General features: G+C 69.5%; 108 protein-coding genes and 1 tRNA gene (2 of these 109 cut by a window edge). 47 read left to right on the top strand and 62 right to left on the bottom strand.

Features of this window, described 5'->3' with window-relative positions; translation table 11 throughout:
* The 5 genes from uvrA to ACWPXE_RS11000 all read left to right on the top strand — a co-directional run.
* Positions 1-966, top strand: the 3' end of a protein-coding gene (uvrA, locus tag ACWPXE_RS11020; RefSeq protein WP_454017857.1) for an excinuclease ABC subunit UvrA. It extends 1,887 nt beyond the left edge of the window; the window shows 966 of its 2,853 coding nt (coding positions 1,888-2,853); its start codon lies off the left edge, out of view; its stop codon occupies positions 964-966.
* 115 nt (positions 967-1,081) lie between these two features.
* Positions 1,082-1,282: a hypothetical protein gene (locus tag ACWPXE_RS11015; RefSeq protein WP_454017856.1), complete on the top strand. Its 201-nt coding sequence runs from the start codon at positions 1,082-1,084 to the stop codon at positions 1,280-1,282.
* A 185-nt stretch (positions 1,283-1,467) separates the two neighbouring features.
* A complete protein-coding gene (locus tag ACWPXE_RS11010) occupies positions 1,468-1,944 on the top strand; it encodes an SRPBCC family protein (protein ID WP_454017855.1) in 477 nt (158 codons plus the stop codon).
* A 142-nt stretch (positions 1,945-2,086) separates the two neighbouring features.
* Positions 2,087-3,451 (top strand): methylenetetrahydrofolate--tRNA-(uracil(54)-C(5))-methyltransferase (FADH(2)-oxidizing) TrmFO, encoded by a 1,365-nt coding sequence (trmFO, locus tag ACWPXE_RS11005; RefSeq protein ID WP_035676000.1) that lies wholly within the window; start codon positions 2,087-2,089, stop codon positions 3,449-3,451.
* 137 nt (positions 3,452-3,588) lie between these two features.
* Entirely contained in the window at positions 3,589-5,649 is a 2,061-nt protein-coding gene (locus tag ACWPXE_RS11000; RefSeq protein WP_454017854.1) for a methyl-accepting chemotaxis protein, read from the top strand.
* Positions 5,650-5,659: 10 nt separating this feature from the next.
* On the opposite strand, the gene ACWPXE_RS10995 is transcribed toward ACWPXE_RS11000, so the two are convergent.
* Positions 5,660-6,514: a phytoene/squalene synthase family protein gene (locus ACWPXE_RS10995; protein WP_454017853.1), complete on the bottom strand. Its 855-nt coding sequence runs from the start codon at positions 6,512-6,514 to the stop codon at positions 5,660-5,662.
* A 120-nt stretch (positions 6,515-6,634) separates the two neighbouring features.
* Between ACWPXE_RS10995 and ACWPXE_RS10990 the strand changes: the two genes are divergently transcribed.
* From ACWPXE_RS10990 to ACWPXE_RS10975, 4 genes are all read left to right on the top strand, one after another.
* Complete coding sequence (locus tag ACWPXE_RS10990) at positions 6,635-7,507, top strand: squalene/phytoene synthase family protein (protein WP_014197277.1); 873 nt, start codon at positions 6,635-6,637, stop codon at positions 7,505-7,507.
* A gap of 39 nt (positions 7,508-7,546) precedes the next feature.
* Positions 7,547-8,482 (top strand): presqualene diphosphate synthase HpnD, encoded by a 936-nt coding sequence (gene hpnD, locus ACWPXE_RS10985; RefSeq protein WP_454017852.1) that lies wholly within the window; start codon positions 7,547-7,549, stop codon positions 8,480-8,482.
* A gap of 9 nt (positions 8,483-8,491) precedes the next feature.
* Positions 8,492-9,814, top strand: coding sequence for a hydroxysqualene dehydroxylase HpnE (hpnE, locus tag ACWPXE_RS10980; RefSeq protein ID WP_454017851.1), 1,323 nt, complete (start codon positions 8,492-8,494; stop codon positions 9,812-9,814).
* Positions 9,815-9,882: 68 nt separating this feature from the next.
* Positions 9,883-10,488, top strand: coding sequence for a superoxide dismutase (locus ACWPXE_RS10975; RefSeq protein ID WP_035676248.1), 606 nt, complete (start codon positions 9,883-9,885; stop codon positions 10,486-10,488).
* 88 nt (positions 10,489-10,576) lie between these two features.
* Here the strand turns inward: ACWPXE_RS10975 and ACWPXE_RS10970 are convergent, their stop codons facing one another.
* From ACWPXE_RS10970 to ACWPXE_RS10950, 5 genes are all read right to left on the bottom strand, one after another.
* Entirely contained in the window at positions 10,577-10,954 is a 378-nt protein-coding gene (locus ACWPXE_RS10970; RefSeq protein WP_454017850.1) for an Mth938-like domain-containing protein, read from the bottom strand.
* A 27-nt stretch (positions 10,955-10,981) separates the two neighbouring features.
* Positions 10,982-11,935: a protein translocase subunit SecF gene (gene secF / locus ACWPXE_RS10965; RefSeq protein ID WP_454017849.1), complete on the bottom strand. Its 954-nt coding sequence runs from the start codon at positions 11,933-11,935 to the stop codon at positions 10,982-10,984.
* A 12-nt stretch (positions 11,936-11,947) separates the two neighbouring features.
* A complete protein-coding gene (secD, locus tag ACWPXE_RS10960; RefSeq protein ID WP_454017848.1) occupies positions 11,948-13,546 on the bottom strand; it encodes a protein translocase subunit SecD in 1,599 nt (532 codons plus the stop codon).
* A 36-nt stretch (positions 13,547-13,582) separates the two neighbouring features.
* Complete coding sequence (gene yajC / locus ACWPXE_RS10955; RefSeq protein WP_014197284.1) at positions 13,583-13,954, bottom strand: preprotein translocase subunit YajC; 372 nt, start codon at positions 13,952-13,954, stop codon at positions 13,583-13,585.
* 111 nt (positions 13,955-14,065) lie between these two features.
* Entirely contained in the window at positions 14,066-14,806 is a 741-nt protein-coding gene (locus ACWPXE_RS10950) for a hypothetical protein (RefSeq protein ID WP_454017847.1), read from the bottom strand.
* A 138-nt stretch (positions 14,807-14,944) separates the two neighbouring features.
* On the opposite strand from ACWPXE_RS10950, the gene ACWPXE_RS10945 reads away from it, so the two are divergent.
* Complete coding sequence (locus ACWPXE_RS10945) at positions 14,945-15,802, top strand: ATP-binding protein (protein ID WP_014197286.1); 858 nt, start codon at positions 14,945-14,947, stop codon at positions 15,800-15,802.
* On the opposite strand, the gene ACWPXE_RS10940 is transcribed toward ACWPXE_RS10945, so the two are convergent.
* From ACWPXE_RS10940 to serS, 4 genes are read right to left on the bottom strand one after another with little or no spacing between them, the layout of a single operon-like run.
* On the bottom strand, positions 15,759-17,039 hold the full coding sequence (locus ACWPXE_RS10940) for a peptidoglycan DD-metalloendopeptidase family protein (RefSeq protein ID WP_454017846.1): 1,281 nt from the start codon (positions 17,037-17,039) through the stop codon (positions 15,759-15,761). The two genes, ACWPXE_RS10945 and ACWPXE_RS10940, sit on opposite strands and share 44 nt — an antisense overlap.
* 26 nt (positions 17,040-17,065) lie before the next feature.
* Complete coding sequence (locus tag ACWPXE_RS10935) at positions 17,066-17,719, bottom strand: protein-L-isoaspartate(D-aspartate) O-methyltransferase (protein WP_454017845.1); 654 nt, start codon at positions 17,717-17,719, stop codon at positions 17,066-17,068.
* Positions 17,720-17,747: 28 nt separating this feature from the next.
* Positions 17,748-18,530 carry a 5'/3'-nucleotidase SurE gene (surE, locus tag ACWPXE_RS10930; protein ID WP_040134020.1) on the bottom strand — a complete coding sequence of 261 codons (783 nt, stop codon included), beginning with the start codon at positions 18,528-18,530 and terminating at the stop codon, positions 17,748-17,750.
* Entirely contained in the window at positions 18,530-19,795 is a 1,266-nt protein-coding gene (serS, locus tag ACWPXE_RS10925) for a serine--tRNA ligase (protein WP_454017844.1), read from the bottom strand. The genes surE and serS overlap by 1 nt, the downstream gene beginning before the upstream one ends.
* Before the next feature lie 185 nt (positions 19,796-19,980).
* Here serS and ACWPXE_RS10920 point away from each other — a divergent pair, with 185 nt between their 5' ends.
* Positions 19,981-21,144 carry a GGDEF domain-containing protein gene (locus ACWPXE_RS10920; RefSeq protein WP_454017843.1) on the top strand — a complete coding sequence of 388 codons (1,164 nt, stop codon included), beginning with the start codon at positions 19,981-19,983 and terminating at the stop codon, positions 21,142-21,144.
* Between the two features lie 11 nt (positions 21,145-21,155).
* Here the strand turns inward: ACWPXE_RS10920 and tatC are convergent, their stop codons facing one another.
* From tatC to ACWPXE_RS10865, 11 genes are all read right to left on the bottom strand, one after another.
* Complete coding sequence (gene tatC / locus ACWPXE_RS10915; RefSeq protein ID WP_237906031.1) at positions 21,156-21,959, bottom strand: twin-arginine translocase subunit TatC; 804 nt, start codon at positions 21,957-21,959, stop codon at positions 21,156-21,158.
* Between the two features lie 22 nt (positions 21,960-21,981).
* Complete coding sequence (tatB, locus tag ACWPXE_RS10910; protein ID WP_454017842.1) at positions 21,982-22,503, bottom strand: Sec-independent protein translocase protein TatB; 522 nt, start codon at positions 22,501-22,503, stop codon at positions 21,982-21,984.
* Between the two features lie 48 nt (positions 22,504-22,551).
* Positions 22,552-22,845 carry a twin-arginine translocase TatA/TatE family subunit gene (locus tag ACWPXE_RS10905; protein ID WP_454017841.1) on the bottom strand — a complete coding sequence of 98 codons (294 nt, stop codon included), beginning with the start codon at positions 22,843-22,845 and terminating at the stop codon, positions 22,552-22,554.
* 99 nt (positions 22,846-22,944) lie between these two features.
* Positions 22,945-24,255: an ABC transporter ATP-binding protein gene (locus ACWPXE_RS10900; RefSeq protein ID WP_454017840.1), complete on the bottom strand. Its 1,311-nt coding sequence runs from the start codon at positions 24,253-24,255 to the stop codon at positions 22,945-22,947.
* Between the two features lie 124 nt (positions 24,256-24,379).
* Entirely contained in the window at positions 24,380-25,033 is a 654-nt protein-coding gene (gene scpB, locus ACWPXE_RS10895) for an SMC-Scp complex subunit ScpB (RefSeq protein ID WP_454017839.1), read from the bottom strand.
* Positions 25,030-25,836: a segregation and condensation protein A gene (locus ACWPXE_RS10890; RefSeq protein ID WP_454017838.1), complete on the bottom strand. Its 807-nt coding sequence runs from the start codon at positions 25,834-25,836 to the stop codon at positions 25,030-25,032. The genes scpB and ACWPXE_RS10890 overlap by 4 nt, the downstream gene beginning before the upstream one ends.
* Before the next feature lie 4 nt (positions 25,837-25,840).
* A complete protein-coding gene (locus ACWPXE_RS10885; RefSeq protein WP_170295833.1) occupies positions 25,841-26,533 on the bottom strand; it encodes a site-2 protease family protein in 693 nt (230 codons plus the stop codon).
* A gap of 48 nt (positions 26,534-26,581) precedes the next feature.
* Entirely contained in the window at positions 26,582-27,676 is a 1,095-nt protein-coding gene (nagZ, locus tag ACWPXE_RS10880) for a beta-N-acetylhexosaminidase (protein ID WP_454017837.1), read from the bottom strand.
* Positions 27,648-28,601, bottom strand: coding sequence for an SPOR domain-containing protein (locus ACWPXE_RS10875; protein ID WP_454017836.1), 954 nt, complete (start codon positions 28,599-28,601; stop codon positions 27,648-27,650). Before ACWPXE_RS10875 ends, nagZ begins: the two co-directional genes overlap by 29 nt.
* A complete protein-coding gene (gene argS, locus ACWPXE_RS10870) occupies positions 28,598-30,358 on the bottom strand; it encodes an arginine--tRNA ligase (protein WP_454017835.1) in 1,761 nt (586 codons plus the stop codon). The genes ACWPXE_RS10875 and argS overlap by 4 nt, the downstream gene beginning before the upstream one ends.
* Positions 30,359-30,389: 31 nt before the next feature.
* Positions 30,390-31,589 (bottom strand): deoxyguanosinetriphosphate triphosphohydrolase, encoded by a 1,200-nt coding sequence (locus tag ACWPXE_RS10865; RefSeq protein ID WP_454017834.1) that lies wholly within the window; start codon positions 31,587-31,589, stop codon positions 30,390-30,392.
* A gap of 219 nt (positions 31,590-31,808) precedes the next feature.
* Between ACWPXE_RS10865 and erpA the strand changes: the two genes are divergently transcribed.
* The 5 genes from erpA (at position 31,809) to ACWPXE_RS10840 (ending at position 34,990) form a co-directional block, all read left to right on the top strand.
* Positions 31,809-32,177, top strand: coding sequence for an iron-sulfur cluster insertion protein ErpA (erpA, locus tag ACWPXE_RS10860; protein WP_145623718.1), 369 nt, complete (start codon positions 31,809-31,811; stop codon positions 32,175-32,177).
* Positions 32,178-32,222: 45 nt separating this feature from the next.
* On the top strand, positions 32,223-33,008 hold the full coding sequence (locus ACWPXE_RS10855) for an exodeoxyribonuclease III (protein ID WP_454017833.1): 786 nt from the start codon (positions 32,223-32,225) through the stop codon (positions 33,006-33,008).
* 73 nt (positions 33,009-33,081) lie between these two features.
* Positions 33,082-33,654, top strand: coding sequence for a hypothetical protein (locus ACWPXE_RS10850; RefSeq protein ID WP_454017832.1), 573 nt, complete (start codon positions 33,082-33,084; stop codon positions 33,652-33,654).
* Positions 33,655-33,860: 206 nt separating this feature from the next.
* Positions 33,861-33,950, top strand: a tRNA-Ser gene (locus tag ACWPXE_RS10845).
* A 143-nt stretch (positions 33,951-34,093) separates the two neighbouring features.
* Positions 34,094-34,990 (top strand): diguanylate cyclase, encoded by an 897-nt coding sequence (locus ACWPXE_RS10840; RefSeq protein WP_454017831.1) that lies wholly within the window; start codon positions 34,094-34,096, stop codon positions 34,988-34,990.
* Positions 34,991-35,016: 26 nt separating this feature from the next.
* Here ACWPXE_RS10840 and leuD read toward each other — a convergent pair whose 3' ends face one another.
* The 15 genes from leuD to dcd all read right to left on the bottom strand — a co-directional run bounded on the left by leuD (position 35,017) and on the right by dcd (position 51,691).
* The gene (leuD, locus tag ACWPXE_RS10835; RefSeq protein WP_454017830.1) at positions 35,017-35,613 is read right to left on the bottom strand and encodes a 3-isopropylmalate dehydratase small subunit; all 597 of its coding nucleotides are present in this window, start codon (positions 35,611-35,613) and stop codon (positions 35,017-35,019) included.
* Positions 35,614-35,615: 2 nt separating this feature from the next.
* Positions 35,616-37,037, bottom strand: a complete 1,422-nt coding sequence (gene leuC / locus ACWPXE_RS10830; protein WP_454017829.1) for a 3-isopropylmalate dehydratase large subunit — start codon at positions 37,035-37,037, stop codon at positions 35,616-35,618.
* Positions 37,034-38,443: an FAD-dependent oxidoreductase gene (locus tag ACWPXE_RS10825; protein WP_454017828.1), complete on the bottom strand. Its 1,410-nt coding sequence runs from the start codon at positions 38,441-38,443 to the stop codon at positions 37,034-37,036. The genes leuC and ACWPXE_RS10825 overlap by 4 nt, the downstream gene beginning before the upstream one ends.
* The gene (locus ACWPXE_RS10820) at positions 38,440-39,054 is read right to left on the bottom strand and encodes a cysteine hydrolase family protein (RefSeq protein WP_454017827.1); all 615 of its coding nucleotides are present in this window, start codon (positions 39,052-39,054) and stop codon (positions 38,440-38,442) included. Before ACWPXE_RS10820 ends, ACWPXE_RS10825 begins: the two co-directional genes overlap by 4 nt.
* Positions 39,051-41,123, bottom strand: a complete 2,073-nt coding sequence (locus ACWPXE_RS10815) for a hydantoinase/oxoprolinase family protein (RefSeq protein WP_454017826.1) — start codon at positions 41,121-41,123, stop codon at positions 39,051-39,053. Before ACWPXE_RS10815 ends, ACWPXE_RS10820 begins: the two co-directional genes overlap by 4 nt.
* Before the next feature lie 19 nt (positions 41,124-41,142).
* The gene (locus tag ACWPXE_RS10810) at positions 41,143-42,888 is read right to left on the bottom strand and encodes a hydantoinase B/oxoprolinase family protein (protein ID WP_454017825.1); all 1,746 of its coding nucleotides are present in this window, start codon (positions 42,886-42,888) and stop codon (positions 41,143-41,145) included.
* Positions 42,885-43,787 carry an isocitrate lyase/PEP mutase family protein gene (locus tag ACWPXE_RS10805; RefSeq protein ID WP_237906011.1) on the bottom strand — a complete coding sequence of 301 codons (903 nt, stop codon included), beginning with the start codon at positions 43,785-43,787 and terminating at the stop codon, positions 42,885-42,887. The genes ACWPXE_RS10810 and ACWPXE_RS10805 overlap by 4 nt, the downstream gene beginning before the upstream one ends.
* 1 nt (position 43,788) lies before the next feature.
* Positions 43,789-45,216 carry an MmgE/PrpD family protein gene (locus tag ACWPXE_RS10800; RefSeq protein ID WP_454017824.1) on the bottom strand — a complete coding sequence of 476 codons (1,428 nt, stop codon included), beginning with the start codon at positions 45,214-45,216 and terminating at the stop codon, positions 43,789-43,791.
* A gap of 25 nt (positions 45,217-45,241) precedes the next feature.
* Positions 45,242-45,955 carry an ABC transporter ATP-binding protein gene (locus tag ACWPXE_RS10795; protein WP_454017823.1) on the bottom strand — a complete coding sequence of 238 codons (714 nt, stop codon included), beginning with the start codon at positions 45,953-45,955 and terminating at the stop codon, positions 45,242-45,244.
* Positions 45,948-46,694 carry an ABC transporter ATP-binding protein gene (locus ACWPXE_RS10790; protein ID WP_454017822.1) on the bottom strand — a complete coding sequence of 249 codons (747 nt, stop codon included), beginning with the start codon at positions 46,692-46,694 and terminating at the stop codon, positions 45,948-45,950. Before ACWPXE_RS10790 ends, ACWPXE_RS10795 begins: the two co-directional genes overlap by 8 nt.
* Positions 46,681-47,679 (bottom strand): branched-chain amino acid ABC transporter permease, encoded by a 999-nt coding sequence (locus tag ACWPXE_RS10785; RefSeq protein ID WP_454017821.1) that lies wholly within the window; start codon positions 47,677-47,679, stop codon positions 46,681-46,683. Before ACWPXE_RS10785 ends, ACWPXE_RS10790 begins: the two co-directional genes overlap by 14 nt.
* Positions 47,676-48,548 carry a branched-chain amino acid ABC transporter permease gene (locus tag ACWPXE_RS10780; RefSeq protein WP_454017820.1) on the bottom strand — a complete coding sequence of 291 codons (873 nt, stop codon included), beginning with the start codon at positions 48,546-48,548 and terminating at the stop codon, positions 47,676-47,678. Before ACWPXE_RS10780 ends, ACWPXE_RS10785 begins: the two co-directional genes overlap by 4 nt.
* Positions 48,549-48,659: 111 nt before the next feature.
* The gene (locus ACWPXE_RS10775) at positions 48,660-49,904 is read right to left on the bottom strand and encodes an ABC transporter substrate-binding protein (protein WP_454017819.1); all 1,245 of its coding nucleotides are present in this window, start codon (positions 49,902-49,904) and stop codon (positions 48,660-48,662) included.
* 78 nt (positions 49,905-49,982) lie between these two features.
* A complete protein-coding gene (locus tag ACWPXE_RS10770) occupies positions 49,983-50,777 on the bottom strand; it encodes a GntR family transcriptional regulator (RefSeq protein ID WP_454017818.1) in 795 nt (264 codons plus the stop codon).
* A gap of 329 nt (positions 50,778-51,106) precedes the next feature.
* A complete protein-coding gene (dcd, locus tag ACWPXE_RS10765) occupies positions 51,107-51,691 on the bottom strand; it encodes a dCTP deaminase (RefSeq protein WP_040134349.1) in 585 nt (194 codons plus the stop codon).
* Between the two features lie 141 nt (positions 51,692-51,832).
* Between dcd and ACWPXE_RS10760 the strand changes: the two genes are divergently transcribed.
* A complete protein-coding gene (locus ACWPXE_RS10760) occupies positions 51,833-52,723 on the top strand; it encodes a hypothetical protein (RefSeq protein WP_454017817.1) in 891 nt (296 codons plus the stop codon).
* Between the two features lie 10 nt (positions 52,724-52,733).
* On the opposite strand, the gene ACWPXE_RS10755 is transcribed toward ACWPXE_RS10760, so the two are convergent.
* Positions 52,734-53,138 (bottom strand): four-helix bundle copper-binding protein, encoded by a 405-nt coding sequence (locus ACWPXE_RS10755; RefSeq protein WP_454017816.1) that lies wholly within the window; start codon positions 53,136-53,138, stop codon positions 52,734-52,736.
* Between the two features lie 160 nt (positions 53,139-53,298).
* On the opposite strand from ACWPXE_RS10755, the gene ACWPXE_RS10750 reads away from it, so the two are divergent.
* A complete protein-coding gene (locus ACWPXE_RS10750; RefSeq protein ID WP_454017815.1) occupies positions 53,299-54,048 on the top strand; it encodes a sulfite exporter TauE/SafE family protein in 750 nt (249 codons plus the stop codon).
* On the opposite strand, the gene ACWPXE_RS10745 is transcribed toward ACWPXE_RS10750, so the two are convergent.
* Positions 54,038-55,078, bottom strand: coding sequence for an SDR family oxidoreductase (locus ACWPXE_RS10745; RefSeq protein ID WP_454017814.1), 1,041 nt, complete (start codon positions 55,076-55,078; stop codon positions 54,038-54,040). The two genes, ACWPXE_RS10750 and ACWPXE_RS10745, sit on opposite strands and share 11 nt — an antisense overlap.
* Before the next feature lie 188 nt (positions 55,079-55,266).
* On the opposite strand from ACWPXE_RS10745, the gene ACWPXE_RS10740 reads away from it, so the two are divergent.
* Genes ACWPXE_RS10740 through ACWPXE_RS10730 form a run of 3 tightly spaced genes read left to right on the top strand, consistent with a single transcriptional unit; the run spans position 55,267 to position 57,128 of the window.
* On the top strand, positions 55,267-55,503 hold the full coding sequence (locus tag ACWPXE_RS10740) for a sulfurtransferase TusA family protein (RefSeq protein WP_454017813.1): 237 nt from the start codon (positions 55,267-55,269) through the stop codon (positions 55,501-55,503).
* A 48-nt stretch (positions 55,504-55,551) separates the two neighbouring features.
* The gene (locus tag ACWPXE_RS10735; RefSeq protein WP_454017812.1) at positions 55,552-56,790 is read left to right on the top strand and encodes a DUF2478 domain-containing protein; all 1,239 of its coding nucleotides are present in this window, start codon (positions 55,552-55,554) and stop codon (positions 56,788-56,790) included.
* An 11-nt stretch (positions 56,791-56,801) separates the two neighbouring features.
* Positions 56,802-57,128, top strand: coding sequence for a DUF1244 domain-containing protein (locus tag ACWPXE_RS10730; RefSeq protein WP_454017811.1), 327 nt, complete (start codon positions 56,802-56,804; stop codon positions 57,126-57,128).
* Between the two features lie 52 nt (positions 57,129-57,180).
* Here ACWPXE_RS10730 and ACWPXE_RS10725 read toward each other — a convergent pair whose 3' ends face one another.
* Positions 57,181-58,431 carry a molybdopterin molybdotransferase MoeA gene (locus ACWPXE_RS10725; protein ID WP_454017810.1) on the bottom strand — a complete coding sequence of 417 codons (1,251 nt, stop codon included), beginning with the start codon at positions 58,429-58,431 and terminating at the stop codon, positions 57,181-57,183.
* A gap of 385 nt (positions 58,432-58,816) precedes the next feature.
* Between ACWPXE_RS10725 and ACWPXE_RS10720 the strand changes: the two genes are divergently transcribed.
* From ACWPXE_RS10720 to ACWPXE_RS10690, 7 genes are all read left to right on the top strand, one after another.
* Entirely contained in the window at positions 58,817-59,491 is a 675-nt protein-coding gene (locus ACWPXE_RS10720; protein ID WP_454017809.1) for an amino acid ABC transporter permease, read from the top strand.
* A 14-nt stretch (positions 59,492-59,505) separates the two neighbouring features.
* Positions 59,506-60,159, top strand: a complete 654-nt coding sequence (locus tag ACWPXE_RS10715; protein WP_454017808.1) for an amino acid ABC transporter permease — start codon at positions 59,506-59,508, stop codon at positions 60,157-60,159.
* Between the two features lie 33 nt (positions 60,160-60,192).
* Positions 60,193-60,993: a transporter substrate-binding domain-containing protein gene (locus ACWPXE_RS10710; protein WP_109070440.1), complete on the top strand. Its 801-nt coding sequence runs from the start codon at positions 60,193-60,195 to the stop codon at positions 60,991-60,993.
* A 64-nt stretch (positions 60,994-61,057) separates the two neighbouring features.
* On the top strand, positions 61,058-61,846 hold the full coding sequence (locus ACWPXE_RS10705) for an amino acid ABC transporter ATP-binding protein (RefSeq protein ID WP_059399204.1): 789 nt from the start codon (positions 61,058-61,060) through the stop codon (positions 61,844-61,846).
* A gap of 26 nt (positions 61,847-61,872) precedes the next feature.
* Positions 61,873-62,811, top strand: coding sequence for a 2-hydroxyacid dehydrogenase (locus ACWPXE_RS10700; RefSeq protein WP_454017807.1), 939 nt, complete (start codon positions 61,873-61,875; stop codon positions 62,809-62,811).
* 12 nt (positions 62,812-62,823) lie between these two features.
* On the top strand, positions 62,824-63,876 hold the full coding sequence (locus tag ACWPXE_RS10695) for a LacI family DNA-binding transcriptional regulator (protein ID WP_454017806.1): 1,053 nt from the start codon (positions 62,824-62,826) through the stop codon (positions 63,874-63,876).
* Between the two features lie 27 nt (positions 63,877-63,903).
* Positions 63,904-64,668, top strand: coding sequence for a 2-keto-4-pentenoate hydratase (locus ACWPXE_RS10690; protein ID WP_454017805.1), 765 nt, complete (start codon positions 63,904-63,906; stop codon positions 64,666-64,668).
* A 162-nt stretch (positions 64,669-64,830) separates the two neighbouring features.
* On the opposite strand, the gene edd is transcribed toward ACWPXE_RS10690, so the two are convergent.
* On the bottom strand, positions 64,831-66,630 hold the full coding sequence (gene edd, locus ACWPXE_RS10685; protein WP_454017926.1) for a phosphogluconate dehydratase: 1,800 nt from the start codon (positions 66,628-66,630) through the stop codon (positions 64,831-64,833).
* A 31-nt stretch (positions 66,631-66,661) separates the two neighbouring features.
* Complete coding sequence (locus tag ACWPXE_RS10680) at positions 66,662-67,165, bottom strand: gluconokinase (RefSeq protein ID WP_454017804.1); 504 nt, start codon at positions 67,163-67,165, stop codon at positions 66,662-66,664.
* A 166-nt stretch (positions 67,166-67,331) separates the two neighbouring features.
* Between ACWPXE_RS10680 and gntR the strand changes: the two genes are divergently transcribed.
* On the top strand, positions 67,332-68,390 hold the full coding sequence (gntR, locus tag ACWPXE_RS10675; RefSeq protein WP_454017803.1) for an HTH-type transcriptional regulator GntR: 1,059 nt from the start codon (positions 67,332-67,334) through the stop codon (positions 68,388-68,390).
* Positions 68,391-68,454: 64 nt separating this feature from the next.
* Positions 68,455-69,873 (top strand): NADP-dependent phosphogluconate dehydrogenase, encoded by a 1,419-nt coding sequence (gndA, locus tag ACWPXE_RS10670; protein WP_454017802.1) that lies wholly within the window; start codon positions 68,455-68,457, stop codon positions 69,871-69,873.
* A gap of 79 nt (positions 69,874-69,952) precedes the next feature.
* Here gndA and ACWPXE_RS10665 read toward each other — a convergent pair whose 3' ends face one another.
* The 3 genes from ACWPXE_RS10665 to ACWPXE_RS10655 form a co-directional block, all read right to left on the bottom strand.
* Positions 69,953-70,753, bottom strand: a complete 801-nt coding sequence (locus tag ACWPXE_RS10665) for an oxepin-CoA hydrolase, alternative type (RefSeq protein WP_454017801.1) — start codon at positions 70,751-70,753, stop codon at positions 69,953-69,955.
* Positions 70,750-71,181 carry a PaaI family thioesterase gene (locus tag ACWPXE_RS10660; protein WP_454017800.1) on the bottom strand — a complete coding sequence of 144 codons (432 nt, stop codon included), beginning with the start codon at positions 71,179-71,181 and terminating at the stop codon, positions 70,750-70,752. Before ACWPXE_RS10660 ends, ACWPXE_RS10665 begins: the two co-directional genes overlap by 4 nt.
* A gap of 61 nt (positions 71,182-71,242) precedes the next feature.
* The gene (locus tag ACWPXE_RS10655; RefSeq protein WP_145700505.1) at positions 71,243-72,223 is read right to left on the bottom strand and encodes a S1C family serine protease; all 981 of its coding nucleotides are present in this window, start codon (positions 72,221-72,223) and stop codon (positions 71,243-71,245) included.
* Positions 72,224-72,432: 209 nt separating this feature from the next.
* Here ACWPXE_RS10655 and lysM point away from each other — a divergent pair, with 209 nt between their 5' ends.
* Positions 72,433-72,909: a peptidoglycan-binding protein LysM gene (gene lysM, locus ACWPXE_RS10650; protein WP_454017799.1), complete on the top strand. Its 477-nt coding sequence runs from the start codon at positions 72,433-72,435 to the stop codon at positions 72,907-72,909.
* Positions 72,910-73,072: 163 nt separating this feature from the next.
* Complete coding sequence (locus ACWPXE_RS10645; protein WP_145623753.1) at positions 73,073-73,960, top strand: regulator of G-protein signaling domain-containing protein; 888 nt, start codon at positions 73,073-73,075, stop codon at positions 73,958-73,960.
* A gap of 48 nt (positions 73,961-74,008) precedes the next feature.
* On the opposite strand, the gene ACWPXE_RS10640 is transcribed toward ACWPXE_RS10645, so the two are convergent.
* From ACWPXE_RS10640 to ACWPXE_RS10615, 6 genes are all read right to left on the bottom strand, one after another.
* A complete protein-coding gene (locus tag ACWPXE_RS10640) occupies positions 74,009-74,761 on the bottom strand; it encodes an ABC transporter permease (RefSeq protein ID WP_454017798.1) in 753 nt (250 codons plus the stop codon).
* Entirely contained in the window at positions 74,758-75,696 is a 939-nt protein-coding gene (locus tag ACWPXE_RS10635; protein WP_454017797.1) for an ABC transporter ATP-binding protein, read from the bottom strand. The genes ACWPXE_RS10640 and ACWPXE_RS10635 overlap by 4 nt, the downstream gene beginning before the upstream one ends.
* A complete protein-coding gene (locus ACWPXE_RS10630; RefSeq protein ID WP_454017796.1) occupies positions 75,693-76,754 on the bottom strand; it encodes an ABC transporter permease in 1,062 nt (353 codons plus the stop codon). Before ACWPXE_RS10630 ends, ACWPXE_RS10635 begins: the two co-directional genes overlap by 4 nt.
* A gap of 4 nt (positions 76,755-76,758) precedes the next feature.
* Complete coding sequence (osmF, locus tag ACWPXE_RS10625; protein WP_454017795.1) at positions 76,759-77,679, bottom strand: glycine betaine ABC transporter substrate-binding protein OsmF; 921 nt, start codon at positions 77,677-77,679, stop codon at positions 76,759-76,761.
* A gap of 115 nt (positions 77,680-77,794) precedes the next feature.
* Positions 77,795-78,934, bottom strand: coding sequence for a ferrochelatase (gene hemH, locus ACWPXE_RS10620; protein ID WP_454017794.1), 1,140 nt, complete (start codon positions 78,932-78,934; stop codon positions 77,795-77,797).
* Positions 78,935-79,002: 68 nt separating this feature from the next.
* Complete coding sequence (locus ACWPXE_RS10615; protein WP_454017793.1) at positions 79,003-79,743, bottom strand: GntR family transcriptional regulator; 741 nt, start codon at positions 79,741-79,743, stop codon at positions 79,003-79,005.
* A 267-nt stretch (positions 79,744-80,010) separates the two neighbouring features.
* On the opposite strand from ACWPXE_RS10615, the gene ACWPXE_RS10610 reads away from it, so the two are divergent.
* The 9 genes from ACWPXE_RS10610 (at position 80,011) to ACWPXE_RS10570 (ending at position 88,921) form a co-directional block, all read left to right on the top strand.
* Complete coding sequence (locus tag ACWPXE_RS10610) at positions 80,011-81,030, top strand: ABC transporter ATP-binding protein (RefSeq protein WP_454017792.1); 1,020 nt, start codon at positions 80,011-80,013, stop codon at positions 81,028-81,030.
* A gap of 65 nt (positions 81,031-81,095) precedes the next feature.
* Entirely contained in the window at positions 81,096-82,412 is a 1,317-nt protein-coding gene (locus ACWPXE_RS10605) for an ABC transporter substrate-binding protein (protein ID WP_454017791.1), read from the top strand.
* Positions 82,413-82,579: 167 nt separating this feature from the next.
* Positions 82,580-83,503 carry an ABC transporter permease gene (locus ACWPXE_RS10600; protein ID WP_137104899.1) on the top strand — a complete coding sequence of 308 codons (924 nt, stop codon included), beginning with the start codon at positions 82,580-82,582 and terminating at the stop codon, positions 83,501-83,503.
* Between the two features lie 3 nt (positions 83,504-83,506).
* The gene (locus ACWPXE_RS10595) at positions 83,507-84,346 is read left to right on the top strand and encodes an ABC transporter permease (protein ID WP_109071501.1); all 840 of its coding nucleotides are present in this window, start codon (positions 83,507-83,509) and stop codon (positions 84,344-84,346) included.
* Positions 84,347-84,363: 17 nt separating this feature from the next.
* Positions 84,364-85,110: an aspartate/glutamate racemase family protein gene (locus ACWPXE_RS10590; protein WP_454017790.1), complete on the top strand. Its 747-nt coding sequence runs from the start codon at positions 84,364-84,366 to the stop codon at positions 85,108-85,110.
* A 14-nt stretch (positions 85,111-85,124) separates the two neighbouring features.
* Complete coding sequence (locus ACWPXE_RS10585) at positions 85,125-85,967, top strand: GNAT family N-acetyltransferase (RefSeq protein ID WP_454017789.1); 843 nt, start codon at positions 85,125-85,127, stop codon at positions 85,965-85,967.
* 132 nt (positions 85,968-86,099) lie between these two features.
* On the top strand, positions 86,100-86,492 hold the full coding sequence (locus ACWPXE_RS10580; RefSeq protein WP_454017788.1) for an RcnB family protein: 393 nt from the start codon (positions 86,100-86,102) through the stop codon (positions 86,490-86,492).
* Between the two features lie 103 nt (positions 86,493-86,595).
* Positions 86,596-88,554, top strand: coding sequence for an O-linked N-acetylglucosamine transferase, SPINDLY family protein (locus ACWPXE_RS10575; protein WP_454017787.1), 1,959 nt, complete (start codon positions 86,596-86,598; stop codon positions 88,552-88,554).
* Between the two features lie 109 nt (positions 88,555-88,663).
* A complete protein-coding gene (locus tag ACWPXE_RS10570; RefSeq protein WP_014197368.1) occupies positions 88,664-88,921 on the top strand; it encodes a hypothetical protein in 258 nt (85 codons plus the stop codon).
* Here the strand turns inward: ACWPXE_RS10570 and ACWPXE_RS10565 are convergent.
* The 10 genes from ACWPXE_RS10565 to ACWPXE_RS10520 all read right to left on the bottom strand — a co-directional run bounded on the left by ACWPXE_RS10565 (position 88,891) and on the right by ACWPXE_RS10520 (position 101,910).
* Positions 88,891-89,961 (bottom strand): response regulator, encoded by a 1,071-nt coding sequence (locus ACWPXE_RS10565; protein ID WP_454017786.1) that lies wholly within the window; start codon positions 89,959-89,961, stop codon positions 88,891-88,893. The two genes, ACWPXE_RS10570 and ACWPXE_RS10565, sit on opposite strands and share 31 nt — an antisense overlap.
* 230 nt (positions 89,962-90,191) lie before the next feature.
* Entirely contained in the window at positions 90,192-90,941 is a 750-nt protein-coding gene (locus tag ACWPXE_RS10560) for a response regulator transcription factor (protein WP_454017785.1), read from the bottom strand.
* A 49-nt stretch (positions 90,942-90,990) separates the two neighbouring features.
* Positions 90,991-93,882, bottom strand: a complete 2,892-nt coding sequence (locus ACWPXE_RS10555; protein WP_454017784.1) for a response regulator — start codon at positions 93,880-93,882, stop codon at positions 90,991-90,993.
* Between the two features lie 424 nt (positions 93,883-94,306).
* The gene (locus ACWPXE_RS10550; RefSeq protein WP_454017783.1) at positions 94,307-95,068 is read right to left on the bottom strand and encodes a hypothetical protein; all 762 of its coding nucleotides are present in this window, start codon (positions 95,066-95,068) and stop codon (positions 94,307-94,309) included.
* A gap of 148 nt (positions 95,069-95,216) precedes the next feature.
* Positions 95,217-95,990, bottom strand: a complete 774-nt coding sequence (locus tag ACWPXE_RS10545; protein WP_454017782.1) for a hypothetical protein — start codon at positions 95,988-95,990, stop codon at positions 95,217-95,219.
* Positions 95,991-96,011: 21 nt separating this feature from the next.
* Positions 96,012-97,265 carry an ATP-grasp domain-containing protein gene (locus ACWPXE_RS10540; RefSeq protein ID WP_454017781.1) on the bottom strand — a complete coding sequence of 418 codons (1,254 nt, stop codon included), beginning with the start codon at positions 97,263-97,265 and terminating at the stop codon, positions 96,012-96,014.
* Positions 97,262-98,047, bottom strand: coding sequence for a GNAT family N-acetyltransferase (locus tag ACWPXE_RS10535; protein ID WP_454017780.1), 786 nt, complete (start codon positions 98,045-98,047; stop codon positions 97,262-97,264). The genes ACWPXE_RS10540 and ACWPXE_RS10535 overlap by 4 nt, the downstream gene beginning before the upstream one ends.
* Position 98,048: 1 nt before the next feature.
* Entirely contained in the window at positions 98,049-99,101 is a 1,053-nt protein-coding gene (locus ACWPXE_RS10530; RefSeq protein WP_454017779.1) for an ABC transporter substrate binding protein, read from the bottom strand.
* Positions 99,098-101,074, bottom strand: coding sequence for an MFS transporter (locus ACWPXE_RS10525; protein ID WP_454017778.1), 1,977 nt, complete (start codon positions 101,072-101,074; stop codon positions 99,098-99,100). Before ACWPXE_RS10525 ends, ACWPXE_RS10530 begins: the two co-directional genes overlap by 4 nt.
* On the bottom strand, positions 101,071-101,910 hold the full coding sequence (locus ACWPXE_RS10520; protein ID WP_454017777.1) for a hypothetical protein: 840 nt from the start codon (positions 101,908-101,910) through the stop codon (positions 101,071-101,073). The genes ACWPXE_RS10525 and ACWPXE_RS10520 overlap by 4 nt, the downstream gene beginning before the upstream one ends.
* Positions 101,911-102,253: 343 nt before the next feature.
* On the opposite strand from ACWPXE_RS10520, the gene ACWPXE_RS10515 reads away from it, so the two are divergent.
* The 4 genes from ACWPXE_RS10515 (at position 102,254) to topA (ending at position 108,683) form a co-directional block, all read left to right on the top strand.
* Positions 102,254-103,237, top strand: a complete 984-nt coding sequence (locus ACWPXE_RS10515; RefSeq protein WP_454017776.1) for a response regulator — start codon at positions 102,254-102,256, stop codon at positions 103,235-103,237.
* Between the two features lie 148 nt (positions 103,238-103,385).
* Positions 103,386-104,573, top strand: a complete 1,188-nt coding sequence (locus tag ACWPXE_RS10510; protein ID WP_454017775.1) for a helix-turn-helix domain-containing protein — start codon at positions 103,386-103,388, stop codon at positions 104,571-104,573.
* Between the two features lie 85 nt (positions 104,574-104,658).
* On the top strand, positions 104,659-105,780 hold the full coding sequence (gene dprA / locus ACWPXE_RS10505; RefSeq protein ID WP_454017774.1) for a DNA-processing protein DprA: 1,122 nt from the start codon (positions 104,659-104,661) through the stop codon (positions 105,778-105,780).
* A gap of 53 nt (positions 105,781-105,833) precedes the next feature.
* Positions 105,834-108,683 (top strand): type I DNA topoisomerase, encoded by a 2,850-nt coding sequence (gene topA, locus ACWPXE_RS10500; protein ID WP_454017773.1) that lies wholly within the window; start codon positions 105,834-105,836, stop codon positions 108,681-108,683.
* A gap of 122 nt (positions 108,684-108,805) precedes the next feature.
* Here topA and ACWPXE_RS10495 read toward each other — a convergent pair whose 3' ends face one another.
* Both ACWPXE_RS10495 and ACWPXE_RS10490 read right to left on the bottom strand, forming a co-directional pair.
* Positions 108,806-109,153 carry a hypothetical protein gene (locus tag ACWPXE_RS10495; RefSeq protein WP_454017772.1) on the bottom strand — a complete coding sequence of 116 codons (348 nt, stop codon included), beginning with the start codon at positions 109,151-109,153 and terminating at the stop codon, positions 108,806-108,808.
* Positions 109,154-109,259: 106 nt separating this feature from the next.
* Complete coding sequence (locus ACWPXE_RS10490) at positions 109,260-109,718, bottom strand: hypothetical protein (protein ID WP_454017771.1); 459 nt, start codon at positions 109,716-109,718, stop codon at positions 109,260-109,262.
* Between the two features lie 156 nt (positions 109,719-109,874).
* Between ACWPXE_RS10490 and ACWPXE_RS10485 the strand changes: the two genes are divergently transcribed.
* Both ACWPXE_RS10485 and ACWPXE_RS10480 read left to right on the top strand, forming a co-directional pair.
* Positions 109,875-110,726 carry a fumarylacetoacetate hydrolase family protein gene (locus tag ACWPXE_RS10485; RefSeq protein WP_454017770.1) on the top strand — a complete coding sequence of 284 codons (852 nt, stop codon included), beginning with the start codon at positions 109,875-109,877 and terminating at the stop codon, positions 110,724-110,726.
* Positions 110,727-110,758: 32 nt separating this feature from the next.
* On the top strand, positions 110,759-111,497 hold the 5' portion of the coding sequence (locus ACWPXE_RS10480; protein WP_454017769.1) for a hypothetical protein. 533 nt of this gene lie beyond the right edge of the window; only the first 739 of its 1,272 coding nucleotides appear in the window; its start codon is at positions 110,759-110,761; the stop codon falls past the right edge of the window.

Below are 111,497 nucleotides of genomic sequence, written 5' to 3'. Positions count from 1 at the left end.
CGCATCCCGATGGGCACCTTCACCTGCGTCACCGGCGTGTCGGGCGGCGGCAAGTCCACCCTGATCATCGAGACGCTCTACAAGGCGGTGGCGCGCAAGCTGATGGGAGCGCGCGAGCATCCGGCGGAGCATGACGAGCTGCTGGGGCTCGAGAATCTCGACAAGGTCATCGACATCGACCAGTCGCCGATCGGCCGCACCCCGCGTTCCAACCCGGCGACCTACACCGGCGCTTTCACCCCGATCCGCGATTGGTTCGCCGGCCTGCCCGAGGCCAAGGCCCGCGGCTACGGCCCTGGACGCTTCTCCTTCAACGTGAAGGGCGGGCGCTGCGAGGCGTGCCAGGGCGACGGCGTCATCAAGATCGAGATGCACTTCCTGCCCGACGTCTACGTCACCTGCGACGTCTGCCACGGCAAGCGCTACAACCGCGAGACGCTGGAAGTCACTTACCGCGACAAGACCATCGCCGACGTGCTCGACATGACGGTCGAGGAGGGCAAGGAGTTCTTCAAGGCGGTGCCCGGCATCCGCGACAAGATGGAGACCTTGGAGCGGGTGGGCCTCGGCTACATCCACATCGGCCAACCGGCCACCACCCTGTCGGGCGGCGAGGCGCAGCGGGTGAAGCTGTCCAAGGAGCTGAGCCGCCGCGCCACCGGCCGCACCCTCTACATCCTCGACGAACCGACCACCGGCCTGCATTTCGCCGACGTGGAAAAGCTGATGGAGGTGCTCCACGCGCTGGTCGACCAGGGCAACACGGTGCTGGTGATCGAGCACAATCTGGAAGTCATCAAGACCGCCGACTGGATCATCGACCTCGGCCCCGAGGGCGGCACCGGCGGCGGCGAGATCGTCGCGGAGGGCACCCCGGAAGACGTGGCGAAGGTCAAGCGGAGTTACACCGGCCAGTATCTGGCCCCCTACCTGAAAGCGAAGCCGAAAAGCCGGAAGAGGGCATGAAGACCGGCCGGGGTTATCCCCGGCCCTTTTCTTTTCGACCAACTTTTGTCTCGGAAACAAACCCGCATCGGGGGCGTTTCCTCTCCATCGTTCGCCAACAGGATGGAGACGGAGTATGTCCAGGACCATGATATCCGGTGTGGCGCTGGCTTTCGGCGCGGCCTTGCTGGTCAGCGCCTGCGGAACCGACGAGTCCACCAGCACCACGACCACCACCACGACCACCTCGCCCGGCTACGGCAACTCCAGCCTGACCACCCCTCCGACCGGCGGCTCGACCACCACCGAGCGCACGACGACGACCAAGAGCGAATAAGGACTTTTCGTTTCGCTCCCAAATGAAACGGCCGGCTCCGCACAGGCGGGGCCGGCCGTTGTCTTGCTGGTCCTTCCCCTGTTCGTTCTACCAACGTACAAGTTTCAAGCCCTCCCCGCTCGGCTAGGATTTCAAGGCGCGCCCAATGAAGCGCGCCGGAACAACCGAACAACGGAGGGAACCCCATGCGCACCCTGTTCGCGATCACGGCCGCCCTGCTGGCGCTGGCAAGCCCGGCCCTGGCCGTTGAAGTCACGGAATCGGCCACCTTGCCATACCCGGTCGAAAAGGTCTGGGAACAGATCGGACCCTTCTGCAACCTCGGCACCTGGCATCCGGCGGTGGAAAGCTGCACCCTGCGCCGGAAGGACGGCGCGCAGGAGCGCGTGCTGGCCCTCAAGGGCGGCGGCGCGATCGAGGAGCGGCTGCTCTCCTCCTCCGCCAGCAGCCACCGTATCCGTTATTCGATCCTGACCAGCCCGCTGCCGGTCAAGGACTACGCGGCCTCCCTGTCGGCCGAGCCGGCGGGCAAGGGCACGCGCGTGGTGTGGAAGGCGCGCTACACCTCCAACGGCGCCAGTGACGAGGAAACGCGCAAGGTGATCTCCGGCATCTTCACCTCTGGCTTCGACGGGCTGAAGCAGAAGCTCGCCGCCCAGTAAGTCACCGCTGTTCGGCGGAGCGACCAGGATCGCCAGACCGCAGGGGCGATCCTGGCCGCGATTCCGCGCCGTGGTCCGGGTTGGCCTTGCCGTGGCGACAGTGACGGTCTACTTGTTCGGCAACTTTGCGAAAGTTGCTGATATGGTCGACACGTCCCTTTCCCCCGTTCACGTCATCGGCGGCGGTCTCGCCGGGTCCGAAGCCGCGTGGCAGCTCGCCCAGCGCGGCGTTCCCGTCGTGCTGCACGAGATGCGGCCCGTCCGCCCGACCGAGGCGCACAGCACCGACCAGCTCGCCGAGCTGGTCTGCTCCAACTCCTTCCGATCGGACGACGCGGAGTACAACGCGGTCGGGCTGCTGCACGAGGAGATGCGGCGCTGCGGCTCGCTGATCCTGCGCTGCGCCGACGCTCACAAGGTGCCGGCAGGCGGCGCGCTGGCCATGGACCGCGACGGTTTCGCGGGCGCGGTGACCGAGGCGATCACCGGCCATCCGCTCATCACCGTGGAGCGCGGCGAGGTCGCCGGCCTGCCGCCGGAGGCGTGGGACAGCGTCGTCATCGCCACCGGCCCCCTCACCTCCCCGCCGCTGGCCGAGGCGATCCGCAGCTTCACGGGCGAGGAGTCGCTGGCCTTCTTCGACGCCATCGCCCCCATCGTCTATCTGGAGAGCGTGGACCTGTCCAAGGCGTGGTTCCAATCGCGCTACGACAAGCCCGGCCCCGGCGGCACCGGCAAGGACTACATCAACTGCGCCTTCGAGAAGGACGAGTACCGTGCCTTCATCGACGCCCTGCTGACCGCCGAAAAGGTGGACTTCAAGGAGTGGGAGAAGAGCACGCCCTACTTCGAAGGCTGCCTGCCCATCGAGGTGATGGCGGAGCGCGGGGTGGACACGCTGCGCTACGGCCCGATGAAGCCGGTCGGCCTGACCAACCCGCACAAGCCGGAACGCCGTCCCTACGCGGTGGTCCAGCTCCGCCAGGACAACGCGCTCGGCACGCTCTACAACCTCGTCGGCTTCCAGACCAAGCTGCGCCACGCCGAGCAGGCGCGGATCTTCCGCATGATCCCCGGCCTGGAGAAGGCGGAGTTCGCGCGGCTGGGCGGCCTGCACCGCAACACCTTCCTGAACAGCCCGCGCCTGCTGGACGGCGCGCTGCGGCTGAAGGCGCAGCCGCGCATCCGCTTCGCCGGGCAGGTGACGGGCTGTGAGGGCTATGTGGAAAGCGCCGCCGTCGGCCTGCTCGCCGGTCGCTTCGCCGCCGCCGAGCGGCTGGGCGGCGAGCCGTCCGCCCCGCCGGTTACCACCGCGCTGGGGGCGATCCTCGGCCACATCACCGGCGGCGCCAACGCCGACACCTACCAGCCGATGAACGTCAATTTCGGCCTCTTCCCGCCGGTGGACGAACGCATCCGCGGACGCGACCGCAAACTGGCCTACACCCGCCGCGCGCTGGAGGACCTGGAGGGGTGGCTAAAGGCCGCACCCGCTGTCGCGGTCTAAGGTCCAGCAACTTCAAGAAAATTATCACGGAACGATAATAAAGATCATAAGTAACACTTAACCAATGCTATGGGACACTTTCTTTCGAATGTGCAAGAAAGTCTTCCAGCAGGATGGTTATGATTAAAACAAAATCATTGGTTGCCAAACAGGTGATCGTCATCGTGATGGTGACGATCATTTCCCTGGCGGTGGGAATTGCGGCCCTGACGACCAAGAGCGGGTCGGACATCGAAACCCTGGCCTTCCAGAGCGGGGAGCAGCTTGGCCACCGCTACGGCGAGATGGTGCACGCCCGGCTGGGCAATGCGATGGAGGCCAGCCGCTTCATCGCGACCTCGCTGGTCGGTCTGAAGGCCGCCGGCCGCACCGACCGGGAGCAGCTCTCCACTTGGCTCAAGAGCATCGCCGACGCCAACCCGGAGTTCCTCGGCGTGTGGGTGGGGATGGAGCCGAATGCCCTGGACGGCCGCGACGCGGAATTCGCCAACAAGCCAGGCTCCGACGCGTCCGGCCGGTTCCTTCCCTACTGGAACCGCGGGTCGGGGGCGGTCGCGCTGGAGTCCCTCGTCGGGTATGACGATCCGGGTTCCGAGGGTGCCTATTATCAGATCCCGAAGCGCACCGGGCACGCCATGGTGGTGGAACCCTACAGCTACACCGTCGCCGGCCGGAAGGTGTTGATGATCTCCATGTCCGTTCCGATCGTCGAGAACGGCCATGTCATCGGGGTCGCTGGCGTGGACCTGTCCACCGACGGCATCTGGTCCATGCTGAAGACGGTAAAGCCCTTCGACAGCGGGTCCATTCACCTGATTTCCAACGATGGCGTCTGGGCCGGTCACCCAGACGCCGAACAGATGGGGCAACCGATCGGCAAATTGGACCCGGCGCTTGACGCCGCCAAGCCGGCCATCCGCGCGGGCCGGAGTTTCGAACAGATGTCGGTCGCCGATGGGCAGCCCGTGAAGCAGCTGTTCCTGCCGGTGAAGGTCGCGGGAACGGATACGCCCTGGTCCCTGCTGGTCAACCTGCCGCTCGACAAGATCAACGCCCCGGTCCGGGACCTGCGCAACGCCACCATCGTCGGCGGGCTGGTCCTGCTGGCCGCCCTGGTCGCCGCACTCCTGTTCGCCAGCCGCAGCATCGTCGGCCTGCCGTTGCGTCGTACCATCGCGACACTGGACGCCGTGGTCGCCGGGGAGCGCGGCGTGGTCATCACCGACACAGACCGCACCGACGAAATCGGCGCCATCAACAAGGCCCTGAAGCTCTTCCAAGACAACACCACCCGCATGGCGGAGTTGGAGGAGGAACGCCACCGCGAGGAGCAGCGCGCCGCCGAACGCAGCAAACGCGACCTCGCCGACGTCGCCAGCCGGTTCGAGGCGTCGGTGGGCGGTGTCGTGCGCAACGTGTCGGAACAGGCTGGCGCGATGCGCAGCACCGCGCAGAGTCTGTCGGCCATTGCCGCCCAAACCGACCGTCAGGCCGCCGCCGTCTCCACCGCCGCCGAAGAGGCCAGCCAGAACGTCCAGACGGTGGCCGCCGCCACCGAGGAGCTGAGCTGCTCCATCCGCGAGATCAACGAGCGGATCGGCCGCTCCTCACAGATGGCCACGGAGGCGGTCGCCGAGGTGGAGCGCACCAACAGCACGCTGGAAGGGCTGGCCACAGCCGCGCAGAAGATCGGCGACGTGGTGAACCTGATCCAGGGCATCGCCGGGCAGACCAACCTTCTGGCGCTCAACGCCACCATCGAGGCCGCCCGCGCCGGCGAGGCCGGAAAGGGCTTCGCCGTCGTCGCCAGTGAGGTGAAGAATCTCGCCAACCAGACCGCCAAGGCGACGGAGGATATTTCCCGGCAGATCGCCGACATGCAGACCGTCAGCGGCACGGTGGTCGGCGTGATTCAGGCGGTGGGGCGGAGCATCATCGCCATCAACGAAACGATCACCGCCATCGCCGCCGCCGCGGAGCAGCAGGGCGCCGCCACCCAGGAGATCAGCCGCAACGTCCAGCAGGCGTCGATGGGAACCGCCGCCGTGTCGGTGAACATCGGCGGCGTGACCCAGGCGGCGGGCTCCACCGGCTCGATGGCCGATCAGGCGCTCAACGCCGCCGGCGATCTGTCGCAGGAGGCCGACCAGCTCCGCCAGGAGGTGGAGCGGTTCGTGGCGATGATCCGCGCCGCCTGAGCGACAGGGGTCAGAACCTGCCGCGCAGCGCCGCCCAGGCCAGCTTGGCGTGGCGCAGCGGGTGGGGCATCAGCACGCGCGCGGCGAAGGGGTCGTTGTCCTCCTTCGCCAGCGCGTCCAGATGCAGCCCGGCCAGCACCGCCGGCAGGAGCGCCGGCAGGGCGGCGCGCGGCACAGAGCGGCGCAGCGCGCGGGCCTTCGCCAGATGGTCGCGCGCGGCCTCCGCCACCTCGCGCGCCACGGGGCGCAGCTCGGGGGTGGAGCGCAGCTCGAACAGGTCGCCCTGCTTGGCGCCGTGCGCCGCCATGCGGTCGGCGGGGAGAAGCTGGCGGTGCTGGCGGGCGTGGAAGGGCACCGCCCGGACGATGCCGGCAAGCGCGTAGCCGATCCCGGCCTGACGGCCGGCCTCCGCCGCCTCCGCCCCCTTCGCGCCGAGGATCTCCAGCGCGAGCTGGACCAGCGGCGCCCCGGTGACCTCCGCATAGTTGACGAGGCAGGACAGGTTGGCCGGCGGAGTGTCGTCCAGGTCGGCCTCCCGCGCGTCGATCAGCCGGTCGAACAGGGCGCGGCTCAACCCGCCCTCCCGCACGGCGGCGGCCAGCGGCTCCATGACAGCGTGCTTGGGCACGGCGGCGCCCTCATAGACCTTGTCCAGCCCGTCGCGCCAGAATTGCAGCCGCATCTGGCCCAGCACCGGCTCGGTCACCACCTCGCGGGTCTTGGCGATCTCCAGGTTGAAGGCGTAGAGGGCGAACAGCGATTCGCGGCGCTCCGCCGGGGCGAAGAGGCAGGTCAGGAAGCGGTCGTTGTCATATTTCCGCACCTCCCGTCCGCAATAGGACAGGTCGGGGGTCGCCTTCGCCATGTGATGCCTGTTCTGGAAAAATGGGGGTGGCACAGTTTGGAAGCGGGGCAAAGCCCGCAAGCGCCTTATATTAGGCAGACAGGCTCTCCACACCAGCCCCGACGCGCAGCAGGCGGAACAATGGCCGATTTCAACGTCGCCCCCACCAAGCCCCGCAAACCCAGCCCGGTCGCCCGCAAGGACGCGGACTCGGAGAATTTTCCGGTCGCCTCGCGCCTGCTCCCGAAACATCTCAGGCCGCATGTGATGGCCTTCTACCGGTTCGTCCGGCTGGGCGACGACATCGCCGACGACCCCGATCTCGAACCGGAGACCAAGCTCGCCTATCTGGAGGCGCTGGAACGCTCGCTGACCACCGGGCAGGCCAAGCACGCCTATCTGAAGCCGGCGCTGGATCTGCGCGCCAGCCTGCAGGCGACCGGCGTCAGCGACCGCCACCCCCGGCAGGTGCTGCGCGCCTTCCGGCGCGACGCGGTGGGGGCGCGCTGCCACAGTTGGAGCGACCTGCTGCTCTATTGCCGCTTCTCCGCCAACCCGGTCGGGCGCTACCTGCTGGACCTGCATGGCGAGGGTGTGGCCGCCGGGCCGGCGTCGGACGCGCTGTGCACCGCCCTGCAGGTGCTGAACCACCTCCAGGATTGCCGGGAGGACTGGAGCCAGCTCGGGCGCTGCTACATCCCGTTGGTCTGGTTCGATGATTCGGCGATCAGCGTCGAGCGGCTGGTCGAGACGGAGAGCGACGCCAAGCTGCGCGCCATCTTCGACCGCACGCTGGAGCACACCGACCGGCTGCTGGAGCGCGCCGCCCCCCTGCCCGGCCTGATCCAGCACCGCGGGTTGCGGATGGAGGCATCGGTGATCCTCAGCCTCGCCGAATCGCTGGCGCAGCGACTGCGCAGCCGCGACCCGCTGAAGAAGCGGGTGGTGCTCGGCACGCATCATAAGCTCTTCGCCACCGCACGCGGGCTGGCGCGCGCCATCGGGAGCAAATAGACTCCGGCCTCTTCGACCGACACCACACAGGACCGACGTATGCCGCAGCCATCGCTGGACTCGACGCAGAGCGACACCGCCGGCAGCCCGGCTGCCGCGGCGGCGGCGGTGACCGGACGGTCGGGCAGCACCTTCTACTGGCCGATGCTGCTTCTCCCCCGCTCCAAGCGGGCGGCGATGTTCGCCATCTACGCCTTCTGCCGGCGAATCGACGACATCGCGGACGAGCCCGGCGAGCCCGTGGAGAAGCGTGCGGCGCTCGACGCCTGGAGGACCGAGATCCGCGGCCTCTACGCCGGCGGCGCGCCGTCCAGCTCGCTGGGAGCGGCGTTGAAGGGCGCCATCGAACGCTACGGCCTGCCGCGGGGCGAGTTGGAAGCGTTGATCGACGGCATGGCGATGGACATCCCGGCGGACGACGGCAACGGGACCGGCAGCAGCGGAGGCATGACCGGCCCGGCGCTGCCGACCCTGCGGCTCTATTGCCGCCGCGTCGCCGGAGCGGTGGGCATGCTGGCAATTCGCGTGTTCGACCGGGCCGATGCCTCCACCGAGGCCTTCGCCCTGGCGCTGGGCGAGGCGTTGCAGCTGACCAACATCCTGCGCGACCTGACGGAGGACGCGGAGATCGGGCGGCTCTATCTGCCGCGCGAGTTGCTCGACGAGGCCGGCATCGGCAGCTCCGACCCCGCCACGGTGCTCGCCCACCCCAACCTGCCGCAGACCTGCGAGGCATTGGCGGTTCTGGCCGAGGAGCGCTTCGCCGAGGCGCGGCGGGCGCTCGCCGAGGGGCAGTCCGCCGGACGGCGCGGTTCGCTGTGGGCGGCGGTCGCCATGATGGTGCTGTACCACCGGCTGCTGGTGCGCCTGCGCGCCCGGGGCTGGCGTGATCTCGACCAGCGGGTGCGGGTCGGCAAGCGCGAATGCGCCCTGGTGGCCGTGCGCTGCGCGCTCGGCTATCCACCCGCCGTCTGACGGGCCGGCTTGGGCACCGTCCACATCGTCGGCGCCGGCCTTGCCGGCCTGTCCGCCGCCGTCCGGCTGACCGAGGCCGGGCGGAGGGTTGTCCTGCATGAGAGCGCGCCGCAGGCCGGGGGGCGCTGCCGCTCCTTCCACGACGCCACGCTGGACCGCGTGGTGGACAACGGCAGCCATCTGGCGCTCAGCGGCAACCGCTCCCTGCTCGGCTATCTGGAACGCATCGGCGCCGGCGGCGCCCTGACCGAACTGCGCCCCGCCGCCTTTCCTTTCCTCGACCTCGGCAATGGCGAGCGCTGGTGCCTGCGGCCCGGCGGGCTGTGGCTGCTCGACAAGGCGCGCCGCGTGCCGGGAAGCCGCCCCGCCGACTACCTCGCCGCCCTGCGGACCCTGACCGCCCGCCCCGAGGCGGCGGTGGCCGACGTGCTTCCCCCCGACGGAGCGCTGTACGAACGCCTGTGGCGGCCGCTGGCCGTGTCCGTGATGAACGGGGCGCCGGAGCGGGTGTCCGCCCGCCTGTTCGGGGCCGTGCTGCGGGAAACGCTGCTGCGCGGCGAGACCGCCTGCCGGCCGCTGTTCGCCGAGAAGGGACTGTCCGCCGCCCTGGTCGATCCGGCGGTGGCATGGCTGACGCGGAACGGCACCGACCTCCGCACCGGCACGCGGGTGGATGGGCTGGAACGCGCGGGCGATCGCATCGCCGCCCTGTCGGTCGATGGGGAGCGCATCGCGCTTGGCGGCGACGATGCCGTGATCCTGGCGGTGCCGGCCTGGATCGCCGGGCGCCTGCTGCCTGAGGCGCTGCCCGCATCCCCCCCCGCCGCCGGGCGTGCCATCGTCAACGCCCACTTCCGCCTGCCCGCCCCGATCGACCTGCCGGGTGGCCTGCCCTTCCTTGGGTTGGTGGGCGGTACGGCGGACTGGCTTTTCCTGCGCGGCGACGTGCTGTCGGTGACGGTCAGCGACGCCGATGCGCTCGCCGCTCAGCCCGCCGAAGCGGTCGCCACCGCCCTGTGGCGCAACGTGGCGACGGCGCTCGGCACACCCGACCCCGACGCGGCCCTGCCGCCTTTCCGAATCATCAAGGAGCGCCGGGCGACTCCGGACCAGTCTCCTGTCCATGCGGCGAATCGCCCCGGTGTCCAGACAGCTTTGAAAAACCTCGTTCTGGCCGGCGATTGGACGAAGATGGGGCTTCCGGCGACACTCGAAGGTGCGGTGCGCTCCGGGGAGTTCGCCGCACGCGCGGTCCTGAACGCAAGGATTACCACCTTTTCGCGCCTCGGCCTTTTTCCAGCCTTCACTTTGCCGCGCCGCGGGCCTATTTGAGCGGACGGAGGTGCCGTGCCGCAAGGCGCGGGCCGAGATGGGACAATCCAAGAAGAGAGGGTAACTCAATGGCGTTCGAACTGCCGCCGCTCCCGTATGGCTATGATGCTCTGCAGCCGTTCATGTCGTCGGAGACGCTGCACCTGCACCACGACAAGCACCACCAGACCTACGTCACCAACCTGAACAACCTGACGAAGGACAGCCCGCTGGCCGACGCCAGCCTGGAAGACGTCATCAAGCAGAGCTACGGCGATGCCTCCAAGCAGGGCCTGTTCAACAACGCCGGTCAGGTGTGGAACCACACCTTCTACTGGCAGAGCATGAAGAAGAACGGCGGCGGCGCCATCCCGGGCGAGCTTGAGAAGCGCCTGATCGCCGACTTCGGCAGCGTCGACAAGTTCAAGGAAGAGTTCTCGAACGCCGCCATCACCCAGTTCGGCTCGGGCTGGGCGTGGCTGTACCTCGACGGCGGCAAGCTGAAGGTCACCAAGACCTCCAACGCTGACACCCCGCTGGCCCAGGGTCACTTCCCGCTGCTGACCGCCGACGTGTGGGAGCACGCCTACTACGTCGACTACCAGAACCGCCGCGCGGACTTCGTCAAGGCGTTCCTGGAGAGCCTGGTGAACTGGGAGTTCGTGGCCGAGCGCCTGTCGAAGGCCCCGGCCTGATCCCTTACCGGATCGCCAAAACGGAAAAGGCCCCCGATCCGGGGGCCTTTTTTCGTTCGGTGATTCACAGCGGGGGGCGCGAACCGGATCACACCGGCAGCAGCGCCGCCCCGACCCGCCGGCCCTCGGCCAGCAGGACGTTGTAGGTGCGGCAGGCCGCCCCGGTGTCCATCACCTCCACCACCAGACCGGCGTCGCGCAGGCTCTGGCGCAGGGCCTTGGGCAAAAGCTGCATCCGTGTGCCGGAGCCGAGCAGGAGAAACTCCACCCGCGGCTCCGCCTGGATGACCGGGGCGAAGTCCTCCGCCGTCAGGGCGGCGAAGTCCTGGGGGCGCCAGGGCTCCGTGCGGTCAGGAAGGACCACCACCGCCCCGGTGCGCCATTGCCCGGACACGCAGAACTGCCCGTCCCCGTACCCGTCGATGACCTGACGGTCCGACGGGATGATCGGCGTGATGTCCGCCATCTCTGATCCGCTTCCTATTCTTTCCGGTCAGGGCGTCGGATTGGCGGCCGGCGCCGCGCTTTCCGCCGGCGCGTTGCGGCGCAGCCGGTTCTCGCCCAGGAACAGCAAGATGGGGGCGGCGATGAAGATGGACGAGGAGGTCGCCAGGAAAATGCCGAAGATCAGCACGATGCCGAAGTCCTGCAGCGCCTCGCCACCGAAGAAGGCCAGCGGCAGGATCGACAGCAGCGTCGACATGGAGGTGCCCAGCGTGCGGTTCAGCGTCTCGTTGATCGAGCGATCGATCAGCTCGCGCAGCGGCATCTTCTTGTAGATGCGCAGATTCTCGCGCATGCGGTCATAGACCACGACCTTGTCGTTGGTCGAATAGCCCATGATCGTCAGGATCGCCGCGATGGCCGTCAGGTTGAACTGCATCCCGGTGATCGCGTAGAAGCCGACCACCTTTGTTACGTCCAGCAGCAGCGTCACGATCGCGCCGAATCCGAACTGCCATTCGAAGCGGAACCAGATGTAGACGAGCATGGCCAGCAGCGCGAGGCCGAGCGCCAGCATGCCGTTGAAGAACAACTCGCCGCTGACCGACGCGCCGACCGCTTCGACGCGGCGCACGGTGGTGCCGGGGATCTCCTGGGCGAGCGTGGCCCTCACCTTGTCGGCGGCCACCTGCTGCGCCGCGTCGTCGCCCGGCTGGCGTTCCAGCCGGATCAGCACGTCCTGTGGCGACCCGAACTCCTGCAACGCCACTTGCCCCATGTTGAGCTGACCGAGCGTGTGGCGCAGCGAGGCGAAGTCGGCGGCTTGCGGTGTGCGAGCCTCGATGACGATGCCGCCGCGGAAGTCGATGCCGTAGTTCAGGCCGGGATAGAAGAACAGCACCACCGACGCGATCGACAGGAACGCCGACACGATCAGGCCGGCGTGTCGCCCGCGCATGAACTGGATGTTGGTGTTGTCAGGAACCAGACGAAGCCGGAACATGGGAATGACCTCTTACACCGGCAGGGCGGCCGGCCGCGTCTTGCGCAGCCAACTGACCATCATGAGACGCACGAGCACGGTTGCCGTGAACAGCGAAATCAGGATGCCGAAGGTGATGGTGACGGCGAAGCCCTTGATCGCGCCGGTGCCCAGCACGAACAGGATGGCCATCTTGATGGCGGTGGTCAGGTTGGCATCCACGATGGTGGAATAGGCGCGGCTGAAGCCGGCCTCCACCGAGCCGAAGACGCCGCGGCCCTTCTTGGTTTCCTCGCGGATGCGCTCGTTGATCAGGATGTTGGCGTCGACCGCAAGACCGAGCGACAGCAGGACGCCGGCAATGCCCGGCAGCGTCAGCGTCGCCTGGAGCAGCGACAGCGCGGCCAGCGTCAGGACGGTGTTGACCAGCAGGGCGAAGCAGGCGAAGGCCCCGAACAGGCCGTAGGCGGCGATCATGTAGGCGCAAACCAGCACGAAGCCGATCCCCACCGACATCAGGCCGGCGCGGATCGAATCGGCGCCGAGGTCGGGGCCGACCGTGCGCTCCTCGATCACTTTCAGCGGGGCCGGCAGCGCGCCGGCGCGCAGCAGGACGGCGAGATCGTTGGCGTCGGCGGCGGTGAAGCTGCCGCTGATCTGGCCGCGTCCGCCGGTGATCGGCTCGCGGATCACCGGGGCGCTGATGACCTTGTTGTCGAGCACGATGGCGAAGGGCCGGCCGACGTTGGCGCGGGTCACGTCGGCGAAGCGGCGGGCGCCGATGCTGTCGAATTCGAAATTGACCACCCATTCACCGGTCTGCGGGTTGCTGCCCGCGGTGGCGTTGGTCAGGTTGGCGCCGTCCACCTCGACCTTCTTGCGGATGACGTAGGCGCTCTGCGCCCGCCCGCCTTCCGACGAGGGCAGGATGTCGGTGCCCGGAGGGGCGCGGCCGGCGCTCGGGTCGGCGTTCATGTCGACCAGACGGAAGGTCATCTTCGCGGTGGTGCCGAGAAGCCGCTTCACGCGGTCGGGGTCCTCGACGCCGGGAAGCTGGACCAGGATGCGATCGGCGCCCTGACGGGCGATGGTCGGTTCGTTGACGCCGGTCTCGTCGATGCGGCGCCGCACGATCTCGATCGACTGTTCGATGGCCTGGGTGGCGCGCTCGCGCAGGGCGATCTCGCTGAGCCGGGCGGTGACGCTGCCACCGCCGGAGGTGACCTCCAGGTCGGGCTGGCCGCCGCCGAGCGGTCCGCCACCGATGGTGTTGGCGAGCTGGCGCAGCGCCCGCACCGCCGTGTCGGCCTGCGCCGGGTCGCGGAGTTGCACGGTGATGCCGCGGTCGCCCGGGTTGATCGCCGTATAGCCGACATTGTCGGTGCGCAGCTGGGTGCGCGCCGAATCGACCAAGCCTTCGACGCGGTCACGGATGACCGCGCCCATGTCCACCTCGAGCAGCAGGTGCGACCCGCCGCGCAGGTCGAGGCCGAGGTTGACCCGGTTGTGCGCGTACCAGTTCGGCAGGGCCGACAACGTCTCACGGCTGAGAAAGTTCGGCAGCGTGAGGATGGTCCCGAGCACGCAGATCGCGGCGATCAGAAAAATCTTCCAGCGCGGAAAATACAGCATTCGTAAACCAGTCCCGTTCGCTACCGGAGAACCGCGTTACTTGCGGTCCACGACCTTTTCTTCAGCCTTCTCGTCGGCGCTCTTGGCCGGCTCGGACTTCGACAGCACGAGGTTCACGGTGGAGCGCATGACGCGGACGCGGACGTTCTCGGCGATCTCGACCTGAAGCTCGTCGTCCGGGCCGACCTTGGTGATGGTGCCGATGATGCCGCCGCCGGTCACCACGCGGTCACCGCGACGGATGGACTCCAGCATGCCCTTGTGTTCCTTCATCTTCTTCTGCTGCGGACGGATCAGCAGGAAATAGAAGACGACGAAAATCAGAATCAGCGGCAGGAACTGCACGATCATGTCGGCCCCACCGGCGGCGGGCGCGGCGGTCTGTGCATAGGCCGTCGAAACGAACATCTGGAGGCTCCCTGTGGTTTGGTTCCGAAGGCGCAGCGGGCGCTCGCGGACGCGGCGACTATAACGGTCCGGGCCGTCGATGCAATGGAATAGGGGTACGCCCGCCGGGCTTCAAGGGCCGCGGCTGTCCATGACGGCAAAGAGAAGCAGGAAGCGGCGCATGCAGGGCATCGTCACCGGCTCCACCCCGTGGAAGGAGCGGTCGGACGGCGCGTAGGCCAGCAGATGGTTCGGCAGGAAGGGCGCGGTGCCGGCCAACTCGAAATCCTCGCGGGGGAACCGCTCCGTCGACCGCCCGGCGTTGGCGGCGAAGGACGGATCGCGGGGCCGGTACAGCGCCGTCCCGAGATCGGGGCGGCTGCCGTCCGCCGGCATGTAGAGCAGCATGGACAGGAAGGTGCCGAACACGTCGGTGTGGGGCAGCATGGCGTGGCCCGCATGGTCCTCGATCAGACGCGCGTAGACCATGGCCGGCCGGGCCCCGACCGGCGTCTCCAGCTTGGCGGCGAGCGAGGGGAAGCGCGGGGCGAGCCGGGCCAGGGTCTCCGGCCCGAACAGGGAATCACGGACCTCCCGCCAGACCGCTTCGGCCTCCGGCTCCATCTCCCTCAGATTGCGGTCGGTCAGCACCATCTGGTAGCGCTGGGGAAGGCTGTCCATCTGCAGGAGGGCCAGCGCCTCGAACTTCGGCCATTGGGCGACGGCGCGGGCGTAGAGGTCCGCCGGCAGGGCGTCCGGCACCACCAGATGCGGAAAGGGGTCCTCGCGAAGCGGCGTCTCCTCCAGCCGCCGCAGGACATGTTCGGCGCTCCCCGCCGGCGTCGGGAGATCGGTGGAGCGTTCTGCGTGCATGGCCGGCCCTCGGTTCGCGTTTGAGGAACCATAGCGGCGCGCACGCCTCTCCCGCAAGCGCGCCTCCTTGTCCGGTGCCGGGCCGGCGGGTTAGGGTCGGCGCAACGAAACCGGAAGAAACGCCTGCGAAGGAACACGATGTCGGACGCCCAATTGCTGCCCCTCCTCACCCGCATCGCCGAGGCTCTGGAACGGCTCGCCCCGCCGCCGCCGGGCCGGCTCGACCTCGGCGCCGCCGACGCCTTCGTCTGGCACGCCGATCCCGACCGGCTGGAGCCGGTGCCCACCGTGAACCGGGTTGAGATCGGCCTGCTGCGCGGCGTCGAACGGCAGCGCGACATCCTGCTGGACAACACCACCCGCTTCGCCACCGGCCTGCCCGCCAACAACGCCCTGCTCTGGGGTTCGCGCGGCATGGGCAAAAGCTCGCTGGTCAAGTCGGTGCACGCCGCGGTGGCCCAGGACCATCCCGGCACGCTGGCGCTGGTGGAGATCCACCGCGAGGACATCCCCACCCTGCCCCGCCTGCTCGCCCGGCTGAAGGACGAGCCGCGCCGCTTCATCCTGTTCTGCGACGACCTGTCCTTCGACCACGACGACGCGCATTACAAGTCGCTGAAGGCCGTTCTGGAAGGCGGGATCGAGGGGCGTCCGGAGAATGTGGTGTTCTACGCCACCTCCAACCGCCGCCACCTGATGCCGCGCGACATGATCGAGAACGAGCGCTCCACCGCCATCAACCCGGCGGAGGCGGTCGAGGAGAAGGTGTCGCTGTCCGACCGCTTCGGCCTTTGGCTGGGCTTCCACAACTGCGACCAGCCGACCTACTTCGCGATGATCGAGGGCTACGCCGCCCGCTTCGGGCTGGACATCCCGGCGGAGCAGCTGCGGGCCGAGGCCGTGGAATGGTCGGTGACCCGCGGCAGCCGCTCCGGCCGGGTGGCCTGGCAGTTCATCCAGGACCTGGCTGGCCGTCTGGAGAAGCCCCTTCGCTGACCCGCGGCTCCATGCGGTCGCGCGGATCGACCGCTTGGCTGCCCTTGCGCAGTTCGAAATGAAGCTGCGGGCTCGTCACCGATCCGGTCTGGCCGACCGTGCCGATGGCCTGCCCGCGCTTCACCGCCACACCCCGATCCACGTCGATGCGGTCGAGGTGAGCGTAGGCGGTGATGAAGCCGTCCGAATGCTTCACCAGCAGCAGGTTGCCGAACCCGCGCAGCTCATTGCCGGCGTAGGCAACCACGCCGTTGTCGGCGGCGACCACCGTTGTTCCCTTGCTGGCGGCGATGTTCAAGCCGTCGTTGTGCAGACCGTCCGGCTTCGGCCCGAAGGTCGAGATCACCTTTCCCTTCACCGGCCAGAGCAGGCGCCCGGTGGCGCGTTGCGGCGTCGCCTGCTCCGCGGCCTTTGGCGGCGGGGGCGGAGCGGCGGCGACCTCCTGGGCCGGTGCCTGCGGCGGTGGCGGGACTGGAGCGGCCTCGACGACACGCGGCGCGGCCGCCGGTTCGGGAACGGCGGGCTTCTGGCCAGGCGGACGCAGCGAGGTCGGGGCCTGCCCCGGCTGATAGGCGAGCGCTCCGGCCGCCACCTCCGGCGCGGCGGACGGTTTGGCGCCGGGGACCGGGGCGAGAACGGTTGCGGTCTGCGACGGGGACTCCACCGGAGCCCTCTCCACCGGTGCCGAGGCGCCCGGAGGCGGCAGCTCCGCCGCCTGGATGGACCCGCGCGACACCTGTTTGACCGGCGCCGAGGCCACCACCCCGCCGACCGCGGCCCCTGCGCTTGAGGACGGCGCCTGGGCAACCGCGGTGCCGCCCGGGGCGTCACCACCCGGCAGACGCAGCGGTTGCCCGGCCTGCACCGCGTAGGGCGCGGTCAGGCCGTTGAGGCGGGTCAGCTCGCTCATGTCCGCGCTGAACATGCGGGAGATGCCATAGAGCGTGTCGCCGCGCTGGACGATGTACTGGCGCGACACCGGCAGGACGAGACGCTGGCCCACCTGCAACTGGTAGGGCGGCGACAGGTGGTTGACCTCCAGCAGGTCGCGCAGCGGCACGTTGTAGCGCCGCGACAACGAATAGGCGGAGTCTCCGCGCTGCACGATCACCGCGCCGCCGATGGAATCCGGGGTGCTGGACACCGAGGTGACCGGCGCCAGATCGCCGGTGCGCTGCTGGCAGGCGGCGAGCAGCGGCAGCACCGCCAGCGCCGCGAGGAGGGCGCGTCCTGTCACGCCGAATGGCACGCCGAACGGGCCGGCTATTCCGTTCCTGGGGGAGACGGAGGGTCGGACAGCAACGGTACGAAGCGGACGGGCCACAAGTCCTCCCGTGTAAGACCGGTTTCGGTCCGCCGGATGCGGACGACCCGCTGGCCGCGGTAGTCGCCCCCCAGCGGGATGACCATGACACCACCAACGGCGAGCTGATCCGTCAAGTCCTTTGGCGCATCGGGACCTCCGGCGGCCGTGACCAGTATGCGCTCGAACGGCGCCTGTTCGGGCCAGCCCTTCGTCCCGTCGCCGTGGCGGGTCGTGATGTTGTTCAGGCGCAGCGCCCGGAATCGCCCCTCTGCCTCGGTCAGCAGCGGGCGCAGCCGCTCGACGGTGTAGACCCGTCGGCACAGCCGCGACAAAACAGCCGCCTGATAGCCGGAGCCGGTGCCGATCTCCAGCACCGTCTGCCGTTCCCCCAGCTCCAGCGCCTGGGTCATCAGCGCCACGATCAACGGCTGGCTGATGGTCTGGCCCAGATCGATGGGAAGCGCCGTGTCTTCCCACGCCTGATCCTGGAAGGGATCGGGGACGAAGCGCTCGCGCGGGATTCGCTCGATCGCGGCCAAAACCCGGGTGTCGGTCACGCCGTTGCGGCGCAACGCCATCAGAAGCCGGATCTTGCGTGCCTCGACCGTCACACCCTACCCATTCACCTCGGAAACCGGATTACTCGAACGCGTGTCGCAAGGTCTGGAGCGTCGGCGTGTGCGTCAGATCCAGATAGACCGGCGTCACCGAAATGCCCCCGTGGAAGACCACATGGATGTCGGTGTCCGGCGCCACGTCGGCCTCACCGCGCAGGGTCCCGATCCAGATATAGGGTTTGCCGCGCGGATCGACACGCTCCACCAGCTCGTCGCCGATCTTGCGCTTGCCGTGGCGGACGACCTGGATGCCGGTGACCCGGTCCGCCGGACAGGCCGGGAAGTTCACGTTGAGCAGGACGTATTTCGGCCAGGGCGTGGAGACGGCCTTGCGGATCACCTCCGCCCCCCAGCGCTCCGCCGCCGACCAGTCGATCTGGGCACGGTTCTCGTAGTGCTGGCTGAGCGCGATGGCCGGAACGCCCAGCAGGGTCGCCTCCATGGCCGCCGCGATGGTGCCCGAATAGGTCACGTCCTCGCCGATGTTGGAGCCCTGGTTGACGCCGGACAGGACCAGCGTCGGACGGGCGTCCTTCATGATGTGGTTGACGGCCAACAGGACGCAGTCGGTCGGCGTGCCGTCCACCGTGTAGCGCCGCTCGTCCAGCTGGCGCAGGCGCAGAGGCCGGTTGATGGTCAGCGAGTGGCTGGCCGCCGACTGCTCCATCTCCGGCGCCACCACCCACACGTCGTCGGAGATGGAGCGGGCGATGGCCTCCAGAACCTTCAGGCCCGGCGCGTGGATGCCGTCGTCGTTGGTGACGAGGATGCGTGCGTTCGACAGGTCGAGCGGGAGATCGAACATCAGGCGGTGATCCTTTCCAGCCCGCGCATGTAGGGCCGGAGCGCTTCGGGAACCAGGATGGAGCCGTCGGGCTGCTGGTAATTCTCCAGCACCGCGATCAGGCAGCGCCCGACCGCCACGCCCGAGCCGTTCAGCGTGTGGACGAACTGCGTCTGCTTCTCGCCCTTCGACCGGCAGCGGGCCTTCATGCGGCGGGCCTGGAAGTCGCCGCAGTTCGAGCAGCTCGAAATCTCGCGGTACATGTTCTGGCCGGGCAGCCAGACCTCGATGTCGAAGGTCTTGCGCGCCGAAAAGCCCATGTCGCCGGTGCACAGAGTCACCACGCGGTAGGGCAGCCCCAGCCGCTGCAGGATGGTCTCGGCGCATTGGGTCATGCGCAGGTGCTCCGCCTCCGACTGGTCCGGCGCGGTGACGCTGACCATCTCCACCTTCCAGAACTGGTGCTGGCGGATCATGCCGCGGGTGTCGCGCCCGGCCGACCCGGCCTCGGCGCGGAAGCAGGGGGTCAGCGCGGTGTAGCGGTGGGGCAGTTCCTCCGTCGCCACGATCTGGTCGTTGACGAGGTTGGTCAGCGGCACTTCCGAGGTCGGGATCAGATAATGATCGCCCGTGCGGAACAGGTCCTCCTCGAACTTCGGAAGCTGGCCGGTGCCGAACAGGGCGTTGTCGCGGACCATCAGCGGCGGCGCGATCTCGGTGTAGCCGTGCTCGCCGGTGTGGATGTCCAGCATGAAGTCGGCGAGCGCGCGCTCCAGCCGGGCCAGCCCGCCCTTCAGGATGGTGAAGCGGGCGCCCGACATGCGCGACGCCGCCTCGAAATCCATCAGGCCCAGCGCCTCGCCCAGCTCGAAATGCTGCTTGGCGTCGGCGATGGCCTTCGGCTCGCCCCAGCGGCGGATTTCGACGTTGGCGGTCTCGTCCGGGCCTTCCGGCACGTCGTCGGCGGGCAGGTTCGGGATGGAGGCGAGCAGGCCGTCCAGTTCGGCGCCCAGCGCCTTCTCCTCCTCCTCGACCTGGGGCAGCCGCTCCTTGAGCTGCGCCATCTCGTCCATCAGCGGCTGGGCGTCGCGGCCCTCCCGCTTAGCGAGGCCGATCTCCTTCGCCGCCTCGTTGCGGCGCGCCTGCATTTCCTGCAACTGGGTCTGCGCGGCGCGGCGGCGCGAATCGAGGTCCAGCACCGTTGGCGACATCGCCTCAAGGCCCCGGCGGGCGAGGCCGCGGTCGAAGGATTCGGGGTTCTCACGGATGGCGCGAAGGTCGTGCATGGCTCACGGCGATACGGAATGGGTGGGAGACTGGTTATAGTCCGCCGCCGGGTGAAGGTCCAGAGGCGGAGCCCCGCCGATGGGAAAGACCATGAAATGATTGGTGTCCTATACTTATCGGTGGCGCCGTGAACACGAATGCGTGCAGAACCCCGGAATCGACCGCTGCCCTCCCCACTCCGGACATGATCCTCGACACCCGCACCCTCGTCATCGTCCTGGTGGGCATCGGCGTTCTGCTGTCCATCGCCGCCTTCCTGACCTGGAGGGCGCACCGCCACATCACCGCGCTGGCTTATTGGGCCGGGGGAGCGCTGGTCGGCACCGTCGGGATGGCCATGGTCACCGCTTACGGGGTCTGGCCGCCCGCCGCTGTCGTACCGCTGAGCAACGCCCTGGTGGCCGCCACCTACATCCTGAATTGGTTCGGCGTGCGCAGCTTCGCCGGACGATCCATCCCCTGGCGCCTCGGGATGGCGCTGCTCGCCGTGCTGACCGCCGGCATCGCGTGGTTCGTGGTGGCAACCAACGACGTGACGGCGCGCGTCCTGATCATGTCCGCAGGAATCACCGGCCTGTCGCTGCTGGCTGCCCTGGAACTGTGGTGGACGGGGCCGGCGGACCGGCCGAGGCGTGCGCAACGGGTCACCGCTCTGGTTTTCCTTGCCCATGCCCTGTTCGTCGCCGGGCGCGCCGTGCTGACCGCCTGGGGTGGGCCGGTGGACAGCATCCTGACACCCAATTTGGTGCAGAGCGCCGGATTCCTGGAGGCCATCCTGGCAGTCACAGGCTGGGGATTCGGCTTCCTCGCCATGACCAGCGAGAAGCTTCAGGCCGATCTGGACCACATCGGCACCATCGACCCGCTGACCGGCGCCTACAACCGCCGGGCCTTCCTGAAGCACGCCGAGCGGGAGTTGCTGCGGGCGCAGCGGAACGGGGCGCCGCTCACCCTGCTGCTTCTCGACCTCGACCGTTTCAAGCGGGTCAACGACACCTTCGGCCATCTGGCCGGGGACGCGCTTCTCCGCCGCTTTTCCGAGATCGTCGCGGCAAGGCTGCGCCGCACCGACCTGTTCGGGCGCTATGGCGGGGAGGAATTCTGCGTGCTGCTTCCCGACACCGACCGCAGCGGGGCGGCGGCGTTGGCGGAGGCGTTGCGGCGCGACGTGGCGGCGCGGCCGCTGCCCTTCCAGGGCCACGAGATCGCCGCCAGCGTCAGCATCGGCATCGCCGCCTGCCGCAACGGCAAGGATCTCGACGCGGCGCTGGCGGCCGCCGACCTGGCCCTCTATCGGGCCAAGCGGAACGGCCGCAATCAGGTGATGGTCGAAGAAGCGACGGCATAAGGAGAAAGACCTTACGCCTGCTCCGCTTCCGTCTCGTCGGCGTCGCCGCGCGTCTTCTCGATGCGGCGGCCGATCAGGATCGACACCTCGTAGAGCGCCAGCAGCGGGATGGCGAGGCCGACCTGGCTGATGACGTCCGGCGGGGTCAGGATCGCCGCTACGATGAACACGAACACGATGGCGTAGCGCCGCTTGGCGGCCAGAGTCTCCGTCGTCAGCAGCCCGGCGCGGATCAGCAGGGTCAACAGGACCGGAAGCTGAAAGGCCAGACCGAAGGCGAAGATCAGGTGCATCACGAGGCCAAGATACTCGCTGACGCGGGCCTCGAACTCGATCGGGAGGGCGCCGGCGTCCATGCCCGGGTGGAACTCGAACCCCAGGAAGAAGCGCCAAGCCAGCGGGAAGATGAAGTAGTAGACCATCGCCCCGCCCAGGAAGAACAGGATCGGGGTGGCCACCAGGAAGGGCAGGAAGGCCTTGCGCTCGTGCTTGTAGAGGCCGGGCGCGACGAACATCCAGATCTGGCTGGCGACGATGGGGAAGGACAGGAAGCAGCCGGCCCAGAAGGCCACCTTCACATAGGTGAAGAAGGCTTCGGTCAGGCCGGTGTAGATCATCCGCCGCCCCTGCCCGGCCAGGATGTCGGCCAGGGGCTGGACCAGGAAGTTGTAGATGCGGTCCGAGAAAGCGTAGCAGACGAAGAAGGCGATGAGGATCGCCAGCGTCGCGTACATCAGCCGGTTGCGCAGCTCGACCAGATGGTCGATCAGCGGCATCTTGCTTTCTTCGAGCTCGTCGTCGGACTCGCCGGTCATGCGCGTTTCGCCGGACACTGGGTCACGCCTGCTTGTTCGTGGTTGCCGCCGCAGCGGAGTCGGCGGAGGCCGGAACCGGCGGCTGGGCCGGGGCCGGGACGAATTCCGCGGGCGGTGCCGGAGGAAGCGGGGCCGTGACCGGCGGTTCGGTCGCCGGCTGCGGCTGGGCCGCCGTCACCTGCGGCGATCCGACGGTAGGCACGGGAGCGGGACCATCCTCCGGCGGGCTGCCGTGATAGCCGTCGGCCCCGAGGTTGGCCCCCACGTCGAAGGCGCCCTTCAGTTCCCCCTTCGGATCGATCGTGTTCTCGACCATCTTTTGGAGGTTCGTGTCGCGGACCTTCAGGGCTTCCTTGCGAAGCTCGTCAAGCTCCGCCTCGCGCATCATGTCGTCGATGTGGCCCTGAAAATCGCGCGCGACGACGCGCGCCTTCTTCACCCATTTTCCCAGGGTGTAGATGGCCTTGGGCAGGTCCTTCGGGCCGATCACCACGAGGGCGATGACCGCGATGACCATCAGTTCCGACCATGCAATGTCGAACATGGCTCCTCAGCCTTTCGAAGCGGCGCGGGGATGAAGGGCGCCGGACGGTCAGGTGCGGGCCGTCTCGTCCTTCTTCACGCCGGGGTCGGCAGCGGGCGGAACCGGAGCGGGCGGAACCGGATGGACCGAGGACACCGGCTGGGCCGGCGGAACCGGCTGGTTCGGCAGGACCTTGGAGTCGGCACCGGCGGCGGTACCCTCTTCCTCGTCCTTCAGGCCGGCCTTGAAGTTCTTGATGCCCTTGGCGAGGTCGCCCATGACCTTCGGCAGCTTGCCGGCGCCGAACAGGAGCAGGACGATCAGAAGGACGATGACCCAATGCCAGACGCTGGAGAATCCCATGACACACGTTTCCTGAACAGGCAGCCCAATGGCGGGGCGGCACTATGGCAGAAAGGTTCCCCTCCCGCAACGATCGGTCGGGCGAAACCGCTCAAACGACTAAGTGGGTGCACCGGCTGGAAAAACGAAGGCCTGACACAGGTCCATGCACACCGAAACGTGACTTTGTTCGGCGGGCAGGAACTGGCCCGGCATGCGCGAGTGCAGATGCACCGACCCGCCCTTCCCGTCCGGCACATCGAGATGGACCAGGCTGGTGCGACCCAGCAGGCGCGCCGCCATCACCCGCGCCAGAACCGGCAGGTCCCCGGCAGGGACCGTGGCGGCGGGCTGGGCGGACAGCTTCAGCGCTTCCGGGCGGATCAGCACGTCCACGGCGGTGCCGTCGGCGATCTCCGTGGGGATCGGGCCGACCGGGGTGTCCACCGCACCGTCCTGCACGACGCCGGACAGCCGGTTGACCTCGCCGAAGAATTCCGCTGCGAAGGCGTTGACCGGGCGGGTGTAGAGGTCCACCGGGTTGCCCACCTGGACGACTTTTCCGGCGCGCATCAGCGCGATGCGGTCGGCCAGGAACATGGCCTCCTCCGGGTCGTGGGTGACCAGCATGGTCGCAGCGCCGTTCTGCTTCAGCACGTGCAGCGTCTCATCGCGCACCTGCTCGCGCAGCCGGGCGTCCAGGCCCGAGAAGGGTTCGTCGAGGAGCAGGACCGCCGGATTCGGGGCGAGCGCGCGGGCGAGCGCCACACGCTGCTGCTGTCCGCCGGAGAGATGGTGCGGGAAGGAATCGGCGTAGCCGGCCATGCCGACTTGCCCCAGCGTTTCCAACGCGCGCTTGCGCTGCGCCTCGCCGGACAGGGCGGTCAGGCCGAAGCGCACGTTGTCGAGCACCGACAGGTGCGGAAACAGCGCGTAATCCTGGAAGACGAGGCCGACGCCGCGGCGTTCCGGCGGGACCGCGCCGCGCTCGTCCGCCACCACGGTTCCGCCGATCCGGACCGAGCCGGTCTGCACCGCCTCCAGCCCTGCCGCGATGCGCAGCAGTGAGGACTTGCCGCAGCCGGACGGCCCGCACAGGCAGACGATCTCCCCCGCCCCGATGGTCACGCTGACGTCGTTGACGGCGACGACGCGCCCGTAGCGGTGGGTGACGCCATTCAGCGCCAGGGCCTCCATCGCGATGGCAGCAGCGCCGCCCTGCGGGCCGGAGAGGTCGAGATGCCGCCCGTTGGCCGGCAGCGTAACCGGCGCGGCCTCGCAGGGCGCGCCCTGCCGCGGATCGGTCCCGCGGCTGAACAGGGCCGACGCCTTGTCGCGCAGCGCGGTGCGCAGGCCGGCCGGCCGGGGTTCGGAAACGGCGTCTCCGGTCGCGGAGAAAGAACGGGCGTCGGTGACGGACGGACGATCCATGGCGGTCCCAGTCTATGGCGGTCCCAGTCTGAAGCGGCCCGGGGGTCGTTTGATGGCGGTCGATTGACCTTAGTAGCGGTGCGCCGACCCCGATGCAAATGGTTCTTATTTTCGAGCGTTTCGCTCAGGTATCGGAATCGTCAGCGTTTTCCGATGGTTCCGCGTCCTCCAGGCCGGCTCCGCCAATGCCCAGCAGCACGGGCCGCGAATCGAGCAGGCCGGCGGCGCGCAGGTCTTCCACCCCCGGCAGGTCGCGCAGCGTCTCCAGGCCGAAATGGTCGAGGAAATGGTCGGTGGTGATCCAGGTCAGCGGGCGCCCCGGCGTCTCGCGGCGGCGGCCGGGTCGGATCCAGCCGTTCTCCATCAGGATGTCCAGCGTCCCCTTGCTGGTCGCCACGCCGCGGATCGCCTCGATCTCGGCGCGGGTCACCGGCTGGTGGTAGGCGATGATCGCCAGCGTCTCGATGGCGGCGCGGGACAGCTTCTTGGAGACCTCCTCCTCCTGCCGCAGCAGCGGGGCGAGGTCCACCGCCGTGCGGAAGGACCAGCCGGCGCCGGTGCGGATCAGGTTCACCCCGCGCGCCGCGTAATGGACGCGCAATTCCTCCAGCAGGGCGCGGATGTCGGCGTCGCGGGTCAACCGCCTGCCCAGCGTCTCCTCATCCAGCGGGTCCGCGGAGGCGAACAGCAGCGCCTCCAGCAGGCGCAGATCGCGCAGGCGCTGCTCGACCTCCTCCGGGTTGTCGATCTCCTGGATCATGCCGTCGGCACCGCTCATTCCTCGTCGCCTTGCTCATGCCGGCGCGATGCCCGGCGGACGTAGATGGGGGAAAAGGCGCCGTCCTGGCGAAGCTCCACCCGCCCCGCCTTGGCCAGTTCCAGCGTCGCCGCGAAATGGGCGGCCAGCGCCGAGCGGGTCAGCAGCCCGCCGCGCACGCCGTCCGGCAGGAAACTCGACAGGGTGGCCCAGTCCGGCATGCGGCCCAGCAGCTCGGACAGGCGGCGCACCGCGTCCTCCAGCGAATAGAGGCGCACCGGCTCGATGTGCAGGACGCCGCCCTCCTGCCGCTTCCTGTGCTCGCCGTAGGCCTTCAGAAGGTCGTAGAGCGTGACCTGGAAGACCGACTTGCGCAGGATGTCGAGGTCCTCCGGGGCGCCGCGGGCGAAGCGGTCAACCCCGAGCTGCGGGCGGGCGAACAGCTTGGCCGCCGCCCCCTTCATCGCCTCCAGCCGCTGGAGCTGGAAGGCCAGCGCCGCCGCCATGTCCTCGCCCGAGGGCTCCTCGTCCTCGACCTCCGGGATCAGCAGGCGGGACTTCAGATAGGCCAGCCACGCCGCCATGACGAGATAATCCGCCGCCAGTTCCAGACGCACCTTCCGCGCCTCGGCGATGAAGGCGAGATACTGGTCGGCGAGTTGGAGGATGGAAATCTTCGTCAGGTCCACCTTCTGCTCGCGCCCCAGCGCCAGCAGCATGTCCAGCGGCCCCTCGAACCCATCCAGGACGAGGACAAGCTGGTCCGCCGGGCTGGCCGCCTCGGCGCCCTCGTCCTCATGATCCGGGGGTTTCCTGCCGACCATGCCGTCAGTTGCCGCTGAGGATGCGGATCAGCTCGATCATGTAATCCACCGGCGGGCCGAGCACCCAGGAGAAGACGCTGAGGTCCATGCCAAGCTCCCGCCCGATGAAGGGCAGCAGGAAGAAGGCGCCGATCAGGATCAGCATGCCGTACTTCTCCAGCCGGGCCAGCGGGAAGGCCAGAGCGTCGGGCAGGATGCCGACCGCCACGCGCCCGCCGTCGAGCGGCGGCAGAGGGATCATGTTGAAGACCATCAGCACGACGTTGACCAGGACCGACACCTCCAGCGCGGCGCGGACCCACATCTCCGTCGCCCCGCCCTGCGGGCTGGTGAAGCCCCAGATGATCGCCGAGACCAGCGCCAGCACGAAATTCACCCCCGGCCCGGCCAGCGCCACCCACACCATGTCGCGGCGCGGGTGGTGAAGGCGCCCGAAATTCACCGGCACCGGCTTGGCCCAGCCGAAGACGAACCCTGTGGTGAAATACATCACCGCCGGCAGCACCACCGTGCCCAGGGGGTCGATGTGGCGAAGCGGGTTCAGCGTCACCCGGCCCAGCCGCCACGCCGTGTCGTCGCCGCGCCACATCGCCACGAATCCGTGCGCCGCCTCGTGCATCGTGATGGCGAGGATCGCGGGGATGGCGACCGCAAAGATCATCGGTATGCGGTCGATCAGACCTTCCAACACGCGCATCTCTCCCGTTGCGCTCCCCGGACCCGTCCGGGAAGCCTGAGCATGGCTCTAAACCTGGGGCGTTCCCAGCAATTCCGCCAGACGCGCCCGCAAGTCGTCGGCGTCCACCGGCTGCGCAGGGCCGCGCATCGCCTCGGCCCTCGCCCAGCGCCGCACCGACGCGCCGCTCATCGTCGGAACGCCCTCGGCCACCGCCACCATCTCCTCCATCACGCCGTTGCAGTGGAGCACGACGTCCAGCCCGGCCGCCAGGACCGCCTCCGCGCGTCCACGCATGCCGCCGGCCAGCGCACCCATCGACAGGTCGTCGCTGAACAGCAGCCCGTCGAAGCCGATGGGGGCGCCGCGCACGACGTCGCGCACCACGATCGACGAGGTGCTGGCGGGCTGGTCCGGGTCGATGGCCTTCATCACCACATGGGCGACCATGCCGAGCGGCATGTCGGCCAGGGCACGGAACGGCGCGAAGTCGGTGGCCTCCAGCGCCGCGCGCGGGGCGTCCACCACCGGCAGCTCGGCGTGGCTGTCGGTGAAGGCCCGGCCATGGCCGGGCAGATGCTTGACAACCGGCAGAACGCCGCCGGCCATCAGCCCCTCGCAGGTCGCCCGCGCCAGATCGGCGACGCGGACCGGATCGCCGCAGAAGGCGCGGTCGCCGATGATGTCGTGGGCGCCCTCCACCGGCACGTCGCAGACCGGGGCGCAATCCACCGTCACGCCGCAGTCCGCCAGCATCAGCGCCAGCAGCCGGGCGTTGATCCGGGCGGCCTCCCGCCCGGCGGCGGCGTCACGGGCCGCGAGGTCGCCGAAGGCGCGCATCGGCGGGAAGGCCGGCCAGTGCGGCGGGCGCATGCGGGCCACCCGACCGCCCTCTTGGTCGATCAGCACGGGCGCATCGGCACGGCCCAGCGCCGCGCGCATCTCCGCCACCAGCGCGCGGACCTGCTCCGGCGTGTCGCAGTTGCGCCGGAACAGGATGAAGCCCAGCGGGTCGGCGTCACGGAAAAAGGCGCGCTCGTCCGCGGTCAGGGCGGTGCCGGCGGCGCCGAACACCACCGCACGGTGAGGCGCACGATGAGGTCCGGACGCGTTTCGGGCGTTCGGCAAAGCCGGATCAGGGACGGACAACCACACACCCCACATTCTGGGACTTGAGCTGGGCGCAGACCGACTTGGCGCGCTCCTCGTCGAGGCCGACACCCTGGATGCGGTAGAAGATGCCCTTCTCGCCCAGATCGGCCTTGGCGACCTGCATGGACAGCCCGCCGAGCGCCGCGCCGTAGCGGCTGGTCAGGCGCTTCCATTCCGTGGAGGCCTCGGCCTCGCTGCGCACCGCGGCGAGCTGGACGCGCCAGTTCCCTCCACCCGATGCCTTGGCGGGTGCCGGAGGGGGCGCCGGCTGCGGAGCTGGGGCGGCCGCCACCGGCGGCGCGGGCTGCGGCTTGGGCGCCGCGGCAGGCGGCGTCTGGGCCTGCGGCGGAGCCGGAGCCGGCTTGGCCGCGGGCGGCGGAGCGGCCTTGGGCGCCGGAGCCGCCGGTGCCGGAGCCGGAAGGGCGGCCACGGCGGGTGGCGGCGCCAGAGAGGCGACGGGCGGCGGCACGGCGGTCCCCTCCCCGTCCTGGCGCGGCACCGTGGTGGTGGAGCCCGGCGGAGGCGGCGGCAGTTGGGCCACCGCGGGCGCCTCCGGCAGGGTCGGCGACGGCGGCACCTGGGGAGCCACAACCGGCCGCGGCAGCGGCTCCTCTGGCGGCGGCAGCAGGCGTTCGATCTGCGACTTCGACCCGCGGTCGTTCAGCCGCTCGTAGACCAGCTTGTCCTGGTGCGGCACTTCCATGCCGCCGGGCTGCTCCGGGCGGGCCTTGGTCGGCGCGTTGTCGGCCATCAGCAGCGGCGGGCCGCCGTCCGGCGTGCTCTGCCCCTTGCCGCTGTAGACGACGACGATCGCGCCGGCGAATGCCACGATGCCGACCACCGCCAGACCGAGGCCGAGCAGACCGCGCCGACCTCCCCGCTGCGGCGGCGTGCCGTAGGGATCGCTGGCGTAGTTGGCATCGCCCTCATACCTCATGACCGCATTTCCTCCACCGGCTCCACGCCCATCACGGCGAGGCCGGAGGCGATCACCGTGGCGACCGCGCTGACCAGCGCCAGACGGGCCACCGTCACCTCCTCGTCGCCGTCGATCAGGAAGCGCAGGCTGGTGTCGTCGCGGCCCTTGTTCCACAGCGCGTGGAAGTCGCTGGCGAGGTCGTAGAGGTAGAAGGCCACGCGGTGCGGCTCGTGCGCCTCGGCGGCGGATTCGACCAGACGCGGCCAGGTCGCCATGCGCTTGGCCAGCGCCATCTCCTCCTCGCTGTCGAGGCGGGCGAGGTTGGCCCTGGCGGCCAGCGCCGCCACCGACAGGTCGGCCCCCGGCAGCGCCGTTGCGGCGTGGCGCAGGACCGAGCGGCAGCGGGCGTGGGCGTACTGCACGTAGAAGACCGGGTTGTCCTTCGACTGCTCGACGACCTTGGCGAAGTCGAAGTCCAGCGTCTGGTCGTTGCGGCGGGTCAGCATGATGAAGCGGACGACGTCGCGGCCGACCTCCTCGATCACGTCGCGCAGCGTCACGAAGGTGCCGGCGCGCTTGGACATCTTCACCGGCTCGCCGTTCTTCATCAGATGGACGAGCTGGCATAGCTTCACGTCCAGCGACGCCTTGCCCTCGGTGATCGCCGTGGTCGCCGCCTGCATACGCTTGACGTAGCCGCCATGGTCGGCGCCCCACACGTCGATCTGCAGGTCGAAGCCGCGGCGGTGCTTGTCATAGTGGTAGGCGATGTCGTTGGAGAAGTAGGTGAAGGACCCGTCCGACTTCTTCAGCGGGCGGTCGACGTCGTCGCCGAAGTCGGTGGACTTGAACAGGGTCTGCGGGCGCGGCTCCCAGTCGTCGGGCTTTTTGCCCTTGGGGGGCTCCAGAACGCCGACGTAGATCAGGCCGCGATCCTCCAGCGCCTTCAGCGCCGTGTCCACCGCCCCGGCCTTCACCAGCGCGCGCTCGGAACTGTAGACGTCCATGCGGACGCCGAGGACGCCGAGGTCCTCCCTGATCCATTCCATGATCGTGGCGATGGCGAAGTCGCGGCAGGCCGGCAGCCAGTCGGCCTCGTCCGCGCCGACCCACTTGTTGCCGTCGCGCTCGGCCAGGGCCTGCCCGACCTCCTTCAAATACTCGCCGGGATAGAGGCCCGCCGGAATCTCGCCGATGTCCTCGCCCAGCGCCTCGCGGTAGCGCAGGAAGGTCGAGCGGCCCAGCACATCGACCTGGGCGCCGGCGTCGTTGATGTAATACTCACGGGCGACGGCGTAGCCGGCCTTCTCCAGCAGCGCGGCCAGCGCGTCGCCGAACACGGCGCCGCGGCCATGGGCCGCGTGCAGCGGGCCGGTGGGGTTGGCCGACACATACTCGACGTTCACCGGGCGCTTGCCGCCCAGCGTGCTCTCACCATAGGCGGTGCCGGCGGTCAGCACGTCGCGGATGCGGTCGCGCCAGACGTCGGCCGTCAGGCGCAGGTTTACGAAGCCCGGGCCGGCGATCTCGGCGCTCGCCACGTCGGGGCGGGTCTTCAGCTTCGCCACCAGCAGCTCGGCCAGCGCACGCGGCGGCTTGCCTGCCGGCTTGGCCAGGATCATCGCCGCGTTGGTCGACAGGTCGCCGTGCGCCGCCTCGCGCGGCGGCTCCACCGTCAGGCGCGCGGTGTCGAGCCCCGCCGGGATCTGGCCCTCGGCGGCCATCTCGTCCAGCAGCTTGCGGATGTCGTTCTCGAAGACCTTGAAGATGTTCATCGTTTCAATTCTTGCTTTAGGTCTGGGGCGTTCAGGTCTTGGCGTCCATGTCGAACAGGCGGGCGTATTCGGCGAGCGCGTAGCGGTCGGTCATGCCGGCGATGTAGTCGGCGACCAGCCGCGCCAGCACCGTCCGGTTGCCGTGCCCGCCCTGTTTGGCGATCTCCTCCTGCCACTGCGTCGGCAGGGTGTTCGGCTCGGCCATGAACAGGTCGAACAAGGCGGTGACCACCCGCTTGCACTTGCTCATTTCCCGGTTCACCCGGTAATGGCGGTACATGCGCTGTTTCAGGAAGGCGCGCAAGGGCCGCTGCGCCTCGAACATCGCGGGGGAGAAGCTGACGACTGGCTCCGGCAGGGCGCGCAGTTCGGCGGCGCTTCCCGGGCGGTGGCGGTCCAGCCGCTCCCGCGTTTCGGCCAGCAGGTCGACGATCATGTTGTTGATCATCCGCCGGATCGTCTCGTGGATCAGGCGGGAGCGCTCCAGCCCGGGATAGCGGTCGCAGACCTGCCGCACCACTGGGCCGACCAGCGGCAGCTCCGCCACCTCGTCCACCGTGAACAGGCCGGCGCGCAGCCCGTCGTCGATGTCGTGGTTGTTGTAGGCGATGTCGTCGGCCAGGGCCGCCACCTGCGCCTCTGCGCCCGGGTTGGTGTGAAGCTCCAGGTCCCAGCGCTCCTGGAAGGCGGCCAGCGTCGTCGGCAGCTTTTCACCATCATGGAGAGGCAGAAGCGGGCCGTTGTGCTTGACCACGCCCTCCAGCGTTTCCCAGGTCAGGTTCAGCCCGTCGAAGTCGGCGTAGCGCCGCTCCAGCATCGTCAGGATGCGCAGCGTCTGGTCGTTGTGGGCGAAGCCGCCGTAGGGCGCCATGCAGGCGTTCAGCGCGTCCTCTCCGGCATGGCCGAAGGGGGTGTGGCCGAGATCGTGGGCGAGCGCCACCGCCTCCGCCAGATCCTCGTTCAGGCCGAGCGCGCGGCTGATCGAGCGGGCGATCTGCGCCACCTCCAGGCTGTGGGTCAGGCGCGTGCGGAAATAGTCGCCCTCGTGATAGACGAAGACCTGCGTCTTGTACTTCAGCTTGCGGAAGGCACCGGAATGCACGATGCGGTCGCGGTCGCGCTGGAAGCACGAGCGCGTCGGGCTTTCCGGCTCCGGGAACAGCCGGCCGCGCGTCTGTGCGGGGTCGCAGCCATAGGGCGCCGGGCGATCCTGGAAGAAGTCCGCCGTCATGGCGCGGACACTACCGACGCAAACCGCGCTGTGCAACGGCGAAGGCGGAGACCGGCCGAGACATCCGGCAGCCGCAAGCAGGCATTCGGGCACAGGCGAACCGCAGGTCAGGCATGAGTTCGCCGGACATGCCTTTGACGAAAGGCGGACACACCCTTACATTCGTCGTTGTGTCGTCTGTCCCGCGAAACACCCCCGCGAAACACCGAGGTCCGTCCCATGCCCGACACCGCCCTTCCCGCCACCGCGCAAGAGGGTGCGCGCGTTCTCGCCGTGTCCGACAGCGCCGCCAAGCGCGTCGCCTTCCTGATCGAGCATGAGGGCGACCCGGCCCTGATGCTGCGCCTGACCGTGTCGGGTGGCGGCTGCTCCGGCTTCCAGTACGGCTTCGCCTTCGACGCCACGGCGAACGAGGACGACCATGTGTTCGAGAAGAACGGCGTGAAAGTCGTCACCGACGACGCCTCGCTGGACCTGCTGGCCGGCTCCACCCTCGACTATGTCGAGGACCTGATGGGGGCCGCGTTCCAGATCAAGAATCCGAACGCAACGGCGTCCTGCGGCTGCGGCAATTCCTTCGCCGCCTGACGGTTCCTTTTTCCCCTGGCCTTTGCCGAACAAGAAGAACACGACGTGAAGATCGCCACCTGGAACGTCAATTCGGCGAAGGCCCGCCTTCCGCTGATCACCGACTGGCTGCGCGCGGAGTCCCCGGACGTCGCGCTTCTGCAGGAGATCAAGTGCGAAACCGCGGCCTTCCCCCGCGCCGCCTTCGAGGAATTGGGCTATCACGTCACGCCGGTGGGGCAGAAGTCCTACAACGGCGTGGCGTTCCTCTCCAAGGCGCCGCACGAGGACGTGCTGACCCGCCTGCCCGGCGAGCCGGAGGACGAGCAGGCCCGCTATGTCGAGGCCTCGGTGGGCGGCGTGCGCATCGCCTCGCTCTATCTGCCCAACGGCAATCCGCTCGGGACGGAGAAGTTCGCCTACAAGCTCCGCTGGATGGACCGGCTGCACACCCATGCCCGCGACCTGCTGGCGCAAGAAATCCCCTTCGTTCTGGGCGGCGACTACAACATCATTCCGGAGCCGCGCGACGTCTTCGACCCGGTGGCCTTCGCCGGCGACGCCCTGTTCCAGCCCGAATCGCGGGCGAAGTTCCGCGCCCTGCTGAATCTAGGCCTGACCGAAGCCTACCGCGCCCTGCACGACGACGACCACGCCTACACCTTCTGGGACTATCAGGCGGGCTGCTGGCCACGGGACCTGGGGTTGCGCATCGATCACTTCCTGCTGTCCCCGCAGGCCGCCGACCGCTTGGTGGAGTGCCGCATCGACCGTCGCCCGCGCGGTGCGGAAAAAGCGTCCGACCACACGCCGGTCCTGCTCGAGCTGCGTAACAGGTCAGACATTTCTTAAATTTTTTCACGCATCCTCAAGGCCGACTCGAAAACCGAGCGAGCGTCCATCCGCGGGGAGAGGCGGCAAGACGATGGTCTGGGGACAGGACAGCGGTCGCAGAGCGATCGAAGAACTGCTGACGGCCATCGAGCAGCAGGCCGGCGAAGCGGTCGCACTGGGCGTGCGTGCACAGCGCGATATCCAGGAAGACCGTTTCTCCTCGTTCCTCGGCTTCCGCCGGAAGGTGGAGGAGGTGCGCGCCCTCGTTACCCTGACGGAAGAGCGCCTGACGACCGTTGGCACGGCGAAGCTGCCCGACCTGCGCACGGAGTTCGAACGGATCGACCTTCTCCTGACCGGCCTGCTGGCCCGCGCCACCCGGAACTATTTCGAACGGATGCGGGACGATCAGGCGCTCCCCATGGGCGCCCGCGAGCTGTTCGAGCCGGAGTTGAAGATCATCGAGGAGATGCGCAGCAAGCTGGACCGCCCACACTATGCGGGCCGCGTTTCGGCCACGGTGATCGAGGATCTGGAGGCGACCGGCGTCATGATCCGCAAGGTCCTCAGCCGAGCCCCCAGCCTGCCGGATTTCTCCGACTCTCCGACGCCCCCGAAGCCGACGAAGCGGCTGTCGAACCTGGGCCGCCCGATCCGGATGTGACTTCCCCACGTTGAACCAAGACGGCCCCCGCGCGACGAGCATCAAAAGCGAGTTGACCGAAGAACGGGGACACGGCATGTTCCCCCCGCTTCTGATCCTCGGTGAGGGGATAGCCTGAGATCGGGCGCCAATTTCGGGGATCAGGGTAGGGACCAGAGAGCAATGGTTCCCAGACGCGCAAGGCTAAGCCCTTGAAGGCGTTGATTGGATGGGTGGCCGAGCGGTTTAAGGCTCCAGTCTTGAAAACTGGCGTGGGGGCAACTTCACCGTGGGTTCGAATCCCACCCCATCCGCCACCCAATTTCCGCTTGCATTTCTGCGTTTCCCAACCGAATCGGCGCTTACATTCCCTTGATCCCGGTTCATTTGAAAATCCATACGATTGTAATGTTTCCTTCAGGGCTTTGTGCTTCTCTGAAGCAATGGTCGTGGAGGCCGCATGCGGATTTTGGTGGTCGACGATTCGCGCATGGCGCGCACGGTGCTGTGCCAGCAGCTTGAGGGCTTCGGCCATCAGGCGGCTTTTGCCGAAAGCGGTCAGGCGGCGCTGGCGCGTTGCCGCGACGAGCCCATCGACATCGCGCTGGTCGATTTCCGCGTCGGCGAGATGGAGGGCGTGGAGGTCTGCTGGCACCTGCGTGCGGCGCAGCGGGAACGGCACCTCTACCTCATGCTGATGATCCCCGGCAGCATCACCAACCAGTTCTTCGAGGTCGTGGAGAACGGCGCCGACGAGTTTCTGCGCAAGCCGCTGGACCTGACATGGCTGCGCGCCCGGCTGCTCGCCGCCTCCCGCGTGGTCGACATGCAGCGCCAGTTGGAGCGCCTCGCCACCACCGATTCGCTGACCGGCGCACTGAACCGTGGGCGCTTCATGGCGCGCGCCGCCGACGAGGTGGCTCGGGCGCAGCGCAGCGGCCAACCGCTGTCGGCAATCATGCTGGACATCGACCACTTCAAGAAGGTCAACGACACCTACGGCCACGCCACCGGGGACGAGGCCATCCGCACCGTGGTCCGCGTCTGCCGCTCCATGGTCCGCGGCGCGGACGTCCTGGGCCGGCTGGGCGGCGAGGAGTTCGCCATCCTGCTGCCCGAAACGCCGCCACAGGGAGCGGCGCTGCTGGCGGAGCGGTTGCGCCGGGCGCTTTCCGAAACCGACGTGCGCATCGCCAACGGCGCCGGGTCCGTCCTCTCCTTCACGGTCAGCATCGGGGTCAGCGCGCTGCGACCGGCCGAGACCAGCGTCGCCGCGGTGCTCGCCCGGGCGGACGAGGCGCTGTACCGTGCGAAGAACGGCGGCCGCAACCGCGTGGTGTGCGACGCCGCGCCGTGATCCGGTGCGGAGCCGTCAACTACCCGTCAGGCTCCCGGCACCAGCCAGGGCCGCGCCTCGGCGTCGGCGCGGTCGAAGGCATCGATGGCGTCCTGGTGGCGCAGCGTCAGGGCCACGTCGTCGAGGCCCTCGATCAGACATTCTTTCTTGAACGGGTCGATGGCGAAGGTCAGCGGCTGGCCGTCCGGGCCGGTCAGCGTCTGGGCCGACAGGTCCACGGTGACGGCGGCGCCCGGCGTTTCCTGCAACTGGCGGCGCAGTTCCGCCACCGTCTCCTCCGGCAGGGTGATGGTCAGCAGGCCGTTCTTGGCAGCGTTGGCGGCAAAGATGTCGCCGAAGCTGGGGGCGACGACGCAGCGGAACCCGCCGTCCACCAGCGCGTAGACCGCCCCCTCCCGCGACGACCCGCAGCCGAAATTGCGGTCGGTCACCATCACGCGCGCCCCGACAAAGGCCGGGTCGTCCAGCGGAAAGCCTGGCTTGCGCTCGTCATGGAACAGGAAATTGCCGTAACCGGCGCTGCGCGGCTTCTTCAGGAAGCGGGCAGGCAAAAGCTGGTCGGTGTCGATGTTGGCGATGTCGAGCGGCACCGCCGGCGCGGTCAGCGTGACGAAGGGGTCCATCCTTACGAAGCTCCGAGCTTGCGGACATCGAGCGTCCGGACATCGGTGAGGCGCCCTGTCACGGCGGCGGCGGCGGCCATGGCCGGGCTCATCAGATGCGTGCGCGCGTTCGGCCCCTGACGGCCCGGGAAGTTGCGGTTGGTGGTCGAGGCGCAGCGCTCCCCAGCCGGGACGAGGTCGCCGTTGATGCCGACGCACATCGAACAGCCGGGCTCGCCCCATTCCAGGCCGGCGTCGGTGAAGACGCGGTCCAGCCCTTCCGCCTCGGCCTGACGGCGCACCGGGACCGATCCCGGAACCACCAGCCCCGGCACCGCGGCGCGGCGGCCGCGCAGCACGGCGGCGGCGGCGCGCAGGTCCTCCAGCCGGGCGTTGGTGCAGGAGCCGATGAAAACGCGGTCGATGCCGATTTCTTCCAGCCGCGTGCCGGGGGCCAGCCCCATGTAGTCGAGCATCTTGCGCATCTGGCCGGCGCGCACCGGGTCGCTCTCGGTCCCGGGATCGGGAACCGCGCCGGTGACCGGAACCGCGGTCTCCGGGCTGGTGCCCCAGGTGACCGACGGGGCGATGGCGGCGGCGTCGAGCGACACCTCGCGGTCGAAGGCGGCGTCCGGATCGCTGGGCAGGGTGCGCCAATGTTCGACCGCACGGTCGAACAGCGCACCCTTCGGGGCGTAGGTTCGTCCTTCGATCCAGGAGAAGGTGGTGTCGTCGGGGGCGATCATGCCGGCCCGCGCCCCCGCCTCGATCGACATGTTGCAGACGGTCAGCCGGCCTTCCATCGACAGGGCGCGGATGGCGCTGCCGGCGTATTCGATGACGTGGCCGGCCGCACCGTCGGCGCCGATGAAGCCGATCACCGCCAGGATCAGGTCCTTGGCCGTCACATGCTCGCCAAGCTCCCCATCGACGGTGACGCGCATGGTCTTGGGCCGGCGCTGCCACAGCGTCTGGGTCGCCAGCACATGCGACACCTCGGTGGCGCCGATGCCGAAGGCGAGCGCACCAAAGGCGCCGTGGGTGGAGGTGTGGCTGTCGCCGCAGACGATGGTCAGGCCCGGCAGGGTCAGCCCCTGTTCCGGCGCCAGCACATGGACGATGCCCTGCGCCGGATCGTGCAGACCGAAATGGCGCAGTCCATGGCGGCCGGCGTTCGCCTCCAGCATCGTCACCATGTTGGCGATCTCGGGATCGGCGATCGGCTTGGCGCGGCTGTGCGAGGGCACGTAATGGTCGGCGACGGCGAAGGTCAGCTCCGGCCGGCGCACCGGGCGCTTGGCGTGGTCGATCATGCCGAAGGCGTGGAACGAGCCCTCGTGCAGGAAATGGCGGTCGATGGCGAGCAGCGCCTGCCCGTCCGGCCGGGTCGCCACCAGATGGGCGTCCCAGACCTTGTCGAACAGGCTGCGGGGGTGCGACGTCATGGGGTGCTTTCCTCCTTCACGGCGTCCGCGGCGGCCACCCCGGCGATGCGCCCAAGCGCCACCGCGGTCAGCAGCCCGTTGCCCGACAGGTAGCCGGACGCCTTCGATCCCGACACGCCGCAGGCGGCCCCGCCGGCGGCGTAGAGGTTGGGCAGCGGGCCGCCCTCCCCGCTCAAGACGCGGGCATCGTCATCGACGACCAGCCCGCCCTGGGTGTGGAACAGGGCGCCGGTGACGCGGACGGCGCGGTAAGGCGCTGCCAGAGGGGCCGCGCCGGCGAAGTCCCGGCCGAAGCCGTCGGTCTCCCCTGCGGCATTCAACCGGTCGACCTCGGCCAAGGTGGCGGCCAAGGCGTCCGCGTCGACCTTCATCAGACGGGCAAGGTCCGCCGGGCTGTCGGCGGCGAGCACCGCGCCCATCGCCTCGGCCTGCCGGAAATCCTCGAACTGGCGGGCGACGGCGGCGATGCGCTCGTCGAAGACGGTCCAGGCGACGCCGTCCGGCTGGCGCAGCACGACGGCGGCCTGCTCCGAATAGCCCTGCGCCTCGTTGGAGAAGCGCTTGCCGTCCGTGTTCACCTGCACGCCGCCTTCGGTGACCGTCGCCCAGGTGACCAGGATGCCGGCGGGATGGGCGACCGAGCCGTGGCCCTGGTGCCCCGACAGGTACCGCGTCGCCGCCCCCAGAGCCTCCCCCCAGAGGAGCGCGTCGCCCTGGTTGCCGGGATGGCCGAAATAGAGCGCGTCGGCCAGTTCCGGCACATGACGCTCGATCAGCTCCCGGTTGCCACCATAGCCGTTGCAGGCGAGGACCAGGGCGACGCAGCCGACCCGCTCGACGCTGCCGTCGGGCCGGGTGACCTCCACGCCGCGCACGCGCGGGCCGTCGGCGTGGAGCGCGGTCACATGCGCCTCGCACAGCACGTCGATGCCGGCGGCCTCGACGGCGCCGCGCAGCCAGTCGATCAGTTCCGCCCCCGACCGGCTGGGCAGCCCGTGCATGCGCCGGGCGCTGTGGCCGGGATAGGTGAAGTTGTCGACCATCGAGAACGGCAGGCCATAGCGGTCGGCCAGCCATTCCAGCGCCGGGCCGACCGCGTGGGCGACACGGGACACGTCCGCCGGGTCGGGTTCCCCCTTCGCCTTGGCGATGATGTCGGCAGCGAAGAGTTCCGCGCTGTCCTCGATCCCGGCGGCGCGCTGCCAGCGGGTGCCCGGCGCCGGGATCAGGCCGGCCGACAGGGCGGTGGAGCCCTGGGGCAGCGCGTCGCGCTCCAGCACCAGCACCTCCGCCCCGCGCTCGTGGGCGGCGAGCGCGGCGATCATCCCGGCCGCACCGCCGCCGATCACGACGACGGGCACCGTGAATTCGAACGTCACGCCCTCGGCGGGCAGGATGCGGCTCATGGCGCGGACAGCTCCTCCAGCATCGCCGCGACCGTCGCCACGCGGCAGACCGGGCGCAGGGCGGCGACCGAGACGTCATGGACCTGCGTCGTGAAAGCGGCGCAGCCGTCCTCCAGCAGGATGGTGTCGAAGTCGCGGACATGGGCGTCGCGCACGGTCGAGGCGACGCCGCCGTTGGTGACGATGCCGCAGACCAGCAGACGCTCCACCCCGCATTTGCGCAGCACCCACTCCAGCCGCGACATGTAGAAGGCGGAATAGGCGATCTTCTCGACCTCCACATCGACGGGCTGGAGCGTGTCCACCGTGCGATGGCCCCAGCCGCCCGGCTGGAAGTCGCCCTTCGCCAGGAACGGACGCAGCGCCTTCAGGTGGGGGGAGATCATCGGCTCGCCGCCGCGACCGGGAACCAGCGTGAAGTTGGTCGAGATGACCCAGCCGCCGCGCGACCGCAGACGGTCGGCCAGCGGCTTCACTCGCTCCGGCAGGGCCAGGATCTCCGGCGCCGTCTGGCCGGCGCGACCATAGGCCCCCTCGGCGTGCAGGAAATCATTCTGCAGATCGCAGACCAGAAGCGCGGTGCGCTCCAAAGGGATTGCCGCGGCGCTCATCGGGCGCTCCTTTCCACGATGACGTTGCCGTAGCCGTCGACGCGGGCGCTCAGGTCGGGATCGATGACGGTGGTGGCGTCCGGCTGCTCCAGAATCGCCGGACCCTGGACATGCGCACCGACCGGCAGGTCGAGACGGTTGTAGACCGCCGTTTCGTGCCACGCCCCGTCGAACCAGACGGGCCGCGAACCGGCATAGGCGCCCTCCACCGTCGTGCCGGCGGCCGGGGCCAGGGCGGCGAGGTCGAAGTGCGGGCGGCGGCCGATGGCGGCGGTGCGCAGGTTGACGATCTTGGCGCCAACCCCCGGCAGCAGCCGGCTGAAGGACGCCTGATAGGCACGCTCGAAGGCCGCGCGGATGGTCGCCTCGTCGACATCCGTGGTCCCGTTCGCCACCGACACCGGCAGCGGCACGGCGACCGTGTGGGTCTGGCCGATGTAGTGCATGTCGAGTTCGAAGACGAGGTCGATGCGCTCGACGCTGAGGCCGGCTGACTCCACCACGGCGCGGGCGGCGGTCGCCTCCTCCACCATGCGGCGGTCGAGCGACGCGGCGTCGATGCCGGCCAGCGGCAGGTTCACCGTCTGCACCTGATCGTGGCGGATGTCGGCGATGACGCAGCCGAGCGCCGAGGTCACGCCCGGGAAGCGCGGCACCAGCGCCGCCTTCAGCCTGACCTCCTTGATGAGAGCGCCGACATGCAGCGCGCCACCGCCGCCGAAGGGCACGGCGACGAACTTGGCCGGGTCGTGGCCGCGCTCGATGGAGACGAGGCGGATGGCGCCGGCCATCTTGCTGTTGGCGATGCGCACCACCGCCTCCGCCGCCGCCATGACGTCGAGGCCGAGCGGCTCGGCGACGTGGGTGGTGATGGCGGTGCGGGCGGCGTCGACGTCCAGCCGGGCGAGCTTGCCGCCGATCGGACGCTCCGCGTTGATGCGGCCGAGCAGCACGTTGGCGTCGGTCAGCGTCGGGCGGGTATTGCCCTGGCCGTAGCAGACCGGCCCCGGCCGCGAGCCGGCGCTCTCCGGCCCGACTTGGAGCATGCCGCCGGGATCAACCCCGGCGATGGAGCCGCCGCCGGCGCCGATGGTGGTGATCTCGATCATCGGCGTGCGGACGACCAGACCGAAGTCGATGGTGGTCTGGGCGGCCAGCATGGTCTGCCCCTCGACTACCAGCGACACGTCGAAGCTGGTGCCGCCGAGGTCGCCGGTGATGACGTTGGGGAAGCCCGCCGCCTTGGCGATCGCCGCCGCGGCGATGACGCCGGCCGCCGGCCCCGACAGGGCGGTGCGCACCGGCAGGCGCCGCGCGGTGTCGGTGGACATCACGCCGCCGTTCGACTGCACGATGTGGAAGCGGCCGCCGAACCCCTCCCCGGCCAGCGCGTTGTCGAGCTTGGCGAGGTAGCTGCCGACCACCGGCTGGAGATAGGCGTTCAGCGCGGTGGTCGAGGTGCGCTCGAACTCGCGGATTTCCGGCAGGATGCGCGACGAGCATTCGAGGTTGGCGTTGGGCCAGACCTCGCGCGCCGCCTCCAGCGCCGCCAGCTCGTTTGCCGGGTTGGCGTAGGCGTTGATGAAGACGATGGCCAGCGCCTCCGCCCCCATTTCGGCCAGCCGGCGGGCGCAGGCGCGCACCTCGTCGGGATCGACGGCGGCGCGGACGGTGCCGTCGGCCAGCGTGCGCTCCGCCACCTCCAGCCGCAGGTCGCGGTCGACCACGGGGACGAAGTCGCCCCACAGGCCCCAGGTCTGGCGGCGGTCGCGGCGGCGCATCTCCAGCACGTCGCGGAAGCCGGCGGTGGTGATCAGCCCGACCTTGGCGCCCTTGCGCTCCAGCAGAGCGTTGGTGCCGACCGTGGTGCCGTGGACGATGGAGCCCAGCTCGGCGACCGGGCCGAAGCTCTGCAGGCCGGCAAGGAAGCCGACCGCCTCGTCGCCGCGATTGGACGGGACCTTGGCGGTGCGGAAGCTGCCGCGCGCCTCGTCGTAGTGGAACAGGTCGGTGAAGGTGCCGCCGACGTCGACGCCGACGATTGCACCTGTGGAGATGCCGTTGCTCATGGTCTTGCTTCCGGATTCGTCAGGCGGCGGAGGTTTCGCGGAGCGCCGCGGTGGCGGCGACATCGAGCGCGCCGTCGTCGGTCAGCGCCACGCCGTAGGCGCTGCGCGCGGCCTCGGCGCCGAGATAGCCGAGCCGCACGTCTCGGGCCACGGCCTCGGCGTCGCGCCGCTTCGGGTCGCCCCAGCCGCCGCCACCCGGAGTCTCCAGCCGGACGCGCTGGCCGTCGCGGATCCTCACGTCGGTGACCTTGGAGGCGAGCGGCGGCGACTTTTCGCCCTCGTCGCTCTGCCAGACGAAGCGGTTCAGCGCCGCGGGCGTGCCGCCGGCCACCCCGAAGGGCGCGAAGACACCGCGCTCGCCCAGCAGGAAGACGTCGGCGGCGGTCAGCGCCTCAATCTCGTAGACGGCCCCCAGCCCGCCGCGGTGCAGTCCGGCCCCGGCGGAATCCGGACGCAGCGCCCATTGGGTGAACATCACCGGATAGGCCGCTTCGAGGATTTCCACCGGCGGGATGGTGGCGGTCGAGATCGGGTTGTTGGCGTGGTTCAGCCCGTCGCTCTCCGGGTTGCCGCCCAGGCCGCCGCCGAAGAAGGAGAACATGACCCAGCGCGAGCCGTCCGGACGGTGGCCGGCCAGCGACAGCGCGTTGATGGTGCCGAAGGGCGCGGCGGTGGCGCGGGACGGGTCGGCGAGCGCCAGCGCGCCGAACACCACGCCAATGACGCGCAGGATGGTCTCGGTGTAGCCGCCGACCGGTTTGGGCGGCTTCACCGCCAGCAGAGTCGTCTCGGGGATGACGAAGGTGATAGGGTTGAGGCAGCCGGCGTTGGCCGGCACGTCGGTGAAGACATGCTTCAGCGCGACGTAGCAGCAGGCGACCGCCGTGGAATAGGCGATGTTGAGCGGCCCGGCGCAGGGTGCCGAGGAGCGGGAGAAGTCCAGCACCATGCGATCACCCGCGATGGTCAGGTCGAGCGCGATCCGCAGACGGTCGGCGGTGATGCCGTCGTTGTCGAGATAATCCTCGAAGCTGTAGGTGCCGTCGGGCAGCTTGGACAGCGCGCGGCGCATCAGCGCCTCGGCCCGCGCGGTGAAGGCGTCGAAGGCCGCGGCGACGGTGTCCTCGCCATGCTCGTCCAGCAGCTCGGTCAGGCGGCGCACGCCCAGATCGAGCGCGTTGAGCTGCCCGTTGAGGTCGCCGTAGTTGGACACCGGCACGCGGGAGTTGGCTGCGAGGATCGCCAGCAGGTCGTGGTTCATCACCCCGGCCTTGACAAGCTTCACCGGCGGGATGCGCACCCCCTCCTGGAAACTGTCGGTGGCCCGCGCGTTGAAGTTGCCGGGCACGTTGCCGCCGATGTCGAGCCAGTGGCCGACCGACGCCATCCAGCAGAACAGCCGGCCCTGGCGGAAGATCGGCCGCACCAGCCGGAAGTCGTTCAGGTGGGTGCCGCCGTCGTAGGGATCGTTGAACAGGAAGATGTCGTCGGGGTGCAGGTCGCCCTCCCGCGCCACCTTGTCGATCACCGCCTTGACCGCGAAGGCCATGGCGCCGACGAAGATCGGCAGGCCGTTGGTTCCCTGCACCAGGGTGGCGCCGGTCTCGGCGTGGTAGAGGCCATGGCAGGCGTCGCGCGCCTCGGCGATGATCGGGTTGAAGGCGGAGCGGTAGAGCGTCGCGTCCATCTCGTCGGCGATCTGCTCCAGCCGGCCCTTCAGGACGGCCAGCGTGACGGGGTCGATTGTGGTGGTCTTGGTGGTCATGCCGCATCCTCCCGCTTGGCGGAGGTGAAGTCCTTGTAGGTTTCGCCGAGCGCCAGCATCTCCGGCGTGCCGATGAGATCGTTCAGCGCGTTGAAGTCGAACATGCGGTCGCGGAAGGGCTGGGTGGTGCCGTGGGCAGCCAGCGAGGCGTAATAGTCCTGCGCCTGCCGGGCCAGCGCCCGCACGATGCCGCCGGGGAAGATCACCAGCCGGTAGCCGAGATCGCCCAGGTCGGCGGCGGAGCTGATCGGCGTCTGCCCGCCCTCCACCATGTTCGCCAGCAACGGGCGGATGCCGCCGAGGTCGGTGGCGATGGCGGACAGCTGCTCGCGGCTCTTCGGCGCCTCGACGAACAGCACGTCAGCGCCGGCCTCGACATAGAGCCGGGCGCGGTCGAGCGCCGCCGGGACTCCCTCCACCGCCACCGCGTCGGTGCGGGCAATGATCAGCGTGCCTTCGCTGGTGCGGGCGTCGACCGCCGCCTTGATCTTGCCGGCCATCTCGCCGGCCGGGATCACCGCCTTGTCGGTCAGGTGGCCGCAGCGCTTGGGAAAGCTCTGGTCCTCAAGCTGAAGCGCGGTGGCGCCGGCCCGCTCGAACATGCGCACGGTGCGCTGCACGTTGAGCGCGTTGCCGTAGCCGGTGTCGGCGTCCACCACCAGCGGAGTCGGCACGCGGTCGCGCACCAGCGCGATGGTGTCCGCCACCTCGCTGACCGACACCAGCCCGATGTCGGGCCGGCCGAGCCGGGTATAGGCGATGGCCGCGCCCGACAGGTACAGCGCCTCGAACCCCGCGCCCGCTGCCAGCGAGGCGGTGAAGGCGTCGTAGACGCCGGGGGCCAGGACGACGCGGTCCTCGGAAAGCCGCTGTTTGAAGGTGAGGTCGGGTCGGGTCATCTCAGACGCTCCCCCCGGCGGCGGCGGGCGCCGACAGAAGCCGGGTCAGGGTTGAAAGGTCGGCCGTGCGGTCGATCGACGCGACGCAGTCGGCAATGGCGGCGGCGTGGGACACACCCCAGACCGGGCCGGCGAGGTCGGCGAACTTGGCGCGCACCTCCTCCGGGCTGTAGGGGTCCTCGGTGTCGCCCTTGTTGGTCAGCACCTCGGCCTCGAAGCGCCGGCCGTCGGCCAGCGTCAGGCGGACGCGGGCCGGGCGCAGGCCGGGAAGGCGGGCGCTCAGGCCGCGGTCCTCGCGCACGATCACCCGGCGGGCGAGATCGCGGGTCGCCGCGTCCTCGCGGGCACCGTCGCGGAAGGCGTCGGGTGTGGCGGCGCCGTTGGCGAGGAAGGTCGCCAGGGCGAAGGGCAGCGAGAATTTCGCGGCCAGCATGTTCTTCGGCTCGGCCCCGTCGAGCTGGGCGGCCCAGACGTAGGTGTCGACTTCGATGGCCGCGACGTCGGCCGGGGCGATCCGCCCGCCGGCCCGTGCCACGATGTCGCCCAGCGCGTCGAGCGCGCCGTGGGTGTAGCGGCAGGCGGCGTGGCGCTTGAAGTAGTTGCGGGCGATCTCCCAGCGTTCGCCCAGCTCCTCGACCATCAGCTCCGGCCGGAAGTCGGTGGCGATGACGCCGCCGAACACGCTGCCCACCCCATCGGTCTCGCCGACGATGCCGCTCGCCGCCAGATCCCAAGCGGTCAGGCCGAGCTGGTTCGACACCCCGGCGTAGGCGTTGCGCACCGTGCCGCCCTCCAGCATCGTCCGCCGGCTGGTGGCGAGGCCGAGGGTGGAGGCGATGTTGAGCGTCTCGATCATCAGCGCCGCGTCGGCGCGGTTCAGGTGGGCCACGCCCAGCGCCGCCCCGGCGGTGCCCCAGGTGCCGTGCGGGTGGGTGGTGACCAGCAGCTTGGCGGCGATGCCGATGCGCGACCCGATCTCGTAGCCGAGCGCCAGCGCGGTCAGCAGGTCGGCGCCGGACGCCTTCAGGCGCGGCCCGGCGGCGAGGAGGGCCGGCACGACATGGATCGCCGGATGGCCGCGGGCGTACTGGTTGCCCTCGTCCAGCTCCAGCATGGTTCCGGCCAGACCGTTGAGGAAGGCGGCGGACCCGGCGGCGAAGCCCCGGCCACTGCCGATGGCCGGGCAGTCGCCGGGATCGCCGGTCTCAGCCATACGGCCCGCCAGCGCTTGGCATTCCGGCTCCTGCATGCCGGCGGCGATCACGCCGACGCAATCGAGCAGCACCAGCTTCGCCCGCTGCACCACCGGGGCCGGCAGGTCGGCAAAGGTCAGGCCGGCGGCGAAGGTGCCCCAACGGTCGAGCCAGGACGGGCGGGCGGCGGCGAGCAGTTGGCTCGCCGGCTTCACGTCAAAGGACAGGCTTGTCATGTCACCGCTCCCGAGCGGACGGCCCCTAGAGGCCGAGATAGGTGCGTTTCAGTTCGGGGTCGCGCGCGATCTCGTCGGACGGTCCCGACAGCGCGAAGACGCCGTTTTCAAGGATGTAGGCGCGGCGAGCGACCTCCAGCGACTGGACGACGTTCTGCTCGACCAGCAGGATCGCCAGCCCGCCCGCGTTCAACTGGCGGATCAGCCCGAACATCTCCTCGACCACCAGCGGCGACAGGCCGAGCGACGGTTCGTCGAGGATCAGCAGCAGCGGTTCGGCCATCATGCCGCGCCCGATGGCGAGCATCTGCTGCTCGCCGCCCGACAGCGTGCCGGCGAGCTGGCCCTCGCGCTCCTTCAGGCGGGGGAAGGTCGTGAAGATGCGCTCCAGGTTCCGCGCCCGGTTCGCCTTGCCGCGCCGGTAGCTGCCCAGCTCCAGATTCTCGCGAATCGACAGGTTGGGGAAGATCTTGCGGCCTTCCGGCACCTGGATCAGCCCCTCCTCGACGATGCGCGCGGCGGAGCGGCCGTCGATACGGCTGCCGGTGAAGCGGATCTCGCCCGCCCAGGGCGGCAGCACGCCCGACAGCACCTTGTTGAGCGTCGTCTTGCCGACGCCGTTGGAGCCGAGGACCGTGACGATCTCACCGTCCTGCACCGCCATGTCGATGCCGCGCAGCACCTCGGTGGCGCCATAGCCGGTCCTCAGGCCCTGGATGCTCAGAAGCGCCTCAGCCATGGGCCGCGCCCTCCGCCGCCAGACGGGCGGCGGCGCCGTGTCCGAGATAGGCCTCGATCACGCGGGGGTCGGCGCAGACGGCGGCGGGCTTGCCCTCGGCGATCATGCGGCCCTGCGCCAGCACATAGACGCGCTCGCACAGGTTCATCACCGCCTGCATGACATGCTCGATCATCAGGATCGTCACCCCTTCGTCGCGGATGCCCCGGATCACCGGGATAATGTCGCGGATCTCCGACGGGTTCAGGCCGGCCAGCACCTCGTCCAGCAGCAGCAGCTTCGGCTCGGTGGCGAGCGCGCGGGCCAGCTCCAGCCGCTTGCGCCCGGCCACCGTCAGCCCGCCGGCCGGCCGGTCCAGCTCGGCCGCCAACCCGACGCGGCGGGCCACCTCGCGCGCCTTGGCGATGGCGTCGGCGCGCCTGGCGTGGCGCAGATAGGCGCCGACCGCGATGTTCTCGCACACCGTCAGCCCGGCGAAGGGCTGGACGATCTGGAAGGTGCGGCCGATGCCGCGTTCGGCGCGGCGGTGCGGCTCCTCGCCGGTGATGTCGGTGCCCTCGAACAGGATGCGCCCGTCGCTGGGTGCCACGAAGCCGGAAATCATCGAGAAGAGCGTGGTCTTGCCGGCGCCGTTCGGCCCGATCAGGCCGATGATGCCGCCGGGCTGCAGCGCGAGCGACGCGTTGTCCACCGCCATCAGGCCGCCGAAGCGCTTGGAGACGGACTCAACGGCCAGCATGGGACACCTCCTTGGCGCCGCGCGTCATCATCCCGCGGCCGCGGTCGCGCAGCCGCTCCAGCAGGCCCAGGATGCCGCCGCGGGCGAAGGCGACGGCCAGCACCAGAACGCTGCCGAAGACGATCAGGTCGATGCCGGCGATGCGGCCGGCGAACTGCTTGGCGAGTTCGCCCAGCCCGTGCAGGGTCAGCGCCCCGACCACCGGCCCGAAGACGGTGCCGACGCCGCCGATGATCGGGGCGAGCAGCAACTCCACCGAGATCCAGCTCCCGTAGGCGATGTGGGCGTCGATGTAGAGGAAATACTGGGCGTAGAGGCAGCCGGACAGCGCCGTCACCGCGCCCGACAGGGCGATGGCGCGCAGCTTCACCTTCAGGGAATCGACGCCCAGCGCCTTGGCCGCGTCCTCGTTCTCGCGCACCGCGACGAGCTGCGCCCCGAAGCGGGAGCGCTGAATCCACCGCGTCAGCAGCAGCACGCCGGTGACGAAGGCGAGGACCAGCCAGTAGAAGACGGCGCGGTCGGCGAATTGCAGGTTGGCGGGGTGGACGTCCAGCTTGATCAGCAGGCCGGCGGCGCCGCCGGTGACGGGCGTCGCGTTGGCGAGGATGCGGAACACCTCGGCGAAGGCCAGAGTCACCAGCGCGAAGTAGGAGCCGCGCAGGCCGGAGCGGAAGCTGAGGAAACCGATGGCCCAGGCGACCGCCGCCCCCGCCGCCGTCGCCAGCAGCAGCCCGGCCCAGGCGTTGATTCCATAGCGCAGTTGCAGGATCGCCGTCACATAGGCCCCGGTGCCGAAGAAGGCGGCGTGGCCGAAGCTGAATTGGCCGCCGAAGCCGCCCAGGATGTTCCAGCCCTGCGCGCCCAGCGCCACGATCAGCGTGAAGACGAGGAAGTTCATCACCGGGCTGGACGTCACCACCAGCGGCAGCAGCGCGGCGAGAACGGCCAGGACGGCGATCGGGATCAGGTCGCGCGCGGTCATGCCTTGGCTCCGAACAGGCCGGTCGGCCGCACCAGCAGCACGGCGATGAAGATCAGGAAGATGCCGATCTGCCCCAGGCTGTCGCCCAGCAACAGGCCGCACAGGCTCTCCACCACGCCGATGAACAGGCCGCCCAGCAGCGCGCCGGGGAGCGATCCCATGCCGCCCAGCACCACGACTGTGAAGGCGACCAGCACAAAGGCGCTGCCGATGCGCGGGTTCACGTAGAAGGTCGGCATCAGCAGGCCGGCGGCCACGGCGAGGCAGGCGCAGCCCAGCCCGAAGGTGATGGCGTAGACGTGCGGCACGTCGATGCCGACCAGATTGGCGCCCAGCTTCTCCTTGGCGACGGCGCGAATCGCCTTGCCGGTGTCGGTGCGGTTCAGCACCAGCCAGAGCAGCCCGGTCACCACCACCGCCACCCCCAGCCCGATCACCCGCGGGTAAGAGAGCAGCAGCGGCCCCAGCGCGACCACCTGGAAGGAATAATCGGTGTCGAGCGTGCGGGTGTCCGACTGGAAGACCGCCAGCAGCACATTCTCCAGCACGATCGACAGGCCGAGCGTGACCAGCAGGATGTTGCCGTCGTCGCCGTGGCTGGCCGGCCCGATGACGAAGCGCTGCAGCCCGTAGCCCAGCACGAACATCAGCGGCACCAGCGGTACGATCACCAGATAGGGGTCGAGGCCGAGCCAAGCCCAGGCGACCCAGACCGCGAACATGGCGCAGGTCAGCAGAGCGCCATGGGCGAAGTTGATGATGTGGAGCACGCCGTAGATCAGCGTCAGGCCGAGGGCGATCAGCGCGTAGACCGCGCCGGTCATCAGCCCGTTCAGCGCCGCTTCCAGGATGATCTGAGGTGAATACATGGCAGCCAGCGCATGAGGGAAATGGTCCTCTCACCCGTCCCGGGCGGCCGCTGCGCGGCGCCGCAGCACGGGCGGGAGGAAAGGCGGGAGGCGTGAAGGCGACGGGACGGATTACGTCGCCGGGAAGTTGACCTTCGCTTCCGCAACGGCTTCGGGGAAGATCACCTTGATGTCCTCGCCCTGGATCTGCGTGTTGATCGGGGTGGCGCCCTCGTTCTGGCCGTTCACGAACTTCGTCGCGCCGTAGGGCATGATGTGGCCGGAGAAGGTGGAGCTGTTCAGCGCCTCGATGATCGTCTTGCGGTCGGCGGAGCCGGCGCGCTCGATGGCGTCGGCCAGCAGCAGCAGGTTCGAATAGTTCAGCGGGACGTTGTAGGCGAAGGACTTGCCCTGCGCCTCCACCGCCTTGCGCAGCGCCAGCGCCTTCGGATTCTTCGGGTCGTGCCAGTGGTTGCAGTCGATGACGTTCTGGGCCGCCTGAGGGAATTCCTTGACGAAGCGCCCGTTCGACGCCGCCCCACCAAGAACCGCGTAGACGCCCTTCGGCTTGATGCGCTGCTGCTGCATGGTGCGGGCGAGCAGAACGAACTCGCCGTAGTAGTTGGACGGGATGACGAGGTCCGGATTCAGCGAGCGGATGCGCAGCGCCACGTTGGACATGTCGCGCGCCGGGGTCGGGTGGGCGATGGTCTCCAGGATTTCGAAGCCGCGCTTGGGCAACTCGGCCTGCAGCAGCTTGGCGAGGCCGGAGCCGAACAGGCCGTCCTCATGCACCAGCACGACGGTCTTCGCCGGCTTGCCGGCCAGCTCGTTGATCCTGGTGAGGTTGTCGAGCGCGACCTGGGTGACCTTGCCGAAGCCGGGGCTGAAGCGGAAGGTGTTGGTCAGGCCGCGCGCCATGATCTGGTCCGACACGCCGACATCGACCAGATAGGGCAGATCGTAGCGCGCCGCCGCCTGGGAGGCGGCAAGGCAGATCGGGCTGGCGAAGCCGCCGACGATGGCGCACACGCCCTCGGCCTGCATGCGCTCGACCTCCTGGGTGCCAGCCTCCGGCGTGGAGCGGGCGTCGCCGAAGACCATCTCGATCTTGGCCCCGCCCAGCGCTTTGATGCCGCCCGCGGCGTTGATCTCGTTGATCGCCATCTCGGCGCCGAGCCGGCCGAGGTCGCCGTCATGGGCGAGCGCGCCGGTCACCGGCTGGAGGATGCCGATCTTCACGGCCGGGGTCTGCGCCCGCAGAATCGACGGGGCGGCCACCGGCACCGTCGCGAAGGCGGCCGCCGCGGCGCCCGCCTTGAGCACCGTGCGGCGGGAGATGCCGGAGAGTGCGGAGTCCTGAACCGAACGTCCCATAACGCTCAACTCCTCTGCTTGATGGCCCGCGAGCCGCGGGTGGGCTTTTCGCCCGCTTTGTTCTTGTCGGTGTTGGCCTTATCGGCCTTTTTTACTGGGCGCCCGCGGTCGCCCCAGGGCCGGGCTCCAGCGCCGTTCCCCGTCATCGCCGATGCGCACCAGATCCATGTGGAAGCTGTAGCGGTCGGGCCGGTACAGAGCGTGCAGATGCTCCACTCCACGGCCGGCCGGGTCGTGCACGATGCGCGTCAGCGTCAGCAGCGGCGAACCGATCTCCAGATCGAGCGCCGCCGCCGGCTCCGGCCCGGCCAGCGTGGCGTTGATCGCCTGGGTCGCCCGCTCGGTCTTCACGCCCGACCGTTCGATCAGCTCCAGCAGCGGGCGCGCCGCCAGTTCCGCCTCCGAATAGGTCAGGCCGAGCCATTCCGGCACATGGGTGGTCAGGTAGGAGAAGGGCTCCCCGTCGATCAGCCGAACGCGCACCGACCGCTGGACCCGCTCACCCGGCTTCAAGCCCAGGCTTTCGGCGATCGCTTCCGGCGGCGCGACGTACCCGAAGGAGAGCAGCTTCACGTCTGTGCTGCGTCCCATGTCGATCAGGTGCGACAGCACGTTGGAGAGGTCGGCGACGATCGGACGGACGCTGCGGCTGTCATGGACGAAGGTGCCGGAGCCGGCCTTGCGCTGCACCAGCCCTTCCTTCTCCAGCAGGTCGAGCGCCCGGCGCACGGTCACCCGCGACACCGCGTGCTCGGCGGCCAGCGCCGGCTCCCCCGGCAGGCGCCTGCCCGGCGGCAGGTCGCCGGCGACGATGCGGTCGCGCAGCAGCAGATAGATCCTGCGCGCTTTCAGCGGTTCGACCGACGACTTCACAGTGCCCCGCCTCCCTCTCGCTGGAAACCGGTGTCTGTCTCTGCATAAGACAGGAACCTGTATGATCGATGATACAGCTTTGGTCAACAGCGATGTTGGGGACGCGAATGATCCAGGAGCGATCAATCGTGTCCCTGCCGAGCCCCTGCGGGCACGCGCGCCGGCACGGGCTCGGTCCGCACCTCAGAAGTGACAGGGATGAGCGACGCCGCCGGTTGCGGCGGGCGGGCGCGGTGGGCGAGGATGGGCGAGGATGGGCAAGCCGGATGCCCAAAAGAAAAAGGCGCCTCGGAAGGGAGGCGCCTTTTCGTCGTTCTCGGCGTTTGCCGTCAGGGCTGTTCCAGATTGATCCGGCTTGGCAGCGGATCGAGCTGGTCGCGGTACTTGGCGTCGGGGCGCGCGGCGTAGGGCTTGGAGGTCGGCGACATCAGCGTCTCGAAGCTGAGGGCGCAGATGCGCATGCCCGGCCGCAGCGCCAGCGGCAACCGTCCGCAATTGAAGAATTCCAGCGTGATGCGGCCATTCCAGCCTGGATCGATGGTGTGCGCGGTGGCGTGCACCATCAGGCCCAGACGGGCGAGGCTGCTGCGGCCGTCCAGACGGCCGGCGATGTCGTTGGGCAGGCCAATGCGCTGGACGGTGATGCCAAGCACCAGCTCGCCCGGATGGAGGAAGAACGGCTCGCCGACGGGAACCTCGACCCGGTCCATCAGCTTGTCGGGAACCTGGCTGGGATGACCCTCGGGCGGGGCGAGGTCGACGAAGGCCGCCTTGCCCGGCGGGAAGACCTGGAAGGCACTCCCGAGTTGCAGGTCGACCGACATGGCGCCGATCTGGCTCTCGGCCGGCAACGGGTCGATCTCGATGCGTCCTTCGGCGAGGTATCGGCGAATATCGACGTCTGACAGCTTCATTCTTTCCGACCCTCCTGTCGAAACCGCAAGCGGCGCGGCTCCGGTCGCTTTCCTGGCGCACTCTATAGCCGGATCGACGCCTCTCGACAACACAATCACCAGTCCCTTAGATGAGGCTCGTCAGCACAAGGGGTGATGGGAATGGCGGTATCCTCGATCGACGCGGCGGCAACGGACCCATCGGCAACAAACCACGAGGCCGAGTTGCGGCGTCTGTCCGTCATCCTGGGCGATGTCCCGCCCGCGGACGCCCGGCCGGACGCGGTTTCGCTGTTCCGGACCCGCGTCGCCGAACATGGGGAGCGGGTCCGCGCCCTTCGGGACTCCGTGTCGCCGCTGTTCGTCATCAACGACGACCTCGCCGCCTACAGCGCCGGGGACGGCCCCTTGCCAGAACTGATCCTGGTCGGCGACAATCCGGGGCGCCGGGAGTATGAGCAGTCCGTCTATCTGTGCGTCCAGGGGCGCGCGGGGGCCATGGCGCACAGCTTCTTCGACGGCATCTTCGGCGCCGGGTCCTTTCGCAGCAAGGTGATGGTGCTGAACAAAAGCTCCTTCCACACGCCGCGCACGGTGGGGCTGACCGAGGCGATGCGCGACGATCCGGCGCTCGCCGAGGCCATCCGGCGCGACCAGGAGGAGAACGCCCGCCTGATCGCCGACTCGGTGGCCCTGCTCGGCGTGCCGGTCGTCACCATCGGCATGGAGAGCGGCGGGACATCCTTCCAGAGCTTCCGCAAGACGCTGGAGTCCCATTACCGCGCCCACGGCAACCCGCCGGCGGTCTTCCAGGGGAAGCGCCTCGCCAGCCCCTTCCGCAAGGTGCCGCATTTCTCGCTGTCGAAGATCTTCTGCCGCAACGCCGACGCCGCCTGGAATGCCGGGCTGGACGGCTTCCTCACGCGCCACGCCGCGGTTCCGGGCCTGCGGACGGAGAACGGCAATGTCTCGTCCAAGCTGCTGCTCGGGCTCGGCGATGGCCCGCTGCTCGCCGATTACCTGGACAGCGTGATTCTCGGCAACGGCGGATAAACCGCCGCGGTCAGTGGCTCAGGGTCTGCCGAGCCTTGCGGCAGGCGTCCTCGCAGGCCCGGCAGGCCTCGGCGCAGATGCGGCAATGCTGGTGCATGCCGGCGTGCCGCTCGCACTCCTCGGCGCACAGGCGGCAGGCGGTGGCGCAGGCTTCGAGCATGGCGCGGATCACCACCTCGTTGGAGCCGCTGCGCCGGGTGGCGACGGAGCCGGCTGAAGTGCAGACGTCGGCGCAATCCATGTTCAGGCGGATGCACTGGACCAGTTCGGCCACCTGATCCTCGCCCAGGCAGGCGTCGGCGCAGGTGGTGCAGGTCTGCGCGCAGTCATAGCAGGCCTCGATGCAGCGGATGAGCGCGTCGTTGGTGTTTCCGCGGACCTGCGGGTGCGTGTTGATCATTTCGCGGGCGTGCATGGGCAGCCTCCGAAGGACAGGGATGAGGGGGTATGGGCATTGACGCCCTCCCCCGCCAACAGCGCCACGCCGCCATGGTTCGGAAAATCTCCGCCCTTTCTCTGGTCCCGCCCGCGCCCCCGGTTTACAAGCGACCGGTACGGCTTGAGAGGAAACACGGGTGTTCAACGAGACGGTCGGTCTGACGGCGCTGATCCTGACCGTCGCCACGCTGTACGCGGCGGTCGGGCAGGCCGGAGCCTCCGGCTATCTGGCGGTCATGGGCATCGTCGGGCTCGACCCGGCGACGATGAAACCGACGGCGCTCGCCCTCAACCTCCTGGTGGCGGCCATCGGCACCGTGCGCTTCGCCCGCGCCGGGCTGTTCACGTGGCGGGCCTTCTACCCGTTCGGCGTTCTGGGGATGCCCTTCTCGTTCCTCGGTGGCACGATGCACCTGCCGCCCCATCTCTACTACCCGCTGGTCGGGGCGATCCTCCTTCTGGCGGCGCTGGAACTGGCGCGTTCCACCTGGGCGACCCGCGGAACGCCCGAACGGGCGGACACAACCACACCACCCTTTCTCCCGGCGCTCGTCGCCGGGGCCGCGGTGGGCTTTCTGTCCGGGATGACCGGCACCGGCGGCGGCATCTTCCTGGCGCCGCTGATCCTGCTCATGGGCTGGGTCGAAACGAGACGCGCCGCCGCCGTCTCGGCCGCCTACAACCTGCTGAACTCGGCGGCGGCGCTGGCCGGCACCTGGACGGCCGCGACCACCCTGCCTGCGGCCTTGCCCTGGTGGCTGGCCGCCGCCGGGATGGGCGGGGCGGTCGGTGCCTGGCTGGGCAGCCGCCACCTGCCGACCGCGGCGCTGCGCTATCTGCTGGCGACGATCCTCGCTTTGTCCGGCCTCAAGATGCTCACGGCCTGACCCTCGACTCCCCCCACCCCCGCCGCTCCCAGACATGGGCGGGCAGACGGCTCATCAGTCCGATGGGCAGCAAAAACAGGGCGACGTTGGTCCAGCACAAGGCGCGGCGACCTTCTACCCGGCCCTGCGGCGCCTGCGCTGCCGCACGCTCCATCCAGCCGCCGCTCGCTTCGCGATAGTCCGGCATGGCCTCCAGAACGCCGCCGGAGGTGTCGTGGGCCGGGCGGTTGTCGAACATGTCGCGGTCCATCCGGTGGGCCAGCATGCGGTCCGCCAGCGCCGGCGCCACCACATGCGGCAGGGCGGCGGAGCGCCCCGCGGCGCCGACGAACAGCTCCGGCCGGGGATTCTCGGCCAGGCGCAGGATGGCCTCGGCCACCTCCTCCGGCGGGCGCAGCGGCGTCATCGCCTTGACGGCACGGCCGGTGTAGTTCGCGCCATGCTGCCACAGCGGCGTGTCGATGGGGCCGGGCAGCACGGTGCAGACCTGGATGCCGGGATCCTCCACCAGCTCCTGTCGCAGCGTCTCGGAGAAACCGCGCACTGCAAATTTGCTGGCGGCGTAGGCGGCGGCGTAGCGCTGCCCGACGATCGAGGCCAGCGAGGCGACGTTGATGACCGTGCCCTCCCCCCGCTCCAGGAAATGCGGCAGCACGGCGCGGCAGCCGTTGGCGGTGCCGAAGAAGTTCGTGCGCATCACCTCCTCGAAGACGTCCTGCGGAGTCTCCTCGAAGCGCCCGAAGGCGATCACGCCCGCGTTGTTCACCCAGACGTCGATCCCGCCGAACACCTCGATGGCGCGCTCGGCCAACCGGTTCATCTGCTCCTGGTCGCGCACGTCGGTGGGCACGACCATCGCCCGCCCCCCAGCTTCGATGCAGTCCTCCGCGACCTCGTGCAGGGCGGCATGGCGCCGCGCCGCCAGGACCACCGCGGCGCCATGGCGCGCGAACTCCAGGGCGGTCGCCCGGCCGATCCCGCTGGACGCCCCGGTGATGACCACCACCTTGTCGAAATGCCGACCGGCCATAAGCGTTGCTCCCGCATTGTTCGTTCGAATCCATTTCCCTGGCTAACATCCCAGCCCGGCAAAGGTGCCCTGGGCTTCCGGACCGCCAAACCGTCCGGAACGCCAAATCTATGGGAACGGTGGAGACGGCGGCGCGAACCCGCTACAGTCGCGGCGTCCGGTGCCCATGCAGAAGAAGAGGTTAGTCCGTGGCGGCCAAGGAACTCGACGTGAAGGGGCTGCATTGCCCGCTGCCCATCCTGCGGACGCGCGCCCTGCTGGACAAAATGGCCGAGGGGGAGGAGGTGATCGTCTACGCCACCGACCCGGCGTCGATCATCGATTTCAAGCATTTCTGCAACACGACCGAAAACGTCCTGCTGGCGCACGAGACGCGCGGCGAGGTGTTCGTGTACCACATCCGCCGCGGCGCCACCGCCGCGTGATTCCCGTCATTGCCCCGGCCGTTATCCATTCCTGAAGGAGCCCGCCCCATGCCGACCCTGCGCCCCGCGGTTCCGCCCCCGCTGCGTCCCGGCGCGGTGGTCCATGGCCCCGGCTCCGCCGCCGTGGACGCGATGATCGACCGGTTCGTGATGGAATTGCAGCGGCGCGGCTTCCGCGTCGGCGGCGTGATCCAGCGCAACACCGGTGCCCCCGGCGACTGCGCCGACCTGATGGAGCTGGTGGACGTCGCCACCGGCAAGGCCTACGACATTTCCCAGCATCTCGGCCGCCAGTCGCAATCCTGCCGCGTCGACCCCCAGGGGGTGGCCGAGGCCAGCCAAGCGTTGCGCCGCGCCATCGCGGAGCGCGCCGACCTGCTGGTGGTCAACAAGTTCGCCGGATTGGAAGCGCATGGCGAAGGGCTGGCGGACGAGCTGCTGGCCGGCATTGCCGAAGGCATCCCGGTGCTGACCAGCGTCGGCAGCCGCTTCCTCAACGAGTGGCAGAGCTTCACCGGCGGCTTCACCGCGCTGATCTCGCCGGACGAGGACGCGCTGTGGCGCTGGTGGGGGGCGCACCGGCTCTACGACGACCTGCTGCACGGGGTGGAGGATGCGGAGGTCAGCACCATCACCATCGGCGCCAAATGGATCATGGTGGAGACGGACGGCGTCCGGGGACCCGGCATCGGGTTGGCCGCCCGCCCGCAGTCGGCGCCACCGCCTGATCCGGCACGCTGGGCCGGAGTCTGCCTCGCCGAACTGGCCGCCTACGCCGCCCGCTCCTGGGACCCGCAGGAGGCCGCGGTCGGCATGGCCGCGCTGAACGCCCACTACAACCGTCCGGACCTGACCGGCTCCTCGGCCAACGGGCTGGACCTGTTCGCCGGGATGGAGGGGCGCGTCGTCGTCTTCGGGGCCTTCCCGCAGATTGCCCGTCGCCTGCCCAACGCACATGTGGTCGAAATGAATCCCAGCGACGGGGAGTATCCGGAAGCCGCCGGGGAATGGCTGCTGCCGGGCGCGGAGGGGGCGGCGATCACCGCATCCACCCTGACCAACCGCAGCCTGCCCCGCCTGCTGTCGGTGGCGCAGGGAACCCGCGTCGCCCTGGTCGGGCCGGGGACGCCGCTGACCCCGCGGCTGTTCCGCTACGGCATCGCCGCGCTGGCCGGCTTCGTGGTGGAGGACCGCGACGCCGTGGCCGAAGCGATCCTGGCCGGGGGCTCGTCCCAGAGCTTCCACCGCCATGGCCGCTTCGTCACGCTGCACAACGAACAGAACTGAGAGGGATCGGAATGGACGAGAAGACCCGCATCGAGCTGGAAGCCGCCGCGTTCCGCGGTCTGGTCGCGCATCTCCAGAAGCGCACCGACGTGCAGAACATCGACCTGATGAATCTGGCCGGCTTCTGCCGCAACTGCCTGTCCAAATGGTACGCCGCCGCCGCCAAGGAGCGGAACGTGCCGCTGACCGACGAGGAGGCCCGCATCGCCGTCTACGGCATGCCCTATTCGGAATGGAAGGCGAAGCACCAGAAGGAAGCTACCCCGGAGCAGCAGAAGACCTTCGAGGACACCAAGCCCCTGCACGCCGAGATCAGCGGCCACATGCCGAAGAAGTAACGGCTCTCCTCCCTCTCTCCCGGTCCCCCGGGAGAGAGGGAGCGTCCGGCGCTCAGGCGAACAGCCCGGTGAAGGGCAGGAACTCCACCATGTCCCCCTCGCGGATCGTCGTGGCGTCCGCCGGCATGTCCACCAGCCCATCCGCCTCGACCATCGAGGTCAGGACGCCGGAGCTGTCACTGGGAAACTTGTGGGCGACCGGGCGGCCATCCGCTCCGGTCGCCAGACGGGCGCGCAGGAACTCGCGACGACCCGGCTTCTTCTTGAAGTCGAAGCCGGCGACGACGAGGCACCGCGGGGCCGGCGCGTTTTTCGCCCCCGACAGGCGCAGCACCAGCGGACGCCCCACCAGCATGAAGGTCACCATCGCCGAGACCGGGTTGCCCGGCAGTCCAAGGAAGGGCGTGGTCCCGATGCGCCCGAGCGCCAGCGGCTTGCCCGGCTTCAGCGCGAGCTTCCACAAATCGACAGAGCCAAGCTCGCCGACCACCGCCTTCACATGATCCTCCTCCCCCACCGACGCGCCGCCGGAGGTGACGACGAGATCGGCGGTCGCCGCGGCGTCGGCCAGGGCGGCGCGGGTCACGTCCGGCTTGTCGGGCAGGATGCCGAGGTCGCGCACATCCGCCCCCAGCGCGTCGAGCTGGGCGGCCAGCGTGTAGCGGTTGGCGTCGTAGATGGTGCCTTCCGGCTTGTCCGTCCCCGGCTCGCGCAGCTCGTCGCCGGTTGAGAACAGGACGACGCGCAGACGCTTGCGCACCGACAGGCTCGACCGCCCGACCGCGGCGGCCAGCCCGACCTCCTGGGCGCGCAGCCGCAGGCCGGGAGTCAGCACGACCGACCCAGCCGTCATATCCTCCCCGGCGTCGCGGATGTTGGCGCCGCGCTTGAGGGTGGCGGGCACCAGCACCGCACCGTCTTCGGCCCGGCAGTCCTCCTGCATGGCCACGGTGTCCACCCCCGCCGGAATCGGCGCGCCGGTGAAGATGCGCACCGCCTCGCCCGGCCCGACCGTACCGGGGAAGACGGAGCCCGCGGGCACGCGCCCCACCACGGTCAGCCGCCGGAATTCGCCTGTCTCGGCACCGTCCGCCGTGCCGAATCCCCAGCCGTCCATCGCCGAGACGGCGACCGGCGGCACGTTCACCGTCGCCGCCACCGGTTCCGCCAGGATGCGGCCGAGCGCGGCGCGCACCAGCACCTCCTCGGGCTCCGTCACCGCACCATAGGTCCGCTGCACGCGGGCCAGCGCCTCGTCCAGCGGGATGGGGGCAACGGGGCCGGGGCCGGCGAAGCAGTCCATGCGACAATCCTTCTCCCTTGGGGGCCGCCCTCGCGGGGCGGCACCGCGTCATATCATCCCGGATAGTCCGGTGCGCGGTCATGTTCCACCTTGATCATCGTCAAGACGCGGCGCGGCGCAAGCGTCCGTTCGTGGACGCACCATCGCGGTGGAGCGCGAGAGCAGGGATTCGCGCGAAGATTGTTGGATGCACGAATCAAATTTCGCAGCGCTGTGTTTTCCGTCTTGCGCATTTGGATCGATCCAAATAGGCTCCTCACAACATCCGGCGCCGGAGGCATCGCCACGGCTCGCCGGACGACGAGAGGCCGACAACGAGAATCCCGCACAAGGGACCGTTCACCGGACGCGCGCAGCGCCCGGTCCGGATGCGGAGGGAAAGCCCGTGAACTACACCTTCGATTTCAAGGCGGTCGTCGATTCCTGGGATTATCTGCTCCAGGGCGCGTGGCTGACCGTGCAGTTGTCGATCGGCGCCATGATTCTCGGCCTGATCGTCGCCATACTCTGCGCGCTCGGCAAGACGTCCGGGCCGAAGCCCATCCGCTGGATCATCAACGCCTACATCGAGGTGGTGCGCAACACGCCCTTCCTGGTGCAGATCTTCCTGATCTTCTTCGGCCTGCCGACCATGGGCATCCGCCTGTCGCCCGACCTCGCCGCGCTGATCGCCATGGTGGTCAATGTCGGCGCCTACGCGACGGAGATCATCCGGGCCGGCATCGAATCGATCCAAAAGGGCCAGATCGAAGCCGGGCTGGCGCTGGGGCTGAAGCCGCTGCAGGTCTTCCGCTACATCGTCATCAAGCCGGCGCTGCGCACCGTCTACCCCGCGCTGACCAGCCAGTTCATCCTGCTGATGCTCAGCTCCAGCGTGGTTTCGGCGATCTCGGCGGACGAACTGACCTCGGTCGCCAACAACATCCAGTCGCAGACCTTCCGCAGCTTCGAAATCTACATCGTTGTGACCGGCATCTATCTGGTGCTGGCGATGATGTTCTCCGCGCTGTTCGCCGGCATCTACAAGCTGGCCTTCGCCTACGACACCGACCGGCGCTGAGGGAGGGCCGAACCATGATCCGCGCCTTCGGTTACAACGAGTTCCTCTTCCTCCTCAGCGCCGTGCAATGGACGCTGGCGCTGTCGGCAATCGCCTTCGTCGGCGGGGCCACGGTCGGGTTGGTCATCGCGCTGGCCCGCACCTCGGACATCAAGGCGGTGCGGCTGGCAGCCACCGGCTACATCCAGCTGTTCCAGGGCACGCCGCTGCTGATGCAGCTCTTCCTGGTCTTCTTCGGCGCCACGGTGATGGGGCTCGACCTCAACCCCTGGGCGGCCGCCGCGCTGGGCCTGACGCTGAATGCCAGCGCTTTCCTCGGCGAGATCTGGCGGGGCTGCATCCAGGCGGTGCCGCGCGGCCAGTGGGAGGCCGCCTCGGCGCTCGGCCTGCGCTATCCCGGGCTGATGCGCTACGTGATCCTGCCGCAGGCGGTGAAGGTCGCGGTGCCGCCGACCGTGGGCTTCCTGGTGCAGCTCATCAAGAGCACGTCGCTGGCCGCCATCATCGGCTTCACCGAGCTGACCCGCGCCGGGCAGATCGTCAACAACGCCACCTTCCAGCCCTTCCTGGTGTTCGGGATCGTGGCGGTGCTCTACTTCCTGATGTGCTGGCCGCTGTCGCTGCTCAGCGCCCGTCTGGAGCGGCGCTACGCCCTCGCCACCCGCTGACCCTGTTTTCATAAGAACCGTGAGGAAACCCCAATGACCCTGTCGATCACCCGCCGCCTCGCCGTCGCCGGCGCCATGATGGCTGCTGCCGTCGCCCTGGCCGCTCCGGCCGCCGCCCAGACCGTCGACGAGATCAAGTCGAAGGGCAAGCTGACCATCGGCATGCTGGTGGACTTCCCGCCCTTCGGCATCACCACCGCCGACGGCAAGCCGGACGGCTACGACGCCGACGTTGCCAAGCTGCTGGGCAAGCACATGGGCGTCCCGGTGGAGATCGTTCCGGTCACCGGCCCGAACCGCATCCCCTACCTGCTGACCAACAAGGTCGATCTGCTGGTCGCCTCGCTGGGCATCACCCCGGCCCGCGCCGAGCAGGTGCAGTTCTCCGAGCCCTACGCCGCCATCGAGATCGGTCTGGTCGCCCCGGCCAACACCAAGATCAAGGAGGCCGCGGAGCTGTCCGGCAAGCGCGTCGGCGTCGCCCGCGCCAGCACCCAGGACAACGCCCTGACCGCCGTCGCCCCGAAGGACGCGCGCATCATGCGCTTCGACGATGACGCCAGCGCCGTTCAGGCCATGCTGTCCGGTCAGGTGGACGCGCTGGGCCTCAGCAACGTGGTCACCAAGGAGATCAAGAAGCTGGCCCCGCAGGCCAACTACGAGATGAAGTTCGTGCTGAACCGTCAGGTCCAGGGCATCGCCATGCGCAAGGGCCAGGATGCCCTGCTGAAGTGGGTCAACGAGTTCATCGAGACCGCGAAGGCGAACGGCGAGCTGAACGAGGTCCACAAGAAGTGGCTTGGCACCGACCTGCCCCCGCTGACCAAGTCGTAACGTCCCACATTCCCTCTCCCCTCTCCCCGGAGGGGAGAGGGTTTGGATAAAGGAGGAGTCCCCCATGGCCTCGGCTTACGATACGACGGACGTCCCCGCGCCGCGGCCGGTCAGCGGCGAGGTCGTCATCCGGATGGCCGGCGTCCAGAAATGGTACGACAGCTTCCATGTGCTGAAGGACATCGAGCTGGAGGTCCACAAGGGCGAGCGGATCGTCATCTGCGGCCCCTCGGGCTCCGGCAAGTCCACGCTGATCCGCTGCATCAACCAGCTTGAGAAGCATCAGAAGGGCACGATCACCGTCAACGGCGTCACGATCGACGCTCACCACCGCCACCTCGATCAGGTGCGGCGCGACGTCGGGATGGTGTTCCAGCAGTTCAACCTGTTCCCGCACCTGACCGTGGTCGAGAACTGCATGCTGGCGCCCATGCGGGTGCGCGGCACCTCCAAGCAGGAAGCGCGCGACATCGCCATGAAATATCTGGCCCGCGTGCGCATCCCGGAGCAGGCGGACAAATATCCCGGCCAGCTCTCCGGCGGGCAGCAGCAGCGCGTCGCCATCGCCCGCTCGCTGTGCATGAATCCCAAGGTCATGCTGTTCGACGAGCCGACCTCCGCGCTGGATCCCGAGATGGTCAAGGAGGTTCTCGACACCATGATCGGTTTGGCCGAGGACGGCATGACCATGCTCTGCGTCACGCACGAGATGGGCTTCGCCAAGTCGGTCGCCGACCGCGTCATCTTCATGGACCGCGGCGAGATCGTCGAGCAGGCCACCCCCGCCGAGTTCTTCACGAATCCGAGGTCCGAGCGGACCCGCAACTTCCTCGGCCAGATCCTCACCCACTGAGTCTTCCCCATTAAGGACAGCGTTTGATGAAGCCGGAGATCCTCCTCATCGAATCCATGATGCCGGACATCGAGGCGGCGCTGGACGCGGGCTACACCGTCCACCGCCTCGCCGGCGCGCCCGACCGCGACCGGCTGGTCGCGGAGGTGGGGCCGCGCGTCCGCGCCGTCGTCACCGGCGGCGGCACGGGCGTCAGCAACGCGATCATGGACGCCTGCTCCAACCTGGGGATCGTCGCGATCAACGGCGTCGGCACCGACGCGGTGGACCTGAAGCACGCGGCCAGCCGCGGCGTCCGCGTCACCAACACGCCCGACGTGCTGACCGACGACGTGGCCGATCTCGCCATCGGGCTGATGATCGCCGGGTCGCGCCGCATGATGGTCGGCGACCGCTTCGTGCGCGCCGGGCGCTGGCCGGGCGGCGGGCTGCCGCTGGCCCGCAAGGTCACCGGCAAGCGGCTGGGCATTCTGGGGCTGGGCCGCATCGGGATGGCCATCGCCCAGCGCGCCGCCGGCTTCGGCATGAACATCGCCTACACCAACCGCAAGCCGCGCAGCGACGTGTCCTACCGCTTCGTCGCCTCCCCGGTCGATCTGGCGCGGGAGAGCGACATCCTGATCGTCGCCGCCTCGGCCGGGCCGGACGCCCGCAACATGGTCAACCGCGCGGTGATCGAGGCGCTGGGGCCGGACGGGCTGCTGGTCAACGTCGCCCGCGGCGCCGTGGTCGACGAACCGGAGCTGGTCGCCGCCCTGACCGACGGGCGTCTCGGCGGGGCCGCCCTGGACGTCTTCGCCAACGAGCCGCACGCGCCTGAGGCCCTGTTCGGCCTGGACAACGTCGTGCTCCAGCCGCACCAGGCGAGCGCCACGGTGGAAACGCGCATGGCGATGGGCAATCTGGTGCTGGCGAACCTGTCCGCCTTCTTCGCCGGCCAGCCGCTGCCGACCGCCGTCGTCTGAATGGCGGCGTGAATGACCATCCTTGACGAGCGCGGCGGACCGGCCCGCATCACCCTGACGGAGGTGGCCCACCACGCCGGGGTGTCGCGGTCCACCGTCTCGCTCGTCCTGCGCGGCAGCCCGCTGGTCGCCGCCGAGACGCGGGAACGCGTGCAGGCCGCCATCGCGGCCTTGGGCTACGTCTACAACCGCGGCGCCGCGACTCTGCGCGCCGCCCGCACCGACACGGTCGGGCTGCTCGTCTGCGAGATCAACAACTCCTTCTATGGCGAGCTGACCGCCGGGGTGGATGACGTCCTGGGTGAGCAGGGGGTCGTCGCCTTCCTCGCCAACACCGCGGAATCGGGGGAGCGGCAGGACCGCTACCTCCAGCGCATGCGCGAGCAGAATGTGGACGGGGTGATCATCTGCCCCGCCGCTGGCACGTCGCCGGCGCTGCTGGACCGGCTGCGCCAGTGGCAGCTTCCGGTCGTCCAGGCGCTGCGCTTCATCTCCGCCCGCGAAGGCGATTACGCCGGGGTCGATTACGAGTTCGGGATGGAGATGGTGACCGAGCATCTGCTGCGGATCGGCCATCGCCGCATCGCCTTCGTCGGCGGCAACCTGTCCCACTCCGCCTTCGCCGGGCGCCGTGTCGGCTTCGCCGCGGCGCTGCGCCGCCATGGCCTGACCCCGGACCTCGTCGTGCGCTGCCCGGCCACCCGCCGCGGCGGGTTGGACGCGGTGGGGCCGCTGATGGATCTTGCCGATCCCCCCACCGCGATGCTGTGCTACAACGACCTCGTCGCGTTCGGCGTGATGCTGGGGCTGGAGGCCCGTGGTCTGCGGGCAGGACGGGACATCGCCGTGACCGGTTTCGACGACCTGACCGAAGCGGCGATCAGCCGCCCCGCCCTGACCACCGTCGCGACCTCCGCCCGCCAGATCGGGCAGGAGGCCGCCCGCCTGCTGCTGCGCCGCATCGCCGACCCGCAGGGGGCGCCGGAGCGCGTGATCCTGCCCGCCCGGCTGGTCATCCGCGAGTCCTGCGGCGCCATGAGAGACCAACCCGACAAGCACCAATAACCGAAGAAAAGCGAAGGCCCGAAGACGATGTCCGAAGAGATCAACGAGTCCGCATTCCGCGATTCCGTCGATGCCCTGATCCAGGCGCGCAAGAGCCGCGACTGGCTGTCCGCCCTGCCGACCCGCCCGACCAGCGAGGTCGAGGCCTACGCCATCCAAGACGCCGTGGCCCGCCGCCTCGGCCCAGTGGTCGCCTGGAAGGTCGGCGCCCGCACGCCGGACACGGAGCCGTTCCGCGCCCCCATCCACGCCGACACGCTGTTCTTCGACACCACGACGCTTCCCGCCGCGGACTATCAGGTCATCGGCATGGAAGCCGAGATCGCCTACACATTCGCCAAGGACCTGCCGCCCCGCGCCGAGCCCTACAGCCGCGAGGAGGTCCTGGACGCCGTCGGGTCCGTCCACCCGGCCTTCGAGATCGTCGACACGCGTTTCGCCGGTTTCGGCTCGCAGGACGGGCTCAGCCACATGGCCGACCAGTTCAACCACGGCGCCCTGGTCGTCGGCCCGGCCATCGCCGACTGGCGCTCGCTGGAGCCGCTGAAGGAGCGGGTGGCCCTGGTGGTCGACGGCGAGACGAAGGCCGACACGGTCGCCGGCAATTCGGCGGGCGAGCCGGTGCGCCTTCTGGTGTGGATGGCCAACACCGGCGCGGTCAGCCTGGGCGGCCTGAAGGCCGGCGACGTGGTGACCACCGGCTCGCACGTCGGCACCGTCATGGTCCCGGCGGGCAGCACGTCGGTCGCCGTGTACGGGACGATGGGCACCTACGAGCTGACCGTGAAGTGATCGGACTGCCCTGGCGCCCACCAGGGCAGCTTTTACAACCCTCTCCCCTCTGGGGAGAGGGTGGCCCGGAGGGCCGGTGAGGGAGTTGCGCATGGCGGTACCGTCCGGCACAAGCGCACCCCCCTCACCCTAACCCTCTCCCCGGAGGGGAGAGGGAAACATTCACCCGAACACCGACGCCCCGGCCTCGGCGCTGCCGACCGCCCGGCGGAACACGCCGAACAGCTCCCGCCCGCAGCCGACGCCGCCATCCGCCGGCGCATCCGCCAGCGGGCGGGCGGACCACGCCGCGTCGTCCACCAGCACCTCCAGCGTGCCGCGCTCGGTGTCCAGCCGCAGCATGTCGCCATCCCGCACCCGCCCCAGCGGACCGCCAGCCGCGGCCTCCGGCGTGACGTGGATCGCCGCCGGGACCTTGCCCGAGGCACCGGACATCCGCCCGTCCGTGACCAGCGCCACCCGGTAGCCGAGATCCTGAAGCACGCCCAGCGGCGGCGTCAGCTTGTGCAGTTCCGGCATGCCGTTGGCCTTCGGACCCTGGAAGCGCACCACCACGACCACGTCGCAGTGCAACTCACCACGGCGGAAGGCGGTCTGCACCGACTCCTGGTCGGCGAAGACGCGGGCCGGCGCCTCGATCACGCGATGGTCCGGCTTCACGGCGGAGACCTTCACCACCGCGCGGCCCAGCGGCCCGCTCAGCACGCGCAGCCCGCCCTCCGCCGCCATGGGCGACGACACCGGAGCCAGCACAGCGGGGTCGGCGCTCTCCCGGACCGCCGCGCCGCGCACCAGTTCACTCCCCTCCAGCCGCAGCGGGCGGCGGTAGGCGGCGATGCTGTCGTCCTCCCACACGGTGGCGGCGTCGCCGTGCAGAAGCCCGGCGTCGGCCAGTTCCCCGATCAGGAAGGCCATGCCGCCCGCCGCCTCGAAATGGTTCACGTCGGCGCTGCCGTTCGGGTAGACGCGGGCGAGCAGCGGCACCACCGCCGACAGCTCGGCGAAATCCTCCCAGGTCAGGGCAATCCCCGCCGCCGCCGCGATCGCCGGCAGATGCAGCGTGTGGTTGGTCGAGCCGCCGGTCGCCAGCAGCCCGACCACCGCGTTGACGATGGCGCGCTCGTCGACGATCTCGCCGATGGGCGTGCGCAGGGCGACCACCCGCCGCGCCGCCGCGTCGGTCAGCGCGTCGCGCAGCGCCGTGCCGGGGTTGGCAAAGCTCGCCCCCGGCAGGTGCAGCCCCATCATCTCGACCAGCATCTGGTTCGAATTGGCGGTGCCGTAGAAGGTGCAGGTACCCGGCGCGTGATAGGACGCGGCCTCCGCCTCCAGCAGCGCGTCCTTGTCCAGCTTGCCTTCCGCGTAGAGCTGGCGGATGCGCCCCTTCTCCTTGTTGGGCAGGCCGGAGGGCATCGGCCCGGCGGGCACGAAGACGGTGGGCAGATGGCCGAAGGACAGCGCGCCGATCAGCAGACCCGGAACGATCTTGTCGCAGACGCCGAGGCACAGCACCCCGTCGAAGGTGCCGTGCGACAGGGCGACCGCCGTCCCCATGGCGATGACCTCGCGCGAGAACAGCGACAATTCCATCCCCGGCTCACCCTGGGTGACGCCGTCGCACATGGCCGGCACGCCGCCCGCCACCTGCGCCACGCCGCCCGCCGCCCGCACCGCCGCCTTGAGACGCTCCGGGTAGTCCTCGTAGGGCTGATGGGCGGACAGCATGTCGTTGTAGGAGGTGACGATGCCGATGGCCGGGGTGGAGCCGCCGCGCAGCGCCGCCTTGTCCTCCGCCGCGGTGCAGCCGGCGAAGCCGTGCGCCCGGTTGGCGCAGCCCAGCGCCAAGCGGCGCGGCCCCTGCGCCGCGGCGGCGCGCAGCCGCTCCAGATAGGCGGCGCGGGTGGGCTGGCTTCGCTCTCGGATGCGGCGGGTGACGGCGTCGAGGACGGGATGAAGACTCATCATGGCGCGGTCCTTCCAGACGGCGGATTGTTCAGGCGGCGGAAGCGATCTGGGAGGACACGCGGGCGGCGATCTCCGCCGGGCTGGCGTCGATGTCGCAGACGATGCCGAGTTCTCCGGCCTCCAGCGGCTCCAGCGCCGCAAACTGGCTGTCGAGCAGGGTGGTCGGCATGAAATGGCCGGCGCGCAGCGCCATGCGGGCGTGGATGGTGTCCCGGCTGCCGTCGAGATGGACAAACAGGACGCGCGTCCCGCCGGCGCTCAGCCGGTCGCGGTAGCGCCGCTTCAGCGCGGAGCAGGAGACGACGATCGGTGCCTTCGCCTCCCGCGCCAGGGCGATGTGGGCGGCGATGGTGTCCAGCCAGCCCCAGCGGTCCTCGTCCTGAAGCGGGATGCCGGCGGACATCTTCGCGATGTTCTCCGGCGGGTGGAAGCCGTCGCCCTCCAGGAACTGCCAGCCGAGCCGCCGGGCCAGTTCCTCCCCCACCGAGGTCTTGCCGCAGCCCGCCACGCCCATCACCACGATCGCGTCCACGGCCTCGCTTATGTTAGCGGTAACATCGGGAGACGGAAGAGCGCTCATGCTGGTCGGTCCTCGAAACAAAATGGCTGGGGAGAGATGCGCATGTTACCGCTAACAAACGAGGCTTGTAAAGCCCAATCCGGCGCGGGATAATGGCCGCCGGACAACTGGAACGCTGATGACCGCCACCCCCCGCAAACCCCGATCCTCGCGCAGCGGGCGCGCCACCATGGCCGACGTCGCCGCCGCCGCCGGGGTCAGCGCCATGACCGTGTCCCGCGCCCTGCGCCGGCCCGACACGGTCAGCGAGGAGGTGCGCGCCCGCGTCGAGGAGGCGAGCCGCCGCCTGGGCTTCGTGCCCAGCCGCGTGGCGTCGGCGCTGGCCTCGGCGCGAACGATGACGGTGGCGGTGCTGATCCCCTCCCTGACCAACGCCGTCTTCATCGACCTGCTGGCCGGCGTGCAGGAGACGCTGAGCCCGCAAGGCTACCAGCCGCTGGTCGGCATCACCGGCTACGGCCCGGAGGCGGAGGAGCGCGTCCTGCGCACCCAGCTCGCCCACGATCCGGACGGGGTGATCCTGAGCGGGCTCGACCACACGCCGGGCACCTGGGATTTGCTGCGCGGCCTCACGATCCCGGTCGTCCACACCATGGATCTGGCCGCGGAGGTTGAACACAGCGATTGCCCGGTGCAGACGGTCGGCTTCTCGCAGTTCGACGCCGGCTACGCCGTCGGCGCGCATTTGGCCGCGCGGGGGCGGCGGCGGATCGGGTTGATCGCCGGGCAGCTCGACCCGCGGACGCGCCAGCGCTGCGACGGCTGGCGGCAAGCGCTGCGCGACGCCGGACGGCACGACCCCGCCTTGGAGCTGATGGTGCCGGACGCCACCTCCGTCGCGCTGGGCGCGGAGCTGCTGGAACGCACGCTGGCCACCCACCCGGACACCGACGCGTTGTTCCTGTGCAACGACGATCTGGCGCAGGGCGCGCTGTTCCAATGCGCGCGGCTCGGCATTCCGGTGCCGGAGCGGCTGGCCGTCGCCGGCTTCAACGATCTGGCTGGGGCGGCCTGGACCGTCCCGCCGCTGACCACCGTCGCCACCCCCCGCCGCGCCATCGGCGTGGAGGCGGCCCGCCTGCTGATCGCGGGCATGGCGGACCGGACACCGAAAAGCCGGGAAAATCCGCGCCGCGTGGATCTGGGCTTTCGCCTGATGGTGCGCGAGACCACTTGAGAGACCGAAACCGACCCCCGCGCCGCGGGGTTTCGTCAAAGAGAATGTACGGGAGTTCGTCGTAATGGTGCAGGGCAACTCGACCAGGACCGGAGCGGATATCGCTGTCCTCGGCCTGGGCGTGATGGGGCGCAACCTCGCCGCCAATCTGGCCGACCATGGGGCCGTGGTGGCGGGCTACGACCTGGACGAGGGACGCCGCGGCGCCTTCGCCGCCCAGGTGGGCAACGCCGTCCCCTGCGCGTCGGTGGAGGAACTGTTGGGCGCGCTCAAGGCGCCTCGGACGATCCTGATGATGGTGCCCGCCGGCGCCCCGGTGGACGAGCTGACGGCCGCCCTGCTGCCCCGCCTGTCGCCGGGCGATGTGCTGATCGACGGCGGCAACTCCCATTTCCGCGACACCAACCGCCGCGCGGCACTCGCCGCCGCGGCGGGCGTGCGCTTCGTCGGGTTGGGCGTGTCGGGCGGCGAGGAAGGCGCGCGGCGCGGTCCCGCCCTGATGGCCGGCGGCGACGCCGAAGCGCTGGCCCCCGTTGCCCCGCTGCTGGCCGCCATCGCCGCCCGCGCGCCGGACGGCGAGTCCTGCTTCGCCCGCGTCGGGCCGGAGGGGGCGGGCCATTTCGTCAAGATGATCCACAACGGGATCGAATACGCCGACATGCAGCTGATCGCCGAGGCGTATCATCTTCTGCGCGAGATCGGCGGCTGCTCCTACGAGCGTCTGGCGGACATCTTCGCGGAATGGAACGGCGGGGAGCTGGCCTCCTACCTGATGGAGATCACCACCGACATCCTGCGCACCAAGGACGGCGAGACCGGCGCTCCGATCCTTGAGGTGATCCGCGACGCCGCCGGCCAGAAGGGCACCGGCCACTGGGCGGCGACCACCGCGCTGGAGCTGGGCATGCCCGCCCCGACCATCGCCGAGGCGGTGCACGCCCGCTGCCTGTCCGCCCTGAAGGACGAGCGCGTGCGCGCCGCCGAGGCGCTGGCCATCCCGCACGTTCCCTCCAAGGAGGATCTGGTCGCGTCGGTCGGCGACGCGTTGCTCAGCGGGCGGATCGCGGTCTACGCCCAGGGCTTCGCGGTCATCGCCGCGGGCAGCCGGCAATTCGGCTGGGACGTCGATCTGGCGGCGGTGGCGCGCATCTGGCGCGGCGGCTGCATCATCCGCGCCCGTCTGCTCGACCGCATCCTGACCGCGCTGAACCGCGCGCCGGAACTGCCGAACCTGATGCTGGACCCCGACATCGCCGGCCTGATGACCCGCGGCGACGCCGGCTTCCGCCGCATGGTGGCCGCCGCAACGCTGGCCGCGGTGCCGGTGCCGGCGATGGCCTCGGCCCTGTCCTACTGGGACGGCTACCGCAGCGGCCGGCTGTGGGCCAACATGATCCAGGCCCAGCGCGACTATTTCGGCGCCCACGGCTATGAACGCACGGACCGTCCGGGCATGGTGCACACGGAGTGGAAGGGGGTCTGAGGCTGCGGCACGGGCGCCCACCCCGGCCCTCCCCCGCTATCGCAGGGGAGGGTTAGGGAGGGGGCACCAGCGCGACCACTCACCCCTTCGAAAACACCGGCGCCCGCTTCTCGAAGAAGGCGGTCACGCCCTCCCCGGCCTCGTCGTTGAACAGCGACTCCACGAAGGCGTCGCGCTCTCGGTCGAGCTGATCCGCCAGCCCGCCGTAAGCCACCTCCAGCAGCCCCTTGGCGCGGCCCAGCGCGGCGGTCGGGCCGGCGGCCAGCCGCTCCGCCCAGGCGGTCGCCTCGACCAGCGCACCGCCGGGGGCGGTCAGCCGGTTGATTATGCCGAGCTGCGCCAGACGCGGCGCCCCGACGCGCCCGCCCTCGAACAGGATTTCCGCGGCGAGCTGCGGCGGCAGCGCGCGGGCCAGCGACGCCGTGCCGCCGCCGTCGGAGGTCAGCGCGACCTTGATGTAGGACAGGGTGAAGACCGCATCCTCCGCCGCGACGATCAGGTCGCAGGCCAGCGCCAGCGGGAAGCCCGCCCCGCCCGCCGGCCCCTCGACCGCGGCGATCACCGGCTTGGGGCAGGCGCGCAGGCTGCGGATCATGGCGTGGAAGCTCTCCACCCCCGCCCGCACCGACTCGCGGTCGCCGCCCCGCGCCTCCTTCAGCCATTTCAGATTGCCGCCGGAGCAGAAGGCCCCCTCGGCGCCGGTCAGCACCACGGCCCCGACGCTTGCGTCCACCGCCGCCGCGTCGAAGACGGCGCGGGCCGCCTCCATCAGCGCCGGGCCGATCGAGTTGCGGGTGGCCGGGTCGTTGATGGTCAGGCGCAGGACACGGCCGTCCTGCGCGATGTCCAGGCCGGTCTTCTTATCGTTCGTGTTGGTCATCGGGGCGTTCCCTCCGGATTTTCGCTTCCGGGGGCATATTTGAACATTCCCTCGGCGGACGCCAGAAGCGCGCCGTCGTCCTTGCGCCGCACCTCGCCCCGGCAGCCGACGATCTTGCGTCCGCCGCCCAGCAGCGTGCCGCGGGCCACCACCGTGCCCTCCGCCACCGCGCCCAGGAAGCTGGAGGACAGCGACAGCGTGACCACCCGGCGCGAATGGCCGGGCACCGCGCAGTGGGTCGCCGCGAATCCCATGGCGGTGTCGAGCAGGGTCATCAGCGCACCGCCGTGCAGGACGCCGCCCCGGTTGCGGTGCTGCGGAGCGATGGTCAGTTCCACCTCCGCCACGCCGTCCTCCCAGCGCACCAGCGTGTAGCCGAGCAGGGTCTGGAAGCCGGAGGCCGGTTCCCCCTTCATCAAGTCGTCCATAAAAGCGCTCTCCAACCCGTCTTCTTGGTTCTGGAGCGCCAGTGTCGCACAGTTCCGCCTGTCAGTGCCGCCGCGCCGCCTTCAAAAAACGCTCGCGGTCGCTGGATCCGACACGCATGTCGAACACGTCGCCTTCCCGCTCCATGGTCAGCGGCACGTCGACCCCCGCCGGGCCGAGATTCCACAGGGCCCTGTAGAAGTCGGCCAGAGAGCCCACCGGCTGCCCGGCCACCGCGCGCACCACGTCGCCGGCCCGCAGCTCCGCCCGCTGCGCCGGTCCGTCGCCGGCCAGACCGACCAGCACCACCCGCTCCCGCTCGTCCTGCGTCGCGTAGAGGCCGAGCCATGGGCGCGGCGGGCCGGCGACTTTTCCGCGGGTCATCAGGTCGTCCAGGATCGGCTTCAGCAGGTCGATAGGCACGTTCATGTTCAGCGGCAGGACGCGCTCCTCCGGCGCCCGGTACTGGAGCTGGAGTGAACCGATGCCCAGCAGTTCGCCCCCCGCCCCCAGCATCGCCGTGCCGCCCCAGTTGGGATGGGCCGGCAGGGTGAACAGGGCGTCGTCGATCATGTATTCCCAGTAGCCGGCGAACTCCTGTCGGGCGACCACCCGCGCGGTGATGGAGCGCTCGCGCCCGCCGGCCCCGGCCACCACCACCGGGTCGCCCAACTGCACATGGCGCGACGAGCCGAGCATCAGCGCCGGCACGCCCAGCGGCGACAGCGCCTGCACCAGCCCGAAGCCGCTGGTGTGGTCATAGGCGACGACATGCGCCTGCACCGCCCGTCCATCGTTGGTGGTCAGCCAGATATCCTCGGCCTCCGCGATCAGATAGCCAATGGTCAGGACCAGCCCGTCCTCGCGGATGACGGCGCCCTGCCCGGCGCGCTCCGTGCCCAGCACGCCGGCGGTGTAGGCGTCTTCAGGAACGCTGGCCCGCAGCCCGACCACGGCGGACAGCGCCCGGTCCAGATCATAGGCCAGATCATCCGGGTCGGGCTGGAATTGCGGCGGAATCCGCCAGTCGTCGGACGGGTTCATCGGCGGCTCCTTTGCGCAGGGGGCGGTATGATCCTCTCCCCTTTCGGCGTGATTCTCTATGACGTTATCTGGGCTCCATGGCCTTATTTGGGAAGTCGAACGCACCTGCTAAGCCCGGCGTTCCTACCCCCCTCCTCCGCGCGTGAAACCAGCGAGCCGCAGTGATGTTGTCCGGGATCGCTTCACCAAGGCGACAACCGAGGGAGGACATGATGGGCCTGTTCGATTTCTTCCGCCGCGATCACGGCGAAAAGGTCGGTGCCGCGGACACTCCGACCGCCGACGAGCTGAAATCCCACCTGACGCAGGTCGGCCTGCCGACCAATGGGCTGGACATCCAGGTCGCCGACGACACGGTGACCGTGCGCGGCAGCGCCGCCTCGCAGGAGGAGAAGGAGAAGATCGCGGTGGCGCTCGGCAACGTGAAGGGCGTGTCACGGGTGGACGACCAGACCGCCGTCATCGCCAAGGACCAAGGCGCGGGCGGCCCGGACCAGCCGACCGAGCAGCCGGCCAGCCAGACGCAGTTCCACACGGTGGAGAAGGGCGACACCCTGTCCGCCATCGCCAAGAAGGTCTACGGCGACCCCAACCGCTACAACGCCATCTTCGAGGCGAACAAGCCGATGCTGAAGGACCCGAACAAGATCTATCCCGGTCAGGTCCTGCGCATCCCGCCGCAGTGACGCGGCACCGTCTCGCGGCGAGGGGAAGCGACCCCGCCGCGGGATCGGTCCGCAAAGGTGCAGATCGCGCCGGAGTCTCCCGTCATTCCGACCGATCTCGAATTGCTCCGCCCAAGCCGCTCCGGCAGGCTTCCCGCCACTAACCGGCAGGGAGGAGCAGGCTATGAAGATCATCGGATACCCGGACGAACTCATTCCGCGCGTGGCGACGGCCAGCCTGGGGACGTACCGGACCCGGCAGGAATGCGCGGATCTGCTGGCCGGGATGGCTGACGCGGAGAAGGCGTTCAACTCGATCACGTGGCACAAGGTGATGCTGCTCGCCCTCACCAAGCCTGAGCCGTTGGACGAGGACACCATCCACGTCTATGAGAGCGAGGTGGACAACGCCATCGCCCGCGTGTTCCGCAAGATGAAGATGCTCAACACGCTGGCAGCCGCAGCCTCCAAGGATCTCGGCGCCCTGGCGAAGGCGAACCCGAAGGACGCGGTGGCGAAGAAGGCCTTGGCCGCTACCAAGGCGGTGCCGGGCGTCACGGCGAAGCTGGTGAAGGCCCTCGAGGACGCCATTGACAAGGACCACAAGGACATCAAGACCCGCTTGGCCAAGGACGAGGCGGCCCATGAAAAGCAGCGCAAGGCCGCTGCAAAGGCGGCGCAGCAAACCAATGGCGGCCAATTCGTGAACCCCTTCGAAGGCAAGGACATCGACGACATCCTGAAAAGCAGCAAGCTGACGCTTCTGCTGCACGCCTACGCCAAAACGGAGCAAACCGACGAGAACGTCGAGTTCCTGTCGATCACGCGCAAGGGCGTCGACCAGCGGGGCGCGCTGAAGCTCTACAACCTGTTCATCGACCCGAACGGCGCGAAAAGCCTGAACATCACGGGCCAGCAGCGCACCGATTTCTCCAATGGGATCGGCAACGGTGCCTATGTGGGCGTCCTGAAGGACATCCAGACCCATATTCGGATCGTCGTCAGTGGGAACACTCTGACGCGGGCGCAGGCCCTTGATGAGCCGGCCCTGCGCAAGCTCGGCTACAAGTGATGCCAACCGGCGCTGCCCTTCAGGCGACCTTCTTTCAAGGAACCTCCTTCAGGCGGCGCCGGGCCGCCAGCGGGTCAGGCGCGCCGCCAGCCGGTCGAATCCGGCGTCCAGCACCACCGCCAGGGCGGCCACGATCACCGCGCCCTGGATGACGTAGGCCGGGTTGGAGCCGTTCAGCCCGACGATGATCGGCAGGCCGAGGGTCTTCGCCCCGACCGTGGAGGCGATGGCCGCCGTGCCGAGATTGACGACCGCCGCCGTCCGCACCCCGGCCAGGATCACCGGGGCGGCCAGCGGCAGTTCCACCCGCCACAGCAGCGCGCCCGGCCCCATGCCCATGCCGCGCGCCGCCTCGCGCACCGGTTCCGGCACCGATTCCAGGCCGGCCACCGTGTTCTCGACGATGGGCAGCAGCCCATAGAGCGTCAGCGCGATCAGCGCCGGGGCCGGGCCGAAGCCCAGGACGGGGACCGAGACGGCCAGCACCGCCACCGGCGGGAAAGTCTGGCCCATCGCCGCCACCGCGTCGAGGATGCCGCGGAATTCCCGTCCGAAGGGTCGGGTCACCGCGATTCCCGCCGCCCCGCCAAGCAGAACCGCGATCAGGCTCGCCCCGCCGGCCAGAGCCAAATGGTCCAGCGTCAGGGCCAGGAAACCGTCCGCCTCGTACAAGGGCCGGTCGAGCGCCGGGAAGGCTGCGGCAAACAGCGGCTTCAGCGCCGGCATCCCCAGCACCAGCGCCGCCAGGACGAGCAGCCCCAGCGCCAGCCGGTCCGTCAGCAGACTCCGCAGGCGGCTCACGACCGGTCCGGCCCGCGCAGCAGGTCGGCGAGATGGAGCGTGCCCGCCAAGCGTCCCTGCCCGTCCGCCACGGGAAGCCGGTCGGTGCCGCGCGCCACCATCACGGCCAGCGCCTGACGCAGCGACGCCCCCGCCGCCAGCGGATCGCCCGGCACCGCTTCGCCGGGGCGCAGCCGCTCCGCCACCGTCTCCACGGCCAGCCGCTTCAGCTCCCAATCCTCGCGCCCCACCAGATCGCGCACCCGGTCGTCGGCGGGGGCGGTCAGGATGTCGCGCGGCGTGCCGGTCTGCACCAGCCGTCCACGGTCCAGAATGGCGATCCGGCTGGCCAGCGCCAGCGCCTCGTCCATGTCGTGGGTGACGAAGACGATGGTGGTCCCGGTCGCCTTGTGGATCGCCGCCATCTCCGCCTGCAAGGTGCCGCGGGTGATCGGGTCGAGCGCGCTGAACGGCTCGTCCATCAGCAGGATGTGCGGCTCTGCCGCCAGCGCGCGGGCGACGCCGACGCGCTGCTGCTGGCCACCGGACAGTTCGTGCGGGTAGGCGCCGCGGTAGCGCTCCGGGTCGAGGTTCAGCAGGGCGAGCAGTTCCGTCACCCGGTCGCGCACCCGCGCCCTGGGCCAGCCGAGCAGGTCCGGCACGGCGGCGATGTTGCGCTCCACCGTCCAGTGCGGGAACAGCCCGATGCTCTGGATCACGTAGCCCATGCGGCGGCGCAGCGTTTCCGGCTTCAGGCGGGCGATGTCCTCCCCCTCCACCCGGATGGTTCCGGCGTCGGGGGCGATCAGCCGGTTCATCATCCGCAGGACCGTGGACTTGCCGGAGCCGGACGGCCCGATCAGCACGCGGAACTCCCCGGCCGCCACGGTCAGGGACAGGTCGTCCACGGCGGTCCAGGCGCCGAACCGCTTGGTCACTCCCTCGAAGGCGATCACGCCGCCGTCCTCCCGAGCCTCGACAGCGCCAGCGCCGAGGCCAGCTTCAGCGCCGCGTCGGCGGCGACGGCCAGCAGGATCACCGGCACCGCCCCCAGCAGCACGAGGTCCAGCGCGTTGGCGAACAGCCCCTGGAACATGATCGCCCCCAGCCCGCCGGCGCCGATCAGCGCCGCCACGGCGGCCAGCCCGACCGCCTGGACCAGCGTGATCCGCAGCCCAGCCAGGAACACTGGCAGGGCCAGCGGCGCCTCGACCCGCCAGAAGATCTGGCTCGGCGTCATGCCGATGCCGCGCGCCGCCTCCCGCACCGGCTCCGGCACGCCGGCCAGCCCGGCGGCGGTGTTGCGCGCGATGGGCAGCAGCGAATAGAGCGTCAGCGCGATCACCGCCGGCACCGGCCCCACCCCGCCGATCCCCAGCCCCGGAAAGGCGGCGGCCAGCGCCGACAGCGGGGCCAGCAGCAGGCCGAACAGCGCGATGGACGGAATCGTCTGCACGACGTTCAGCACCGGAAAGACCAGCCGCCCCACGGCGGGGGAGCGCTGCGCGGCGATGCCCAGCGGCACGCCGATCAGCAGGGTCGGCACCAGGGCCGCGGCGACCAGCGCGGCGTGGCGCAGCACGGCCCCGGCAAAGACGTCCCGCTGGTTGGCGTATTCCTTCATGATCGACAGCTGGTCGAGATGCCCGGCGGCGAACTGCCCGCCGATCAGCGCCACTGTCAGAGCGCCCACGGCGACCCGCCCTGCGGGACCCAGCCCCAGCCGCCGCACCCCATCCAAAACAGCGAGCACAGCGGCGGCCTCCATCACCCAGAAGCCCGCCCCGAACGAGGTCCGCGCCGCCTTGCTCGCCGCGACGGCCAGCAGCAGGGCGACCGGCAGCAGCGCCGCCCCGCTCCACCCCGCACCCGCCATCGCGCTCAACGCGATGGCCTTTCCCGACAGCAGCCGGTTGGGCGCGAAACCGAGGAACGGCAAAGCCAGCGCCGCCGTCACGATCATGACGGCGAGCAGCAGGGCGACGCGGTTGTGGATCGGACGGACGCGGGTCATCCCGTCAGTTCAGGAAGCCTTTCGACTTCAGATAGGTCGTGGCGACCGCCCGCGGGTCCTGCCCTTCCACCGAAATCTTGGCGTTCAGCCCGCGCAGGGTCTCGGTGTCCAGGGACTTGAAAACCGGGTCCAGCAGATCGCGGATCTTCGGATGGGCATCCAGCACGCCGTCGCGGATGGTCGGGGCCGGGGCGTAGACCATCTGCGCGCTCTTGGTGTCCTTCATGACCACGAGGTCCAGCGCGGCGATGGCACCGTCCGTGCCGTAGACCATGGCGGTGTTGACTCCGGAGGTGCCCTCGGCCGCCGCGCGGATGGTCGCCGCCGTGTCGCCGCCGGCCAGCACCAGGATCTGGTCGGGCTTCAGCGTGAAGCCGTAGGATTTCTGGAAAGAGGGCAGCGCCGCCGGGCTTTCCACGAACTCCGCCGAGGCGGCGAGCTTCGCCGTGCCGCCTGCACCGACCCAGCGGGAGAAATCCTCCATGGTGGCGAGATTGTTGGGCGCCGCCACGTCGCGGCGCAGCGCGATGCCCCAGGTGTTGTTCGCCGGGGCCGGGGTCAGCCAGACGATGTTGTGTTTGTCCCGGTCGAGCTGCTTCACCGTCTCGTAGCCGGCGGCGGCGTTCTTCCAGGCCGGATCGCTGTCGAGATTGAAGAAGAAGGCGCCGTTGCCGGTGTATTCCGGATAGACGTCGATCTCACCGGCCAGCAGGGCGCTGCGCACGATCCGGGTGGGGCCGAGCTGGATCTTGTTCTCCACCGGGATGCCGTTGGCCTCCAGCACCTGCAGGATCATCGTGCCGAGCAGGCCGCTTTCGGCGTCCAGCTTCGATCCGACACGGACCTTGTCCGCCGCCGCGGCGCTCCCCGCCGTCAGCAGCGCTCCCAGTGCCAGGGCGGCCACCGCCCGAACCACACGCCGCATCCCCCGCATCCTCCCAACCATCGTCCAATCTGTCCGTCCGCCAGCATGGGGAAGCCGGGCCGCCCCGGCAACCCACCCTTTCCGCCTGTGCGGCCCTCCATTTTGGAGAAGGGGGTCACGCCGTGACGTGGTCCTCCGCGTCGCGGGCCGCCCGCGTCCTGGCGCCGTCCACCCAGCCGCCCAGCTCGCGCTCCACGAGGTCGGCCAGGAAGATGACATGGTCGGGATGGTCGTTCAGGCAAGGAATGTAGGTGAAGCGCTCACCGCCTGCCGCCATGAAGGCGTCCTTCACCTGGAACTGAATCTCCTCCAGCGTCTCCACGCAGTCGGCGGAGAAGCCCGGCGCGATCACCGCGATCTTGGTCTTGCCGGCGCGGGCCAGTTCCTCGACCGTCTTGTCGGTGTAGGGTTTCAGCCATTCCGCCTTGCCGAAGCGCGACTGGAAGCTGTACTGCACGCGTCCCGGCTCCCAGCCCAGCCGCTCGGCCAGCAGGCGCGCGGTCTTCACGCAGAAGCAGTGGTAGGGGTCGCCGCGGTCCAGATAGACCTTCGGCAGGCCGTGGAAGCTCGCCAGCAGGACGTCCGGCGTGTGGTCCAGCGCCGCGATGTGCCGCACCACCGAGCGGGCCAGCGCCTCGATGTAGCCCGGCTCGTCGTGGTAGGCGGGGACGGTGCGCACCGCCGGTTGCCAGCGCATGGTCATCAGCTGGCGGAAGGCCTGATCGTTGGCCGTGGCCGTCGTGGTCGCAGAATATTGCGGGTAGAGCGGGAACAGCAGGATGCGGTCGCAGCCCTGGTCCTTCAGCCGCTGGATCGCCGGGCCGACCGCCGGCTGGCCGTAGCGCATGGCCCAGTCCACCACCACGCTTTCGCCGTGCCGCGCCGCCATCGCCGCCGCGACGCCCTCCGCCTGGGCGCGGGTGACGGTCTTCAGCGGGCTTTCGTTGCGCTCCTCGTTCCAGATGCTTTTGTAGGCATGGCCGCTCTTGCCCGGACGCACGGTCAGGATGATGCCGTTCAGCACCGGCCACCACACCGCCTTCGGCACCTCGATCACGCGGGGGTCCGACAGGAACTCCTTCAGGTAACGGCGCATCGACCAGTAGTCGGTCGCCTCCGGCGTTCCGAGATTCATCAGAAGCACACCGACGCGGCGCGCGGGAACCGGCGGGTGGTCGGCGGGCTTGGAAATGGGCTGCATGATGTCGGTCACCTCGATGTCGCGGCGGGCAGCATAATAGCGAGCCGAACCCATCGGAAGCAGCCCTTTGTCCCTATGCGGTCGATAGGGCCGGGCTATCCTCCGGCCGTTCGGACAGGCTCTTACGTCCGGCCCGCCGGCCGATCCGCGAAAACGGATTTCAGATCGACCGCGCCGTCCGACCGCGCGTCGAGGTCGAGCTGCCGCTCCACCTCGTCGAGATGCTCCATCATCAGTCGCATCGCAGCACCCGGCGGACCGGACTCCAGCGCCTCGACGAAGCGCCGGTGCTCGGTGGCGGAACAGGAGTGCGAGGACCGCCGCTCGAACGCCGCGATGGCGAGGCTGGAGCGGTCGATCAGGTCGGCCAGGATGCCGGCCAGCGTGGCGTTTCCGGCGAAGTCGGCCAGCAGTTGGTGGAACTGGCCCGACAGGCGGATCAGCGCCATGCGGTCGCCGGCCCGGTCGGCCTCCTCCTCCCGCGCCAGATGGGCACGCAGCTTCGCCGACATCTCGTCCGGCAGGGGGCGGGGATTGCGCTCCAGCGCCTCCACCACGGCGCGCTCGATCACGCGGCGGGCCTCGAACACCTCGCGCGCCTCCCGCGCGGTGGGCTTGGCGACGAAAGCGCCGCGGTTGGGGATCAGCGTCACGACGCGCCGCTGCGCCAGCAGAAGCAGCACCTTGCGCACCCGCTCCCGGCTGACGCCGAACACCTCGGCCAAGCTTTCCTCGGCCAGCTTGGTGCCGGGCGGCAGACGGCGGTCGGCGATGGCCTCGCCGATGCTGCGGACGATGCGGGCCTCCGCCCCCTCCCCCCGCCCGCGGACGGCGCGGCGGGGGGCGCTCAGGACAGTTTTCATGATGGCACGGGCGCTGTTCAGTTTGTTGCCGCAGATTGTGCACAAAACGGACCAGCAGGCAAACGCGGCCGCCGCGGCCTGCCTATGCATCGGGCACAGCCCACCCATGCACAATTTCGCGCCACAGCGCTGAAATCCTGACCATTCGCCGATTTTCGCCGCCGGAAAGCCGCGGAATTCCGCCATTCACACGCTGGCATGGAACTTGCGGACATATTCGACAGCCGCAGCGGGACCTGCGGATTGTGCACAAAATCGGAGAGGGCCATGACCGCCAGATCGACCGCAGCCGGATCGCCCGCAGCCGGATCAACCGTCGAACTGGTGAAGCTGCGCAAGTTCTACGGCTCCACCGTCGCCGTGGACGGCATCGACCTGCGCATCGCCGCCGGGGCCTATTGCTGCCTGCTCGGCCCCAGCGGCTGCGGCAAGACCTCCACGCTGCGCATGATCGCCGGGCATGAGGACATCTCCGACGGCGACCTGCTGATCGGCGACACGGTGGTGAACGGGGAGCCGCCGGCCCGCCGCGGCACCGCCATGATGTTCCAGAGCTACGCCCTGTTCCCCCACCTGGACTGCACCGACAACGTCGCCTTCAGCCTGAAGATGAAGGGGGTCGCGAAGGAAGAGCGGCGCCGCCGCGCGCGGGAGATGCTGGACCTCGTCCACATGTCCCAGTACGCGGACCGGCTGCCCGCCCAGCTCTCCGGCGGGCAGCAGCAGCGCGTCGCGCTGGCCCGCGCGCTGATCACCCGGCCGGGCGTCCTGCTGCTTGACGAGCCGCTGTCGGCGCTCGACCCCTTCCTGCGCATCCGCATGCGTGAGGAGCTGAAGCGCCTGCACACCGAGCTTGGCATCACCTTCGTCCATGTCACCCACAGCCAGACCGAGGCGATGGCGCTCGCCGACCTCGTGGTGGTGATGAACCAGGGGCGGATCGAGCAGGCCGGCCCGCCACGGGAGGTCTTCAACCAGCCGCGCACCGCCTTCGTCGCCCGCTTCATCGGCGGCCACAACGTGGTGGAGGACGCCGCCGGCCGCCGGGCCGTGCGGGCCGACCGCATCCTGATCGGCCAGCCCGAGGGAATCGACCACCAGCTCGAAGGCACCGTCCGCGCGCTGGAGTATCACGGTGCGTCGGTCCACCTGACGCTCGACGTGCCGGGTGCGGAGGACTTCGCCGTGGTGCTGGACGAATCCCGTTTCTACGACGCCCCGCTCGCCATCGGCGACCGCGTGACCGCGGGCTGGCGGGCGCGCGACGTCCACCCCCTGGTTGCCTGATTTCCCGACCAATCCCCAAGAACCGACTCCTCAAAAACCGACCGACCATACTGGAGGCACAGAGCATGACCGAGACGCGCACCGGCTCGCCCCTTTCCGCCGGGACCACCACGGGCGTCAGCCGCCGCACGCTGCTGAAGGGCACCGCCGCCGCCGCGGGTGTCGCCATCGGGTCGGGGGCGATCACCGGCTTCCCCACCATCTGGGCGCAGAACATCAAGAACGTCACGCTGCGCCAGTTCGGCACCGGCGTGTCGAACCTGAACGCCGTCGCCGACAAGGTGAAGGAGGATCTGGGCTTCACGCTGCAGATGACCGCGCTCGACAGTGACGCGGTGGCCCAGCGCGCGGTGACCCAGCCGAAGTCCTACGACATCGCCGACATCGAATACTGGATCTGCAAGAAGGTCTTTCCGGCCGGCGTGATGCAGCCGATGGACGTCTCCAAGATCAAGAACTTCGACAAGATCGTCCCGATCTTCGTCAACGGCAAGCTGACTCCGGAGAGCGCCGTCGCCCAGGGCACCGCCCCGCACACCGTCGGCTTCGTCGAAGGCAAGGACAGCATCAAGTTCGCCAAGTCGGCCACCCAATGGATGACGCTGATCCCGACCATCTACAACGCCGACACGCTGGGCATCCGCCCCGATCTGGTCGGCCGCCCGATCAGCAGCTGGAAGGACCTGCTCGATCCGGCCTTCAAGGGCAAGGCGTCGATCATCAACATCCCCTCCATCGGCATCATGGACGCCGCCATGGTCTGCGAGGCCATGGGCGAGGTGAAGTACGGCGACAAGGGCAACATGACCAAGGAGGAAATCGACAAGACCCTCAAGATCATGACCGACGCCAAGAAGGCCGGCCAGTTCCGCGCCTTCTGGAAGACCTTCGACGAGAGCGTCAACCTGATGTCGTCGGGCGAGGTCATCATCCAGTCGATGTGGTCGCCGGCCGTGGCCGCCGTGCGCGCCAAAGGCATCCAGTGCGTCTACCAGCCGCTGAAGGAAGGCTACCGCGCCTGGGGCGGCGGCCTCGGCATCGCCAAGCATCTGAGCGGGCTGGAGTTGGAGGCGGCTTACGAGTACATCAACTGGTACCTGTCGGGCTGGGTCGGCGCCTATCTGAACCGCCAGGGCTATTACTCCGCCGTGCTCGACACCGCGAAGGAGCACATGTCGCCGGACGAGTGGGCCTTCTGGATGGAGGGGCAGCCGGCCAAGACCGACATCCTCAGCCCCGAGGGCAAGGTGATGGAGAAGGCCGGCGCGGTGCGCGACGGCGGGTCGTTCCAGGACCGCATGGGCCGTGTGGCCTGCTGGAACGCGGTGATGGACGAGGACCGCTACATGGTCCGCAAGTGGAACGAGTTTGTCGCGGCGTAACCTGGGCCCGCTTGCCCCCACCCTTCCCATGCTGCGCATGGCCCCTTCCCCCCGCCTTCGGCAAGGGAGGGGATCAATTCCTCTCCCCCCGCCCAGCGGGGAGGGTCAGGGTGGGGGCAAGACTCTCCCACACCACGCACTCCCCCACGGCAACGGACCCCTGCGCCATGACCGTCTCCGCCGTCCCATCCGAAGCGTCCAGCGCGTCCGCGGCACCGCGGGGCGGCGGGGTGCGCCGTTCCGTGCTGCGCCGGGTCGCCCCCTACCTCCAGGCCGGGCCGCTGGCGCTGACGCTGCTGGTCTTCCTGCTGATTCCCATCCTGACCATCGTCGCGGTCAGCTTCTGGGACTACGACAGCATCCGCATCTACCCGGACTTCGTGCTGACCAACTACGAGGAGCTGCTGACCTCCCCGGTCACCTGGAAGACCTACCTGAACACGGTGAAGTTCGCGGCGCTGACCTGGGTCATCACGCTGCTGATCGGCTTCACCGTCGCCTATTTCCTGGCCTTCCACGTCCAGTCCACGACGTGGCAAATGGTGCTGTTCCTGGTCTGCACGATCCCCTTCTGGACCTCCAACATCATCCGCATGATCTCGTGGATTCCCTTCCTCGGGCGCAACGGACTGCTGAATTCCGGGCTGATCTCCGCCGGGCTGATCGACCAGCCGCTGGAGTTCCTGCTGTTCTCGGACTTCGCGGTGGTGCTGGCCTTCGTGCACCTCTACGCGCTGTTCATGGTGGTGCCGATCTTCAATTCGATGATGCGCATCGACCGCGCCCTGGTCGAGGCGGCGCGCGACGGCGGCGCCAGCGCGGCGCAGGTGGTGTGGAACGTCATCCTGCCGCTGGCCAAGCCGGGCATCGCCATCGGCTCGATCTTCGTGGTCACGCTGGTGATGGGCGACTTCATCACCGTGCGCCTGATGAGCGGCGGGCAGAGCGCCTCCATCGGGCTGATGATCGCCAATGAGATTTCGCTGCTCCAGTACCCCGCCGCCGCCGCGAACGCGGTCGTGCTGCTGGCCGTCGTCCTCATCATGGTCGTGGCGATGCTGCGCATCGTCGACATCCGCAAGGAGCTGTAAGCGATGACCGGCACCGGCACCCGGCGCGGCCTGTCCTTCTACCTGCTCGCCGCCTTCTTCGGGCTGTTCGTCCTGTTCCTCTACGGGCCGATCGCCACCATCACCATCCTGTCCTTCCAGGGGCCGGAGGGCGGGTTGACCTTCCCGATGAACGGCGTCTCCCTCCACTGGTTCAGGAACCTGTTCGAGCAGCAGGCGGTCGGCGATTTCGGCGGCTCCTTCCGCCGCTCCATCGCGCTGGGGCTGACGGTGATGGTGCTGACGGTGCTGTTCTCGCTGCTCGCCGGCTTCGCCTTCCGCCGCCGTTTCCTGGGCAGCGGGGCGCTGTTCTATCTGGCGGTGGCGAGCCTGATCGTGCCGTCGATCCTGGTCAGCCTGGGCATCGGCCTGCTCTTCAACATCCTGGGGATCGAGCCGACCTGGTACGGCTCGGCGCTCGGCGCGCATCTCACCTGGACGCTGCCCTTCGGCCTGCTGATCGTCTTCGCCATCTTCAACCGCTTCAACCCGGCCTACGAGGAGGCGGCGCGCGACCTCGGCGCCACGCCCTGGCAGACGGTGCGCCATGTGGTTCTGCCCATCCTGCTGCCCAGCCTGATCGGCGTCGGGCTGTTCGGCTTCACCCTGTCCTACGACGAGTTCGCGCGCACGCTGATGACCGCGGGGTCCTTCAACACGCTGCCGCTGGAGATCTACGGCATGACCACCAACGTCACGACGCCGGTGCTCTACGCGCTGGGCACGCTGACGACGCTGTTCTCCTTCACCGTCATCGGTCTGTTCCTGGCCGGGGTGATGATCCTGCGCCGCCGCCGGCTGCGGCGGACCGGCGCCGCCGCTTGAGACGCAGAGAGCCAACCATGCGCATCCTGGTCGTCAACCCGAACACCACCGCCTCGATGACCGAGAAGGCCGGGGATGCCGCCCGCGCTGTCGCGGCCCCGGGGACGGAGATCGTCGCCGCCAACCCCGCTATGGGTCCCGCCAGCATTGAGGGCTATTACGACGAGGCGCTCGCCGTTCCCGGCCTGCTGGAGGTGATCGCCGCCCACGGGCGCGCCGCACCCGGCATCGACGGCGTGGTGATCGCCTGCTTCGACGATGTCGGGCTGGACGCCGCGCGCTGCCTGTCCGCCGTCCCGGTGGTCGGCATCTGCGAGGCGGCGATGAAGACCGCCACCTTGCTCGGCGGGCGGTTCAGCGTGGTCACCACCATGCAGCGCTCCGTCCCGGCGCTGGAGCATCTGGCGGAGCGCTACGGTGTCTCCGGACGCTGCCGGGTGCGCGCCGCCGGGGTGCCGGTGCTGGCGCTGGAGGACCCGGCGTCGGGCGCCGTGGAGCGGGTGCGCGACACCATCCGCCGGGCCATCGCGGAGGATGGGGCGGAAAGCGTCGTTCTGGGCTGCGCCGGCATGGCCGATCTGGCGCGCGCCCTGACCGCCGAGATGGGCGTGCCGGTGGTGGACGGCGTCACCGCCGCGGTGAAGCTGGTGGAAGGATTGGCCGTGCTGGGCTTGCGCACCGGCAAGACCGGCGGTTACGCTTTCCCCCTGCCCAAACCCTACGCCGGGGAGATGGCGCGCTTCGCCCCCGCCCCGCAGCCCTGAACCGGAGGGACGCCATGGAAGGCTACCGCGTGCGCGTGATGAGCCGGGCCGAGTTGGATCTGGCTGTGGAATGGGCGCGGGCGGAGGGCTGGAACCCCGGCTTGCACGACGCCGGGGCCTTCCACGCCGTGGACCCCGAAGGATTCCTGATCGGGGAGCTGGACGGCGAGCCGGCGGCCTGCCTCTCCGTCGTCCGCTATCCCGAGAACTTCGGCTTCCTCGGCTTCTACATCGTGCGGCCCGGGATGCGCGGGCGCGGCCTCGGCTGGGACCTCTGGCAAGCCGGGCTGAGGCATCTGGAGGGCTGCACCGTCGGGCTGGACGGGGTGGTGGCGCAGCAGGACAATTACCGCAAGTCCGGCTTCGCGCTGGCCTACCGCAACATCCGTTACGGCGGCGCGCCGCCCGCCGGGACCTCCTCCGCCGCGGCGCTGGTGGACGCGCGGACGGTGCCCTTCGACCGGTTGCTGGACTGGGACCGCGCGCTGTTCCCGGCGCCGCGCGCCGGCTTCCTGTCCAACTGGATCGCCCTGCCCGGCGCCTCCGCGCTGGCCGCCGTGGTCGACGGGGAATTGCGGGGCTTCGGGGTGATCCGCCCCTGCCACAGCGGCAGCAAGATCGGCCCGCTCTACGCCGCCGACCGCGGCACGGCGCGCGATCTCGCTCTGGCGCTCGCCGCCACGGCGGGCGACGGCCCGATCTTTCTCGACGTTCCGGAGGTCAACCGCGACGCCGTCCTGCTGGCGGAGGAGTTGGGACTGAGCCCGCAGTTCGAAACCGCCCGCATGTATCTCGGCCCCGCCCCAGCCATCGACACCGCGCGCCTGTTCGGCGTGACGACCTTCGAACTGGGCTGAAGACGGGCAAAGCGTTTCCGTAACAGTCCGTTACCAAACAGGGGGCCGCCGGACACACGCCGGCAACAGGGCGCGCGCAGCATCGGGGTATCGGGATCACGATCCCGGCCTGACGAGAAGAGGGACACCCCCATGTCGCGCATCCTGATCGCCGCCATGACCACCGCCTTGACCGCCGCCACCATGCTGGTCGGCCTGGGCACCCAGGACGCCTCCGCCGCTGGCTGGGGACCGGATCATCGCGAATCGCCGCGGATGGAGCGGGACCATCGCGGCCCCGATTTGCACCGCCCCGAATCCCATCGCCCGCCGCCGCCGGTCCACCGCGCGGCACGATACTGGAAACCCGGCGACCGCCTGCCCACCGCCTACGCGTCGCGGCGCCACGTCATTGCTGCGCCCGCCGCTTATCATCTGCACCGGCCGCCGCGCGGCCATCACTGGGTTCGCGCCGGGTCGGACGCCGTTCTGGTGGCGTCCCGCTCGGGAATCATGGTCCGGATCGTCCCCGGCCTGTTCCGCTGAGAACCCGCCCTTCCTTCGTGGACGTGACGTGGCCGGGCGGTCTACTCTCCCCCGAGTTGCACCGCCCTTCCGCGCGATGCCCGCTCCTCAAGATGGACGCTTCATGACGGACAGCCGCAGCCTCCGGCCCTCGCTCACCGATGTCCTGACCCTGCACAACGACGGCCGCGGCGACGAGGCGGAGCGGGCGTACCGCCAGATCCTGAAGCGCGAGCCGCGGAATCCCGACGCCTGGCACCTGCTGGGCGTGCTGCAGTCCGAGCGGGGCGATTTCGACGCGGGCATCGCCAGCATCCGCACCGCGCTGTCCATCCGGGAAGCGCTGGAGTACCATCTGAATCTCGGCTCCGCCCTGTTGGACTCGGGCCGTGTGGATGAGTCCCTGGACGCCCTGATGGCGGCGTTGCGCCTCGGGCCGAACCGGGCGGACATCCATTTTCGGCTGGGCAACCTGTTTCGCCTGCAGCGGCGGCCCAACGAAAGCGTCGCCGCCTACCGCCAGGCCATCGCGCTCCAGCCCGGCTTCGTGGAGGCGCTGAACAACCTCGGCTCCCTGTTCCTGGAGGTCGGGCAGACCGACGCCGCCGTCGCCGCCTTCACCGACGCCATCCAGGCGGCGCCGGCCAACGCCCAGTCCCACTGCAACCTCGGCTATGCGCTGGACCTGCAGGACCGGTTGGGCGAGGCGGCGGCGGCTCACCGCGTCGCCCTGGCCTTCCAGCCCGATTTCGCCCTGGCCTGGTCCAACCTCGGCAACGTCCTGAAGGGGCAAGGGCATCTGGAGCAGGCCATCGCGGCCTACCGCTCAGCGCTGACGCACCGTCCCGATTTCCCGATGGCGCACAGCAACGTTCTGATGGCCCAGCATTACTTGCCGGAGTGCGGAAACGCCGACTTCCTCGCCGCCGCACGCGACTGGGCCGAACGAAGCGGCGGGGGATTCCCGGTGGCCGCTCCGGTCGTCCGCGACGACCAGCCCCGTCCGCTGCGCATCGGCTACGTCTCCAGCGACTTCAACAGCCATCCCGTCGGCTATTTCCTGGAAAGCGTGCTGAGGGCGCACGACCGCAAGGCGGTCACCGCCTTCGGCTACGCCAACAACGGCCGCACCGACGACGTGACGGAAAGCCTCCGCGCCGCCGCCGACGGATGGCGCGCGATCGTCGGGATGGGCGACGCGGCGGTGGCCGACCTGATCCGGCGGGACGGCATCGACATCCTCGTCGACCTGTCCGGCCACACCGGGAACAACCGCCTGACCCTGTTCGCCCGGCGGCCCGCCCCCGTCCAAGTGAGCTGGCTGGGTTACTTCGGGACGACCGGCCTGCCGGCCATGGACTGGATCATCGCCGACCGCCACGTCCTTCCGCCAGGGGAGGAGCGGCTCTTCACCGAGAAGGTCTGGCGCCTTCCCGAGAGTTATCTGTGCTTCACCCCGCCGGCGGAAGAGGTGGCGGTCGGGCCGCTTCCGGCTCTCGGCGGCGGATCGGTCACGCTCGGCGCCTTCCACAACCGGGCCAAGATCACCCGTCCGACCGTCGCGCTGTGGGCGCAGGTCCTGAACGCCCTGCCGCAAGCCCGCCTGCTCCTGAAATCGCGGGAGTTTGCCGATTACGGCGTGCGGCAGCGCCTGCGCGACCAGTTCGCCGCGCACGGCATCGCGCCGAATCGCCTGCGCATGGAAGGGAAAACGCCGCGGGCAGACTATTTCAACAGCCTCAACCGCATCGACCTCGCGCTGTCCCCTTTCCCCTTCGGCGGCGGTACGACGACGGCCGAGAGCCTGTGGATGGGCGTGCCGGTGGTGACCCTGCGCGGCGACCGCTGGGCGGGGCGGATCGGGGTCAGCTTCCTGGAAACGCTGGGCCTCGCCGAGCAATTGGTGGCGGACAGCCCGGAGGACTACGTCGCCAAGACTGCCGCCCTCGTCGGCGACCTTGGGGCGCTGGCCGCCCTGCGCGCCAGCCTGAGGGAATGCATGCGTCAATCACCTTTGTGCGACGCGCCGGCCTTCGCCCGGTCGCTGGAGGAGGCCTATCGGTCGATGTGGCGCGAACCGTAAGGGGACCGCGGGCGTGCCAAAGGAAGTCCTTCCGATACGCCCTGGCACAACGGCGCCGAACATGCGTTGAAAGGACCGACGACGCAGCGGAAGCGAGGCCGAGACGCCGATGATGAAGGATCCCAAACAGATCGCCCGGGTTGCCCTGCAATCGGCCCGCGTCAATGTGGAGGTCTACGAGGCCTGCGGCCTGATCGACACGCCGTCGGCCCACGGCCTGCGCTACAAGATCGCCGTGCAGGCCAGCGATGTGAACGGCGACGAATGCCGTTTCCCCTCCTGCGCCTGCCCCTGGCCGGACTGTTCCCGCCAAGCGGAGGCCGGAGCGGCGGACGATCAGCCCAGCGGGCCGACCGTCTCCACGTAACGCTCCATGGCGGCGACGCCCTCTTCGGTCAGTTCGATGAAGACGCGGCGGCCGTCCTTGTCGTCGGCGATGCGCCGGACCAGCCCGCGGTCGTGCAGGTCGGTGATGCGGCGCAGCGCCGTGGTCTGAGCCACGCCGGACGCGATGCACAGCGACGACACGGAAATTCGCCGGCCCTGGAGATGATTGATCATCAGATCCAGCAGCATGTCCCAGCAGGGGTCCTCGAACAGGCCCTTGGGAAAGAACTTCTCGCGGGCGGCACGTTTGCGACGGATGGCCGTCAGGATGCCCAGGCTGTCCGGCGCACCGCCTTCCGGCACCGGTTCGCAAACGATTTGAGCCGCGGTCGTCATCGCCGCAGGAGAGGTTGCTGGTGCGGTCGCCGCGCGATGAGCCGCGACGAAGGGCATCACGCGGGCCGCCGCAGCCTCTCCGCGCAAGGCGCGCACCGTCTCGACCAGCGCCAGCCCGTGGCGATAAGCCTGCTCCAGCGCGTCGTCATGGCTGCCCATCGACACCGGCGGCCGATCCGGGACCGACGATGCGATCCCCTCCCCACCGCTGAGGACACGGGCGAGCGCGCGCTCGATCTGCGTCTCATCCTCCGGGTCGGTCACCACGTCGGCGGCGTCGAGCCGCAAGGCGCGCACCACGTCGTCCGCCTCGGGGTTGCGGGCGAAGAGGATGCAGGCGAGGCCGCGGTGGGTGCGGTGCAGCCGCTCCATCAGCGCCAGCCCGTCGAACCAGGGCGACCCGCCGTCCACGAAGACGACGCCGACGCTGCGGTCCACGTCGAGCAGGCCCAGAGCCGAGATCACGTCGCGCGTGTCCTGCACCCGGTGGCCGAGCCGCAGGGCGCAGTCGCGGATCCCGGCGATGGCCGCGCTGTCGTTGCCGATGATCAGAATGGAAGGCGCCGCCGCACAATTCGGTGCTGAGTAGCCCGCTGCCGTTTGACTGGCCGCCGTTTGACCAGCCGTCAAGTGACCAGTCAGCGTGAACCGCTCCGCCGAACGCGAAACCAGGGACCGTTGCATGCCGCTCTCACCCGCATCAGATCGCGCGCCGGTTGACCGGCGGCTGTGTCAGGCCCGGCGCGGCGACCCGTTGCGGCGGAACTCTCCGCCACCTCCAGGTACCCGCTTGGAACCGTCAATCATTCGTTGGGTGATGTATAGCATTACCCCGTTCGAACGCGTATCAACGGCCGTTGATACTTTTCTGCCGGAGTAACGTGCGGTTTATTATTGCATATTAATCATTATCGTCAAGATTCGTCAGATTCCAATGCATAACCGACCCCGCGGACGGTAACAATCGGCGAGGCCGCGCCGTCATCCAGCCGCATCTTGCGACGCAACCGGGTGATGAGCGTGTCCACCGTGTGCTCGCTGATGGAGCGGGGGTCGCGGTTGCTGATCACGTCCAGCAGATATTCGCGGCTGACCGGGTTGGGCCGCATGGCCGCCAACGCCGCCAGGATGTTGAACTCCCCCGTCGTCAAAGCGAGGTAGGAACCGTCTGGACGGAACAGCGCGCGGCGCACCAGATCCAGGCGCCATCCCCGGAAGGTCAGCGGCGCGTCGGGCGATGGCACCGGGGCGCTTTCGACGGGCGCGGGCGGATTCGGAGACGCCCCGGAGCGGCGCAGCAGGTTGCGGATGCGGATCAGCAATTCCAGCAGGTCGACCGGCTTGGTCACATAATCGCCGCCGTGGGACAGACCGGCGACGCGGTCGGTCGGGCTGTCACGGCCGGTCACGAAGATCAGGGGAACGGTTTCCCCCAGCCGCAACCGCTCGGCCAGAGCCAGCCCGTCGCAATCCGGCAGATTGATGTCCAGCAGCACAAGGTCCGGCCGGTCCTGCGCGATGCGCTCCGTCAGTTCCGCCCCGTTCGCGGCCCGCAGCACCCGCAACCCCTGGTGCTCCAGATAGGTGGCGATCAGATCCTGCGTTTCGGGAGAATCCTCGACCACCAGCACGGTCCGCCCGACCAGCTCCGATCCGACGCTCATGCCGCCCTGCCCGCCGCTGCCGTTCCCCTCGCAACACTACCAGTCGCCGTCATACCAGCCCCGCCTCCCCCTTTTCGATGGCGCGCAGGGCGGCGTGAAGCCGGTCCCGCAGCGCCGCCGCGTCCCCCTGCATGGAAGCGGCCCCCCCGCTCCCGCTTTCGACGGCCTGCGCCGTCCGCTCCAGCGCCCGCGCTGCGGCGCTCACCTCCGGAAAGCCATAGGTGCCGCCGCTGCCCTTCATGCGGTGGGCCGCATCGACGACCCGCCGGGGCGGCGAGTCCGCATCGTCGAGAACCGCCAGCACGTCCCGGCAGGCCTGGGCGAAGCGGTCCATCAGCCGCGCGCGGTCGGCGGTCGACAGCCCGCCGGTGGCGGGTCCTCCAGTGAGCGGCGCCCCCTGAACCGCCAAGGGCGGAGCGGGCGCGCAGGAACCCGACGGCGCGTGGCGGGCGAGCGCGTCCTGAAGCGCATCGGGGTCCACCGGTTTCGCCACCACCTCGTCGACCCCGGCCTCCAGATAGTCAGCCCGGTCTTCCGGCGAGCTGTTGGCGGTCACCGCGATCACCGGCACCAGCGCCCGCTCGGCGTCCGGCAACGCGCGGATGCGCCGCGTCACCTCCACCCCATCGATGCCCGGCAGCCGCATGTCGAGCAGAACGACGTCCACAGCCCTGATCGCCAGAACCGCCAGGGCCTCCTCCCCGCTCTCCACATAGACGGCGCGGTGGCCGCCGGGCGCCAGATACTCGCGAAGGATGGCCTGGTTCTCCGGTGCGTCCTCCACCACCAGAATGTCCAGGCTCCCCGGCAGCGGCATGGGAGCGGAGCGGCCCGGCGATGGATCGGCCACCGGCAACGGGCGTGTCGGCAGCGAGACCGTGAAGAGGGAGCCGCCGCCCGCCCGGCCTTCCAGGCAGACGTCTCCGCCCATCAGCCGGACAAGCCCGTTCACGATGGCGAGACCCAGGCCGGCGCCGTCGCGACGGTTGCCTTCCAGGCGGTTTCCTTCCAGACGATGAAAGGGCTCGAAGATGATGGCCTGCGCCGCCCGCGGCACGCCGGGACCGCTGTCCGCCACCGTCAGGCACAGGACGACCGTCCCGCTGGCCGCATCCGGCGGCGCCGGCTTCGCGGTCAGCGACACCTCCACCCCGCCGCACTCGGTGAATTTCACGGCGTTGCTCAGCAGGTTCAGGACGATCTGGCGCAGGCGCAATGGATCGATCCAAAAGCGCGCCGCCCCCAGCCCGCTGATCATCAGGGACAGGGCGAGCCCCTTCTCCTCGGCGCCCGCGCGCATCAGCGCCACGGCGTCCTCGACCAGCGCCACCACGTCGGTGGGTTGGGGATGAAGCTCCATCCGGCCCGCCTCCAGCCGCGACAGATCGAGGATGGTGTCGAGCATCGAGACGAGATGCCGCCCCGCCCCGTCCGCGACGCGCAGCCGCTCGTCCATCTGGTCGGTCGGCCCCTCGCGGCGGATCACCCGCACCATGCCGAGAACGGCGTTCAGCGGGGTCCGGACCTCGTGGCTGAGGTTGGCGAGGAAGCGTTCCAGCGTCGCGGACTTGTCGGACAGGGCGCGGGTGCGCTCGGCGATCTGGCGCTCCAGCCCCTCGTTGAGGGCGGCCAACTCCTGCGACAGCCGGCGCTCGTTGAGGAAGGCCGTTTCCACCCGCCGCCCCAGCACCAGCGCGTGGCTGAACAGGAACAGCAGCGCGCCGTAGGGAACGAGGTCGATGCTCTCGAAGAAATGCGCGTACATCAGCGCGTCGTGCACCACCGACCCCAGGAAGGCCAGCGCCCCCGCCCCCAGCAGGAGCGCGCCGGAACGGCGGCGCAGTGCGGCCACGGCGAGGCGCCACGCGAAATACAGGGCAGACAGCACCAGCAGCAGGCTCGCCACATCGCGCAACCGGGTGAATTGCGCCGGTTCCGTCACCAGCACCAGGAACACGCCCGGCACCGCGACCGCCATCATGACGCGCCCCACCCCGCGGTGCAGACATCCGGGAAACAGCTCGCGCAGCAGGTGGAAGTAGATCGGGTAGAACAGGTAGATCGGCAGATATTCCAGCCGGTAGGCCCACACCTCCGACACGCCGGGGAAGAAGACCCGCAGCAGCTCGCTGGTGCAGATCAGCCGCATGGCGCAGGCGGCCAGCAGCATGACAAGGAACAGAGGGGCCGCCGACAGGCGCCGGCGCAGGAAGGCGCCGATGAACAGCGCCATCAGGGACAACGACATCAACGCCCCGGCGTTGGTCATCAGCTGCCGCTGCCACAGCCGCGACAGCCCGCCGTTGGCGTCGAGATAGATCGTACGCCCGATCCCGCCCTCGAAATGGAAGTGGTTGGACACCTCCACCGCCAGTTCGATCACCCGCTGGCCGCCATGCAGCGTGACGAAGCGCGAGACGGAGGAGGACTGCTCCTGCGCGGCGGCCAGGGCCGGAACACCGGCGGCGGCGACCGAGCGGCCGTCGACCCATACCCGCATGGCGGAATTGACCGGCGGCATCTTCAGCGTCAGCGGCGGCATGCCGGGCGGCAACAGGATCTTCAGGCGGAAGGTGGCGGCCCCCATCCCATCCATCTCCCGGCCGTCCGGGCGCTCGGCCCCGTTCCAGATCGCCGGCAGGGTGAAGGGCGTCCAGAGTCGGCCGTCCGGCTCCGGCAGCGGGTTCAGGGTTTCCTCGCCGGCCAGACGGTCCCAGGACACCAGCCATTCGCCGTCCAGCGACACCGGCCCGTCGAGATCGGCGTACCAGCCGCGCAGGTCGAGCACGCCGTGCTCCGCCTGCGGCAGGACGGTGGCCAGGGCCGGAACGGTGCCCGGAGCGGCACAAAGAAGAGCGAAAAGCAGAACAGCGCCCAGCCGTCGGGCGGCACAAGCAAAAATGGCGGTTACGGACGGCATGACGGCAGGCGGCAGAGGCACCGGGGCACAGTTCCTTCGACAGGCGCATGGCACAGGCCGCGGCCCGACCCGCAGGCCGAATGGCGCCCAACCAATCCCATCATGAGAGGTATCGCAAAACGGTCGTTACGGAAATACCGATGCACTCAGGCATTTAAAGCCGAAACCCCATAAACCCGAAACCGGCCACGCTGCGAAGTATAATCAGCCATCGGCGCAACAACGACTCAGAAATTCGCAACAAGCTTCATCGATCGTAAATCCTATAGGAATTGTGGTTTTAATCTTTCAATCGAGGATACGGCCCATACTTGCCGCCGACCGCCGGACACGGCGATTCCATCAGGGTTCTCTAATGGGAAAAGCGTCCGGAACCGCCTGAACACAGGCGAACTTCCGGACGCTCCCAACCATTGAGCCCGATGGGCCGCGGCGCTGGACGCGGTCAGGCCATAGCCTTCATCTGCTTGTCCATGCGGGCGAGCACGGCCATTACCTCCTTGCAGCGGCTCTTCACATCCTCGTCGGTCTCCGGGAGGCCGTCCTGGGACGAGATGTTGCGCCAGTCTTTCAGGAAGGCCTTCAGTTCGGGCATTTTCGGCAGCTGGGTGCCGACGCCGCGGATGTCTTCCTTCCACAGGTCCTGATAGTCGCTCACGGTCTTCGCCGTCTTCAGCTTCTTCGCCAGCGACAGCATGTACTTCTCAAGGATCTCCCGACCCTTGGCCCGCACCTTGTCGGCCTTCTCGATGGCGTCCTTCATGCCCTCGTAGTCATCGACGATCTTGTCGCCGAGCGAGGATTGGTTGAAGGCGACGAAGAGCTGATCGGCGGCCTTGGCCACCTTCTCCGCGTGGGCGGTGGAATCCTTCGGAATCAGCTTGTTCGATTTGAACTTCTTCGCCGTCGCCTCGGCCAGATCGCGGAGTTTTTGGAGCTGGGTGCGCAGCGGCTCGACCGAGCGCTTGTACTCCGCCCGCGCCTCGTCCAGCAGCGAGTCGAGGTCGTCCAGCGTCGCGTTGCTGGGAGAGTTCACCGACACGCTCAGCTTCTTCCAGTCGATGGCGCTGTGCGCCTTGTCGACCGCCTTCATCGCGTCGCCGACGCCGGTCTTGCCGGCGATCTTGGCGATGGCGCCCTTCTTCTTGTCCCAGTCCTTCTGGGTCAGGATGTCCGGGATGTCGATGCGCTTCAGGGGACCACCCATGTCTCAGCTCCTCCGCTTAACCAAACATTCACCCTATCGGTCTGCATGGTAGGAGGCGGGCGCGCCCCTCGGAATCGGCGATTGCTCCTCTCCCACCACTACCGGAACCGAATGGGTCCAAAACGGCGGCTTCGCTCCCCGCCTCGTTTCAGCGGCCGCCCACCAGCTGCACCACACCCTTGCAGACGGTGGCGAACTCCTTGATGAGGTCGGTGATCTGGCGGGCGGTGTAGTCGGGCGGCACGCGCATCGGCGGCCCGTCGCCGCCCTGCCCGGCCCAGGGGGCGAGCTTCCGGCGGTAGAAGTCAGGATCGGCGCGCAGCCCGTCCAGCGCCTTCGCCGCGGCGAGCTGGGTGGCGAGATCACGGGCCAGCGCCGGGAACAGCTCGTTGTAAGTGTCCGGCGTCGGCTTGGCGCGCACCTTGGCGACCCCGGCGGCGGCGCGGGCGAGCGCGCCGTTGATGTTCGCCTCCCACCGCTTCTGCGCGCGTTCCGACGAGGCGGCGTCCTTCTCGGCCTGGGCGGCCTGCGCCTTGAAGCGGTCGGCGTCCGCGCCGATATTCGCCTCCAACTCGGCAAGGTCCTTGACGAGCGCCTTCATCGCCCGCTCGCAGGCCGCCGCCGCGGCCTTGTCGCCACGGCTCGCCGTATCCTCGTCCAGGGCCTTGTCCAGCGCGGCCAGATAGGCCTTGCGCGCCTTCACGGCGTCCTTTCCGGCGGCAGCAAGATTCTTGGCGGCCTCATCACCGGCGGTTCCGGCGCGGTGGACGGCATCGCCGGACTTCAGCGCCTTGACCAGCGCGGCGTCGCCGGTCAGCGCGGCGGCGACCGCCTTGGCGTCCTTCGGCCGATGCTTCGCCGTTGCAGCCTCGAAGCGCTTGCGGGCCGCGGCCCACCGCTGCTCGTAAGGGACATGCGCCATCGCCGCCCGCCCGCTCCGACGCTACGCGACAGTCGGCTGGAGGCGGTCCTCCAGGGAGCGGATGGCGGCCCAGTCGCGCTCGAACACGGCGCGGTCGGGATGCGCCAGATAGATTTTCGCCAGCACCTGCGTCAGATCCAGCGTCGGCACCACCTCATCCCCAACCCGCGGCACGAGGCCGTAGCCGCGCACGCTCGCCATCCCGTCCAGGATGGAGAGGTCCGGCAGCGCCTCCACCCGGCCGGACACCAGCACCGGCAGATAGAGGACCATCGCGTCGGCCTGGAACCGGTAATGGCCGTCGAGCAGCGGACCGACCGCCGCCGCACCGTCGAAGGCGTCGACCAGCAGATCGACCTGATCGTGCCCGGTGCCCGCCGCGATGCCGGTGGTGGAGCCGGCCGGCCCCATGGCGCGCGCCGCGATTTCCACCAGGGCCGGGCCACGGGCGGTCATCCGCACCTCGGCATGGCCGGCACCGTCGGTGATCTCCAGTGCGTCGAGGACCCGGCGGATGTAGCCCATCAACGCCTGCGCCACCGGCTCCTCCGGCGGCAGAAGCCGGTAGTAGTCGTAGACAAAGGGCGACCCGTTCAGCGCCCGCTTGGCCGACAGCAGCACATCACTGACATAGTGGCGGCCACCACGGCTGACCGTGTTGACGACGTATTCAAGGCCGTCGAGGTAGGTCTGCACCAGCACCCGCTCGTTGGCCAAGCCGCAGAAGTCGCGGCTGCCCAGGATGGCGTCGACAGCGGCGCGCAGCTGCGCCGGGGTGTCGCAGAAATAGACATGGTCGGTGGAGGCGCTGGCCATCGGCTTCGCCACCACGGGCCAGCCCGCCTGTGCCGCCCACTCCACCGCCTCCGCGGCGCCGGTCGCCATGGTCTGGCGGGCGGTCAGCAGACCGGCGGCGGCCAGCCGCTCGATCATCATGAACTTGTTGCGGCGCGCGGCGGTCAGCTTCGGGCTGTTGCCCGGCGTGCCCAGAACGGCGCCCAGCGCGTCGGTCAACTCCACCGCGGACTCGTTGCCCGGCAGGATGAAGGCCGGGGCCAGCGGGCGCAGCGTCCTCGCCAGCGTGTCGAGGTCGCCGTCATGGAGGATGTGCGCCGCGAAATCGTCGGGCTGGTAACTGCGCAGCAGCGACGGGGCGAGGTCCGGGCGGCTCTGCACCGCGACCACGTCGTAGCCCCGCGCGCGCAGGCGTGGTGCCAAAAGGATGCCGGTGGAATAGGGATCGACGACGACCGCCGTTTTGAGCGGAGGGCTCATGGCGTGACCTCCAGCGCGGCATCCTGGGGCAGTGCCTGCACCGCCTCGACCGGGCGCGCGTAGGTGACCAACGGCACTGGACCGTCCAGCTCCACCGAACGCCCGACCCACCCGGCCTCGATCACCGCCCTCTGTTCGTCCAGCTCCGGCACGGCGAAGACACGCTCGCTGCCCGGCATCCAGGCGGGCGGGGCCGCTCCCAGATCGCGGTGCAGCAGGTAGCGCAGCCGACCGCTGGCGTGCATGACCAGCACCCGCCGCACCAGGAAACCGCCAGTCAGCAGGTTCGACAGGCTGCGCGGGTTGGACAGGGCGACGCGCGAGAATAGGTGAGGACGCCCGGCTCCCAGCGCGTGGAGCGTGCGCAGCGTCACCAGCAGCCGTTGCAGCCCGTTGCCGCGGAAGTCCGGATGGACCATGCAGCTCGCCATATGGGCGGTGGCGATGACGGCGGGGCGCGTGCCCGGCAGGTCGTCCACGAAGGCCGGCATGCCCGGCTGCGGCAGGCCCAGGATGGCGCAGCCGATCAGCCGTCCCTCGGCCTCCAGACCCAGAGTCACGCCGCGCTCGCCCAGATGCAGCCCGGCGAACTCCGGCGTCTCCGGGAAATAGGCGTCGATGTCCGGCAGTTGCCCGAAGATATAGCCGCGGAACGCCTCCAGCGCCGGCAGGTCGGCGGGGCCGAGGAAGCGGATGCGGTAGGGAACGCAGACCGGGGCGCCGCACCGGACGCGCAGCATGCCCGTGTGGACCGTCTGTTCGGGGGATAAGAGGACCGTCATGTCAGGCGTCCTGCACGATTTCGGCGATGTTGAGCAGGCGCATCGGCGGGTAGAGGTCCAGTTGCTTGGCCGCCCCGATGCGCAGCAGCAGGGAGAAGCGGTTCAGCGTCTCCACCGGGATGCCGTCGGCGGGCTTGGCCCCGGTCAGGATCTCCACCGCCTTCAGCCCGGCGAAGCGCCCGACGTTGACCGCCGGGCTGACCAGCCCCATCAGCAGGTTGGCCCGGCGGATCGGGAGTTCGGTGGAGCAGAAGGTGGCCAGCCGGTGGGCCAGCGCCTGCTCCGCCACCACCGCGTTGTTGTTGGAGGCGACCAGCGTGTCCGGCCCGATGTAGACCAGCTCCGCCCCGGCGCGCGCCGCGTCGGCGATCAGGTCGGGGATGGCGGCGGCGACCGGCGCGCCGGAGGCGTCGCGCGGCAGCGCGGCGTCGTGGATCTCCACCCCCTGGCGGGCGGCCTCCTCCTTCAGGTCGCGCACCGCGACGACCATGTTATCCTCCGCCGGGTTGTAGACCGCGGCGATCTTCTTCCAGCGCCGGTAGGACAGCATCGTTTTCATCTGCACCGCGACCGGCGCGATGTGCCGCGTGCCGGTGACCGCGCGCCCCGGACGGTCGAGCGCGCGCACGACGCGCGAGGCCACCGGATCGGTGACCGAGGTGAAGACCACCGGCACGTCGGTCAGGAAGCGCGACGGGTCCGGATCGTCGTAGCGCCCGACCGCTCCCAGCGTCAGCGGGGTGAAGACCGTCACCACCAGATCGGGCTTGGACGCCCGGATCTCCGGCAGCAGCGCCGGCATGGCGGAGGCCTGCGGCACCTCGCGCACCTCCACCGTGGCGGACAGGCCGCTCGACGCGATGAAATCGCGCAGGCCCAGCACGTCGCCGACATCCTTGCGCGGGGTCAGCACGACGATGCGCGCCGGTTTGGCGGCGGTGAAGGTCCTGGCCGCCGGACCGAAGGATGGCTGCGCAAGGGCCGGGAAACCACCAGCGGCCAGCGTTCCGGCGGTGAGGGCTCCCGTCAGGACGGTGCGGCGGGACAGGCTCATGCGGGGGTCCTCTGCGGGAAATCGGCGGGCGGGCGCGGGCGGAACAGGGCGCTCAGCAGCAGCTGCACGGCGACGCAGGCCGCCAGCACCGCGCCGATGCCCTTCAGCGCCCCGGCGTAGCCGTAATGGGCCAGGAACAGCCCGGCCAGGAAGGGCGCGACGACGGAGCCCAACCGCTCGATCAGGCGGAACATGCCGATCACCGTGGTCTCGCCCAGCGCCGCCCGCTCCTTGACGCAGACGTCGGCGAGCATGGCGAGCTGCGGCGCGCCGAGCATGGCGTGCGCCACCCCCAGCAGGGCGACCCCGGCCAGCGCCGTGCCGAGCGACCCCGGCATCGACAGCACCCAGGCCGCTCCGGCGGCGACCAGCCCGCCCACCACCAGGAAGCCGACCCGCTGGCCCGAGCGGTCCGACAGCTTCGCGGCCATCGGCGACACCACGATCATCAGCAGCCAGTAGAGCAGCAGCACGCGCCCGATCCAGGACTGGCTGACGCCCTGGTCATCCAGCGCCAGCGGCAGCAGGAAGAACAGCAGCGCCGTCAGCCCCAGCTTGGCCGGTACCGCGCTGAAGACAGCCAACCCGACGAAGCGCGGGTTGCGCAGGCACAGCACGGCGTCGGCCAGACGCAGGCCGCGGCTGGATTTGGCCTGGGCCGCGCGCACCCGTGGCAGCACCTGCCACGCCATGAAGGCGGCCAGCAGCGCCAGCCCGGCGGAGATCAGGAAAGTCGTGCGGAAACCCACCTGTCCGGCGATCACGCCGCCGATGGCCGGGCCGCAGACACCGGCGCTGAGGATGCCGCCGGCGTACATGGCGATGGCCTGGGCGCGCTGCTTGGGGTCGGTGGCGTCGATGACGAAGCCCTGCGCGGCGATGAAGACGCTGGCGTAGCCGATGGCGGTCAGGCAGCGCGCGACGATGAGCTGGATGAGGTCGGTGGCGAGACCGGAGCCGACCAGACCGACGAAGGAGAGCAGCGCTCCGCCGAGGAACACCGCCCGCCGCCCGCGCCGCTCCGACACGCTGCCGGCGATCGGCTGGCTGACCGCCCACAGCAGCATGAACAGGGCGATGGGCGCGCCGATGACCATCTCCATCGACAGGCCGGGCACCGGTTCGAACAGCTGCTTGATGTAGACGGACAGGAAGGTGCGGGTCAGCTCCTCCGCCAGGGAGAAGATGAAGATGGCGAAGCGCAGCTCCACCACCCGCTGCATCATGCCGATCTTGGTCATGGCCTGCTCGGAGGCGGTCATGTCGGCCTTGTGCTGCACGCTGTCCAGCGCCCAGTCGACGGCGCGCGACAGCTCGCCCACCTCGTCGCGGTTGCGCAGGGCGACGCGCACGCCGAGATGCCCGTCGGCAGCCTGCTTCATCACCGCCGTCACCCGGCGCAGCGGCGCCGCGACGGAGGAGCCGACGACCAGCAGCAGAATCTCGATGTTGAGCAGGATGGCGACGATCAGCACGGAGCCGAGGTCGAACACCACCTCGTTCATGGCGGAGCGGACATAGCCGGAATCAACGCCGACATGCAGCCGCGCCTCCTCGTTGCCCTCCAGCGGCAGGACGGTGTCGAGGAACTGCGGGGGCTCGCCCTCCGGCGGGGCGTCGGCGACGGTCAGGCGGTTGCCGGACCGCGCCTCCTCGGTCCCGGAGAAGGCGTGGAGGCGGCCGCCGATCTCCAGCGCCAGATACTTGACGTCCGGGTTGGCGGCCAGCGCGTCGGACAGCAGCTCGTCCATCCCGACCAGCCTGTCCAGCTCGAAGCCGAGCGCCACCGCGCGGTCGATCTGCGCCACCACGTAGGACCCGACCACCTCGGCCTTGCGGGCCAGTTCCGGCTCGATCAGCGGGCGGAACAGCGTGTTGACGTGGTTGGTCTGGACGGCGAGGCTGACCAGCATCAGGACGGACACGACGCCCGTCAGCATCCAGTTCAGGCGGCGGATGAAGGACAGCTTCATGGCGTGACTCCCGCCGGGCGCGCGGTCTCCGCCGCCGGACCGGCGGGCTGTGGATGGTCCTCCTCCGCTCCGTGCTGCTGCTGTTCCAGGATGCGGTCGGCGAAGTCCTTCAGGCCGGGGGCGAAGGCCACCAGTTCCGGGGTCAGGTTGGGCGGCTCGCCCATGCCCAGCATGTTGATGCTGGCGGTCATCTCGCGCAGCCGCCGCTGGATCGGGCGCAGCAGCAGCCAGACCGCGACCATGGTGACGAGAAGCCCGGTCACCAGATTGATGCCGCCCGACAGCAGCAGGTCCGGGATGGTGCCGCGGATGCCCGCCTGCACCTCGCCCAGCGAATAGGTCAGGGCGACGCCGCCGGCGACACCGCCGAAGGCGTTGCGGATGCCGAGCAGAAGCGCCTGGCTGTCACCATCGGCGACGGCCGCCACCCGGTCGGACTTGCCGTCGCGGGCGAAGGCCGCCTTCCAGCCGGCGGGAATCGCGCCCACCGGCCCGCCGCGGCCCGCTGCCGCCAGCACCTCGCCCGTGTCGGTGAACAGGACCAAGCCGGTGATGCGGTCGTCCCGCGCCATCGCGCGCTGGATCAGCGCGTCGAGATTGCGCAGGGCGGTGATGGACACGCCAAGACTGACGGCGCCTTCGACCTCCCCCGCCAGCCCGCGCAGGGCGACGGTGAAGCGGGACGCCACGGTGTCCTCCACCATGCGCTCCATCTTCAGATAGGAGAGCGCCGCGGTGGAGAGCAGCGCGAAACAGAGCGCCACCTGCAGCAGCAAAATGATCTTGGTCGTCAGGGTCAGGCGCATGGGTCCGGTGCCGGCAAGGAGTGCAGCCACCTTACGCGCATCGCCCGCGCCGCCGTTTCCGAGACGGGTCCAGTCTGGAGAAGACCCCGGCGACATGGCTCCGCTCCGGCCCAACCCCGCCTGACGCGCACCTTCGCCCACCGCACCGCAACCGAAAAGGGCAATCCATTGAATTTAACATATCAAACCAAGAATAGACGACAGCGCAATTCCGCCGTCTTATGCCGTTCCGCCTAATCCATCGAATTTTTATGGAATTTTGAGACATTTATCGATCGCTCTATTTTGGACCATGATTGCATCCATGATGGTTTGCTTTGCGTGGTAATCCTTAAGCACAGCATTCCATGCACCCAACGGGGGAAGGGCTTCGATGCGGATCGAGTTGGAGCGACCCTTGGCATGGCCGGTGCGCCCGGTCCAAACCAGCGCCGGCCTTCATGTTTCGGCGACGTCCATCCTGATCGCCTGCGCGGACCGTGCGCTGGGCATCGGCATGCACGACGCCTTCGAACGCAACGGCCACCGCATCCACGTGACCCACGACCCCATCGCGGCGCTCGACACGTTGGAGGCGGACGGCAGCATCGGCATCGTGGCGGTCGAGCTGGCTCTGCCCCATTTCGACGGGTTGGCCCTGGTCGAGCGGATGCGCAAGAGCGTGCAGCGGCATCTCCAGGTCATCGTCGTCGCGCCGAACGCCACCGCGGCGGACGTCGTCCGCGCCATGCATCTGCGCGCGGCGGATTTCGTCAGCGATCCGCAGGACGGCAGCCAGCTCCACGGCGCGCTCGCCCGCGCTTTGGCCGCCCAGCAGGCGGCGGCCACGCTGCCCGCCTCCGCCCCGTCCGCACCCGCCGGCAATGGCGAGTTGCATGGGGCGCTGGAGGACGCCTACCGCCACGGTCTCGCCCTCATCGAAGCGGTGAAGGCGCTGCGCGAAGGCCAGCCGACGCTGGCCGCTCCGGTCGCCACCCCCGCGCCCGCCACCCCATCGTCCACGCCCACCGCGGCGGGGGAGAACCGGCGGCTGGCGGTGTTGAGAACCCTCCAGCAATCCCGCGTCGCCCGCGACAAGTATTTCCCGAAGGGGCTGTTCGAGGACCCCTGCTGGGACATGCTGCTCGATCTGATGGCCAACCATCTGCGCGGGCGGCGGATTTCCGTGTCGTCGCTGTGCATGGCCTCCGGTGTGGCCCAGACCACGGCGCTGCGGCGGATCACCGAACTGCACGACCGTGGGCTGGTGCGCCGGATCGCCGACGAGAAGGACGGCCGCCGCGTCTTCATCGAACTGACCGAGCAGGGGATCGCCGCCCTGTCCGGCTATGTCGAGCACATCCAGGAAATGAGCTGACCGGGCCGGACCGGCGCGAATTGGCCCGGTCCGGCGGGTTTCCCGCCCAGACTGCTTCAACCGGGACCCGTCCCGGATCGACAGCGCACCCCGAACGCGGCCAACATCGCGGTAAGGAACGCCCTGCGCGCAGGACGGCGGAGACCCGATGGCCGACCAGAAACTGAAGGATGTGATCGTCGTCGCGACCCCCACCGAGGGGATCGGTCCGACATCCTCCCTGCCCACGCGCCCGGCGACGCCCAGCGAGGAGCCGGACCGCCAGCGCATGGCCGAACGGCTGCGCGCCCAGGGCTGGAGCTACCGCCGCATCGCGGAGGAGTTGCAAGTCTCCTACATCCTGGTGTCGCGCTGGCTTGGGGGTGACGGCGCCACCCCCGGTGGTCAGCGCACACTGCCACCCGCCGCAGTGGCGCCTTCCCCGCCGCCACCGGCACCCGGCGGGACACGCACGACCAAGGCGAGCAAGGCCGCGAAGGCGGCGGCCACCGCAGCGGCGTCCAACGCCGACGAGGACGTCCTGGCGCTCCAGTTCCGCGCCTTCGAGCAGTACGTGCGCGAGGTCATCGACGCGATGGAGATGCGGCACGAGTCGCTTCTCCATCGCCAGGAGGAACTGATCCAGGCGCTCGACACGGAACGCGCCGCCGCCCGCGTGCGGGAGGAGGAACTGCTCGCCACCCTCGACCAGGAACGCCAGCGTTGGAGCGAAGCCGAGGATCGCTTCCGCGAGGAACTTGAGCGCTTCAAGGCGGAGATGCGCCGCGGCCAGAGCGCGGCGAGCGGGGTCGCCGCCGCTGCCGCCACGGCCCTCGGCAGTGGCGACGAGGATGATGAGGAGGAATCCTCGGATTTCTCCGCCTTCAGCTTCGACGACGATGAGGACGAGGCCAAGGACGACGATGCGGGCGGCGGTAATGCCAACGCCTTCAACTTCGATGATGACGAGGACGAGGACGGCAGCGATCCCTTCAGCTTCGACACCGACGACACGGAGGAGAAGATCGAAGACGAAACGGCCGAAGCGACCGACTCGGCCGACAGCGCCGACGACGCCGGCGATCCCTTCAGCTTCGACGATGACGAAGCGGAGGAGACGGCCGAGGACGCCCCCGCCAAGACGGATGCGGAGCCGAGCGAGGACCCGTTCTCCTTCGACACGGACGACGATCCGGACGAGTCCATGGCCGAAACCGAGCCGGCCGCAACCGCAAAGGCCGACGCCGAGGACGATCCCTTCTCCTTCGACGACGATCCGGATCCGGAGCCGGAGCCGGAGCCCGAACCGGAGGCTCCGCCGAAGAAGAAGGGGCTCTTCGGCTTCTGGCGCAAATGACCGCTCTGTCGAGTCCTTGAGAAGAGCGCCGACGCACACGTTTGCGTGTTGATCGCGCCCCGATGCCGGTTGTATGAATGGTCGCATGATTCAACCGCGCCGCACCCTGTCCGCCGCCGAGCGGTTCGACTGGCTCCGACTCATTCGAACCGAGAATGTCGGGCCGATCACCTTCCACCGCCTGCTGGAGCGTTTCGGCAGCGCCGGCGCCGCGCTGGAGGCGCTGCCCGACCTCGCCAGGCGCGGCGGGCGGACCAAGCCGCTGCGCATCGCGCCGAAGGCGGACATAGACCGCGAACTGGTCGCCAACGACCGCATCGGCGCGCGCCTGCTCTTCTCCTGCGAGCCCGACTATCCGGAGGCCATGGCGGCGCTTGACGACGCGCCCCCGGCGGTGTCGGTCCTCGGTCACCCGCATCTGCTGCAACGGCGCGCGGTGGCGCTGGTCGGGGCGCGCAACGCCTCGATGAACGGCAAGAAGTTCGCCGAACGGCTGGCGCGGGAACTGGGGGAGGCCGGATTGCTGGTCGTTTCCGGGCTGGCGCGCGGGATCGACACGGCGGCCCACGCCGGGGCGCTCGGCAGCGGAACCGCGGCGGTGGTGGCGGGCGGCGCCGATGTCGTCTACCCGCCGGAGAACGAGAAACTCTACCGCGACATAGTGCAGCAGGGTGTGATCGTGGCGGAAAGCCCGGTCGGCACCACGCCGCAGGCCCGCCATTTCCCGCGCCGCAACCGGCTGATCTCCGGCCTGTCGCTGGGGGTTCTGGTGGTGGAGGCGGCGCTGCGGTCCGGCTCCCTCATCACCGCGCGCATGGCGCTGGAACAGGGACGGGAGGTGATGGCGGTTCCCGGCTCACCGCTCGATCCGCGTTGCCAGGGCACCAACAATCTTCTGCGTCAGGGGGCGGCCTTGGTGGAGGGGGTGGACGACGTGCTGCGGGCGCTGGACAACCTGTCGCCGCCGACCCTGCGGGAGCGCCAGGGCGACCTGTTCACCCAGGCCCGCCCCGCCGTTCCGTCCGAGGCGGACCTTGAATCGGCGCGCGCCATCATCCTGGAAAACCTCGGTCACACACCGGTTGCCATTGACGAACTCGTCCGCGGGTGCCAATTGTCCGCTCCGGTGGTGTTGACCGTGGTGCTGGAACTTGAGCTTGCGGGCCGTGTCCAGCGCCAGCCTGGGAATCAGGTGAACCTGATCTGATCCCGATCCGCACCGCCGGTGTATGGGATAGGCACTTTCAGGGGCGCGGACTCTTGCCGGGCAGCAACGTCGTCATCGTCGAATCGCCGGCCAAGGCGAAGACCATCAACAAATACCTTGGCTCGGATTACACCGTGGTCGCCAGCTTCGGCCATGTGCGCGACCTTCCGGCGCGCGACGGATCGGTGCGTCCGGACGAGGACTTCGCCATGGACTGGGAGCTGGGCGACCGCTCCAAGCGCCACATCGACGAGATCGCCAAGGCGGTCAAAGGGGCGGAACGCGTCTATCTCGCAACCGACCCGGATCGCGAAGGGGAAGCCATCGCCTGGCATTTGTCGGAGCTGCTGCGCGAAAAGCGGCTGATCGACGACTCCAAGGTCCAGCGCATCACCTTCAACGAAATCACCAAGACCGCCGTCCAGGCCGCGCTGGAGGCCCCGCGCGACGTCTCGCGGGAGCTGGTGGACGCCTATCTGGCCCGCCGCGCCCTTGATTATCTGGTCGGCTTTACCCTGTCGCCGGTGCTGTGGCGCAAGCTGCCGGGCTCGCGCTCGGCGGGGCGCGTGCAGTCGGTGGCGCTGCGCCTGATCTGCGAGCGCGAGTCGGAGATCGAGGTCTTCAAGCCGCAGGAATACTGGACCATCGAGGTGGGCTTCGCCACGCCGGGCGGCGCCTCCTTCACGGCCCAGCTCACCCAGCTCGACGGCAAGCGGCTCGACAAGTTCGCCCTGCCCGCCCGCGAGGCGGCCGAGGCCGCGGTGGCGCGCATCAGCCCGCAGGCCTTCTCGGTCGCGACAGTGGAGCGCAAGCAGAGCCGCCGCAACCCCTCCCCGCCCTTCACCACCTCGACCCTCCAGCAGGAGGCCTCGCGCAAGCTGGGCTTCGGCGCCACCCGCACCATGCGGACCGCGCAGCGGCTGTACGAGGGTGTGGACATCGGCGGCGAGACGGTGGGCCTGATCACCTACATGCGAACCGACGGCGTCAGCCTGTCGCAGGAGGCCATCGAGGGCGCCCGCAACCTGATCGGTTCCCATTGGGGCGAGCGCTACGTCCCGGCGCAGCCGCGCGTCTACAAGACCGCCGCCAAGAACGCCCAGGAAGCGCACGAGGCCATCCGCCCGACCGACCTGTTCCGCCGCCCGGAGGAGGTCGCCTCCTACCTGGAAGGCGACGAGCTGCGGCTGTACGAGCTGATCTGGAAGCGCACGCTGGCCAGCCAGATGGAAAGCGCGGTGCTGGATCAGGTGGCGGTGGACATCGCCTCGCCGTCCAAGGACGTCGTGCTGCGCGCCACCGGCTCGGTCGTCGTGTTCGACGGCTTCCTCAAGGTCTACCAGGAGGACCGCGACGACGGCGCCGCCGACGACGACCAGGAGCGCCGCCTGCCCGCCATGGAGCAGGGCGACGCCCTTGCCCGCGGCGACATCAGCCCGGAACAGCATTTCACCCAGCCGCCGCCCCGCTACACCGAGGCGAGCCTGGTCAAGAAGCTGGAAGAGCTGGGCATCGGCCGCCCGTCCACCTACGCCTCCATCCTCCAGGTGCTCCAGGACCGCAACTACGTGCGGCTGGACAAGCGGCGCTTCATTCCGGAAGACCGCGGCCGTCTGGTCACCGCCTTCCTGAAGAATTTCTTCAACCGGTACGTGGAGTACAACTTCACCGCCGACCTGGAGAACAAGCTCGACGAGATCTCCGACGGGCGGATCGACTGGAAGACCGTGCTGCGCGACTTCTGGCGCGCCTTCCACGTCGCGGTGGACGGGACCAAGGACCTGACCATCACCCAGGTTCTGACCACGCTGGATGAGGAGCTGGGTCCCCATTTCTTCCCGACCAACGCCGACAGCGACACGCCGGGCCACGACCCGCGCGTCTGCCCGGTGTGCAGCCAGGGCCGGCTCGGCCTGAAGCTCGGCAAGATGGGTGCCTTCATCGGCTGCTCGCGCTACCCGGAATGCCGCTACACCCGCCCGCTCGCCGTCGCCAACGACGAGAACGGCGAGGCGCAGGAAGGCCCGCGCGAGCTGGGCAACGACCCGGAAACCAGCCTGCCGGTCACCGTGCGGCGCGGTCCCTACGGCGCCTACATCCAGCTCGGCCCGCCCCCGGTGGCTGCCGCTCCGACCGAGGTCGTGGCCGAGGAGGCGCCCGCCGACGGCAAAAAGACCAAGGGCAAGAAGAAGGTCAAGACCGAGGAGCCGAAGCCCAAGCGCGTCTCCCTGCCCAAGGGCATGGCCGCCGCCGACGTGGATCTCGACACCGCGCTGAAGCTGCTCGCCCTGCCGCGCAGCATCGGCAACCACCCGGAGACGGGCGAGGACATCAGCGCCGGCATCGGCCGCTTCGGCCCCTACCTGAAGCACGGCAGCGTCTACAAGTCGCTGACTCCCGACGACGACGTGCTGACCATCGGCATCAACCGCGCGGTGGACCTGCTGGCCGGCGCCGCCAAGAAGGCGTCCGCTCCCGCCAAGACGCTGGGCGACCATCCGAAGACCGGCAAGCCGGTGACCACCGGGTCCGGCCGCTTCGGTCCTTATGTCAAGCATGGCTCCGTCTACGCCTCCATCCCCAAGGGCACGGAAGCGGACAGCGTGACGCTGGAGCAGGCGCTGGAGCTTCTGGAGGCCAAGGCCGCAAAGGACGCCGCCAAGAAGGGCAAGGCCCCGAAGGAGGCCGAACCCGCCGCGGACGGCGCCGAAGCGCCCGCCAAGGCCGAGAAGGCGACCAAGGCCAAGGCGACGGCGGCAAAGAAGGAGCCGGCCAAGAAGGACGCGGTGAAGAAGGCCGCTCCGAAGAAGGCAGCTGCCAAAAAGGCCGACACCGCGAAGGCTGACGCCGCGAAATCCGATGGGGACAGCGACGAAAAGCCTGCTGCCCGCAAACGGGCCTGACCGCGGGCAACGGAGCGGATCCCGGTGGGCGCTTCGCGGTTGCCCACCGACAGACGCGCACAGGTCTGTTCAAAACTGATCACGGGAAGAACGACGGCTCGACGAACGACCGTGCAGCCCCGTCAGGCGGTGGCGGCCGCCTTGGCCTTGGCCGCGTTGCGGCGGTGGCGCAGCTTGACGCGGATGCGCTCGACGGGGCTGAGCAGCCGGGGGTGGCGGCGCTTCAGCCGCACGAACAGGCGGCGGGCGTCCGCGGAGTTGCGCAGAAGGATCACCCCTCCGGCAAGCGCCACTGGAAAACCGAACGGTCCCGGCAACGGCGACATCAAAGCGCCCAAGCCGATCAGGCTCCACCCCGTGCCGATCAGCGCGAGTTGCCGGACGCGGGCAAGCGTGGGCTTGGCAGACGTAGGCCGGGCAAACGCAGGCTGGGCAAGCAGCGAGCGGCGGATGGCGGCGCGGCGATGCATCGGGGCTCCTCCTCCTGTGCCAGAAGCCATATGGGGGCGTCCTGGCATGGGGGAAGAGGTGGAGGGATGTGACTTTTCGAGGAAGAGGCCGGGCAAAAGGGGAGCGTCAGTGCAATGGCGCGGCGCTGCCGGGCGGTCCCAGGACGAACAGCGCGGCGGTCACCTCGGCCGGGGCCGGGGCCCATTCGAAGTCGCGCATCAGCTCGCTGCGCGCGGCGTCGGCGCGCTCCGCCAGGGCGTTGCAGTCGGTGCACTCCGTCCGCCGGGCCGGCTTGCGGCCGCGCCGGTCGGCGCAGCTTTCCAGCATCAGGCGGATCATCCGTTCCCGCTTGGCGGCGTCGACGAATCCCGACTGGTCGAAATACAGCTTCGTGAAGGCGACCTCGGTCACCGTCGGCGCCGCGCCCTGCTTGCCGACCAGCACCGCCGACACCAGTTCAACGCAGCGGCCGGCGTAATCGGGGATCGGCGCCGTGCCGTCGTCGGCGCGGTCGTACTGACGGCTGGTCAGCTCGACCAGCCGCCCGGTCGGTTCCTTCACGAGGTAACGGCGCCACACCGGCATCTCCGCCTCCCGTCTGGTTTCCCCATGGGCTGAAAAAAGGGTACACCAGACCGGACCGCGACGGAACAGCCCCTTTCCGGCTTCGGCCGGAACCGGACAGCACTCACCGGAGGAGAGGCGCGGCTCAACCTTCGGGAACGGGAAGGGTTTAGCCTGATGAAACTTCTGCGATTCGGCCCGCCGGGCCATGAGCGTCCGGGTCTTCTGGACCGCAACGGCGTGATCCGCGACCTGTCGGGCGTGGTGTCCGACATCGGTCCGGCCACCCTGACCGAGGACGGGCTGGCCCATCTGCGCACGCTCGACACCGACCGGCTGGCCCAGGTGCCGGACGGGACCCGGCTCGGACCCTGCGTCACCGGCGTGTCCAAGGTGGTCTGCGTCGGGCTGAACTACCGCGCCCACGCCGCCGAATCCGGTCTGCCCGAACCGGCGGAGCCGGTGCTGTTCATGAAGGCGACGACCTCCATCTGCGGCCCCAACGACCCGGTCCAGATGCCGCGCGGCGCCACCAAGCTCGACTGGGAGGTCGAACTCGGCATCGTCATCGGCCGCACCGCCCGCTACGTCGAACAGGCCGACGCCTTCGACCACATCGCCGGCTATTGCGTCCTCAACGACGTGTCGGAGCGCGCCTTCCAGACCGAGAGCACCGGCCAGTGGGTGAAGGGCAAGAGCGCCGACAGCTTCTGCCCGATTGGCCCCTGGATGGTCACCCGCGACGAGGTGCCCGACCCGCAGGCGCTGCGCCTGTGGCTGGAGGTGGACGGCCAGCCGATGCAGGACAGCACGACCGCCGACATGATCTTCGGCGTCGCCGAAATCGTGTCCTACATCAGCCGCTTCATGACCCTGCTGCCGGGCGACGTCATCGCGACCGGCACGCCGCAGGGCGTGGCGCTGGGCCGCGGGCCGAACCACCCCTGGCTCCAGCCCGGCCAGACCATGCGCCTGAGCGTCGAAGGGCTGGGCGAGCAGCGCCAGTCCGTCCGAGCCTTCGAAGGCTGAGCAGCGCCGGGACGGGAATGGGAGTGTCTTCGATGAAGCGAAAAAGCCGTCTGGCCGCGTGGCTGCTCGCCGCCGGTGTCGGCACCCTGGCGGCCTCCGGGGTCGCGTCCAGCGCCGCCCGGGCCGAGGATGGCGCCGCGGCGCTGGCCGGGAAGACCTGCGGGACGCTGGAGTCGCGGGTGGCGGAGATCCCCGGCTCCGGCCCGGTGTTCCTGCGCAGCTACGACAGCAGCTTCGGCGTCGGCCAGACGTCGGAACTGCCGCTGCGCGAGGCCGCCTTCACCTACGACAACGCGCTGGCCGTCATCGCCCTGGTCGCCTGCGGCAAGACGGAGCCGGCGCTGCGCATCGGCGAGTCGCTGCTCTCCGCCGCCACGCTGGACCGCGCGCGGCGCCAGGGGCGGCTGCGCAACACCTACCGCGCCGGTGCCCAGACCCAGAAGCCGATCCCACCCAACGGCTGGTGGGACGTCACCGCCAACCGCTGGTTCGAGGACGCCTATCAGGTCGGCTCCGCCACCGGCAACGTCGCCTGGGCGGGGCTGGCCCTGATGACTCTGGGCGAGGCGACGGGCGAGGAGCGCTTCCGCAACGGCGCCGCGGAACTGGCCCGCTGGGTGGTGGCCAACACCGCCGACCCGCGCGGGCCGGGCGGCTTCAACGGCGGCGTCCAGGGCTTCGACGACAAGCCGCAGGCGCTGACCTGGAAGGCGACGGAGCACAACACCGACCTCGTCGCCCTGTTCGGCTGGCTGGAGCGCAGCGGCACGG

This window comes from Azospirillum sp. Marseille-Q6669, from assembly GCF_965111635.1.
The sequence above is the reverse complement of the archived record's forward strand: the minus strand, read 5'-3'. Positions and strand labels throughout refer to the sequence as shown.

Excerpts from the sequence above, each read along its gene's own strand:
- ACWPXE_RS11015 (WP_454017856.1), top strand. The coding sequence starts at position 1,082 with ATGTCCAGGACCATGATATCCGGTGTGGCGCTGGCTTTCGGCGCGGCC.
- ACWPXE_RS11010 (WP_454017855.1), top strand. The coding sequence starts at position 1,468 with ATGCGCACCCTGTTCGCGATCACGGCCGCCCTGCTGGCGCTGGCAAGC.
- trmFO (WP_035676000.1), top strand. The coding sequence starts at position 2,087 with ATGGTCGACACGTCCCTTTCCCCCGTTCACGTCATCGGCGGCGGTCTC.
- ACWPXE_RS10995 (WP_454017853.1), bottom strand. The coding sequence starts at position 6,514 with ATGGCGAAGGCGACCCCCGACCTGTCCTATTGCGGACGGGAGGTGCGG.
- ACWPXE_RS10990 (WP_014197277.1), top strand. The coding sequence starts at position 6,635 with ATGGCCGATTTCAACGTCGCCCCCACCAAGCCCCGCAAACCCAGCCCG.
- hpnD (WP_454017852.1), top strand. The coding sequence starts at position 7,547 with ATGCCGCAGCCATCGCTGGACTCGACGCAGAGCGACACCGCCGGCAGC.
- ACWPXE_RS10975 (WP_035676248.1), top strand. The coding sequence starts at position 9,883 with ATGGCGTTCGAACTGCCGCCGCTCCCGTATGGCTATGATGCTCTGCAG.
- ACWPXE_RS10970 (WP_454017850.1), bottom strand. The coding sequence starts at position 10,954 with ATGGCGGACATCACGCCGATCATCCCGTCGGACCGTCAGGTCATCGAC.
- secF (WP_454017849.1), bottom strand. The coding sequence starts at position 11,935 with ATGTTCCGGCTTCGTCTGGTTCCTGACAACACCAACATCCAGTTCATG.
- secD (WP_454017848.1), bottom strand. The coding sequence starts at position 13,546 with ATGCTGTATTTTCCGCGCTGGAAGATTTTTCTGATCGCCGCGATCTGC.
- yajC (WP_014197284.1), bottom strand. The coding sequence starts at position 13,954 with ATGTTCGTTTCGACGGCCTATGCACAGACCGCCGCGCCCGCCGCCGGT.
- ACWPXE_RS10950 (WP_454017847.1), bottom strand. The coding sequence starts at position 14,806 with ATGCACGCAGAACGCTCCACCGATCTCCCGACGCCGGCGGGGAGCGCC.
- ACWPXE_RS10945 (WP_014197286.1), top strand. The coding sequence starts at position 14,945 with ATGTCGGACGCCCAATTGCTGCCCCTCCTCACCCGCATCGCCGAGGCT.
- surE (WP_040134020.1), bottom strand. The coding sequence starts at position 18,530 with ATGTTCGATCTCCCGCTCGACCTGTCGAACGCACGCATCCTCGTCACC.
- serS (WP_454017844.1), bottom strand. The coding sequence starts at position 19,795 with ATGCACGACCTTCGCGCCATCCGTGAGAACCCCGAATCCTTCGACCGC.
- ACWPXE_RS10920 (WP_454017843.1), top strand. The coding sequence starts at position 19,981 with ATGATCCTCGACACCCGCACCCTCGTCATCGTCCTGGTGGGCATCGGC.
- tatC (WP_237906031.1), bottom strand. The coding sequence starts at position 21,959 with ATGACCGGCGAGTCCGACGACGAGCTCGAAGAAAGCAAGATGCCGCTG.
- tatB (WP_454017842.1), bottom strand. The coding sequence starts at position 22,503 with ATGTTCGACATTGCATGGTCGGAACTGATGGTCATCGCGGTCATCGCC.
- ACWPXE_RS10905 (WP_454017841.1), bottom strand. The coding sequence starts at position 22,845 with ATGGGATTCTCCAGCGTCTGGCATTGGGTCATCGTCCTTCTGATCGTC.
- ACWPXE_RS10900 (WP_454017840.1), bottom strand. The coding sequence starts at position 24,255 with ATGGATCGTCCGTCCGTCACCGACGCCCGTTCTTTCTCCGCGACCGGA.
- scpB (WP_454017839.1), bottom strand. The coding sequence starts at position 25,033 with ATGAGCGGTGCCGACGGCATGATCCAGGAGATCGACAACCCGGAGGAG.
- ACWPXE_RS10890 (WP_454017838.1), bottom strand. The coding sequence starts at position 25,836 with ATGGTCGGCAGGAAACCCCCGGATCATGAGGACGAGGGCGCCGAGGCG.
- ACWPXE_RS10885 (WP_170295833.1), bottom strand. The coding sequence starts at position 26,533 with ATGCGCGTGTTGGAAGGTCTGATCGACCGCATACCGATGATCTTTGCG.
- nagZ (WP_454017837.1), bottom strand. The coding sequence starts at position 27,676 with ATGTGGGGTGTGTGGTTGTCCGTCCCTGATCCGGCTTTGCCGAACGCC.
- ACWPXE_RS10875 (WP_454017836.1), bottom strand. The coding sequence starts at position 28,601 with ATGAGGTATGAGGGCGATGCCAACTACGCCAGCGATCCCTACGGCACG.
- argS (WP_454017835.1), bottom strand. The coding sequence starts at position 30,358 with ATGAACATCTTCAAGGTCTTCGAGAACGACATCCGCAAGCTGCTGGAC.
- ACWPXE_RS10865 (WP_454017834.1), bottom strand. The coding sequence starts at position 31,589 with ATGACGGCGGACTTCTTCCAGGATCGCCCGGCGCCCTATGGCTGCGAC.
- erpA (WP_145623718.1), top strand. The coding sequence starts at position 31,809 with ATGCCCGACACCGCCCTTCCCGCCACCGCGCAAGAGGGTGCGCGCGTT.
- ACWPXE_RS10850 (WP_454017832.1), top strand. The coding sequence starts at position 33,082 with ATGGTCTGGGGACAGGACAGCGGTCGCAGAGCGATCGAAGAACTGCTG.
- ACWPXE_RS10840 (WP_454017831.1), top strand. The coding sequence starts at position 34,094 with ATGCGGATTTTGGTGGTCGACGATTCGCGCATGGCGCGCACGGTGCTG.
- leuD (WP_454017830.1), bottom strand. The coding sequence starts at position 35,613 with ATGGACCCCTTCGTCACGCTGACCGCGCCGGCGGTGCCGCTCGACATC.
- leuC (WP_454017829.1), bottom strand. The coding sequence starts at position 37,037 with ATGACGTCGCACCCCCGCAGCCTGTTCGACAAGGTCTGGGACGCCCAT.
- ACWPXE_RS10825 (WP_454017828.1), bottom strand. The coding sequence starts at position 38,443 with ATGAGCCGCATCCTGCCCGCCGAGGGCGTGACGTTCGAATTCACGGTG.
- ACWPXE_RS10820 (WP_454017827.1), bottom strand. The coding sequence starts at position 39,054 with ATGAGCGCCGCGGCAATCCCTTTGGAGCGCACCGCGCTTCTGGTCTGC.
- ACWPXE_RS10815 (WP_454017826.1), bottom strand. The coding sequence starts at position 41,123 with ATGAGCAACGGCATCTCCACAGGTGCAATCGTCGGCGTCGACGTCGGC.
- ACWPXE_RS10810 (WP_454017825.1), bottom strand. The coding sequence starts at position 42,888 with ATGACCACCAAGACCACCACAATCGACCCCGTCACGCTGGCCGTCCTG.
- ACWPXE_RS10805 (WP_237906011.1), bottom strand. The coding sequence starts at position 43,787 with ATGACCCGACCCGACCTCACCTTCAAACAGCGGCTTTCCGAGGACCGC.
- ACWPXE_RS10800 (WP_454017824.1), bottom strand. The coding sequence starts at position 45,216 with ATGACAAGCCTGTCCTTTGACGTGAAGCCGGCGAGCCAACTGCTCGCC.
- ACWPXE_RS10795 (WP_454017823.1), bottom strand. The coding sequence starts at position 45,955 with ATGGCTGAGGCGCTTCTGAGCATCCAGGGCCTGAGGACCGGCTATGGC.
- ACWPXE_RS10790 (WP_454017822.1), bottom strand. The coding sequence starts at position 46,694 with ATGCTGGCCGTTGAGTCCGTCTCCAAGCGCTTCGGCGGCCTGATGGCG.
- ACWPXE_RS10785 (WP_454017821.1), bottom strand. The coding sequence starts at position 47,679 with ATGACCGCGCGCGACCTGATCCCGATCGCCGTCCTGGCCGTTCTCGCC.
- ACWPXE_RS10780 (WP_454017820.1), bottom strand. The coding sequence starts at position 48,548 with ATGTATTCACCTCAGATCATCCTGGAAGCGGCGCTGAACGGGCTGATG.
- ACWPXE_RS10775 (WP_454017819.1), bottom strand. The coding sequence starts at position 49,904 with ATGGGACGTTCGGTTCAGGACTCCGCACTCTCCGGCATCTCCCGCCGC.
- dcd (WP_040134349.1), bottom strand. The coding sequence starts at position 51,691 with ATGAAGCTGTCAGACGTCGATATTCGCCGATACCTCGCCGAAGGACGC.
- ACWPXE_RS10760 (WP_454017817.1), top strand. The coding sequence starts at position 51,833 with ATGGCGGTATCCTCGATCGACGCGGCGGCAACGGACCCATCGGCAACA.
- ACWPXE_RS10755 (WP_454017816.1), bottom strand. The coding sequence starts at position 53,138 with ATGCACGCCCGCGAAATGATCAACACGCACCCGCAGGTCCGCGGAAAC.
- ACWPXE_RS10745 (WP_454017814.1), bottom strand. The coding sequence starts at position 55,078 with ATGGCCGGTCGGCATTTCGACAAGGTGGTGGTCATCACCGGGGCGTCC.
- ACWPXE_RS10735 (WP_454017812.1), top strand. The coding sequence starts at position 55,552 with ATGCCGACCCTGCGCCCCGCGGTTCCGCCCCCGCTGCGTCCCGGCGCG.
- ACWPXE_RS10730 (WP_454017811.1), top strand. The coding sequence starts at position 56,802 with ATGGACGAGAAGACCCGCATCGAGCTGGAAGCCGCCGCGTTCCGCGGT.
- ACWPXE_RS10725 (WP_454017810.1), bottom strand. The coding sequence starts at position 58,431 with ATGGACTGCTTCGCCGGCCCCGGCCCCGTTGCCCCCATCCCGCTGGAC.
- ACWPXE_RS10715 (WP_454017808.1), top strand. The coding sequence starts at position 59,506 with ATGATCCGCGCCTTCGGTTACAACGAGTTCCTCTTCCTCCTCAGCGCC.
- ACWPXE_RS10710 (WP_109070440.1), top strand. The coding sequence starts at position 60,193 with ATGACCCTGTCGATCACCCGCCGCCTCGCCGTCGCCGGCGCCATGATG.
- ACWPXE_RS10705 (WP_059399204.1), top strand. The coding sequence starts at position 61,058 with ATGGCCTCGGCTTACGATACGACGGACGTCCCCGCGCCGCGGCCGGTC.
- ACWPXE_RS10700 (WP_454017807.1), top strand. The coding sequence starts at position 61,873 with ATGAAGCCGGAGATCCTCCTCATCGAATCCATGATGCCGGACATCGAG.
- ACWPXE_RS10695 (WP_454017806.1), top strand. The coding sequence starts at position 62,824 with ATGACCATCCTTGACGAGCGCGGCGGACCGGCCCGCATCACCCTGACG.
- ACWPXE_RS10690 (WP_454017805.1), top strand. The coding sequence starts at position 63,904 with ATGTCCGAAGAGATCAACGAGTCCGCATTCCGCGATTCCGTCGATGCC.
- edd (WP_454017926.1), bottom strand. The coding sequence starts at position 66,630 with ATGAGTCTTCATCCCGTCCTCGACGCCGTCACCCGCCGCATCCGAGAG.
- gntR (WP_454017803.1), top strand. The coding sequence starts at position 67,332 with ATGACCGCCACCCCCCGCAAACCCCGATCCTCGCGCAGCGGGCGCGCC.
- gndA (WP_454017802.1), top strand. The coding sequence starts at position 68,455 with ATGGTGCAGGGCAACTCGACCAGGACCGGAGCGGATATCGCTGTCCTC.
- ACWPXE_RS10665 (WP_454017801.1), bottom strand. The coding sequence starts at position 70,753 with ATGACCAACACGAACGATAAGAAGACCGGCCTGGACATCGCGCAGGAC.
- ACWPXE_RS10660 (WP_454017800.1), bottom strand. The coding sequence starts at position 71,181 with ATGGACGACTTGATGAAGGGGGAACCGGCCTCCGGCTTCCAGACCCTG.
- ACWPXE_RS10655 (WP_145700505.1), bottom strand. The coding sequence starts at position 72,223 with ATGAACCCGTCCGACGACTGGCGGATTCCGCCGCAATTCCAGCCCGAC.
- lysM (WP_454017799.1), top strand. The coding sequence starts at position 72,433 with ATGATGGGCCTGTTCGATTTCTTCCGCCGCGATCACGGCGAAAAGGTC.
- ACWPXE_RS10645 (WP_145623753.1), top strand. The coding sequence starts at position 73,073 with ATGAAGATCATCGGATACCCGGACGAACTCATTCCGCGCGTGGCGACG.
- ACWPXE_RS10630 (WP_454017796.1), bottom strand. The coding sequence starts at position 76,754 with ATGACCCGCGTCCGTCCGATCCACAACCGCGTCGCCCTGCTGCTCGCC.
- osmF (WP_454017795.1), bottom strand. The coding sequence starts at position 77,679 with ATGCGGCGTGTGGTTCGGGCGGTGGCCGCCCTGGCACTGGGAGCGCTG.
- hemH (WP_454017794.1), bottom strand. The coding sequence starts at position 78,934 with ATGGGTTCGGCTCGCTATTATGCTGCCCGCCGCGACATCGAGGTGACC.
- ACWPXE_RS10615 (WP_454017793.1), bottom strand. The coding sequence starts at position 79,743 with ATGAAAACTGTCCTGAGCGCCCCCCGCCGCGCCGTCCGCGGGCGGGGG.
- ACWPXE_RS10610 (WP_454017792.1), top strand. The coding sequence starts at position 80,011 with ATGACCGCCAGATCGACCGCAGCCGGATCGCCCGCAGCCGGATCAACC.
- ACWPXE_RS10605 (WP_454017791.1), top strand. The coding sequence starts at position 81,096 with ATGACCGAGACGCGCACCGGCTCGCCCCTTTCCGCCGGGACCACCACG.
- ACWPXE_RS10600 (WP_137104899.1), top strand. The coding sequence starts at position 82,580 with ATGACCGTCTCCGCCGTCCCATCCGAAGCGTCCAGCGCGTCCGCGGCA.
- ACWPXE_RS10595 (WP_109071501.1), top strand. The coding sequence starts at position 83,507 with ATGACCGGCACCGGCACCCGGCGCGGCCTGTCCTTCTACCTGCTCGCC.
- ACWPXE_RS10590 (WP_454017790.1), top strand. The coding sequence starts at position 84,364 with ATGCGCATCCTGGTCGTCAACCCGAACACCACCGCCTCGATGACCGAG.
- ACWPXE_RS10585 (WP_454017789.1), top strand. The coding sequence starts at position 85,125 with ATGGAAGGCTACCGCGTGCGCGTGATGAGCCGGGCCGAGTTGGATCTG.
- ACWPXE_RS10580 (WP_454017788.1), top strand. The coding sequence starts at position 86,100 with ATGTCGCGCATCCTGATCGCCGCCATGACCACCGCCTTGACCGCCGCC.
- ACWPXE_RS10575 (WP_454017787.1), top strand. The coding sequence starts at position 86,596 with ATGACGGACAGCCGCAGCCTCCGGCCCTCGCTCACCGATGTCCTGACC.
- ACWPXE_RS10570 (WP_014197368.1), top strand. The coding sequence starts at position 88,664 with ATGATGAAGGATCCCAAACAGATCGCCCGGGTTGCCCTGCAATCGGCC.
- ACWPXE_RS10565 (WP_454017786.1), bottom strand. The coding sequence starts at position 89,961 with ATGCAACGGTCCCTGGTTTCGCGTTCGGCGGAGCGGTTCACGCTGACT.
- ACWPXE_RS10560 (WP_454017785.1), bottom strand. The coding sequence starts at position 90,941 with ATGAGCGTCGGATCGGAGCTGGTCGGGCGGACCGTGCTGGTGGTCGAG.
- ACWPXE_RS10550 (WP_454017783.1), bottom strand. The coding sequence starts at position 95,068 with ATGGGTGGTCCCCTGAAGCGCATCGACATCCCGGACATCCTGACCCAG.
- ACWPXE_RS10545 (WP_454017782.1), bottom strand. The coding sequence starts at position 95,990 with ATGGCGCATGTCCCTTACGAGCAGCGGTGGGCCGCGGCCCGCAAGCGC.
- ACWPXE_RS10540 (WP_454017781.1), bottom strand. The coding sequence starts at position 97,265 with ATGAGCCCTCCGCTCAAAACGGCGGTCGTCGTCGATCCCTATTCCACC.
- ACWPXE_RS10535 (WP_454017780.1), bottom strand. The coding sequence starts at position 98,047 with ATGACGGTCCTCTTATCCCCCGAACAGACGGTCCACACGGGCATGCTG.
- ACWPXE_RS10530 (WP_454017779.1), bottom strand. The coding sequence starts at position 99,101 with ATGAGCCTGTCCCGCCGCACCGTCCTGACGGGAGCCCTCACCGCCGGA.
- ACWPXE_RS10525 (WP_454017778.1), bottom strand. The coding sequence starts at position 101,074 with ATGAAGCTGTCCTTCATCCGCCGCCTGAACTGGATGCTGACGGGCGTC.
- ACWPXE_RS10515 (WP_454017776.1), top strand. The coding sequence starts at position 102,254 with ATGCGGATCGAGTTGGAGCGACCCTTGGCATGGCCGGTGCGCCCGGTC.
- ACWPXE_RS10510 (WP_454017775.1), top strand. The coding sequence starts at position 103,386 with ATGGCCGACCAGAAACTGAAGGATGTGATCGTCGTCGCGACCCCCACC.
- dprA (WP_454017774.1), top strand. The coding sequence starts at position 104,659 with ATGATTCAACCGCGCCGCACCCTGTCCGCCGCCGAGCGGTTCGACTGG.
- ACWPXE_RS10495 (WP_454017772.1), bottom strand. The coding sequence starts at position 109,153 with ATGCATCGCCGCGCCGCCATCCGCCGCTCGCTGCTTGCCCAGCCTGCG.
- ACWPXE_RS10490 (WP_454017771.1), bottom strand. The coding sequence starts at position 109,718 with ATGCCGGTGTGGCGCCGTTACCTCGTGAAGGAACCGACCGGGCGGCTG.
- ACWPXE_RS10485 (WP_454017770.1), top strand. The coding sequence starts at position 109,875 with ATGAAACTTCTGCGATTCGGCCCGCCGGGCCATGAGCGTCCGGGTCTT.